We start from the raw sequence: 114,501 nt of genomic DNA, 5'->3' as shown, positions 1-114,501 counted from the left end.
TCGCCGCGGCGCGGCAGCACCGCGAAGCGCGACGGCAGGCCCTGGTCGAAGTGGATGCGGTAGCGGCCCTGGCGGCGGGCCTCCTGGTCCTGGATCAGCGGCAGGTCCATGAGGATCGCGTGGTTCTCGGTGATCGCCATGTCGTGCGGCAGCCGCGGGGCGGGCAGGTCGATCTCGGTGGTGTGCGCGACCGCGCCGTCGGCCCCGACGACGCCGTAGCGCAGGTACGGCGGGTTGGGGCCGTAGTCGAACCAGAACAGTTCGCCGGTGGCCTCGTCGATCTTCGGGTGCGCCATGAAGTCGCCGGTCAGCGTGCCCAGGAAGTTCTCCGCGCCGATCGTGCGCAGCGACAGCGGGTCGAGGCTCATCGGCGTCCCGCACAGGTACCACGTGGACAGCACCCGGCCGTTGAAGAAGACCACGTCGGTGTTGGACGAGTCCTTGATGCCGAGTCCGTGGCCGTTCCCGAACGGATTGCCCTTCGGGTCCTCCATGACGCCGCTCCACAGGCCGCGCCCGGCCGCCGTCTCGGCGTCGAACGCGGCGGTGCGCACCCACTTGTTCGTGTAGCGGGCCCGGCCGTTCTCCAGGTGCAGGGCGTGGATCATGCCGTCGCCGTCGAACCAGTGGTAGCGGCCGCCCGCCGGGAACCGCCGGTTGGGGCCGTTGCGCAGGTAGACGCCGTTGAGATCGCGCGGGATCTCGCCGATTACTTCCAGATCGTCGGCGACGATCTCGGTCCCGACCGGAGCGTGCACGCCCAGCAGGTACGGGTTCTCCGGGCTCTCGTCGACGGCGTGTCCCGCCGTGGAATTCCCCTGGATATTGCTCATCAACGCCTCCGCCGAGCGCAGGTTCCGGGCCGGCTCCTGGCCGGCCGACCGTGGTGCGTCGTGCCGTGGTGCTGTTGCGACGCTACTGCGAGATCGCGAATACTTCCAGAGTGAAAGTGAATGCCACGGGCTCCGGGCGGGGCCGTCGCGGCCGCCGGGACCGCGACCCGCGATACTGCGCACGATGACCCCGCCCTCGTCTTCGCCCCCGCAGCCCCCGCAGCCCTCGCCGCCGTCCGGACCGCGGGCCCCCGCCGAGCAGCAGCCGACCTCGCTCGGCCACGGCCTCCTGGTCATGGGCGACCTGTGGAACCTGCTCATCGCGCGCAGCCTGCTCACCGAAGGCCCGGCCCGGTTCCTCGACCTCAAGGCCCGCCTCGGCATCTCCGACCCGGTGCTCAGCCGCCGGCTGCGCGACCTGGCCGCGGACGGCCTGATCGCCGCCGAGGAATACCGCGCCGCGTCGCCGCGCCGCGAATACCGGCTCACCGGCGCCGGCGTCGACCTGTGGCCCGTGTACGTCGCGCTGCACGCATGGGACCGCCGCTGGGCCCCCGCCTCGCCGCTGCGCCTGCACGCCGCGCTGCGGCACGCGGCCTGCGGCCACGTCACCGACCCGGTCTTCGGCTGCGCCGCGTGCGGGGCGATCGGCCTGAGCGCCCGGGACACCGTCGCGCAGGTCGACACCCGGATCCCGTTCTCCGCGGCCAACCCACGCCGCCGCTACCACCGTTCCGCCGCCGCGACCGGCGCGCTCCCCGCCGCGGCCCCGGCCGACGGCTCCGCGGACCCCGCCGATCCAGCCGACCACGGCGCGCCGGGCGCTCCGGAGCCCATCGCCGGTGCCGCGGTGCTCGCCGACCGCACCTCGACGTCGCTGCTCGCCGCCGCCTTCCTGGGTCACCGCCGCTTCGGCGACTTCCAGGACCTGCTCCGCGACGCCGCGCCGCAGACCCTCACGGCCCGCCTCGCGCTGCTCACCGACCAGGCGATCCTGGCCAAGGCCCCGCTGCGCGAAGGCGGCCGCCGCCTCGGCTACCGCCTCACCCCGAAGGGCCACGACTTCTTCCCGACGTTCGCCTTCCTCATCGCCTGGTCCACCCGCTGGTTCGAGAACGACGGCCGCCCCGGCGTCACCATCACCCACCGCGCCTGCGGCCGTGTCCTCGAACCGCGCTGGACGTGCAACGCGTGCAACGGGGCCTTGGCCGCCGCGGAGTTCACCCCGCGCACGTAACGGCGCACGCAGCCCTGCCCACCGGCCGGGCGTTGCCTCGGGCCCGACCGTTCGTCGGTTCGTAAGGACGCAGCGCACCCGCGGCGACGTGTCGCGGCCGGGCGGTGGCAGGCGAGCGGACGACGGCACGCTGCTGTCCGGCATTCCCGGCACGCCATCCCCACCTGCGTGTCCTCACCGCCATCGGCCGGGCCGTCCGCCGCACCGCGGACGCCCGGCAGCCGGGGCTCGCGCCTCCCCGGCTGCCGGTGCTGGAACCCCTCTTCGACCATCCGCCGACGCCTCGTACGTGCTGTTCCAGATGCTTATGTGCGGCAAGGATGCGATGCCGGCGGCGCGCGGCGAGCCCGAGCTGCGCTGCTGGAGCGGGTGGACTTCACGCTGGTGTCCGGCCCGTCAATCTTGTTGCTCTTTGTGGCGGACTACCTGAACTGCGGTCGGCCGGACATGCGAAGGCGCCGCCTCGGCCTTTACGCCGCACCGGAGTTGGTTCCGGTTCGGGTGCGGAGGCCGGTGCGGCGCCGGTGTGCCGGTCGCGGGGGATCGGCCGGGGTGCCGCGGGGGATCAGCCTTGGTTGGCCAGGTCTTCCAGCGTGACCGTGCGGCCGCCGTGGAACGTCATCACGTGCTTGACACGGGTGTACTCCTCGATGGAGTAGACCGACATGTCCTTGCCGTAGCCGGACTGGTTGAAGCCGCCCTGCGGCATCTCGGAGACCAGCGGCAGGTGGGTGTTGACCCAGACGCAGCCCGCGGAGATCTCCCGGGTGAAGCGGTGGGCGCGGTTGAGGTCGTTGGTCCAGACCGAGGCGGCGAGGCCGTACGCCGTGCCGTTCGCCAGGGCGAGGGCCTCGTCGTCGGTGGCGAAGGACTGGATGGTGACGACCGGGCCGAACACCTCGTTCTGCACGATCTCGTCGTCCTGGCGCACGTCGGTCACGACCGTCGGCGGGAAGAAGTAGCCGGGACGCGGCAGCCGCTTGCCGCCGGTGCGGATCTTCGCGTGCCCGGGCAGGCGCGCGACGAAGCCTTCGACGGTGGCGAGCTGGTCGGCGGTGCTGAGCGCGCCGTAGAAGACGCCCTTCTCGTGCGGGCCGCCGGTCTTGATGTGGCCGACCGCCTGCAGGAACTGCTCGACGAACGCGTCGTACACGCTCTCGTGGACAAGCATCCGGGTCGCGCCGGTGCAGTCCTGGCCGCCGTGGTAGAACGCGGCGACCGCCAACGGCGCCGCGGTGTCCGCGAGGTCGGCGTCGGGGAAGACGATCGCCGGGGCCTTGCCGCCGAGTTCGAGGTGCAGCCGGTGCAGGCGGCGGCCCGCCGCCTCGGCGACCTGGCGTCCCGCGCGCACCGAGCCGGTGAGCGACACCATGCCGGGCGTCGCGTGGTCGACGACCGCTTCGCCGGTGGCGCGGTCGCCGAGGACCACGTTGAGGACGCCCGCGGGCAGGAACTCCGCGGCGATCTCGGCGAACAGGAGCGCGGTGGACGGCGTCGACTCGGCGGGCTTCAGCACGACGGTGTTGCCCGCGGCGAGCGCCGGACCCGCCTTCCACACGGCCATCGGCAGCGGGAAGTTCCACGGCGCGATCTGGCCGACGACGCCGATCGGCTCGCGGCGCACGTACGACGTGAAGCCGTCGAGGTACTCGCCGCCCGCGCGGCCTTCCAGCACCCGGCACGCGCCCGCGAAGAACCGCAGGTCGCGGACGGCGGTCGCGATGTCCCAGGCCTCCAGGGTGTCGCGCGGCTTGCCGGTCTCCCGGGACTCCAGGTCGGCGAACTCGGCGGCGCGCCGCTCCACGGCGTCCGCGAGCTTGGTGAGGGCGAGCTGGCGGGCGGCGGGCGTGGACCGGTTCCACTCCACGGCCGCCGCGGCGGCCGCCTGGTAGGCGGCATCGACGTCGGCGGCGGACGACAGCGCGGCGGTGCCGAAGACCTCCTCGGTGGCGGGGTCGATCAGGTCGCTGGTGCGGCCGTCGAGGGCCGGCACGTAGACGCCGTTGATGAAGTTCTCGAGCCGCGGCGCGGTCATACGGATCTCCCTTCGGAGCGGTGGCGTGGTGCGGGACCGGTCCTCCGACGCAGCGGCGCACGGATCCCGGCGGGGGCGGGCGGCGGGGTTGCCCGCGGATACTTCTACCCCAGGTCAGAGGCCAAGTGCTACAGCTTGGTCGAAATTCGTGGGCGGGGCTTTCGCGGGGTGCGAGGCGGGCTCGAATGCGGGAATCTTCCCGCCGCCGACCGAGCGGCTCCGGGGCGCCGGGTCAGCGGCGAGCCCTCGTCCGGCTTGGTAGGTTGCGGGGCCACAGCACGTCGAGGGGCCGGGGATGGGCGTTCGGAAGGCCGCACAGCACTACGCGACGGGGTTGTCCCGGCGCGAGGGCATCCTCGACGCCGCCGACAGGCTCTTCCGCGAACGCGGCACCGGCGCGCCATCCGTGCACGACATCGCACAAGCCGCCGGGATCTCCCGGCCGGGCCTGCTCCGGTACTTCGCGTCGAAGGAAGAACTGCTCGACGGGCTGCTCGACCGCTACGAGGCGAGGGCCGCGGCGGCAGCGGAGGACACGTGGCGGCGGAACGCGCAGTCACCCGGCGGAATCGCCGCGGGCCCGACCGGCGACCGAGCGGCGACGCCGACCGCCGGGCCCGCCGTCGACCCGGTCGGCGACCGCGTGGCCACGACTACCGCCGGGCCGGCCGCCGATGCGCCTCTCCTGCCGGCCGCTTCCGCTGCTCTGGTCGCCCAGGCCCTTCGGCAGGCCGCCGTCCCCGGCTACGTCGAGTGCCTCACCTCGCTCGCCGGCGAAGCGGTCGGAGCCGACCACCCGGCACACGCGCGGATCGCCCGCCGCTACCGCGACCTACGCGCCGACATACTCCGGCAGCTCGGCCCCGTCCTCGGCCCCGACCCCGCCGCCACCTGCCTCCTCGCCGGCTGGGAAGGCCTGCAACTCCTTTCGCTCTACAGCCCGTCCGACATCGACGTCGCCGCCTGCCTGGAGCGTCGGCTGCGGTTCCTCGCCGCCCCGCCGTCCCCGCCTCCCGCGGCCCGGCGCACCTCCCCGACGCCGGAGGAAGCCGCCCGCCGCACCCGCGCCTTCCGCGACCTGCGCGCCGACGACGTCCGCGACCTCCAGGAACGCCGCGGCTACGCCACCGGGCACGAGCGCCGCCGCCAGGTGATCGACACCGCGACGACCCTCTTCGGCACCCGCGGCTTCCACGGCATCAGCCTGCGCGACATCGCCAAGGCCGTCGGCATCTCGCACTCGACGTTGCTGCACCACTTCGAGAACAAGGACGAGTTGCTCCGCGCGGTCCTCACCCACCACGACTATCTGATGATCACGGTCGGCAGCGCCCCCGACACCGCCGACGAACACGCCCGCCTCGGCGCCGTCGTGGAGACCGCGCGCCGCGCCGCGGACGACACCCCCGGCCTCATGGAACTCTTCTCCACGGTCTCCGCCGAAGCCGTGGCCCCCGGCCACCCCGCCCACGCGTACTTCGAGAAGCACTTTGCGATGAGCCGCCGCTTCCTCGCCCGCTCCTTCGAACACCTGGCCGCCGACGGCGAGTTGTCCGCGGAACGCGACCCGGCCGAGGAGGGCCTCTGGCTCCTCGCGGTCTGCGAGGGCCTGCAACGCCTCCGCCTGTACGACGCCGGCATCGACGCCGCCGGCCTCCTCGCCGCCGACCTGGCCCGCACCCTCGGCGAGCCCCTCCCCACCGCCGACTGAGAAGGGCGGGGGAGTCGGCGTCTACGCGATCTCGTCCGCTCGCTGTTCGAGCGCATGCGCGGCGTCGTCCCAGTCCGGCCCGAAGGACAGCAGGTCCCCCGCCGCCTCCCGCAGCAGCACCGGATCGTCCGGGCGCTGGAGGCAGGCGAGCCGAAAGGCCGGATTGCGTGCCCACACCGGCATCGCCATCCAGTCCGCGGCAAGCTCGCCGCGGAGCCCGGCGAGGATCGCGTCCGCGTCGGCGAAGGTGACCGCTTCGACGAAAGCGCGCGCCGCGTCGGGGAGGGACGACCCGGCTTCGGTGGCCGCGACAAGTTCGCGCATGCGTGCGGCGAGATCCACGTCGGAGATCATCCCGCGAGGGTAAGCGACGCCCCATCGTTCCCTTTCACCTCACCCGTCACCTCCATGACGCCATGATCACGGCCCCTCCCCACCCCAGGCATAGACTCAGGGCGGAGGGTTGTCGTGTGAAACCCGTGGCCGTACTCGTCTCGCTGGTCGTTCTGGTCCTGGCCGGTGTGGGTGTCGGTGTGTTCTTCCTCGTCGATTCCGACTCCGATTCCGGACCGCCGCCCACGACGCTGCCCGGTCCTCCCGTCTCGCCCAACCCGCTCACCGGTGACGCTCGGCCCGCGGGCAAGATCCTCGCCGTCAAGATCGACAACGTCGGGACAAGGGTGCAGGCCGCGCAGCAGGGCCTCAATTCGGCGGACCTCGTCTACGCGATCCAGGTCGAGGGCGGCCTGTCCCGGCTCATGGCGGTCTACGACAGCAACCACGCGCCGCCGACGACCGGCCCGGTGCGCAGCGCCCGGCAGACCGACATCCCGATCCTGGCCGCGTACGGGCACGTGAACTTCGCCTACAGCGGCGCGATAACCGGGCTCACCAAGGACCTCGCCGACGCGGACCTCACCAGCGTCACCCCGCTGAACGCCGGCGCGCTGTTCTCCCACGGCGGCATGGACCCGACGTTCGTCAAGCCCGCCGACATCTTCGCGAAGTTCCCGGACGCGGTGGCCGCCCCCGACATCGGCCTCCGCTTCGCCGCCGCCCCCGCGCAGCCGAGCGGCGGGACGGCCGCGGAGTCGGCCACCGTGCGCATGCCGTCCGCGTCCTTCGGCTTCCAGTGGGACGGCGCGAAGTACCTCGTCTCGGTCGACGGCCGCCCCGCGGTCACCGACGGCGGACAGCGCGACACCACGACGAACGTGATCGTCCAGCATGTGGACGTCGTTCCCGGCAAGTACACCGACCACAACGCCGGCCAGGCCGACAACGAGGTCTTCTCCGTGACCACCGGCAACGGGACCGCCGACGTGTACCGCAACGGCCTTGTGTACCACGCCACGTGGAGCAAGCCGACGGACACCTCGCCGACCACGTTCGCGCACGACGGCGCGCAAATGACGCTGCAGCCGGGCCGTACGTGGATCGTCCTGGCACCGTGACGCGATATGTTCCGGCTGGGAACATCCCACGAAAAGGTCTTCGCGGTGGTTGGGTCGCTCCGGGCGTGCTGATTCACTGCCGCCCGACGAGCGAGGTGGACGGGGACTGTGGCGGACGGCATAGCCGAGGAAAGCGCCCGCAAGCGCCGGGTCGACTGGCGGTACTGGGGCGACGCCGCCAAGGAGCTGCTGCTGATCGCCGCGATCTTCGGGGTCTACAAGCTCGGCCGCGGCCTGGTGACGGGCCAGGAGTCGGTGGCGTTCCGCAACGCGCGGGAGCTGCTGCGCATCCAGACCGACCTGCGCATGCCCGACGCGGCCGCTTTCCAGCACTGGGTGGCGCAGTCGCATGCGGTGATCGAGTTCTGCAACAAGTACTACCTGTACGTGCACTGGCCGGCCACGGTGGGCTTCCTGCTGTGGCTGTGGATATGGCACCGCGAACGCTACGCCTGGATCCGCAACATCCTCTCCGTGATGACCCTGGTCGCCCTCGTGATCGCGATCGTCATCCCGATGGCGCCGCCGCGGCTGATGCCGTCGTACGGGTTCGTGGACACCGGCATGATCTTCGGCGACTCGCCGTACTCGGGGACCGGTGCCAAGATCTCCAACCAGTACGCGGCCATGCCTTCGCTGCACTTCGGCTGGGCCGTGGTCGTCGCCCTGGGGACGTGGGCGGTGTGGCGGCACGCCGATCGCAAGCGGCGCGTCGTCGCGCACCTCATATGGCTGCACCCGGCGCTGACGCTGTTCGTCATCGTCGTCACGGCCAACCACTACTGGCTCGACGCGGTCGTCGCGCTGGTGCTCCTCGCCTTCGCGCTGTTCATCGTGCCGGCCAAGGCACCGCACGCCCGGCTCGTGAAGATGATCCCGCCGGTCTTCATCCCCCGGCAGCGGCGCGCGTCGCTGAAGGGCGAGACGGCCGCCGCCGACACGGACGACGCCGGACGAACCGGCAAAGAGGACGCCGAGCCCGCGGGCACGGACGACGTCGAACCCGCGGCCCGCTAGCCGACGCGGTACCTTCCGCCGCTCAGCTCCGGAACTGCACCAGGGCATGCGTGCCCGCCGTGCGCCACGGTGCGCCGGCCGCATCCATCCGGCGCACCGTTCCGGGCTCCAGCCCGACGACCACCTCCGACTTCAGCGTGCGCAGGCTCGCCACCGGCCCCGGAAAGTACGCCGTCGCCTCCGCGAACGGCAGCGTCGCCGGCCAGTGGCGGTCCTGCACCAGCCGCCGGTAGTTGAGATCCCCCTTCAGCACCGTGAGCGCCGCCCCCGCGAACTCCGCCGCCAGATCCTCCGGCATCCCGGTATAGGCCGACGGCGCACACGCGAACGGGTGGGCCCGGACCACCAGCAGCCCCTCCGCGGCGCACTCCCACAGCCGCCTCCCCACCTGCGCCGCCGCCTCCGTCCCGGCCCCCCGGAGCCGCCGCAGGGCCGCCACCACGTCGTCGGTCGTCGCGTCCGACACGTAGTACGGCTGCGGCTTGACGTGCAGCACGACCTGCGCCGCGAGCCCGCCGCGCAGCAGGTGATCGACCAGCACCAGATCCGGCAGCAGCTCCCGCCCGGCGTTGTCCGCGACCACGATCACCAGCCCCCCGCGCCGACGCTCCAGATGCGCCCACAGCTGCGCCCGGTCGTCCGCGACGAGGCCGTGCCCCGCGGAGTCCCCCGAGGCCCCGGCGCCGCCCGCGGTCATCAGGAACCCGAGATCCGCCCGATTCCCCCACAACGAGGCCGCCAGCAACGCGTCCCGACGCTGCGCCTCGTCGACATCCGCGTCGCCCAGCCCGTCGAGCGCCGCCAGTTCCTCGTCGACGACACTCCCCTGAAGCTCCGCCTCCTTGGCCGGGCCGAACGGATCCACCCCTCGCCAAGCCCCCGTGCCGAAGTACCCCACCGCCTCCAACAGCCGCCGATAGAAGCAGCTCTCCGCCCACAGAAACGACGCCTCGCGCCACGGCCGCCCGAAACGTCCCTGCCCCCACCCCTCCCACTCCACGGCATCGGCCCCCATCGGCGCGACGACCCCACCCAACGTCTCCGCCACCAACGCGTCCAACGCCTCCGCCTGCCCCGCCCCCAACGGCAAGTCCTCCCGTAACTGCCGGACCAACCGAGGATGCCGCTCGTGGAAAACCCCCCACCCGAACGACCCGGGTTCACTCCACCCGATCTCGGGCGCGAGCCCTCCGTCATCGGACAGGTCCCGCCGCGCGTGTGCCATGCGGCGCATTGTCCCGACGCCGTGGAGGTCGGCCAAGGACCCGGGTGCCCGCGTGGCGCGTGCACCCGCGCGTCCCGCCTCACCCGCCACCGACGGTTGGGCCTTCCGGCGTTACCCTGGCGCTCCGATCGGGAGGAGCCGCCATGGCCACGCTGGACAGTGTCGCGGAGTTCGCCGGGGTGGCTCGGGCGCGGCTCGGGGGGTTCCGGCATACGACGGTCCCGGAGACGGCGGAGTTGCGTCGGGCCGCGGTGGTGCTGTGTGTGGCGGAGTTCGACGGGGCCGCGTCGGTGATCGTCATCAAGCGCGCCTACCGCGGGCGGAACGCCGGGCAGTGGGGGCTCCCCGGCGGGCGGTTCGAGGACGGGGAGACGCCGGTCGAAGCCGGTCTGCGCGAGCTGCGCGAGGAACTCGGTCTCGTGCTGCCGGAGGACGCGGTGCTCGGGCGGTTGGACGACTTTCCCGCGACGTCCGGCTTCGCCATCACGCCGATCGTCGCCGCGGTCGAGGGGCCGGTTACGCTCGCACCGAATAGTGAGGTGCACTCCGTGCATCCGGTACGCCTCGACCGCCTGGCCGCCCCGGACACCCCGGCCTGGGCCACGCAGCCGAACGGCGCCCCGCCGCTGCTCCAAATGCGGCTCGGCCCGGCCATGCTCCTCCACGCGCCGACCGGCGCCCTGCTCTGGCAGTTCCGCGAAGTCGTCCTGCTGGACCACCCCGACGCCCGCATCGCCGACTTCGCCCAACCGGACTGGACCCGCCGCTGACCCCGGCACCGCCCCCGTGGACAACGCGCGCGGAGGGCGGGCGTCTCACCGCCCCCTCTGCCATGCTGGGCCACCGTCGGATCGACGCGGCGACGAGTGGAGGGTGACGTGCAACAGCCCGACTGGCGTGTGGAGTTCCGGTACGGCGCGCTCATGGCGCAGCCCGAGGCGATGGGGCGGCTGGAGCAAGCCGCCGCGCGCGGGAAGAAGCGGTTGACCGCGCGCGAGTTCATGGAGCGGGGGCAGCAGGCGCGGGACGTGTGGGAGCTGCTCGGCGGCTCGTTCGACGGCCTGGAGAAGCAGGTGGGCAACCTGCTCGGCTCGGCGCTCGGGCGGGCGCTGGGCTTCGAGATCAACAAGGTGCACACGGCTCCCTATCCGGTACCCGTGGGGGCGGTGCTCGTCGGCGTGTCGTGTGCGATGGCGGAGACCGGCTATCGGCTCACGCAAGTCCTGCAAGGGACCGACGGCTGCGTGCTGGAGGCCGCGTTGCCGAGAAACTGGGCCACCAAGGAAGGCTCGGTCGTCTGCGCGGTCGCGGGGAACGCGCAGCAGGCCCAGGTCCAGAGCGCGGTGAAGGTGACCGGACAGCTGTACGACTGGGGGCGAGGGAAGCGCGTGCTGGCGGACCTGTCCGCCCGGACCGGGGCGTGGGTGGCCGCCGGATAGCCGGAGCTGCCCCGGCGGCCACGCGGGAACGCGGGAACGGCGGCTAGCGCCGCGCCTTCGACGTCCGGCGGGGCTGACCCGCCGTCGCGACGACGTCCCGCGCTCGCCGACGTTCCCACCACCGGTACGCCACCCGTACCCCCGGCGGAAACAGCCTGCGGATCGCCTCCCGGCGCTCCGGTGGTGCCTCGTCGAGGAGCCACGCGCACAAGGCCGCGCCGGACGCCAGGCCGAACGGCTGCCGCTGGGCCGCGTCGTAGTCGGCCCATTCGCCGGCGGTGATGTGCTCCTCCAACAGCGGCAGGACGAGGGCTTTTTGGGCGTCGAGATAGGCGGTCAGCGCCTCGTCCAGTGCTGTCATGTACTCCGCCGTGCGGCTCGCCGGTCCGCGCCCCGCGAGGCAGTCGTCGACCGTCACCGCGAGCAGGGTGACGCGGCGGCGCGCGCGTTCGACGGGGCCGGCGTCGACGGGGAGTTTGCGGCGGCGCAATACCGGCCAGAGCGTGGTGCGTTCGGCGGCGAGGTGGGTGCGGAGCCGTTCCTGGAAGTCGGTCCATGCGGGTGTCGTCACCGGAAAGCAGCTCCGCGACCAGACGAGCAGCCGCCGCGTGTCGCGGCGCAACGCGTCGTGGACGGCGTCCACGAGCAGGAGGTCGACTCGCCCGTCACGGGTGGGATGGCGGGGGAGCGAGGGCCGGGGGAGTGGGGGTCGGGGCGGGGTGGAGTGCATGGCGGAGCCTCCGGAGGTCATGCGTCGGGCCCGTCGTCGCGGGCCGGTTCACCCGCGGGGGATGGTCCTGCGACCAGGGCCGATTCGGGGGATGGCCCGGCAATCACGGCCGATCCGGCGGACGGCCCTGGGACCGGGACCGACTCGGCCGACGGCTTGCGGACCTGGTCGGCGAAGTACCAGCGGGACAAGCCCACCCGGAGCCGCCGGCCGAGGGTGGTCCGCCGGGCGACTCCGTTGTGGTCGACGGGCGGGCCGAGGGCGAGCGGCTCGTACTGCTCGTGTGCGGCGAGGCGGTGCCGTTCCTCCGCGTCGAGCGGGGCGTGCACCTCGACGAAGCCGCCGTCCGGGAGCTTCTTCACGATCCCGGTCTCGCGGCCGTGCACGAGCTTGTCGCGGTCCCGGAGTTGCAGGCCCTTCGCCCAGCGGACGGTGACCTGGTAGGCGATCACCGGGGCGACGAAGAACGCGATCCGCCCGGCCCAGGTGATGGTGTTGAGCGACAGGTGGAAGTGCGTGGCGATGATGTCGTTGGCGCCGCAGACCCACAGCACGCCGTAAGCCGCGATCCACGCGACGCCGAGCCCGGTCCGCACCGGCATGTTGCGCGGCCTGTCCAGCAGATGGTGCTCGCGGTCGTCGCCGGTGATCCACGCCTCGATCCACGGATACGCCGCGATCAACGTGAACATGATCCCGGGCACGATCACCGCGGGCAGCAGGATGTTGAGGCTCAACGTGTGGCCCCACGCGCTGATTTCCCAGTTCGGCATGATCCGCAGGGCGCCTTCGAGGAAGCCCAGATACCAGTCGGGTTGGGAACCCGCACTGACTTGCGCCGGATGGTACGGCCCGTACGACCAGATCGGATTGATCTGGACCAGCCCGCCGAGCAGCGCGGTGGCGCCGAAGACCAGGAAGAAGAATCCGCCTGCCTTCGCCAGGTACACCGGTACGAACGGCGCTCCCACCACGTTGTTTTCGGTGCGTCCGGGACCCGGGAACTGGGTGTGCTTGTGGTAGAAGACCAGGATCAAGTGGATCGTCACCAGCCCCACCATCAATGCGGGCACCAGCAGCACGTGCAGCGTGAAAAGTCGCGGAATCACCTGGTCGCCCGGGAACTCCCCGCCGAACAGGAAGAATTGCAGGTACGTGCCGACGACCGGGATCGCCAGCACCACCCCGTCCGCGATCCGCAGCCCGGTACCGGACAGCAGATCGTCCGGCAGTGAATACCCCGCAAACCCGTTCAGCAGCGCCAATACGAGCAGCAGGAAGCCGAACAGCCAGTTGATTTCACGCGGTTTGCGGAACGACCCGGTGAAGAAGTGCCGGAACATGTGCACGAACAGTGCGGCGATGAAGATGAGCGCCGCCCAGTGGTGGATCTGGCGGATCATCAGACCGCCGCGCACGTCGAAGCTGATGTCGAGCGTGGACTTGTAGGCCTGCGACATCTGCACGTGCTGCAGGGGCACATAGGAGCCGTCGTAGACGACCTGTTCGCTGCTCGGATGGAAGAAGAACGTGAGGAAGACCCCGGTCAGCAGCAGCGTGACGAAGCTGTACAGCGCGATCTCGCCGAGCATGAACGACCAGTGGTCCGGAAACACCTTCCGCAGATACGGCCTGCCCAGCCGGTAGATGCCGAGGCGCTCGTCGACGGCGTCGACGCGGCGCACGCCCTTGCCGTCCGACCCGGACGTACCTGCGGATATGCCACCGGACGCGCCTCCGGGCGGCTCGCCCCTGGCGGCGGCGGTGGCCGTGGAATTCGATGCGCTCATAGCGGGTCCTCTGCTCCGTGCGCGTGCCGGCGGTCGTGTTCCCAGGACGAACCGGCGCCGGGATCTGTGACGTACGACGGACGCGGCCGCCGGAGCCGCGACGCCCTGACACCACAGGGACACCGGCGCCCGACCGGCCGTGACAGCACGCGGATGTGACCTGCGCCACCCTCCTTCCCCGGCCTGCCGATGTCACAGCGGGCGCCCGTGGTTCGTCTGGGCTCACGAACGCGGCCACCCCACGAGAGGAACCACCCGCCATGACCACCATCGGCATCGTCATCGGCAGCACCCGCCCCGGCCGCATCGGCCCCGCCGTGGCCGCCTGGGTCCACGACCTGGCCGTGGAACACGCCGGACAGCAAGCGAAGTTCGAGGTCATCGACGTCCAGGACTACGCGCTGCCGCTCCTCGACGAACCGTTGCCCGCCATGCGCGCCGCCGGCGGGCACCCGCACACCAGGCGCTGGGCGGAACGCATCGAGGCCTGCGACGCGTACGTCTTCGTCACGCCCGAGTACAACGCGAGCCCGCCCGCGTCCCTGACCAACGCCATCGACTACCTGTACGCCGAGTGGAATTCCAAGCCGATCGCCTACGTCGGCTACGGCGTCTTCGGCGCGGTCATGGCCGTCCAGAAGCTCCGCGCGCAAGCGGGCGTGCTGCGGATGGCCGACATCGGCCCGCAGGTGACGCTCACCCTGAACGACGACTTCGTCGCCTTCACCGAGTTCCGCCCGCAGGAGACGCAGGCCGCGCGCCTGCACGGGCTGGTCGACGAACTGCTCGCCTGGTCGCAGGCCCTCGCCGTGCTGCGCACGTCGGCCGCCGCGTGACCGCTCGCCGACGAGTGAAACGCCCGCCGTAGCATGCCGCCGTGGACACCGGACGGAACGTCGGCGCCGGGCGGGGACGGGCGCGGTTGGGGCATACCGGCTCACTCGACTGCGTGCCGCTGTTCTGGGGGCTCGCCCGGACCACGGCACTCCTGGACGTCGACCTCGTCGCGGACACCCCGACCGCGCTCGCCCGGCGGCTCCTCGCCGGCGACCTCGACGTCGCGGCGGTCCCCGCCGTCACCTACCTGCGGCACAGCGACGACCTGCTCGCGCTGCCGGGCATCGCGTCCGGCAGCGACGGGCCGATGATGTCGTCGGTCCTCGTCGGCACCGCCGACCCCGGCGAACTGCACGGCGCCACGGTCGCGTTGACCCTCGCCGGGCCCACGCGGGCCGCTGACCCGAGCCGCCCCGCCGTGCCGCACGACGCGACGGCCCCCATGTCACACCCGCCCCCGGCATCTCGTCTCGGTCGGCAAGAGACTCGGAAGGGTGATCATCATGCGGGTGTTCGTAGCAGGTGGGACCGGAGTGCTCGGGCGGCGGCTCGTGCCGCTCCTCGTGGCGCGCGGGCACCAGGTCACGGCGACCACGACCAGTGCGGCCAAGCTGGGTTCCGTGCAGCGACTCGGTGCGGACGGGGTCGTGATGGACGGGCTGGACGCCGCGTCCGTCGGCGAGGCGGTCGCGCAGGCGCAGCCCGACGTGATCGTCCACCAGATGACCGCGATCGCCGGGAAGCCCGACATCAAGCACATGGACCGCTGGTTCGCCGTCACCAACCGGCTCCGCACCGAAGGCACCGACCACCTGGTGGCCGCCGCCGCGGCCACCGGTGTGCGGCACTTCGTCGCGCAGGGCTACGCGAGTTGGAACGGTCTCCGCGAAGGCGGCTGGATCAAGACCGAAGACGACCCGCTCGACCCGATGACCGGCACCTCCGCGGCCCCCGGCATGGCCGCGATCCGGCACGTCGAAGAGGCCGTCCTGGCCGTCGACGGCGCGGTCCTGCGCTACGGCTCCCTCTACGGCCCCGGCGCCACCGACGACCAGGTCGACCTGATCCGCAAGCGCCAGTTCCCGCTGGTGGGCAGCGGCGCGGGCCACTGCTCCTGGCTGCACCTCGACGACGCGGCAAGCGCCACCGTGCTCGCCGTCGAAAAGCAGGCCCGCGGCGTGTTCAACATCGTCGACGACGAACCCGCCCCCGCCGACGACTGGCTCCCCTACCTCGCGCAGTGTGCGGGGGCGAAGCGCCCGATGCGGGTCCCGGTGTGGCTCGCGCGGCTGCTCGCCGGACCGGTGGCGGTCGCGATGATGACCGAGGGCCGCGCCTTCTCCAACGCCAAGGCCAAGCGCGAACTCGGCTGGGAGCCGGACCACGCGTCCTGGCGCCAGGGTTTCGCGAACGAACTGAGCCGGTAGAAGCACCGACGGCGCGGCGCCCGCAGGCTTGAGCCCGAGGGCACCGCGCCGTCATGGCGAGCCGAAAGCCAACGACCTACTCACCCACGAACCGCAGATACCGTTCCGCCGACCTCCGGACCGCCCCCGCCCCGTCCTCCGTCACGACGCGTCCCCAGAACGCCCCGTAAATGCGGTCGAACGCGAACGGCTCCACCAGGTCGAGCGCCCGCCGGATCGTGCTCGGCCGCTCGGGGATGTAGTTGGGGATGCTGTACATGAAGCTCACCCAGCGGCGGTCCATCACCACCATGAAGATGTCCCCGCTGAACAGCGCCCCGCGGCCTTCCGGGTCCGACGCCCAGTGCAGCACCGTGCCCCCGGCGAAGTGCGTTCCGGCGTTGATCAGCGTCATGCCGGGGGCGATCGGGTGGGTGTCGCCGGACCAGTACTCGATCAGCGGGTCCGGGCGCCCGACCCAGTCGCGGTCCGCGGCGTGGACGTAGACCGGCGCGTCGAAGACCCGGCCCCATTCGGTCATCACGCCGTAGAAGTGCGGGTGGCTGACGGCGATCGCGCTGATGCCGCCGAGTTCCTCGATGCGGGCGGCGAGGTCGTCGTCGAGGTAGCCCACGCAGTCCCACAGCACGTTGCCGGACGGGGCGCGGATCAGCAGCGCGCGCTGCCCGACCGCGACCGACGGTTCCGCGCCGACGCCGACGACGCCGGGCCCTTCCTCGCGGAGCCGGCCGTGCCGGCCGCCCGCGCGAAGGTCCTCCAGGGTGAGCCATTGCTGGCCTTCCCAGCCGACGTACTGGCGTTCGTCGAGGCACACCGGGCAGTCGTCGCGCGGTCCGGCGTACTGGACACCGCAGGTCGCGCAGATGGGCAGCCGCAGACCCGCGGTGGAAACGGTGCGCCGCGGCGCGGCATCGGAAGACGACATGGGACTCTCCTCCCCAACGAATCCGGGGTCAGCGGGCGAGGTCGGCGGTTTCGCCGAGGCGGGTGAGCTTGTGCGGGTTGGCGACCACGTAGATGCGGGCGATCCGGCCGTCCTTCACCTGGACGCTCACCGCCGCCACCTGTCCGTCGATCTCCACGCGGCCCGCGGGCGCGCCGTTGAGCCACACCGCCGCGGTGTCCACGACGCGGTCGGTGCGGGCGAGCAGTGCGGCGACCACGTCGGCGCCGTGCACGGGGGCGGCCGCGGCGGGGACGACGCCGCCGCCGTCGGCGGTGAGCACGACGTCCGGGGCCATGACGTCCAGCAGGTCGAGAAGGCGGCCGGTGCGCAGCGCGGCGAGGAACCGCTCCACGACGGCGGCCTGCTCCGGCGGGCTCACGGCGACGCGCGGCTGCCGGGCGCTCACGTGGTCGCGGGCGCGGCGGGCGATCTGCCGGACCGCGGCGGCGGACTTGCCGACGGCCTCGCCGATTTCGCCGTACGGCATGTCGAACACCTCGCGGAGGACGAAGACGGCCCGTTCGGTGGGGCCGAGGGTCTCCAGCACGGTCAGCATCGCCATCGAGACGCTTTCCGCCAGCTCGACGTCCTCGGCGACGTCCGGGGTGGTCAGCAGCGGCTCGGGCAGCCACTCGCCGACGTAGTCCTCGCGGCGCCGGGCGAGGGTCCGCCGCCGGTTGAGGGCCTGCCGGGTGACGATCCGGACGAGGTAGCCGCGCGGGTCGATCACTTCCGTCCGGTCGACCTCCGCCCAGCGCAGCCAGGATTCCTGGAGCACGTCGTCCGCGTCGGCGGCCGAGCCGAGCATTTCGTACGCGACCGTGAACAGCAGGCCGCGGTGGGTGACGAACGGGTCTTCTCGGGTCTCGGGCATGCCGTGATGTCCTCCTTGCCAGGTGCTTTCGGACATCAAGACACCACACGGCCCGCGAATGTGACATCCGCCGGGCGCGCGGTCGGCGTCGCGTTTTCGCGACCGCGGGAACAACCGGGGACGGGCCGCGGGAACAACCGAAGAAATCACCGCGGGAAAGCCCGCGGGCGAGAACCGAGGAGGACGGCCGGTCGGGTCAGTCCCGCGGCGCCAGCGGCCCGAGCGTGGTCAGTTCGACCATGTTCCCGGCCGGGTCGGCGACGAACGCGGCCCAGTTCTCCCCGTTGTGGAAGGGTTCGAACGGGAACGCCACCCCGGCCGCGCGCAGTTCCGCGATCAGCGGGTCGAAGTCGCCGTCCGCGACGTGCAGGGCGATGTGCGGGAGCCCGCCGCCGTGGGTCGGCATGTCGTCGGTCTCGACGAAGTGCAGCTGCAGGTCGCCGACGCGCAGCCACATGCCGGGCACGCCGAGTTCGGGGCGGGGGAGTTCCTCGCAGCCGAGCAGGTCCAGGTAGAAGCCGCGGGCGGCGTCGAGGTCGGTGACGGCGATGCCGATGTGGCTGTAGCCGCGGACGCGCGGTCGGGCGGGCGAGGTCTCGGTCATGGGCGTGCCTCTCCGTGGCGGGCCGGGACGACCGGGAACGGTCCGCGGCATTGTGGCACGCACCGGGCATTGTCGAACAGGGGCTTCGGTTAGTCGAACCAGTGCAGGGTCCGCCTCGACCGGGCCGGCTCAACCGAGCCGCGTCGGCCGAACCGCGTCAACGGAAGCCGCCTCGCTCGAAGCCGTCTCGGCCGAAGTCCGGCGGCGTCCACGCCAGTGCCCGCTCGCGTTCCAGGGCCAGCGCCTCGTCGAGTGCCAGTCCCGCGCCGTCGTCGTACAGCGCGAGCGACGCGGCCACCACGGCGGCGTGCGTCTCGGCCGCGGCCGCCGCGACGCGGCGCACGTGCGCGTCCAACTCCTCGGGCGGGACGACCGCCGTGACCAGGCCGACGCGCAGCGCCTCCGCGGCGTCGAGGCGGCGGCCGGTCGCGGTCATCTCCTTCGCGAGCCGGATCCCGACCGTGCGCGGCAGCAGCGCGGACATGCCCCAGCGCGGCAGGACGCCGAGCCGGGCGTGCGTGTCGGCGAACCACGCGCGGTCGGACGCGACGATCCACGCGCAGCTCAGCGCGAGTTCCAGCCCGCCGGTGACGCACGCGCCGTCGACCGCGCAGACCACCGGCTTGCGTACGGCCCGCAGCGCCGCGCCGGGATTGGTCGGCGGCAGGGCGCCGCCGAGGGCGGCGATCTCCTTGATGTCCGCGCCCGCGCAGAACACCGGGCCGACGGCGCGCAGCACCACGGCGGCGACCGTGTCGTCCGCGTCCGCCTCCGCGCAGAGCCGCTCCAGGTCCTGCCGCATGGCCAGGGTCAGCGCGTTCTTGGCGGCGGGACGGTCGATCACCAGGTGCAGGACGGCGCCGTCCCGCTCGGCGCGCAGGCTCATCGGCCGCCGTCCAAGCGCCGGTTGTCCCACGAGACCGGTGCGCGGACGGGGGTGATGCGCAGCAGCGCGCGGCGGGAGTCGTAGCGGACCCGGGCCGATTCGGGCATCTCCGCGCGCGGGGTGCGGAACCCCGCGTACTTCGCGTCGAAGAGGGCATCGACGTCCGCCCAGTCCGGCGCGGGGTCGACGACCGCGCGGCCGGAGATCTGCACGGCGCGCAAGTCCGTCCACTGCTCACCGGATTCGACGAGGAACGCGACCTTGTCGTCCTTGCGGACCCGGGTGAACTTGTGGGTCGCGGCGGGTCCGGCCACCAGGATCTCCCGGTCCCGCACCGCGAACCACACGGGGAGCGTCACGGGGAAGCCGTCCGCGCGCATCGTGGTGAGGATCCCGGTGTGTGCGGCGGCCAGCACCTCCCACGCCTCGTCGTCGGACAGCGCCACGCCCATGCCGGTCTCCCGCGGTCGATCTGATGACCCGTCAGCATAGCAATCGCTTTACTCCGTCCATAGTGCTCACTATGGTCGGTCGCGATGCGGTCCGCGTTCCAACGACGGAGGCGATCGACATGGGTGACGTGCTGTCCGGAACACGAGTGCTCGACCTTGCGCACGGAATCGCCGGCCCGATGGCCGCAATGCTCATGGCCGACCACGGCGCCGACGTCATCCGCATCGACGCGCCGGACGGCGGCCCGCTGCCCGACCTGCCCGGCCGCCGGGTATGGAACCGCGGCAAACGCGGCACCGTCCTCGACCTCACGTCCGCGGACGGCCGTGCCGCCCTCGACGCCCTGATCCGCGACGCCGACGTGCTGATCGAGTCCTTCAGCCCCGCCACCCGCGCCCGCCTCGGCCTCGCCCACCCCCGCCTCGCCGCACTCAACCCGCGCCTCGTGCACTGCTCCATCACCGCCTACGGCGACGGCACCCGGGACGCCGAACGCCCCGGCTACGACGCCCTCGTCGCCGCCCGCATGGGCCTGCACTGGGAGAAGCGCGGCTGGCCCGGCGGCGGCATCAACCGCCAAGCGGGCCTGCCCGACCCGTTCGCCGGCATCGACGTCCCCAAGGGCGCCGTCGAAGGACCCGAACGCGACGGCCCGCTCTTCGCCGGCGTCCCGCTGCCCAGCATCGGCGCGTTCCACCTGGCCTCGGTCGGCATCAACGCCGCCCTGCACGCCCGCCTGCGCACCGGCCGCGGTCAACACGTGTCGACCTCGCTGGCCCAAGGCGTCCTCGCCGCGGTCATCGGCGGCTGGCAGCGCATGGAGCACACCGACCGGCCGTACCTGCAGACCTGGATCCCCGACCGGCGCGCCCCCATGGGCATCTTCCGGTGCGCGGACGGACGCTGGGTGCACAACTGGGTGCCCAACCCGTCGTGGATCCTCACCATGGGCGGCCTCGACTCGCTCGACGACGCCCCCGACGCGATCGTCGTCGGCCGCGGCCACCGCCGCGACCCCGACCGGCTCGGCACCGAGCCGGAGAACCTGGTGATCCTGCACCACTACTTCCCGCTCATGGCCGAGGCGTTCGCGAAGTTCCCGGCCGCCGAGTGGGAACGCGCGGGCGCCCGCAAAGGCACCCCGATCCAGATCGTCCGGCCGCCGCGCGACGCGCTCTCCGACCCGTGGTGGATCGCCGACGGATGCGTGGCCGCCTTCGACGACCCCGACGAAGGAGTCATCCGCGCCGTCGGACAGACGTACAGCGTCGAACGCGCGAGCAGTGCGCTGCGGGCCGGCGCCCCGCGCATCGGAACCCCCGGTGCCGACATCGCCTTCCGCGGGGCACGGCCGACGGCCGAACCCGGGCAGCGGAGCGACGGCGACGCGCCGGAGGCGCCGCTCGCCGGGGTGCGCGTCCTCGACCTGGGCCTGGCGATCGCCGGCCCGTACGGCTGCCAGGTCCTCGCCGACATGGGCGCCGACGTCGTCAAGATCAACGCCCTGCACGACGGCTACTGGCAGTGCAACCACATCGCCATGGTCGCCAACCGCAACAAGAAGTCCCTCGCGATCAACCTCAAGGACCCGCGCGGCATGGCCGTCCTGCACCGCCTGGTCGCCGCCGCCGACGTCGTCCAGCACAACATGCGCTACGACGCGGCCCTCCGCCTCGGCGTCGACGAAGACAGCCTGCGCGCCGTCAACCCCGACCTCGTCTACTGCCACACCCGCGGCTTCGAAAGCACCGGACCGCGCGTCGGCCTGGCCGGCAACGACCAGACCGGCGCCTGCCTGGCCGGCGTCGAATGGGAAGACGGCGGCATGGACGACGGCGGCCGCCCCATCTGGTCCCGCGCCAACTTCGGCGACACCGGCAACGGCTTCCTGTCCGCGATCGGCATCATCCAGGCCCTCACCCGCCGCGACCGCACCGGGCAGGGCGCCCGCGTCGACACGTCCATCGTGTACGCCCAACTCCTCGCCGCCGCCGCGGCCGGCGCCCACGTCCGCGCCGACGGCAGCGAACCCGACCGGCCCCGAATGGACGCCGAGCACCACGGAATGGGGCCGTTCTACCGGCTCTACCGCTGCGCCGACGACCGGTGGCTGTGCCTCGCCGCGGTGACACCCGCGCAGCGCGCCGCGCTGACCGCGGCGCTCGCGGAACCGCCGTCCGGAGTCACGCCGTCGGCCGCCACCGACGAACTCGCGGCCCGCCTGGAAGGCGTGTTCGGGCAAGCCGACGCGGAGACCTGGGCCGCGCACCTCGACCACGCGGGCGTGCCGGCGGAGATCAGCTCGGAGACGTTCTCCCTCGGCGTCTTCGACGACCCCGAGATGATCGAACGCCGCTGGGTCGCCTCCTTCGACCACCCCTACGTCGGCCGCCTCGACACCGCGGGACTCGGCGTCGACCTGTCCGACACCCCCGGCGTCCTGTGGGGGCCGACCCCGGTCGTCGGGGAGCACTCGCGCGAAGTCCTGACCTCCTACGGATTCGGCGACGACGAAATCGACGAGCTGATCGCGGCCGGCGTCGTCCGCGCCTGGCAGCCGGGGGAGCCGGTCCTGCCCGGCACATGAACCGCCTTTCCTTGCCGGGGAGATCCCCTCTTCGAATCTTTCCCTTCGGACCTTTCTCTTCGGACCGTTCTCTTCGGAGGTGACGAACGTGGCGCTGGTCCAGCCCCCGCATGCCACGCCCGACGACGCGTTCTTCTGGAACGCCGTCGCCGCAGGCCGCCTGGCCCTGCGCCGCTGCGCGGCGTGCGGCCGCGTCCAGCAGCCGCCGACACCGCTGTGCCCGGCCTGCGGCGCCGACGACCACGAGACCTTCGCACCGGAACCGCACGGACGCCTGCTCAGCTGGGTCGTGCCCCGCCACCCGGCGGCCGCGCTGCCCGAACAGACCATCATCGCCCTGGTGGAACTCACCTGCGGGGCACGGCTGGTCACCAACCTCCGGGATGCCGGCCCGGAGACGCTGCGGATGGACCTGCCGGTCGAGATGTTCGTCGACACCCTCGACGGCGTCGCGCTCCCGCAGGCCCGCCCCGCCGCGGGAGTGCTCGCATGAGCCGCCCCCCGTACGCCGACCGCGCCGCGATCGCCGGCATCGGCCACACCGAGTACTCCAAGAACTCCGGCCGCAGCGAACTCCGCCTCGCCTGCGAAGCCTCCCGCGCCGCGATCGCCGACGCCGGACTCACCCCCGCCGACATCGACGGCACGGTGACCTTCACCCTCGACACCAACGCCGAGAACGCGCTGATGAACACCCTCGGCATCCGCGAAGTCGCGTGGATGTCCCGGACACCGAACGGCGGCGCGGGCGCCGCGGCGACCGTCCAGCACGCCGCCGCCGCCGTCCACGCCGGACTGTGCCGCAACGTCCTCGTCTACCGGGCCTTCAACGAGCGCTCCGGCAACCGGTTCGGCGTCCAGGACGGCCCGCTGCGCGCACCCAACGAGAACTGGCACGCCCCCTACGGCCTGCGTACCCCCGCCGGGCTCTACGCCCTCTGGTACCACCGCTGGATGCTCGAACGCGGCATGACCAACGCCGACCTCGGCCACTACACCGTGGCCGCCCGCGCCTACGCCGCCACCAACCCGCACGCCTGGTTCCACGGCCGCCCGATCACCCACGACGACCACCAGAACTCCCGGTGGATCGTCGAACCCGTGCTGCGCCTCCTCGACTGCTGCCAGGAATCCGACGGCGGCGTCGCCCTCGTCGTCACGAGCACCGAACGCGCCCGCGACCTGCGCGACGGCCCCGTCGCCCGCATCGCCGCCGCCGCCCAGGCCGACGTCTTCGGCGGCGTCACGACGACGAACTATTACCACGACGACCTGGCCTCGTTCCCCGAAGCCGAGGCCGTCGGCCGGAAACTGTGGGCCGCCTCCGGCCTGGGCCCATCCGACATGCAAGCCGCCATGCTGTACGAGAACTTCAGCCCGGTCGTGTTCATGCTCCTGGAAGCCCTCGGCTTCTGCGGGCGCGGCGAATCCGCCGGATTCGTCCGCGACGGCCACCTCGGGCCGGGCGGCAAGCTGCCCGTCAACACGCACGGCGGCCTGCTCGGCGAGGGCTACATCCACGGCATGAACAGCATCGTCGAAGCGGTCCGCCAGATCCGCGGCACCGCCGCCAACCCCGTCCCGAACGTCGAACACGTCCTGGTCGCGGCCGGCCCCAGCGGGCTGATCCTGGGAGCCGAACGGTGACGCCGACGTGGCCTTCCCCGAGGAGAACCCGATGACCACGGCGCCCGAACGCCTGATCTCCGCCGACTCGCACGTCCGCCTCACCCAGCCGCAGATCAAAGCGCACATGCCCGCCGCCATTCACGACGAATACGACCAGGCCCTCGGCACCCTCGCCGCGAACATGCGCCGCTCGATGGGCGCCGGACAGGCCAACACCCAGTCGCTGGAGAACCGCTCGTACCCGTCGGCGAACCGCCCCGGCTACGCCGACCCGCACGCCCGGCTCGCCGACATGGACACCGACGGCGTCGACGTCGAGGTGCTCTACTGCGAGGTGTCCGGCTTCCGCTACCTGTACCTGATGCAGGACGGCTGGCGCGCCGCGTCCCGCGCCTTCAACGACGCCCTGGCCGAGTTCGCGGCGGCGGACCCGCGGCGCCTGGTGCTGTCGTACCAGATCCCCATCCACGACATCGACCACGCCGTGGCCGAAGTGCGCCGGGTGGCCGCGGCGGGCGCCAAGTCCCTCCAACTCCCGGTCAACCCCTCCGAACTGGGCCTCCCCGACTACTACGACGACCGCTACGTGCCGCTCTGGACCGCGATCAGCGACCTCGGCCTGCCGGTCTGCCTGCACATCGGCCTCAACACCGTCCTCGACGACCTCGCCCGCCGCGACCCCACCCGCGGCAAGGGCATCATGGTGCCGGTCACCGCCCTGATGACCGCCGAAGCGTTCGGCATGTTCGTGTGCACGGGGGTTTTGGAGCGCTTCCCCGACCTCAAACTCGTCTTCGTCGAACCCGGCCTCGGCTGGGTGCCCTGGTGGCTCAACACCGTCGACGACCAAGTCACCCGACAGGACTACGACTTCGGCCTCAAGGAACTGCCCAGCCACTACTTCCGGCGGCAGATCCACGTCACCTTCATCGAAGAGCCGCACGCCCTCGGCAAGCTGCGGCACGACATCGGCGTCGAGAACATCCTGTGGTCCACCGACTACCCGCACCCGGTGTCGAGCTGGCCGCGCTCCCGGGAACTCGTCGACGAGCAGTTCGCCGGCATCCCCGCCGACGAACGCACGCTCATCCTGTCCGGCAACGCCCTGCGAGTATGGAACTTGTGACGACCCGCCCCACCTCCGGCCCCCCGGACGACACCACCCGCGGCAAAGTGATCCAGGCGACCCTGGAGTGCATCCTCGACACGGGCTTCTACCGCGCCAGCTCCAACGAAATCGCCCGCCGCGCCGGCGTCTCCTGGGGCGTCATCCAACACCACTTCGGCACCCGCGAGGCCCTCATGGTGGCGGCCCACCGCGCCGGTGCGGCCCGCCTCGAACACCTCGTCGAGGAAGCCGACGTCAGCGGCCCCACCCCGGCCGAACGCCTCACCCGCTACTGGGACCTCCTCAACTCCTACTACGGCCGCCCGGAGTACCTGGCGTCCCTCCAGATCTCGCTCAACCTGACCCGTGACCCCGCGGTCTCCGCCGAGGCCTCGGAAACCATCGTCACCATCAACGAGCGCACCCAGAAACGCTTCATCGACCTGGAGCACGAAGTCCTCGGCGGCGCCCCCACCACCCCGGGCTTCCTTTTCCACACCCTCCGCGGCCTGGCCCTCAGCCACGTGGTCCTGGAAGGCATCACCCCGACGGAACTCAAAGCCCAACGCCACCCGGAGAACCGCCCCGCGCATGCCCGGCAACTGATCGCGGCGCTGGCGAAGCAACTGGAGTGAGGGCTGGGGGCCGGGTCCCCCGGGGCGAGTCCCGATCCACCCGGACACGGCTCGGGCGCCGGCCGGAACCCGACCGACACCCGAGACGGCCGTTGTTCGACCCCGTCGGCTACGCAGCCGCCGCGAACACCGGCAGGTAGCCCTGCGCCTGTCCGGTGGCGGTCGGGTGGTAGGACTCGTCCACGGGCAGTGTCGTGCTGTGCAGCCATGCGGAACCCGAGCAGACCTCGTGGCCGGTGAACGGCGGACGCACGTCGCCGAACGTGAAGCCGGCGTCCGCGGCACGCTTGGCGATCACCGTGTCCAGCTCGTCCGCGGCCCCGTTGAGCGCCCGGCGCTTCGTGTCGCCGATGCCGAACCAGCACGACCCGCCGATCTTGTACAGGCGCGAGTAGCCCATCACGACGACGTGCGCGCCGGGCGCCCGCGACTTGATGGCCGCGTACACCTGGTCGAGCAGCCCCGGCAGCTGGTTGTCCGCGAATGCCCGCGCCTTGGCGACCGCGTTCAGGCACGAGTTCTCCGACTGCAGGACACACGTCGTCATCACGTCGGCGAACCCGGCGTCGTTGCCGCCGATCGAAATGCTGACCAGCGTCGTGGTCGAAGTCACCGCACTGATCTGCCCGTTCAGCACATCACCGGTCTTCGCCCCGGAACACGCCACGAACGCAAACGACGACGGCGCATGCGCCGCCGCCCACAAGGCCGGGTAGGCCTTCGTGCTGCGTTTGCAGTTCCCGCTGGCCCCGTCGTAACTCCCGGCACCCACGCCGGCCGAGTACGAGTCCCCCAAGGCGACATAGCGCCCCGTCTGCGCCTGTGCAGACGGGGCGAGCAACCCGAGCCCGAGTACCGCGAGAAGGAAAGCAAGAACGGCGGACATTCCCGCCGGCAGTGCACGTAACGAACATGCTTGGCGCATGGACACCTCCGCTGTCGGGAAAGCGCGTCCCATATGTAACAGCGAACGAAGATCGTTGGAAGTTGTCACGCAATCTTCCCTTCGGCGCTGACCCGAACGGGTCAACCGTCAAGGGGAGAAGCTCTTGTCCAGGCTGCGGCCGCCGTCCCGCCGGAGCCCGCGCCCGGCCGCGGAGGGGGCGAGCGGGGGAGCGCAGGCTTCCGCTCCGCGGGCGAACCCGGGGGTCTTCATCCGGTCGTGCGGGCTGGGCTGCAGGGTGGCGGCGAGGAAAGACCGGGTGCGGCGGCTGATCTGCTCGGCGATGGCGGCGCCGCCGTTGGCCTGTTCCGTGTGTCCGCCGCCCATGACCCACAGACGCACGTCCCGCCCCGCCCGCCGGGCCTTGTCGACGAACGCCTCGATGTGGGCCAGCGGAGACCGGATGTCGTCCCGTCCGCCGATCAGCAGCGCGGGGACCCGCAGCTTGTGCGCGTTGGCCAGCGGCCAGGTCTTGGACAGATCGCGTCCCATGAAGAAGGTCTGCGCGATCGAGCGTTTCACCGACGGCCAGATGCCTTTGTCCCGCACCAGCCCGTGCGGGTCGACCGCGGGAACCTTCGCGACCACCGAGCGCCATCGGTGCGGCTGGTGGATCCCGGCCGACAAAGCCAGCGTGCCGCCCCAGGAGTTGCCCATGATTCCGCACCGGCCGCGATCGATCACCCCGCGGCGGGTGAGGTGGTCCTGCACCGAGGCGATGTCCGCGAGCTGGCCCATGATCGCGTCGCGCTGGCCGATCGCGATCGCGCCGAGCCCTTGGCCGGTGGACCCGGTGTAGTTGACGCGGACGACCGCGAAGCCGTCGGCGTTCAGCGCATGCTCGTCGGCATTGAAGACGTCCGTGTCGTGGGCGAACGGGCCGCCGTGGATCATGAACACCGAGGGCCATCCCGCCTGCGGCCGCGGGCCCTTCGGGACGCTCACGGAATAGGGCACCCGCACGACGTCGGTGCCGTGGCCGCGGGTCGTCTTCGTCGTGCCGTAGCTGCGGTCCACCGCCCCGTCCACCGGCGCGGGGCCCTGCCACGGCGCACCCGGGCCGACCTCGCCGGTGCGGGTGTCCACGGCGACGAAGCCCCGACGGTGCCGCGGACCGCTCACCGCGAGCAGCACGCGATGGTCGTCCAGAACGGTGAGGTTGGTCGTCGGCACGGGCGTCCCGGCCACCAGGCGGTTCTCCACACCGAGGCCGTCCGGCAGCCGGACCCGGCGGGTACTGCGGTCCTCGAGGTCGTGCAGGTACACGGCGGTCCTGCCCTCCCGGTGCGCCGTCACCAGCAGTTTGCCCGGCGGGATCGGGTTCCCCTCGGCATCGTTGCCGGCGGGCAGCCAGGAACCCGTCAGGTCCGCGTGCCTCAGGTCCGGGCCGGTCACCCGGACCGACTCGCCGGTCACCACGTCCACGACCGACAGACCGATCCACTCCTGCGGGGAGCGGTCCTCGTACAGCAGCCGCCGGTCGCCGGGCACCGGCGAGAACTCCGCACGCCGGAAGTGCGCCCAACGGACCGCCGGAACCTGCAGGACGACATGGCCCGTGACGACATCGCGCACATGCAGGTGCTTGTTGAAGACGTTGTCCTCGGCGACGTACGCCACCGCCGCGTAACGCCCGTCCGCGGACAGCGCGTTCACCATGGACATCCCGCCGAGGTAGGTGCCGATGGGGGAGGCCTGCAGCGTGGCGTCGATCCGGTAGAGATGCGTGTCGTCGCCGACCGCGACACCCGCGATGGTCACGCGGCCCGTGGTCTGGAAACCACCCACGCCGATGCCCTCCGGCATATACCGGACGGGTACGGCCGCGCTCGGCGGCTCGTCCAGCCGCTGTCTGACCCAGCGGCCCGTCTCGGTGCCGCCCTGGGCCTTGAACCACCACACGGCCGCACCGTCCGGTTCGACCTCGTAATGCATCACCTGGGCCCCGTCGGGCGTCAACTGCCGTGCCTGATCCGGATTTCCGGGATCGACCGCGAACAGCGCCGTGCCGTCGGCAACCGTCCTGCGGACCACCGCAATTCCGGCGTCCCCGCCGCCCGGGGTTTTGATCTCCAGATCTGCCATACCGTCAGATTGGCAGAGCGTCGCGGCGGCATCCGCGCATTCTGCTCCGCAGTCCTCACCCCGCGCCGGAATCGTCCTTGCGCGCCACCCCCGCGTACATCCACACGCGGTCCGACCCGCCCCGCGGCGTCCGCGCCGGCCGCCAGTACGGCGTCGGCACGACACCCGGCGACACCGGCGTCAGCCCGCCGAACAGCGCCCGGATCGCGGGGCGCGAGCGCAGGGTCATCGGCGTCGGGAGGTGCGCGTAGGCAGCGGCGGCGCCGCGGGCCGAGTCCGGGTTGATGCCGTCGGTGGCGTGGGAGAGGACGAGGAGGCTGCCCGGGGCGAGTGCGGCCATCAGCGTGCCGATCGCCCCTCGGGGGTCGTCGCCGTCGGCGAGGTAATGCACGACGGCGGTGAGGATCAACGCGACCGGCCGATCCAGGTCGAGGACGTCGCGCAGGCCCGGATCCCGCAGCAGTTCCTCCGGGTTCCGCAGGTCCGCGGCCACCACGCCCGTGGCCGCCCCAGGGCGGGCCAGCAGCGCGCGGGCATGGGCGAGCACCATCGGGTCGTTGTCGGCGTACACGACCCGGGTGTCCGCGCGGGAGTAGTCGTACGGGTCGCCCGCCGTCGGCAGCCCCGTCCCGACGTCCAGGAACTGGTGCACGCCGGACGCCGCCGCGAACGCCACCGCCCGCCGCAGGAAGGCCCGGTTGGCGCGGGCCATCGCGCGGAGTTCCGGAGCCGCCGCCAAAGCGTTCTCGGCGGCTTCGCGGTCGGCGGCGAAGTTGTCCTTGCCGCCGAGGTAGTAGTCGTACATCCGCGCCGGATGCGCGGTGTCGGTGCGCAGTTGGGCGCGCGGCGCGACCGCCCGCGGCGCGCACGCCAGGTGCGGGGCGCCCGGGGCGCGGTTGGCGCGGGGGGCTTCCGGGGCCTGGCACACGACGCGTGCGCGGGCGCCGCGCTCGTCCGACGGCATCGGCGTCACAGGCTCTCCGCTCGGGTCACGCCGGACCCCGGCCGGGGAGGGCACACGCCCGCCCCGGCCGGAATCCCGCTCGTTCCGCAGCCCCGCCGCCGCGGCGGGGAAGACCACCGCGGCGGGGCAAGGCCGAAAAGGGATTCAGCGGCGCAGGAACTCCGCCACCACACCGTTGAAACGCTCGGCTTCCTCGACGAACGGCACATGGCCGCTCTCCGCGAACCGCTCGACCTCCGCGTCCGGCAGGGCCTCGGCCAGCCACCCGCCCAGGTCGCCCGGGAACACCTTGCTCTGCTCGCCGTACACCAGCAGCGTCGGCACGGTGACGCGCGGCAGGACGGGGCGGAAATCGGCGTACGCCATGTCGAACCACACGTCCAATGCCGCCTCGGTCGGCGTCTGGGTGGTCTCCGCATACGCCGCGTCCACCGCATCCGACGGCGGGGTCTTCGCGAAGCACGCCTCGATGAACGGCTTGATCGCCAGCGGCCGAGCATGCCGCACGGTCTGCGTGAACTCCGCCAGGTCCAGGCGCGAGTAGCCGCCGAGCAGCGGGAACCGCCAGTCCGGCCCGTCCAGGAACCGGGGCGACTGGTCGACGAAGACGGCACCGCGTACGTTGTGGCATCCGAACTGTTCGACGTACGACAGGATCACCGCGGTTCCCATCGACCAACCGACCAGCGTGGCGTCGGTCAGCCCGAGCCGGTCGAGGAGTTCGCGGACATCCCGGGCGTACTGCGCGAGCGTGTGCCCGTCCGGTGTCTTGCCCGACCGGCCGTGCCCGCGGAAGTCCGGGGCTATCACCCGGTTTCCGGCCGCCAGCGCGGGGATGTTGCCCGCCCAGAACGAGCTGTTCATCGTCCACCCGTGCAGCAGGACGACCGGCCGGCCCGTGCCGTGGTCCTCGTAGTACAGCGGCAGCGAGTCCGACAACTCGACGTAGGGCATGCGCGGTTCCTCCTGGCTGGGTCGTTTCGCGCCGGCTCGGCGCACGCACGGTGTAGCCGTCCGGAAAGTCTGCGTGAACCGGCGGCCCGGCACCCCGTTCGCGCGGGGGGTTGCATCAGGGTTGTGAGACCGCCGCCGCCCGCCTGTAGCGTGGGCGGCATGTCGGATCGACAGCGCGCGGGGGCGCGGGACCGGGCATCACGCGGCGGCACGTCTTCGGACGTCCGTACGCCGATCCGGGCATCCTGGGCCCGCGCGAGACGATCCGGCCTCGCCCCGGACGCCTACCTGCCGCCCGTGCCGCTCGTCGACGACGACCTCGAACACCGCCGCCAGGCCAGCCCGCTCGCGCACGTCTGGCCGCTGCTGCGCCGTTCGCTCGCCAACGCGACCAGCGGACCCAGCCAACTGCTCTTCCTGAGCGACGCCGAAGGCCACCTGCTGTGGGTGGAAGGCGAACACGCCACGCTGCGCGTCGCCGAACGCGCCCACCTGCTGCCCGGCGCCCTGTGGAGCGAAGACGCCGCGGGCACCAGCGGCGTGGGGACGACCCTCGCCACCGGACGCCCGTTCCAGGTCTTCGGCAGCGAGCACTTCCTTTCCGCCGCCACCGCGTTCACCTGCACCGGGACGCCCATCCACGACCCCGGGGACGGCCGCCTCCTCGGCGTCCTCGACTTCACCTGCGCGGCCCGCGACTGGCAGCCGCTCGCCGTCGCCCTGCTGGACACCGCCCGGCGGCTCGCGGTCTCCGAACTCGGCGCGTCCCGGCTCCGCGAGGAAGCCCGCGTCCGCACCCGCTACGTCGACCGCCTCGCCAAACGCCTCGGCACCCGCAGCGCGATCGTCGCCCCGGACGGCCGCGTCGTGCACGCCGACCCGCCCGGCTGGCTCCCCTCCCGGCTGCCAGGGAAACCCGCGGAAGGCCCGGTCCTGCTACCGGGCGGACAGGCGATCCTCGTCGAACGCCTGTCCGCGGGGGGCCTGTTCCTGGTCACCGCGGGGAGCGACCTGGACGGATTCGCGGTCGACCCGGTCCTGCGCTTCCGCGGCCTCGGCCGGGCCCGGGCCATCGTCGAGGTGGCCGGTACCACGCACGAACTCGGCCGCCGACACAGCGAGATCGTCGCGCTGCTGCTCGCCGAACGCGGCGGCATGAACGCCAAGGCCCTGGCCGCCGAGGTCTACGGCCCGCAAGGCCGGCCGATCACCGTCCGCGCGGAACTGGCCCGGCTCCGCGCGGTCCTCGGCCACCGGCTGGCGTCGGAACCGTACCGGCTGACCGAGGACTGCGAGGCCGACTTCCTCGACCTGGACCGGGACCTGTCCACCTGCCCCGCGGACGTGCTGCTCGACCGCTACCCGGGCCCGCTGCTGCCGGGCTCGACGGCACCGGGGGTGGTGGCCCTGCGCGCGAGGTTGGCGGAACGCCTGCGGCGCCGGGTGGAGGGGAGCGGCGACGCGGACACGGTGATCCGGTGGGAGGGGTCGCCGCACGCACGCGGCCACGGGACCTGACCCGACGGGTTCAGTTCGCGGCCGGCGTGTCCGTCGGCGGCAGCCGCGCCACTTCGGAGAGGGGGTGGGGGGCGGCTTGGGGTCGGTTGTGGGCCGGGCGGGGCCGGGGTGCGGGCGGGGGCGAGCGGGTGGGGTCGCGTGGCGGCTTCGAGGGGTTCAGTAGCGGGCGATCACGTCGTCGGCGAAGCGGCGTACGGCGTCGAGGCGGTGCCGCGCGGCGGTCGGGTCGTCCGCGGGGTAGGCCCACCACGGCGAGGCCTGGCATTCGGTGACGCCGGCTTCCTCAAGACGCCGGTAGCCGTCGAGGTCGGCGATGTCGACCGGCATGACCTTGATCTCGAACGGCAGGTGGTCGCGCCCGTACTCGGCCCGCAGTTCGCGGAGCCGGGCCGTGGCGGCGACGATCTGGTCGGACGTGGTGTTGACCGAGATCCAGCCGTCGCCGAGGCGGGCGGCCCGGCGCAGCGCGGGCTCGCTGTGGCCGCCGACGTACACCGGCAGCGGGTTCCGCGGCGCGGGGCTGATCATGAGGCGGCCGAAGTCGTAGTGCTTGCCGTGGTACTCGACCCACTGCGGGCCCCCGCCCCCGCAGACCGCCTTGACGATCTCGATCGCCTCGTCGGTGCGTGCGCCGCGCGTCCGCATCTCGGTGCCGGTGTACGCGAACTCCTCGGGCATCCACGACAGCCCGACGCCGAGCCCGAACCGCTCCCCGGACATGACCGCCATCGACGAGACCTGCTTGGCCGTCAGCAGCGGGTCGCGGAGGGGGAGCTTGAGGACGTTCGTGTAGAAGCGGATCGTGCGGGTGACCGCGGCCATCGCGGGGATCGCGGTGAACGGGTCGACGTAGACGGTGTCCGGGGCCCAGAACCGTTCGCCGTCGTCGGTGTACGGGTACTTTGCGGACACCGACTCGGGGTAGAACACCGAATCGGGCATCGCGACGGACGCGTAACCGTGCTCCTCGGCCGCTTGCGCCAGCCCGAGGAGCTGGTCGGCTTCGACGAGGGCGGCGGCGAGAGTCCACTTCATGGGCTTGTCCTTGCGGGTCGGGCTCGGCGGTCTGATTCTGCGGTAAGGCTTTGGGGCTTTGCGGTGTCGTGTGGGTGGGGCGATCCGGGCCGGCTTGCTCAGGCGTCGCGGAGCGCGAACATCACCGAGACCAGGACCGCGGGTTCGTCGTCGAGCGGGCGCCACCGGTGGTCGGTGCCGCGCTGCACCATGACGTCGCCGGTACGGAGGGTGCTCACCACCGGATCGGTGCTCTTCTCCGCGGCGAGGTCGAGCGCGAGGCTGCCGGACACCACGATGCCGACGTCGATCGTGGCCGTGGTGTGCCGGCCGGCTTCGCCCGGATCGTGCCCGGCGGCGAACTCCACGCGCCGCATGGCGACTCCGTCGCCGACCGGGGCCAACTGCCAGTGCCCGTCGGCGGTGCGGAAGTCGGTGCCGCCCTGGGCCACGTCGATGAGGGGGCCGCCGGTCTGCCACAGGTCGTACATGGCGATCTCACGGGGCGGGAATGCGGGGCGGGGCGGACCGAAGGAGGCGGCGTAGGAGCGTCCTTCGGGGTCGGTGGCGGTGATGAGGAGCCGGGGGGTGCCGGGGTTGTCGGCGTCTTGTGGTGCCGGTGCCGGTGCCGGTGCCGGTGCCGGTGTGGGTGTCGCCGTTGCGGTGGTGGGTGCGCCCGCCGGTGCCGCATCCGGTTCGGGAGACAGCAGCACCGACAGGAACGTGCAGGGGCTTTCGCTCAGGACCCGCCACCGGTGCCGGGTCCCGCGCTGGATGACGGCGTCGCCGGGCCGCAGTGCGTATTCGCCCGCGTCGAGCCCGAGCAGGATCTCCCCGTCGACGACGATCATGAGGTCGAGGGTCTCGCTCCGGTGCATGCCGGGCATCGCCGGATCGTCCCCGGGCACACGCAGCCACGCGTCGTCCTCGGGAGTCCCGGCCGGGATCCCCGGGAACCGGATCAGCCGGCACGCCGCCGCACCGGCCTGGGGGAACGCCCCGCGCATCCCGGCCGGCGGGTCGCCGCCGTCCTGCGCGGCGTCGCGCGGGGGCGCTTCGAACCACAGCAGCTCGGACAACCCGTGCCCGGACCGCGAGGCGACGGTGACCGCGGGGATGCCGTCCTCGGCGACTCCGTGCTCGGTCCCGGTGACCACCCGACGCACCCGGAACGCCTCACCGACCCCTGCCGCGCCGCGCCCGGCTCCGCTGTCGTCGACCACACGCGCTCCCTCAACTGATCTGACGGTACGTCAGGATTAGCAGGGGTGGGTGCAGGCGGCAAGGGGCGCGGGCGCTCAGCCGTCGTCGAGGGCGGAGAGGTCGCAGGTGGGGACGTGGATCCAGCCCTCGACTCGCGCGTGTTCCCGCTCGTCGGCCGTCTTCGGGGGCGTCGTGCGGCCCAGGACGACGGCCCGGGCCACGACGGCGGCGATCAGGGCGTCCAAGGCGTCGTGGGATTGCGGGCAGGGCTCATCGCCCTGGATGCCCTCGTCGACGCGTCGAGTCGGAGCTTGGCGAGGATCTCTCGGTGGATCGTGCGGCGGGTCCTTGCCGTACGGGCTCCGCGTCCGGCGCGACCGGCTATTCGAACGGACAAGCGATCCCGATTGTTCGCATCTTCCCATGGTCCATTCGGTCGGTCTGGTGCGCTTCTCGGTGGGAACACCGGCGGGCCCGGGGGAGTTTTTCCTCTGAGGTCGTGAGGGTGCGGTCTTGGTGGTGCGGTGGTCTTTCCGAGGAGGGTTCGTATGGCGGAGTCGGCAGGGGCGGGCGGTCGGCAGACCGCGGCGCTGGTCGGGGCGGCCGCGGTGGCCGGGGTGGCGGCGGCCGTGGGGTGGGTGGCGCGGGATCTGCCGGCCGAGTTCGGCGGGCGGGCGGAAGGGAAGCGGCTGGGGCGGATGCTGCGGTCGCCGCAGTTCCACGACGGCGCGTTCCGGAACCCGGTGCCGGCGAGCCTGGTCGAGGCTTCGGACGCGCCGGGCATGGTCGTGCAGATGCTGCGCGACCAGGAGACCCGCCGCCCGGCCGCGCCGGTGCCGCTGGTGGCGGAGCCGGTGGTGCCGGCGTCGCCCGACGGGGTGAGTGCGGTCTGGTACGGCCACGCGACCACGCTCGTCGAGATCGAAGGGCGCCGGGTGCTGTTCGACCCGGTGTGGAGCGAGCGGGTCTCGCCGTCGCAGTTGGTCGGTCCGCGGCGGCTGCATCCGGTGCCGGTGCCGCTGTCCGGTCTGCCGCAGGTCGACGCCGTGGCCATCTCGCATGACCATTACGACCATCTCGATCGCGCGACCGTTCTCGCTCTCACCGCCGGGCAGACCGCGCCGTTCCTGGTTCCGCTCGGCATCGGTGCGCACTTGGAGCGCTGGGGTGTTCCGGACGACCGGATCATCGAACTCGACTGGGAAGAGCGCGCCACGGTCGGCGACCTCACGTTCACCGCGACCGCTGCGCGCCATTTCTCCGGCCGTACGCTGCACCGTCGCAACGACACCCTGTGGGGGTCGTGGGTCGTCGCCGGGCCCAGCCGCAAGGTGTTCTACGCCGGTGACTCCGGTTACTTCGACGGTTACGCGCGGATCGGTGCCGAGCACGGGCCCTTCGACCTCACGCTGATGCCCATCGGTGCTTACAGCCCGAGCTGGCCCGACATCCATATGAATCCGGAAGAGGCCGTTGCCGCGCATCTTGATCTCGGGGGAGGGCTCCTGCTTCCGGTGCACTGGGCGACGTTCAACCTGGCGTTCCACCGCTGGTCGGAACCGGTCGAGCGGCTGTTGACCGCGGCGAAGACGAACGAGGTGCGGCTGGCTCTGCCGCGGCCGGGGGACCGGGTGGACACGACCGGGGTGAAGACGGACGACCGGTGGTGGGAGTTGGGCGGGTGAGATCGGGCGCCGCCGGTCAGTCCTTGCCGGTCAGCTTCTTCACCTGGGCGCGGATCAGGGCGAGGTCCGGTGTCGAACCGGCTTCTCCGGCCTGGTCGTTCACGCGCGTGATCACGACGACCAGGCGGTCGCCGACCTGGACGACGGCCACGGAGGCCTTCTTCTCCGAGCGCGAGGAGCCCCAGCGCAGCCCGTAGCCGACGCGGCCGTCGCCGACCGTCGGGGTCATGAACGACACCGTCCCGAGGTACTCCCACGAGCCGTCGGCGGCCCGGGACTTGGTGTCGTGGCATGCCGCGATCGCGGAGGTGAGGGTGGCGACGAGCTGCTGCGCCTGCCCCGGTGCGTACTCCTCGACCAGTGAGGTCACCTGGTACGGCTTGCCGGTCAGGTCGACCGAGGCCGCCTTGGCGGGCGGCAGCGCGGCCTGACCGGGGTCGAGCATGTCGAGCAGCACCTGGCACTGCGGATCCTGAGCCGCCGCCTTGGGGCCCGGTGCCCGTGCCGGGTCCGGGTATGTGGTGGTCGGCCCTACGGCCAGCCCGGAGTCGGAGGGCAGGTCCTTCGCCGTGAGCAGGAACGACGTCGGATCCCCCTTCGCTCCCTTGCCGCCGCCGAACGGCTGTTGCCCCGACCCGCCGCCGGCTCCCTCTTTGCCGCCGGTGATGGAGTCCTCGCACCCCACCAGCAGCACGCTCAGCAATGCCATCCCGCCGACCACCGCGGTGGTGCGCGTGCGTCGTGCGATCCCCGTGGCCATACCGTTCCTTCGCTCGAACGTGACTCGTACGTGTCGAAAGGATGCAGGCCGCCGTGCCCGGGTTCCCCGCGTGGGGGAACTGCCGTTAATCCGAGGGGGATCCGTCGATCCGCACCCGTGGCCTTGACCGGGGTTGCGTGCTCGGGTACGGGCGGCTGCGCGAGGGAGGCCGGGTCGGTTCGTCCTGCGGGAGGAGGGTCTGGCTGCCAGGGGCGGGCACTCGGGTGGCGGTGTGCGGCGGTGGGTGCGGGGGCGTCGGGGCGGGCGTCGCCTCACGGGTGGGGCGTCGGTGCTGTGTGGTGGGGGTCAGGCCTTGGTCGTGTTGTCGGCGCCGGGGTTGCCGTCGGTGCGGGCTTCGAGCCAGTCGGGCCAGGGGACCGGGGGGTTGGGGAGGGGGGTGATGTCGCGTTCGGCGAGGAGGGCCTGGAAGCCTTCGCGGTCGGCGGGGAAGGCGCGGGGGTCGCCGGCCATGATCTCGTAGAGGGTGGCGCCTTCCGGGCCGGCGATCAGGGGGCCGAAGACGGCGCCTTGTTCGAGGGTGATGTGGGTGCCGGCGGGGCAGGGCCGGTCGCCGATGAGGACTTCGCCGGCGATGACGAAGACGTAGTGCTCGGACATGTGGCCGTGGCGTTCGACGATGACGCCGGCGTCGTAGCGCGCGTAGATGACCATGCGCTCCGGGGTCCACTCGAGGAACTTCTCCCAGACCGAGGTGCGGCGGCCGCTGTGCGACTGGGCCTTGACCTCGTGCCACGGGGTCTCGGAGATGTGGGTGATGCGGAGTTCGGGGTCGCGGTCGGGGCGGGCCGGGGTGTCGGTCATGGAGCGTCCTCGCGGGCGATGGGGGCTTGTCGTAATCGCTTTGCGGAAAGTAGCTTTTTGAAAAGCTACTTTCAAGACCCCCACCCCAGAGCCCCCAAGCTCCCCACGAGCCCCACCGGAGGATGCCGCCATGACCACCACCCCCGCGGACGCCGTGGCGAGCCCGACGCCGGCGCTCGACGACATGCCGCTGATCATCTCCGTCGACGACCACGTGCTGGAGCCGCGCGACCTGTGGCAGAAGGAGCTGCCCGCCGAGCTGCGCGAGCGCGGGCCGCGGGTGGTGCGCGAGAAGGTCAAGCTGGCGTTCTCCGGCGGCAACTACGGGTTCGAGCGGGGGGCCGAAGACGGCCAGTGGTGCGACGTGTGGGTGTACGAAGACCTCGCGTTCCCGACCGGCCGGCTGCACGCGCCCGCCGGCTTCCCCGAGGACGAGGTGCGCAACGTCCCGGCGATCTACGAGGACTTCCGCCCCGGCGTCTACGACCAGGCGGCACGGCTCGCCGACATGGACGTCAACCACGTCCAGGCCGCGGTGAACTTCCCCAACACCTTCCCGCGCTTCTGCGGCCAGGGCTTCGCGGAGCGCCAGGACAAGGACCTGGCCTACCTCAGCCTGCGCATCTACAACGACTGGATGATCGACGAGTGGAGCGCCGGCGACGGGCGCGGCCGACTGATCCCGCTCACGCTGGTGCCGCTGTGGGACCCGCGGCTCGCGGCCGAGGAGGTGCGGCGCTGCGCGGCGAAGGGCTCGTACGCCATCGCGTTCTCGGAGAACCCGTACCGGCTCGGCTTCGCGTCCATGCACTCGGGCGAGTGGGACGTGCTGTGGGAGGCCTGCCAGGAGACCGGCACGGCCGTCACCATGCACATCGGCTCGTCCTCGCAGATGCCGAGCACGTCGCCGGACGCGCCGCTCGCCGTCAGCATGGCGCTCAGCTCGCAGAACGCCCAGGGCTCGCTGATGGACTGGATCTTCTCCGGCACGCTCCAGCGCTTCCCCACGCTCACCATCGCGTACGCGGAAAGCCAGGTCGGCTGGATGCCGTACCTGCTGGAGCGCGCCGACCTGGTGTGGCGGGACGGCGTCGGCGGCGTCGACCTGCCGAACCCGCCCAGCTCGTATGTCGACGGCCGGGTGTACGGCTGCGTCTTCGACGACCAGCACGGGCTGCTGTCCCGCGACTCGGTCGGCCTGGAGAGCATCCTCTTCGAGACCGACTACCCGCACTCGGACGGCACCTGGCCCAACTCGCGGGCCGTCGCGCACCGCCTGTGCTCGGCCGCCGGGATGAACGCGGACGAGGTGTATGCGATGCTGCGCGGCAACGCGATCCGCGCCTTCGGCCTCGAACGCTTCGGCATCGCGAAGTAGCTCAAGCCCCCATTCGTGAGGTTCCCGTGTCGATGAGCGGTTTCGGTGAGTGGCCCGGCGTCCCCGACGAGGAAGCCGGGCTGCTCACCCGCATTGTGCGGCTCAACCTGCTGGTGACCCGGGTGCTGGAGCAGCTCGTCGAACCGCACGGGCTGTCCGTTCCGGACTACCTGGTCCTGGCCACCATCCGGCGCTCCGCGTACGGCCGGACATCCCCCGCGACGATCGCGGAGGTGCTCGGCCGCACCACCGGCGGCATGACCCTCACCCTCGACCGGCTGGCGGCGGCCGGCTGGGTCCGGCGCGTGCCGGAACCCAGCGACCGCCGCCGCGTCGGCATCGAACTCACCGACGAGGGACGCGAACTCGCCGAACGCGTCAACAACGCCCTGCACGACTGGGAGGCCCGGCTCCCGGTCGAGCCCGGCGCCCGCGACGACGTCCTCGGCTCGGTGGAGCAGATGATCGCCCTCGTCGAGCGTTCGGAGCTGATCCGCGAGGCGTGGAACCGCTAGGGCGGGTCCGGTGGCCGAGAGCCACCGGACCCGACCGGTTCCTCAGCGGGTCGAGCCCGCCACGACCGCCTCGGCGATCTGCCGCGGCACCGGCGCGTACGAGTCGAACTTCATGGTGAAGCTCGCCCGCCCCGACGTCCTGCTCCGCAAATCCCCGACGTAGCCGAACATCTCCGCCAGCGGCACGACCGCGCTCACCAGCTTCGTGCCCGGCCGGTCCTCGATCGCCCGCACGTGGCCCCGGCGCGCGCTGATGTCGCCGTTGACCTCGCCGAGGTACGTCTCCGGCGTCGTCACCTCGACCAGCATCAGCGGCTCGAGGAGGACCGGCGACGCCAGCCGCGCGGCCTCCCGGAACGCCGACTGCCCGGCGATCCGGAACGCCATCTCCGACGAGTCCACGGCATGGAAGTCGCCGTCCAGCAGCGTCACCCGCACCCCCGTCAGCGGATAGCCCGCCAGCACGCCCAGCTCCATCGCGGCCTGGCAGCCCTCGTCCACCGACGGCACGAAGTCGCGCGGCACCCGGCCGCCGACGACCCTGTTGACGAACTCGTAGTGCTCGTCCGCCAACGGCTCCACGGCGATCAGCACCTTGGCGTACTGCCCCTTGCCTCCGTTCTGCTTCTTGTACACGAACTCGACCTTGCCGACGGCGGCTTGCAGCGTCTCGCGGTACGCGACCCGCGGGCGTCCCACGTTCGCCGCCACGCCGAACTCCCGGCGCATCCGGTCGACCAGCACCTCCAAGTGCAGTTCGCCCATGCCCGACAGGATGGTCTGGCCCGACTCCGGTTCCGTCTGAACGTGGAACGACGGGTCCTCCTCGGCGAGTCGCTGGATCGCCGTCCCGAGCTTCTCCTGGTCCGCCTGCGACGCCGGCTCCACCGCGACCTCGAGGACCGGGGTCGGGAAGTCCATCGCCTCCAGCACCAGCGGATGCGCCGGATCGCACAGCGTTTCGCCGGTCGTGGTCGACCGCAGCCCCATGACCGCGACGATGTCGCCCGCGCCCGCCGAGGCCACGTCCTCACGCTTGTCGGCGTGCATGCGGTAGACCTTGCCGATGCGTTCGCGCGCGGACCGGAGCGGATTGCGGACTTGGTCGCCCGCGGCGATCCGGCCCGCGTACACCCGCAGGAAGGTCAGCTTGCCGAGGTGCCGGTCGGTCGCCACCTTGAACGCCAGGGCCGCGAACGGCTCGGCGTCGTCGGGGCGGCGCAGCACCACGGTGTCCTCGTCGTCGACCGCGTGGCCTTCCACGGTACCGCGGTCGAGCGGCGACGGCAGGTAGCGTGCCACCGCATCGAGCAGCGGCTGAACCCCCTTGTTCTTGAAGGCCGTTCCGCACAGGACCGGCGTGACGGTCGGGACGTCGGCGCGGCCCGATGCGAGCGTGGCGCGGCGTACCGCGTCGTGGATCTGCGCCTCGGTCGGCTCCACGTCGCCCAGGTACAGCTCCAGGAACGCCTCGTCGTGGTCGGCGAGGGTCTCCAGCAGCCGGGCGCGGGCGGCTTCGGCGGCGGGGACGAGCGCGGCCGGGACGGCGGCCGTGTCGTACCGTTCGCCGAGCTTGGCCTCGGCCGGCCAGGTCAGCGCGCGGAAGCCGACCACGTCGACCACGCCCGCGAACCCGGCCTCCGCGCCGATCGGCAGGTGGAGGACCAGCGGAACGGCGCCGAGGCGCGTCCCGATCATGTCGACGCAGCGGGCGAAGTCCGCGCCCGCGCGGTCGAGTTTGTTGACGAAGCAGATCCGCGGCACGCCGTAGCGGTCGGCCTGCCGCCACACCGTCTCGGACTGCGGCTCGACACCGGCGACCCCGTCGAACACCGTGACGGCGCCGTCGAGCACGCGGAGGCAGCGTTCCACTTCGACGGTGAAGTCCACATGCCCGGGCGTATCGATGAGGGTGAGCGGGTAGTCGACGCCGTCCAGCGTCCAGTGGCAGGTGACCGCCGCGGACGAGATGGTGATGCCGCGCTCGCGCTCCTGGTCGGTCGAGTCCGTGGTCGTGGTGCCGTCGTGGACCTCGCCGACCTTGTACGACGCACCCGTGTAGAAGAGGATCCGCTCGGTGGTGGTCGTCTTGCCGGCGTCGATGTGCGCCATGATCCCGATGTTCCGGGTCCGGGCGAGACTGCGCGTGGTGATGGCCATGACGGTGAAGCCCTCTCTGATGGGCGGTGCGGGGGTGATGGACAAGCGCGGCTGACCACGCCCACGGCACACGACGGGAACCGGACCCGGACGCACCGGCAGGCAAGCACGCGAGCACGCCGGAAGGACGCGCCCAAGGGCAGGCAACCGGGTTACCGGGCAGCGGAGTTCGGCCGCGCGGAAGCGCGGCGTACCGGTCGACGGCCGTCGTGGGTGGGGAAGCGTCGCCGCGGTCACGCGGATATGCGGACATGCCGGCACCGTGGCGCCGCAGGGCGTCACGGTGGGAGTCGCAGGCGTACGGCAGCGGTCACCGGGCCGGCCGGCAAGGCCGGCTTACCGGGAGCGGATCAGCCGCGCGGCGACGCGAGGCAATCGGGCCAACGGCCCTTCCACGGCTCGCGCTTCGCCGAAGGATGCGCACCCCGCGGACGGTCGCCGAAAGCCCGGCACCGCCCGTCGATTCGCGTGAAGGTCGCATCCATGCCCGCCACGTTAGGGGACGGCGGGTACCAAGGTCATCCGGATTTCCCTCACCCCGCGGAATCCGCGCGGAAATCGCCCGGCCGGAGCAGCGGCGGCCCGCCCCGCCGCCGCCCCGCCGCCCCGCCGCCCGGCCGGGCGCCCGCTCATTCGTTGCGCGCGGTCTCCGGCCCGGTGATCCGCTTCAGCTACACCCCGGTGAGGCCGCAATGTCGGATCGGGAAGAGTGGATCGGCAGGCGTGGGATCGGGCAGGCCCCCCGTGCCTCAGTCCTCCGACGGCTGCCGCGCCCGGCTCGGCTGCACCCGCGGCGGCTCGCCCGGCATCTTCGGATGGTCCGGCGGATACGGCATCTCGCCCAAGCCGTGGTCCCGCTCCTGCTTGTCGCTCAGCTCCAGCGCGGCCTCCAGGCCGAACGCGTGCTCCGGCATGTCCGCGTGCAGGTCGCCCAGCTCGCCGTACCGCACGGGCATGGTCAGGATGTCGAAGTCGTCCGGGTACACGTCGTCCAGCTCGTCCCAGCGCAGCGGCGCCGACACCGTCGCCCGCGGATTCGCCCGTACGGAGTACGCGCTGGCGATCGTCCGGTCCCGCGCCATCTGGTTGTAGTCCACGAAGATCCGGCTGCCGCGCTCCTCCTTCCACCACTTCGTGGTGACCTGCTCCGGCATCCGCGACTCCAGCTCCCGCCCGAGCGCGATCACCGCCCGCCGCACCTCCACGAACGGCCAATCCGGCCGGATCGGCACGAACAAGTGCAGCCCGCGCCCGCCCGAGGTCTTCGGCCATGCCGTCAGCCCGTGGTCCGCCAGCACCTCGCGCATCGCGTGCGCGGCCCGGACCGCGTCGGAGAAGTCCGTGCCCGGCTGGGGGTCGAGGTCGATGCGCAGCTCGTCCGGATGGTCGGTGTCCTGGCGCCGCACCGGCCACGGGTGGAAGGTCAGGCAGCCCAGGTTCCCCGCCCACAGGACCGCCGCCACACTGTTCGGGCACATCTCGTCGGCGTGCCGGCCGCTCGGGAAGTTGATGCGGGCGGTCGGAATCCAGTCCGGCAGGTACTTCGGCACGCGCTTCTGGTAGAACGACTCGCCGTCGATCCCGTCCGGATAGCGCTGGAGCGTCGTCGGGCGGTCCCGCAGCGCGCGCACGAGGCCGTCGCCCACGGTCAGGAAGTAACGGACCACGTCGCCCTTGGTGAACCCGCGCTCCGGGAAATACACCTTGTCCGGGTTGCTCAGCCGCACGGACTTGCCGTCGACCTCGATCTGCTCGGCCTTCTTCGCAGCAGCCATGCCCCAGAGTAAGCAGGTTTGGTACGGATAGTCCCGGACGGCGCGCCCCCGCATCCCGCCGAGGGCACACCGGGCGCGGCGCTCTGGCATGGGCGGCCTTGGCGCCGCAAACTGGTGCATATGCACCTTCCCGTGATGCCTCCCGTCAAGCCGATGCTCGCCAAAGCCGCCGCGAAGATCCCGCCGGGCATGCACTACGAGGCGAAATGGGACGGCTTCCGCGCCATCGTGTTCAAGGACGGCGACGAGGTGCTCATCGGCAGCCGCAACACCAAGCCGCTCGACCGCTACTTCCCGGACGTCGTCGACGCCGCCCGCCGCCTGCTGCCGCCGCGCTGCGTGCTGGACGGCGAGATCGTCGTGGCGATCGGCGACCGCCTCGACTTCGACCGGCTCCAGGACCGCATCCACCCGGCCGCGTCCCGCGTCAAGCACCTCGCGGAGACCACCCCCGCCGCGTTCGTCGCCTTCGACCTGCTCGCGCTCGGCGACGTGTCCTACCTCGACAAGCCGCTGACCGAACGCCGCGCCGCCCTGGAAACCGCCCTCGCCGACACCCCGCCGCCGATCCATCTCGCCCCCGCGACCGACGACGTCGCGGTCGCCCAGGTCTGGTTCGACCGGTTCGAAGGCGCCGGACTCGACGGCGTCGTGGCCAAGGACCCGGCCGGCACCTACCGTCCCGACGAACGCGTCATGGCCAAGATCAAGCACGAGCGCACCGCCGACTGCGTCGTCGCCGGATACCGCGAGCACAAGTCCGGCCCGGTCGTCGGATCGCTGCTCCTCGGCCTGTACGACGACCGCGGACGGCTTCAGCACGTCGGCGTCACCTCGGCCTTCACCATGGCCCGCCGCGCCGAACTCGTGCAGGAGCTCGCGCCGTACCGCACGAACGACGTCGCCGAGCACCCGTGGGCGCGCTGGGCCGAGGCCGACGCCCACGAAGCCGACCGGCTCCCCGGCGCGGTCAGCCGGTGGACGGGCGACAAACAGCTCGACTGGGTGCCGCTCCGCCCCGACCTCGTCGTCGAGGTCGCCTACGACCACACCCAGGGCGACCGCTTCCGGCACACCACGCGGTTCCGCCGCTGGCGGCCCGACAAGGCGCCGCAGGACTGCACGTACGCGCAGCTCGACGAGCCGGTGTCCTACAACCTCGCCGACGTCCTCGCCGCGGGCTGACGCGACGTCCCCCGGGAACCGGGTCCGGCCCCGCCCGCGTCGTTCATTCGTCGCACAGCAATCAGGGCCGGCCCGCCCGGGGGACGTCGCGGCACCGCCGCGCGCGGTGCCGGGCACGCGGGGCGGGACGGCCTGCGTGAACTGGGGGGTTCCATGACGCGATGGGTTTCGTGCTGCCCGCGTCCGGCCGATCCGGAACGCGGGACGGCGGATCCGCCGCACGGACCGTCCCGCGTCTCCGTGCACCTTCGGGGCAACCCGGCGTGGCCGCGGGTAGGCGCGTGATGGCCGAAAAGGCTGGGGAGGACGGGGAATCGGTCGGGCGCACGGGGGTGCGGTTGACGAAGACGAAGGCGGATGCAGAGAGGGAGAGGGGGACACCGGGCCGGGTCGTGGACGCGGGCGGGGGCGGCGGCCCGGGGGAGTGGGCGTCGCGGGTCGGCGCGGGACGTGGGCCCGTCGAGGGCCGACGGTCCGAGCCGGAGGATGTCGGGATACCCGGCGGTTCTTCGCTGCCGGCCCCACCGGACCCATCGGCATGGGCCCCACCGGGCCCACAGGCCCCACCGACCCCGCCGCCCGGCGCGCGGCCGAGCTCGTCTGCGGCCCCGGCAACTCGCGCCACGGCCAACGCCTCTCCGCCGCTCCCGGTCCCCGGCATGCTGCGCCCGGCCCACCCCTCCCTCACCGAACTGGAACTCGGCTTCCGGAAGGCGGCCCGCGCCGGTTCCGCGCGCTGGCCCGCCGAGGCCGCCCGAGCCGCGGTGGCGGCCGGACCGGCGCGGCAGCGCGCGGTGTTCGCGTCCGCCGGGCGGGCCTGCGGGCGTGCGCGCATCGCCGCGTGGCCGAGCTGGACGTGCGACGACGCGGCCCGCTTACTGCTGCTCGACGTCTTCGTCGGCGTCGTCCCGCCCTGCGACGCGGCGACGCTGCTCCGTCGGCTGTACGACCGCGGTGACGCCCACGAACGCCGCGCCGTCCTGCGGGCGTTGCCGTACCTGCCGACCGCCGCGGCCTCCGTCGCCCTCACCCGCTCCCTCGCCGAGGACGCATTGCGCACCAACGACCACCGGCTGGTCGCGGCGGCCCTGGGCCCGTGCGGCTACGCGCTGGAACCCGCGGCGTGGCGGCAGGGCGTGCTCAAATGCGTCGTCCTCGGTCTGCCCCTGACGGCGGTCACCGGCCTCGACGATCGAGCCGACCGGGAACTCGCTTCCATGCTCGACGACTTCGCACGCGAGAGGGAGGCCGCCGGGCGTTCGGTGCCGCCGGAGATCGCCCCACTCGCGGCTTTGGCCCGCGAGTCGTGACGGGCAGCCGACCCGCGACGGCTGCGCGCGACGGGGCGTCGCGGGGCAAGGCGGGGCGGGGCGTGGCGATGGCTCTGCCGCGCAGCCGCCTTCGGCCACGCGGCGCGCCCGGCGCGCCCGGCCGCCCGTGGCCGTCCGCTTATCCCGCGGCCGCCCGAGCAGTCGCCAGCAACTCCGGCACCGTCCCCGCGAACTCCGGAAGCAGCGTGAGCGCCACGATCCACGCCTCGACGTGCGTCCCCAGCGTCGGCGTCGTCAGGGCGCTCACCGCCGACCGGGCCTCGTTGAGGTGTCGACCCGACGCGCCGTCGAAGACGCTCAGCGCCCGGACCGCGGGCGTCGCCGCGTCGAAGATCGTCCGGGCGGTGATCAGGCCCGCCGCGTAGGCGATCTGCACGAGGCGGACGCTCTCCTGCGAGCCGAAGTCGCGAAGCGCCGTCAAGGCCTCCGTGCGGGCCTCGCGGCGGCGGTTGCGGCTGCGGCCCAGCACGCCGGCCGGAGCCCACGAGGACCCGGTCGTCGGCGTCGCGATCTCCGGCGGGCAGCCCGGCTCGTCGTTCAGCACGAACAGGCCGGGGAGCGGGCTGTCCGCGTGGGTGCGCATGATCAGATCCCAGTCGGGCGGCTCGTGCGGCGCGAGCATGACCAGGCGCGCCATGCCGCCGGACTCGCGGGCCCGCGCGTCGCGCTGCCGCTTCGGGACGGCGTCCAGGCGGCGGAGGAGTTCGCGCGTGCCGGTGAGCCGCCCCACCGCCAGGTCGAGCCGGTGCAGCCCGTGCGGGTGCTCCAGCGCGTCGGCGACCGACTCCAGCTCAGCCGCTCGCGGACGCTCGACGAGCGGGACCGTCCGGAGCGCGGCGGCGACCGCGTCGCGTCCGGCCAACCGCCAGAGGTTCACGCAGCCGCGTAGCAGTACCAGCCCGGCGGCCGGAAAAGTCCGTTCGACATGCAAGGCGGCGAGGGCGTCGGCGATCGCCCCCGCATCCGGGGCTTCGATCTGCAGGTATACGGCGCGCTGCGTGGGGCTGCCGCCCTCGCCGGTGCCCGGCACCCGGGTCCCCGGCGGCAAGGCGTGCAGCGCGGAGACGAGGAACTCCCGGCAGGCGTAGGGATGGTGCAGAAGCTGCCGGGCGACCGGCGGCGACGGCTCCTCGGCGAGCCGCCCCAGGATGTCCGGCGTCGCCACCGGATTCGCGGCGAGCGCGACGCGGGCTTCGTCGTGGCCGTGCGCGAGGATGTACGCGACGAGCGCCCCGGTGGGCAGCCCGCCGCTCGCGATCAGGTCGTGGCAGGCGTTCGCGTCGAGCCGCTCGAGGACCGCCCCCATGACCGGCCACGGCGCCTGGCCGAGCAGCAGCGCGCCCGGGTGCACGGCGGATCACCTCTCCCGCGTCGGTTCGTGCGGCGCAGGGTAGCCGGGAACCGGCGAGGCGGGCACGCGGGTTTTCTCGGGTCTCGGGTGCTCGGGTGCTCGGGTGCTCGGGTGCCTGCGTGCTCGGCTGCGGCGGCTCAGGCGTCCGTTGCCGTCTCCGGGTCGGCGATCAGCGGTGCGAACGCGTCGGCCAGGTAGGCCTGCAGGCGTTCCGGCGGAGCATCGGCGAGGATCCGGACGTCGGCGATCGATGTGATCATCCCCATGCCGATGTTGAGCGACAGCAGCAGTGCCGCGCGGATCTCGGCATCCGGGCCCTCGAGCTTCTCCGCCAACGTGCTGATGTTCGCGCGGAGTTGCTCGCGCAGCAGCTCGGCGACGCCTTCCCGTCCCGCGCACTGCACCATCAGCACCAGCGGGGACTCGCCCGCGAAACCGGTGGGCCGGCTGCGGAACCACGACACCGACCGGTCGGCGAGTTCGTGGACCGGGCCGTTGATGATCGAGGCCGGATTCCGCTCGTGGGTCACCGCCTCGACGAACAGCTTTTCCTTCGAGCCGAAGTAGCGGTAGATCAGCGCCGGGTTCACGCCCGCGTCGGCGGCGATGTCGCGGACCGAGGTGGCTTCGTAGCCGTCCCGCGCGAACCTGGCGACCGCGGCGTCCAGCAGCGCGGCGGCGGTGGCCTCCGCGGAACGGGCGCGGGGGACGTCCGCATGGTCGGCGGTGGCGGAGGCTCGGGTGGCCACGGCTGATGCACCCCTCGTCACGTCGGGATTGTCCCGGTTTTACTCGGGTGGAGTCCGGGAGTGGAGCGGAAATGAGCCGATTCTCGGTCGCCATCTAACCACCCGCGCGGCCGCTCGCCATCCGGTCCCGCCGCGGGGTGGCGCACGCCGTCGTGGATAATATCTGCCGCTTACATGTAAACCAGGTTTACATGGTGCGCGAGCGAGGGGAACCACCTGCCTTGACCACCGTCCCCGGGACGCAGAACGACGTCCCCACCCCGCCGGACAACGCCACCGACCTCCGCAAGGCCGCCGCCTCCGGCGAGGCCCCGGAACAGGGTTCGAGAACCGGCGTCGTCCTGATGATCCTGGTGCTCGGCGCGCTCACCTACTCGCTGCTGCAGTCGATGCTGGCGCCCGCACTGCCGGTCATCACCAAGGAAGTCGGCACCACCACGGACACCGCGTCGTGGCTGCTCACCGCCTACCTGCTGGTCGCCTCGGTGACCACCCCCGTGGTCAGCCGCCTCGGCGACATCCACGGGAAGAAGAAGCTGTTCGTCGTCGCCATCGCCAGCCTCGGCCTCGGCTCGCTCATCTGCGGCCTCGCCGACTCGATCAGCCTGCTCATCGTCGGCCGCGCCATCCAGGGCATCGGCGCGGCGGTCTTCCCGCTGTCGTTCGGCATCGTCCGGGACGAGTTCCCGCCGCAGCGGCGCGCGGCCGCGATCGGACTCACCTCCGCGGTCATGGGCATCGGCGGCGGCATCGGCTCGGTGCTGGCCGGTCCGATCGTCGACCACCTCTCCTACCACTGGCTGTTCTGGATCCCGATGGTCGTGTGCGTGTTCACGGTCGTCGCGGCCTGGATGTTCATCCCCGAGTCGCCCAACCGCGTCGCGTCGGCGCGCATCAACTGGCTCGGCGCGGCGCTGCTCGGCGGCGGGCTCGCCTGCCTGCTGCTGGCCGTGAGCAAGGGCCGTACGTGGGGCTGGGGCTCGGGCACCACCCTCGGGCTGTTCGCCGGCGCCGTCGTGCTGCTCGCCTTGTGGGTGTTCGCCGAACTCAAGTCGTCCAGCCCGCTCGTCGACATGAAGGTCATGCGGCTGCGCGGCGTGTGGACCACGAACGTGGCCGGCCTGCTCATCGGCTACTCGATGATGGCGATGATGTTCCTGATCCCGCAGCTGTTCCAGCTCCCCAAGACCAGCGGCTTCGGATTCGGCACCAGCGTGACGCTGTCCGGCATGTACATGCTGCCGCTCGCCATCGCCATGCTCATCGCCGGACCGACGGCGGGCGCGCTCGAAGCCCGCTTCGGCTCCAAGCCGTCGCTCATCGGCGGCGCGGCGCTGATCACCGGCGGGTCGGTGCTGCTGATCATCGTGCACGGGGCGATCTGGGAGATCGGCATCGGGCTGTTCATCCTCGGCCTCGGCGTGGGCGCGGCGATGGCCGCGATGGCGAACGTCATCGTCGGCGCGGTGTCGCCGGACCAGACCGGCATCGCGAGCGGCATCAACACGATCGCCCGCACGGTCGGCATGTCGTTCGGCTCGGCCATCTCCGTGGTGGCCATCACGTCGCACACCGCGTCGTCGGGCCTGCCAGAGGAGAACGGGTTCGTCCTGGCGTTCTGGATCGCCGCCATCGCGGGCCTCGGCGCGGTGCTGGTCGGTCTGCTGGTGCCGGCCGCCCGAAGGGCGAGCCGCCAGGTGCAGTGACACGCTCCTGACGTGGGACGGGTTCCGTGCCACGATCGGGTGATGACTGCTTCGGGGGACATCGACACGATCGTGGCCACGGCACTCGGGGAGCTGAGAGTACGCGGCAGTTCGGCCCGGCTCACCGCCGAACTGTCCGCGTACCACTGCCTCGACGGGCGAGGCTTCGGCGGCTGGACGGCGGCACTCGCCGGCCTGGCCGCCTCGTGCTTCGCGGCCGACAAGCACCTGCGGAGCCTTCAGACGGTCTTCAGCCGGGCGGCGGTACCGGGCGAGCTGACGTTCGAGGTCACCGCGCTGGTGGAGCGGCGGACGGCGTCGGCGTACCGCGTGACGGCGTGTCAGACAGACGGGCCGGTACTGGCCGCGCTGGCATGGTTCACCGCCCCGTCACTCCTTGCTCCCACGGGCCTCCCGTCCCCGGACTTCGCGACGCAGCCGACCCCGGAGTCCTGCCCGCGCGTCGACTGGATCGCCAAGATCGGCGAGTTCCTCGGCGGGTTCGAGATCCGCGCAGTCGACTATGCGCTGAGCCAGACGGAGTTCGAGGGACCGTTCCGGGACGGCGGGGACGGGGTGGCGTTGTGGGTGGGGGCGTCGGCGGGGTGGGATGGGTCCGCAGAGACGCGTGCGCCGGCTGTCGCTTCGGGCTTGGCCGAGCGCCTCACCGACCTGATGATGGTCGACGCGTTCCTGATGGACGCGGCCCTCCGCGGCCGCCCCGGCGACGCCATGCTCACCCTCGACCTGACCACCGAATGGCACGCCACCCCCGGCCCCGCGACGAGCATGACCCTGCTCCAGGCCACCGGCCACACCCACGGCCTCATAGCGTCCACCCAAGGCACCCTGACCACCCCGTCGGGCCACATACGAGCCACGGCGACAAGCCAGTGCCGGGTGTATCCGGGGGCGGGGCGGTAGGCGGGGCGGCGGCAGGTCGCACCCGGCCGCCAATCCCACCGATGGCTCGGCTGGGTCCGGCGGCTGCAGGACGCGGCGCGGGCTAGTGCCTTTCGAGGCTGCCGCTGCTGGACGCGACCTCGCGGGTCATACGTAGGTTGGGCAGCCTTCCTTGCCACAGCTCTCGCTCGCCCGTGATCGTGAATCCGTGGCGTTGGTAGAAGCGGACCGCGCTGTCGTTGTAGTCGGTGACCCATAGGCATACGGGTGCGGCGCCGGCCCAGGTGAGGAACTCGGTCATCATGCGGGCACCGAGTCCCTTGCCCTGGACGTGTTTCAGCAAATACATCGGTCCGAGCGTGACCACCTCGCTCCGGCGTCCGCAGAGAACGCCGACGATCTCGGTTTCGGAACGGACGACGCGGCAGAACAGCAGGTCCGGTTGCCGATTCTCGGCCTCGATGAACTCCCGCCACCGGGTGATGCCTTCCGCTGTCGCCGCCGAGCCGCGATGCTCACGGATCCAGGACTCGTCGATCCCCAACTCCGGGTTGGGGTACGTCTGCAGCCACGCTCTCAGCAGCAACGGCCCCAACCCCGCGGAGTCGTCCGGACGAGCGGATTCGATCACGTAGGTCATGGCAACGATCCTCGTCGGTCATTCACCGTCTCGACCGGAGCGCGCACCACCGCGTCCACACGTGGCACTGATGACCTCCCACGAGACGGGCCCGCCAGGCCACTTCACCTCGAACGCGTGCGGTGCTGTGGAGCGGCAACCCACCTGGACGCGGATCCGGCGCTGGGATACAACCGTTGACGGCCTGCTGATCGCGGAGCCTCGGTTGCCGCCGGGGAAGCGCGTGGACGCGGTGCCGGCCGCCGCGGATCGGTGTCGAACGGAGACGACGGAGCGCGGACGTGCCAGGGCGCCGAAGCCGACCCGCAGGCAAGCGACGAACGGGGAACTCGTAGTGCAGCCACAGGATGTCCAGGTCACATATCCTCCGGTGCGGCGTCGACAGCGGTTCTGGGAGAACCTGCCGGCGCTGCTGGGGGTTCTCGCCGCGTTGATCGGGGCCGGCTTCTTCGGCGGTTGCCAGGTCCAGCAACAGGTGGGCGCCAAGGACCCGGTGACGGTGACCACCACACAGTTCGTCACCGTCACGGCCCCCGCGGCGCCGGCTGCTTCCGGGAACGGGAATCAGGCTTCCCCGAGTGCGGATGCTCCGAGTACGGCGAGTACGAGCGGCGCGGGTTCCGTGCAGTGGACCGGGAAGGTGCGCCTGGGGGACGTGGATCTCGACACTGTTCCTCCGAGCCAGGTCGCGTACATGGACAGCGACGTGGGTTACAACGGAATGTCACGCACCCTTGGTATCGGACCGCGCGCCGCCGAGACGGGCAGTCTCGCCGTTGCCTCGGCTGGTTCGCGGCCCACGCAGCAGGAATGCGCGACGCTGTTGACAACCCAAGGGACGACGAGAAACCTGCAGGTGACCCCCGGCGAGTCCGAGGTCTTCTGCGTGCGAACGGACCGGGGCCGCACGGCCTTTGTCGACGGATTCGACGGACAGTTCGTCACCGTCACGGTCTGGGCGAAGTGACCCGCACTTTGCCGGAGTTTCGGGTCCAGGAGTGCGGGGGCGCGGCGGCCCGGGCCCCGGGAAGGGGCCTGGGCCGCCGCGTGGCTCTCCGCTGCTACCACTGGTACCAGAGGTGGTCATCCCAGGGGTAGTTCGTCCAGGGACCGCCGGTTCCGGTGCAGGGGTACATCGTGATCGACTGGAGGGAACCCCAATCCGAACCGTTGTAAGCCCATCCGGAGACATCAAGGCACATATTCAAGTCCTTCACGCTTTGCAGCGCGAACCGGTCGTCGTTGGCGTAGGGGTAGTACTTGATGAACTCCTGGTTGTCGTATCGAGTCTTGTTGCACCCATACATTCCGACGATATCGCCCGAATGCGGCGCGCCGAGATCGGGGATGTCGAGGCATTGGCCCGGCGTCGCATTGTTGGCGATGACGAAGGTGGGGCGGCCGAAGTAGTCGACGAGGCTGGTGTTCTGGAAAGTCCAGTACCTGTTGCTGCCGCCGCTGTCGCAGTCTTCGGTAATCGCCTTGGCTCCGGGGTTGGAACCGTCGCCGGGCAGGCCCACGCAATACGGGGTAATCGCGTTGCGCAGGCGCAGCGGCCCGGTGTCTGCCTGCGCTTGAGGCACGCTGAGCCCCAGGAGGAGAAGCAGGGCCCCCACGGCGATGCCGAGTTGCCGAATCACTCCGGTGCTTTTCTGTGAACTCACGGTTCCCTCGCTTGCTCGAATACGTCGGCATGCGGAGGTACGGTCAGCCCCCCGCCTGACCGGATCAAGCTAATGCACGGGATGGGGGTGCGGAAGCAAGGGAAGCGCGCGAGAGCGAAATTCGGCCGCCGATGCCGACTCCCTATAACGCCCCAAATCTCCACCCCGGCCACGGCAGAGCCCGATTGCTCGCCGCGGGGGCCGTCGGCGGCGTCTTACACCCGCGCGTGGGTGGTGATGTCCGCACGGAAGTCCGCCACCATCGCCGGGGTCACCGTCGGGCGGCACTGGGCGACTGCGTGGAGGAAGTCCTCGGTGCCGGCGCCCGGGGTGGTGGCCTCCGCGGTGTCGAGGTCGCGTTCGAAGGAGACCTGGGCGGCGATGCGGGCGGCGTGGTCGATGTCCGCGGGGGTGAACAGCTCGCTGGCGCGGACCAGGGCCTCGAGGTCGACGTCCGGGCGGCGGGCGTGGGCGTAGCGGGCCCACATCGCGCGGCGGGCGGCCTGGTCGGGGGTGCCGATCGGGATCACGTAGTCGAAGCGGCCCGGGCGCAGGAACGCCGGGTCGAGGGAGCGTACCGAGTTCGTCGCGCACACCAGCAGGCGCTCCTCGCGCTCGCGGAACGCGGGGATCAGCTTCAGCAGCTCGTTCGTCACCGAGTGCGTGCCGCCCGGCGGCGTCGTGGACTCGAACTGGCGGACCGGCGCGATCTCCTCGACCTCGTCGATGAACACCACCACCCGGTCCAGCTCGGCAATCCGCGCGAACGCCTCGCGCAGCGCCGCCGCCAGGTTCCCGCTGTCCGCGAGCCGCGACGGCAGCAGCTCGACGAACGGCCAGCCCAGCCGCGACGCGATCGCGCGGGCGAACGTCGTCTTCCCGGTCCCCGGCGGCCCGAACAGCGCGATCGCGCGCGGCGGTTCGACGCCGTGCCGCTCGGCGCGCGCCGGATCCGCGAGCGGCAGGACGACGCGGCGTTCGATCAGCGTCTTCTCCTCGTCCATCCCGGCCAGCCGCCCCCACAGATCGCCCGCGGGCATGCGGCCGCCGAGCCGGTCCAGGACGTCCGCCGCCCGGTCGTCCACCGGTTCGACCTTCTCGAAGTACGCCACCGCGGGCCGCCGGTCGTACCCGGCCGTCTGCAGCCCCTCCTGCAGCAAGTCCTCCTCGGGCAGCACATACGCGATCCGCCGCACCCGCAGCTCCACCAGCCGCCGCTCCAACGCCAGCAGCAGCGCGCTCGCCAGCCCCCGTCCGCGCAGCGCCGGTGCCAACGCGATCCGCATCACCCACGCGCGGCCCTCCGCGACCGTCGCCAGCGCCGCGCCGACGACCTCGCCGTCCCGCCGCGCCACCACCGCGGGCTGCCGGGCGGTCAGCGCGGTGATGCACTCCGCGACGGTGAACACCGAGTCCGGGCCGACACCCGAGGTCGTGTCGATGAGGTGGACGACGGCGGCGAGGTCGTCGTCGCGGTACTCCTGAACGATCCAGCCCATAACACTCTCCCGGCTCGGCGGAAACCCCGCGGGACTGGTCCCGCGCGGTCGTCGAGAGCCGAACGCTAGGGGGCACCGACCCGCCGATGACTCCTCCGGAATGGACAAACGGATGATCCGGCATGCTCCGTGTCGGACAATGCGGTCCCGGGATATTCCGGCGTCGCCGACGGCGGCCCGAACGCAGCCGTGATGCATGGATGGCCACTGATGACCACCGATGACCACCGGATGACGGCCTGGCGACGCTCTGACGGCGCTCTGACGGCGGTCTGACGACAGCCGATGATCGGCGGACGCCCCCGCGCGCCGCGCCCATTCGAGGGACCAACCCCGCGCGGCATCCGCCCGGTTGCGGCAAGGTACCGGCATGGCCTTCGTACCGGACCAGTCCGCCGCACCGCACGGAGCGCCGCCGCCGCGGCCGATGGTGGTGTGCGGCGACGACGCGCTCGCGTACCGCCTCACCGCCGAACTCGCGCGCCTCTACGACCAGCCGGTCATCGTCCTGGTGCCCTCCGCGGGCTCCGCCAACGGGCTGCGCATCACCGAACTCGCCGCCGTACCCGGCCTGTCCGTCACCGTCCGGGAAGCCGCCGCGCCCAGCGAGGACGCGCTGATCCAAGCCGGCGTCGCGGGCGCCCAGGCCATCGCCCTGGCCTACACCGACGACCAGACCAACATCCACGCCGCCCTCCGCGCCCGTCGCATCAACCCGCACATCCGGCTCGTCATCCGGCTGTTCAACCGCAAACTCGGCCGCTACCTGGAAGACCTCCTGGGCCGCGCCACCCCCGGCGGCACCGACCTCACCACCAGCGTGCTCTCCGACGCCGACACCGCCGCCCCCGCGCTCGTCGCCGCCGCCCTCGCGGGACAGCGCTCCCGCATCGTCGAAGCCGACGGCCTCCTGTTACGCGCCGCCGACCGCACCGCGGGCGAACCCCTCCGCAGCATCGCCGACGGCGACCTGTGCACCCTCGCCGTCCTGTCCGACCCCGGCGCCGCCGCGGGCCCGCTCCTGCTGCCCGACGACGACGCCGTCGACGCCGCCCACGCCACCCGCAACCGCGTCGTCCTCGAAACCGTCACCCGCGACACCCAGCCCGTCGCCCCGCTGCGGGCCCGCGCCCGCGCCCTGCCGCCGAGGCTTCCGCTCCGCGAACTCTTCTCCCGGCGGCTCATGCTCGCCGTCGCCGGCCTCGTCGGCCTCGAAGCCGTGTTCGCCCTGCTCACCTGGCAGGTCACCAAGAACCCGCCGCTGCGCGCCGCCTACCTGTCCATGCTCGACCTGATGGCCATGGGCGACCCGGCAGTCGGCGAACGCAAGGGCCGCCAAATCCTGCAACTCCTCTCCGGACTCACCGGACTTGCCCTGCTGCCCATCCTGTTCGCCGTCGTCCTGCAAGCCCTCGGCTCGTTCCGCAGCGCCACCGCGCTGCGCCGCCCGCCGCGCGGCATGTCCGGCCACATCGTGCTCATGGGCCTCGGCAAGGTCGGCAGCCGGGTCCTCGACCGACTGCACGCGCTCGGCGTCCAGGTGGTGTGCGTCGAACAGAACCCGAAGGCCCGCGGCGTCGCCCTCGCCCGCTCCCTGCACGTGCCGTGCATCGTCGGCGACGCGACCCAGGACGGCGTCCTCGAAGACGCCCTCATCGAACGCGCCGACGCCATCATGGCGTTGACCAGCAGCGACAGCACCAACCTGGAGACGGCGCTGTACGCCCGCGAATGCAAGCCGGACATCCGCGTCGTCATGCGCCTGTTCGAGGACGACTTCGCCGCCGTGGTCAACCAGGCCATGCGCGCGTCCTATCCGCAGGCCACCACCCGCAGCCGCAGCGTCTCCACGCTCGCGGCCCCGGCCTTCGCGGCGGCGATGATGGGACGGCAGATCCTGGGCGCCCTGCCCGTCGAACGCAGCGTCCTGGTCTTCGTGGCGCTGGAGGTAGGCGACCACCCCGACCTGCTCGGCCGGACCGTCGACGAGGTCTTCCGCCCCGGCGCCCGCCGTGTCCTGGCCCTCGACCTCGCCCAACCCCACGAACGCCGCCCGCTGATCGCCGGCCCGACGGCCGCGGGGGAGCGACACGAGCCGGAGCTGGCCTGGGGATTGCACCAGGGGTACGTCCTGCAGGCCGACGACCGGGTGGTGCTGGCCACGACACGGGAGGGACTGGCGGCGTTGGTGCGGGGGAGGCCGGGGGCGGCTTCGGCTTCGGGGTCGGCTTCGGGGGCAGGTTCGGCTTCGGGGTCAGGTTCGGGTTCGGATTCGGGCGTGGTCGGCCAGTCCGCGAGCCCGGGACTGCCGCCGGAGACAGGGGCTCGGGCGCTCGACGGCTCGGGTTAGGCTGGCGTATGGCCGGAGTCACGGGAGAACCGACAAGCGCGCGGGTGGACGCCTGGATCTGGTCCGTACGCCTGACCAAGACCCGGTCGATCGCCGCCACCGCCTGCCGCGCGGGCCACGTCCGCGTCAACGGCGAACGCGTCAAGGCCGCCCACGCGCTCAAAGTCGGCGACGAAGTCCGCTTCCGCCACGACGGCCACGAACGCATCGTCGTCGTCCGCAAACTGATCCTCAAACGCGTCGGCGCCCCGGTGGCCGTCGAGTGCTACACCGACAACAGCCCGCCGCCCCCGCCCCGGGACCTCACCGCCGCCGCGGGCATCCGCGACCGCGGAACCGGCCGCCCGACGAAGCGCGACCGACGGGATCTGGATCGGCTGCGGGGAGCGTAGGTCGGCTGCGCGGTCGGGCGGCCCAAGGTTTTGCGCCCGGCGGAGTCGGCTCGGAATGACCGTGTGTGGGCTTTTGAGCGTGCTGCTGCGCCGGCTTACCGGCCTCCGGCCGGAACGCTCGTCGCCGAGGCGCCGGCGCTCTCTTCCGCCCCTTTGCGTCCCCTTATATCCCCTTACGCGTTGAAGGCCTCGGCGACCTCGCGGGCCCAGTGGTCCTCGTGCTCCGCCGAGTCGCCGCTCACGCCGATGCCGCCGACCGGGCGGCCGTCCCGCAGCAGCGGGTGACCACCGCGGCCGAGGTACCAGCCGCCTTCGTGGACGAACGAGGCGGCAAAACCCGGGCGATCGGTCATGAGTTCCTCCATCGCCGCGGTCGGGCGCCCGAAGGCTGCCGACGTCCGCGCCTTCTCACTGGCCAGGCTCGCGCTGAACCGCAGCGCACCGTCCATCCGCTCGAACGCCACCAGCGTCCCCGCCGAGTCGACCACCGCCACACTCACGGCCCGCCCCAACTCCCCGGCCTTCGCCACCACAGCCGCGACCATCGCCCGAGCAGCCTCCGAGCTGACGTCGTACGCCTCCACCACGTCCTTGCCGGCCATCCGAACCCCTCCGCAACTCGACCACCGGCCCGAACCGACCAGGTGCGCCGCGATCATGCCCCGAGCCGACCGGAAGTTCCAGGGCCGCGAGCTGAGGAGGGATCAGGTTGGGGCTGGAACCGAGCGACGCCGGGCAACCGCCCGCGTGCCGACGGTGGGCAGAGCGCCGTGGTCTGGTCTCCGCGGCCGACCACGCGAAGCGGGCACGGCGACCGGGCAAGACAAGACAGCGAGCGCCACACGGAGCGAATCCGGTCGGCGCGGTAGCAGCTGAGGCGGGCAGGGTCGTCGGCGACGTCAGCTCTCGACCGGGTTCACTCCGCCGACTCGCCAACGCAGCCCGCCCGGCCGTCGCCGCCAGGTGCCGTTGCCGTCAGATCCGTCCCCGGACGGCCGTCAGCGCGCGTGCGGCGAGACGAGGCTGGACCGGGCGCCCATCCGGGACGAGCCGGGCTGCGGAGGACCAGGGATACCCGCCGGCGCGCCCTTGCCCCGGGCTGCACGAGAGGCCGCACTCCCCACGGCGGTCGTGCTCGGGCCCGCGTCGGTCAGGCGCGGGGTGGGCAGTGGGTGTCCGGCGGCGCGGTCGTGCTCGGGCCCGCGTCGCGGGCGTCCATTTGCCGTGGCGGCGCAAGGCCGGTTGCGTGAGCGGGCGCCGTCACAGCGAGCGCCTCCATCCACACGTGTTCGCACCTCAAACGCCCCCGTTCGAGTGGTTCGTGTGCTCCATTCGAGTGGCGGTGATTGCGGTGGGGGCCGTGCAGCGCGTGGACTTCGGGCGAAAGGTGCCGTGGTGGGCGGGAGTTGCCGCTGGGGTGCGGGTTTTCGGCTGTTGGGAGGCGCGAGTTCATCGTGCGTACGTCATCGATCCGTCGCGTCACCGGAGCACTTGCCGGGCTGGCGTTGGCTGCCGCGGCGTTGGTTGCCGGGCAGCCGGCGCATGCGGAGTCCGGGGTGGGGGCGGGGGAGCCGGGGCGGGCGCGGGGTGACGCGTTGTGCCCGGACGGGTACGTGTGCCTGATTCCCGGCGGGGTCGCCGGCGCCGAGCCCTACCTCATCCCGGAGTGTGCAAGCGAGTACTTCTCGCCGCCGTTCGTCGCCTCCGGGATCCGGAACAACACCGACGTCATCGTGTGGATCACCACCCCGGACGGCGCATCGCTGTGGATCGGCCCGCACGACAGCGCGACGTTGTGGCCGGTCACGGCGATCGACTCGGTCGTCGCGCAGTGCTTCGTACCCGATCGCAGGTGAGGACGGAGAGGCGTCAGCGGACGCGGCGGCGGGGTTCGCGGCGCGGGTAGGCCTTCGCGGTCTCGGCGAGGCGCTTGGCGTGTTCGGCCTGGCGCTGCCAATGGCCGTACAGGTCGCCGCGGGCCGCGAGTTCGTCGAAGCGGCGGATCGTGGCCGGGGCCACGACGGCGGGTTCCGCGTCGCGCCACGGCGTGCCCGGCAGCGGCATGAAGGTGTGCGCGTGGATGCGCGCACCCATGCCGGTGAGTTCGTCCGCGAGCGTCAGCGACGCGTCGGCATCGTCCTGGTCCTCGCCCGGCATGCCGAAAATGAAGTCGACGTTCGGCCGGAAGCCCTCCTGGACGGCGATCCGTACCGCGTCCCGCACCGGCTGGACACCGTGCCCGCGCTTGGCCGCCGCGAGGACCTTGTCCGAGCCGGACTGCGCGCCGATGATGATGTTGTCGTTCGACACGTACCGCTTCAGCAGCCGCAGCGCCTCGACGGTTACATGCTCCGGCCGGATCTCCGACGGGAACGACCCGAAGAACAACCGGCCGTGCGGCAGCATCTCCTCACGGCATGCGGACAGCAGCTCCTCGACCGCGTCCAGGTCCGGCGTTTCGTCCTGGGTGCCGTACGACAGACACGTCGGCGTGATGAACCGGACGTCCTTGAGCCCGCGTGCGGACATCTCCCGGACGTGCCACCGCACACTCTCCACACTGCGGTGCCGGAACCGCGCACTGAACGCGAACGGCGTCTGGCAGAACCGGCAGCTGTAGATGCACCCGCGGGTGATCTCGATCGGGCCGAAGCGGTGCAGGCCCACCGCGAACGACGGGGTGTCGTCGAGGCCGCGGCGGACGGAGGTTCCGGTGCGCAGGGCCTTGCCGTCGGTGTCGCGCAGGGCCAACCCCGGGACGCCGGAGAGGGGTTCGCCGGTGCCGAGGGCGGCGATCAGGGACACGAACGTGCTCTCGCCTTCGCCGATCGCCGCGACGTCCCACCCGGCGTCGAGGATCTGCTGCGGTTCGGCGGTCGCATGCACGCCGCCCGCGACGTGGACGACGCGCGGATCGTCGATCGCGGCCCGGATCTCCCCCAGCTCCCCGGCCATCGCCTCGGCGTCCGGTGAGTAGAACGACCACGGCACCAGGACCCGGCGGGCGCCCGCGTCGAGGACGTCGACGATCAACTCGGCCGTCTCCTCCGCGGTGCGGCCGAGGAATACGCCGTGCGCGACCGCGGGCGGGTTCGCTTCGAACGCGCCGAGCAGCGCGTGCATGCCGTACGTGACCGCCTTGCGGTACCGGACGACGACGGCGATGTCGAGAGGCCCCGCGGCGACGGGACGGGGGTCGTGCGTGGACATGCGGGCAACGGTAGCGGGGGGCTGCGAGGAGGCGTGAATCGCGGTGGTCAGCGGGCGGCGAGCGGGCGGGGGAGTGCGGGGGCGGACCCGGGGTAGCGCCGGAACTCCGTCGACCGGCCGGTGCCGGTGGTGCGCGCCGGGCCTTCGCGGGGCGGATTCACCGGCACGATCCACCGGGAGGGACGCTGCTGCTCGTCAGCTCACGTTGTGGCCGGTCACGGCGATCGACTCGGTCGTCGCGCAGTGCTTCGTACCCGACCGCATGTGAGGGCGGCCAGACGGGTCGGCCTGGCATGCCGAAATGACGTACCGCTTCGCATCCGCGCAGCGGACGTGCCCCGTCATTTGCCGCGCGCTTTTTCCGCTTCGATCGTCGAGTGCAGGTCCGCGCCCGGAGTGGGGACGGTCCGTGTGGCGGCGTCGTGTGAGGCTCTGGCGCCAGGGGCGGGCGGACGCGTGTAGCGGTGGTGTTGGACATTGCCGAGCCCCGAAGTAGCTGCCATCGCAGGCGGCATAGGCTGTTCTGTACGGGTGATCCGTGGCACGGCCAGTCGTCGGAGACCGGCTTGGTACTCCCGCGTGTTGACGGGGGTCTTGGTGCGACCCCGGGGAATGCCTGGGGTCATATCGATGAACTCGACGAGGTTGCGTACTGTGTCCGACACCTCGGCCGGCTCTTGGCCCCACACATGTACCCGGGCCGGGTTCACAAGCCGGGTGAGTTCCTCGGCACAAGACCAGATGTGCTCCTCCCGCTGCCCTTCGGGAAGCTTAAGCAGCGCGGTGATTCGTTGCTCGACACGCATCGGGGCGGCCGTGGCCTTGAGCTCCAACTCGTAATTGCGGTAGTGAGTGAAGTCCTCTTCAAGAGATGGGGCGGCGTCTGGGCGGATGAGGGCGGCACGGTGTTTGATCTCGTCCAACTGACCTGGCGTGTAGTCGAACTCGGCGCAGTGCTGGGCCAGCGAGCGGGTAAGCGGTCCCCAGCCCGCCAGGTCGAGGTCGATGACGTAGGTGTGCCGACTTTCCGGAGCGGCGCCGCCGGGGCGCAGGATGTTCTCCGGATGAAGGTCGTTGTGCACCAGACCGAAAGGCGTCGGCTGCCAAGGTCGTACGTAGCGGGCGAACGAGAGGGAGTTCCGGTCGAAACGCATTTTCTCGTACCAGACCCGGTACGGCGACGCCGGCCCCAGCAGACGGCTGCGCATCGTGTGGTGGGCGATCTGGCGGTGCATGTAGGCCGAGCTGTTGCGGTCAGGGCCGGCGGATGGCGGTAGTGGGAGCAGCGGGCCGCGTTCGATGTTCCCGAAGTCGCCCATGACGATGTCCGGCATATCGCGGATCAGCCATTCCGGGCGGTGCTGCGCCCGTAGCGGCTGGGCTTCGGCGTCAGGTACCCCGGCGACGATCATCCAGGATCCGCCGTCATGGAGCAGCGGTGGGACATGGCGCGTCTGCGGACCCACGGTCGCCAGGATGTCCGCGGGGCGCCAGACCCGCGGTTTGATCCGCCGTTCGGCCGGGCTGCGGAAGGGGTCCCAAGGCTTGTGCTCCTCGCGGAGGTAGACCGGGCCTTCGAGCGTCTCGAAGCGAAAGACGGCGCTCTGTGCTCCCGCGCTCATCCGATGCCCGATACGGTCGCGCTCCACATACAGGTGCCGGGCCTCTTCTGCGGTGAACATTGTGGTCCGCACGGGTGAACAGTACGACGGGCAACGCGGCAATCTGGTCGCAGCCCCTTGCGCTCTGCGTGATCTGGCTGCCGGGTCTCCGCCCCCGATGGTCGAATGCCTCCCCGGCTGCTGCGGCAAATGCGCAACCAAGGCCCACAAGGGACGGGGGCGCAGCCGACCGTCGGACACCAACGCCGAACCGTGCAATGAAGCAGGCGTGTTCCCGAGGGGTTCGCCGGTGCCGAGGCTGCGACCACGGGCACGAACGTGCTCGCGTCCTCGCCGATCGCTGCCACATCCCACCCGGCGCGCTCCCGGACGCACGGATTCGCGTGGCTCGGGCTCCCCGGGTGGCGGCCCGACTGCGGCACGGGCATTCGGCTCGGCCGCCAGGGCGTGCCGACCTTGGTCCGGAGCGCGCCGCATGCGGAACTCGGTCGACCGGCCGGTGCGGGTGCTGCGGGTGGTGAGGGCCGGGCTTCCGCGGGGCGGATTCACCGGCAGGATCCATCGAGAGGGGGCGCTGCTGCCCGTCAGCTCTCCGACGGGTTCGGGTGCGTGCCCAAGTAGCGCTCGACCGAGGCGACTTTGCTGGTCAGACCGTTCGTGACGCCGTCGCGGATGTCGGCTTTGAGGGTGATGCTGACGCGGCCGGTGCGGGCCTTGACGGCGTCGACGGCGTCCTTGACGACCGCCATGACCTCGTCCCACTCGCCTTCGATCGAGGTGAACATCGCGTTCGTCTCGTTCGGCAGGCCGCTGGCCCGGACCACGCGGACCGCCTCGGCGACGGCTTCGCCGACGTCCTCGCCGATCCCGAGCGGGGTGACGGAAAAGGCGACGATCATGGGCTTGACCTCCCGGGATGCGAGCCGCGGCGAGTGGGGGTACGCCGCCGCGGCTGCCAGGGTAGCCGGGGACGCCGGGGCTGTTGGGGACGCCGGGCCTGCCGGAGATGTCCGGGCCGAGGTCCGGTGGAGGACCGGCGGCGGATTGGGGTGGAGCCCCGGGCCAAGCCGCCTGCCGGGACGGCCATGACCCGCCCCGATGCGTGCCAAAGTCCCTTCTCCTGGGTCATGCTCCCGCCGACCCGCGTCAGACCGCTTCGCCCGGACCGCGCCGCCGCCCGGCCCGCCTCGATCCGCTTCGGAAGCGCGCCTCCCGCGCCAAGCAAGCTCCGTCCGGTCGGCCCCGACTCGTCCCAACCCGCCTCAGAGCCCCTTTCTCCAGGGCCAACTCACCCGCCCGGTCGGCCCCGCCCGGCGAGCCCCGCCCTGCCCCGCCCCCTCAAAGCCCCTTCGCCCGCCCCTTCTCCCGCATCTCCGCCCGGGCTGCCGCCGCGCCGGTGTCCGCCTCGAGGCCGGCGCGGGTCAGCCGGGTGGCCGCCTCTGTCATGCCGTCGGCACGGTACTGCAGTCCGGGGAACGCGACCTTGACCATCTCCTGCTGGGCCGCCGCTGCGGCCATGGTCACCTCAAGCACCCTCGGATCCACGGGGATCAAGCCCCTGACCGGTTCGCCCTCGGCCATATGGTCTTCCCTCCTGCTCGGTCGGCACCGTCGGCGCGACGATAAGCCCCGCGACCACGGGGCCGCGGACGGTGGCCAGTTCGCGCGTCCGCGGCCGTCGTCGGCGGACTAGGGAGTTTCGAACACGACGCCCCCCGCGGGGACTTCGTCGACGTCCCAGCCTTCCGCCAGTGGTAGGCCCAGTCGTTCGTGTGCCGTGCGCTGCGCGGACAGGGCTTCCGCGAGGGCGACGTCGCCGCCGCCCATCAGGGTGGCGGCGAGGCGCGGCGGGGCCAGGATGCGGCGCCAGGTGTAGCCGGTGGCCGGGTCTACCGACTCCGGGGCGAGGGAGACCAGGCGTGCGGCGGTGCGGACCCGGGCCGTGGGGGTGCCGTCGTACACGACGCCCTCGCTGTCGAGCAGGTAGCCGAGGTAGGCCGTCGCGCCCAGGGTGGCCCCGGCCTCCTCGACGGCTTCGCGGGTCAGCGTTGCCAGGGGGTCGGCGTCGTCGGGTTCGACGGTGCCGCCGGGCATGTTCAGCGTGCCGCGCCTGCCGACGAGGACCAGCACGCGGCCGTCCGGGGCGAACAGCCAGCCCCAGGACTGGCGGACGGGCAGCCCGTCGGGCACCGGCGTGTCCGCATGCCAGGTCCACGGCGCGCCGGCGCGGACCCACTCGCGGACCCGGTGCTGCCGGCGCAACGGCACGTGGGCGTGGTCGACGGACGGGATCGGGGTGAGTGCGGACGGGGCAGCGGGGGAGTGCGCGACGGAGTCGGTGGGCGGCTGGAAATGCAGCGCGTACGGCACGCCCGCCGCGATCGCGTCGAGCGCGGCGCGTTCGTACGCGACGAGCCCGTCGACCGCGTCGAGGTCGTCCAGCTCGGCCCACATCAGCGCGTCGTGCTTGTGCGGCTCGGTGTTCTCCGGCTTGCCGGACCAGCCGAGGACGCGGAAGAACCAGCCGGTGCGCGGATCGCCGGCGGGGCCGCGGTGCTGCATGACGAGTTCGCAGCGCAGCCGCTCGCGCGGGAGGTCGATGCCGGTTTCCTCGCGTGCCTCGCGTATCGCCGCGGCCACGACGTCCTCGCCGGCGTCGACGTGGCCTGCGGGCAGCGCCCACAGCCCGGGCGCGTAGGCCGTGTCGGCGGATCGGCGCAGCAGCAGGACCCGACCGCCGTCGACGAAGAGGATGTGCACGTCGACAGCGCTGCGGTGGTAGGTCGGCTCGGTCATGACTCCCCCGTTTCGTTGCGTGATGCGGTGGTGACAGTCTGCCGAATGCCGGGTCGGGCCACCATTGCGTTGCCCGCGGTCTGTGGACAACCGCCGCGTGCAGGCGGTTGTCCACAGCCGAACGGGCGAACCCGTGCCGACAGCCGACAGCCGACAGCCGACAGCCGACAGCCGACAGCCGACAGCGCAGGGAGCGCAGCGGGCGCTCGGGTTCTGCGGTCAGCTCGGCGTCGCGCTGCCCTGGGGCCTGGCGATGCTGAACTCCGTCACCGGTGGCGCGCAGAAGATCGTCAGGTCGCACGCCACCTGCACGGCCTCGCTGGGGGAGTGGCCGAGGTGGAGTGCGGCCCGGGCGTACTCCCAGCCGGAGCCGATGGCGGTGGAGTCGGCGTAGGTGACGTCGAAGTCCGAGTCGATCTCGAACAGCTTGCCGTCGAAGGCGAACAGGAACGACGAGTGGGCTTCGAAGCCGCTCATCTTGCGTTTCGCCCATTCGACGTACTCGGCGTAGAACTCCAAGACGTCGCGCTCGTCGGACGAAGCGGGTGTGTGGGTGTCGAGGAACAGCCGCATGAGGTTGACGTCGCGCAAATGCCCCGAGCCGCCGAACACCAGCGCCTCGCCGATCTTGTACAGCTTGGTGCCTTCGGTCTTGGCCTGCCCCCAGGTCACCTGGGAATCGGCCGCGATGAGGATCCGGTCGTCGACGATCTTGCCTGCGATGACGGTCACGTACGCCCCCGTCTGCCGGTGTCGTAGGCCGGTCCCGCGGGCCGCGGGCGGCCTGCATCCGGCGTGATTATCGGACCGGTCGTGGGTGGTCGCCAGCCCCGGACGGCGTAAAACGGCGACACTCGACGGGGCGTACCGGGGCATTTGCGGCGATCATGGAACGAATCTGCGGCGTAGGAGGGCGGGCATGGCACGGTACGCGTCGCCCGACTCCACGCGGGCGGCCGTCGCCGGCCGCGGTCTCCGGAAGGTCTTCCGGCCGGTGCTGCGCGTCGCCGAGCGGCTGAAGTCCCGGCTGCTCGCCCCGCGGATGGACTTCCTCGCGACCGACGGAACCCCCGGGGCCCGCCGGCGCCTGCTCGCCCGGCAGGTCGCCCTGCCGGTGACGATCATGGTCGTGGTCGCCGTTCTCGACCTGAGTGTGCCGGACACGGTGTTCTACCCGTTCCTGCTGCTCGCGCCGACGCTCGCCTGCGCGACCGCGCCGCCGCTGGCGGTGCTGGCGATCGGGTGTGCGTCGTTGCCGCTGCGGTACCTGCTGGCGCACCACGACGGCTACCTCGCGTCCGAGTTCGACCAGCTGTTCCAAGTGAGCACATGGATGTATGTGCTGGCGACCGCGCTCAGCATGTACCTGTCCGCGGTGCGTATCCGGCGCGAGCGCGAGCTGGTCGCGGTCACCAAGGTCGCCACCGCGGCGCAGCGCGCGATCCTGATGCCGCCGCCGGCCGAGTACGGGGGTCTGCGCTTCGCGGTGCGGTACTTCGCGGTCGCGGACGAGGCGGAGCTGGGCGGGGACCTCTATCTGGCGCTGGACACGCCCTACGGGCCGCGGATCCTGATCGGCGACGTGCTCGGCAAGGGCCTCGGCGCGGTGCGGACCGCGGCGATCACGATCGGCGCGTTCCGCGAGGCGGCCTACGACGAAGTCGATCTCGTGGACATCGCCCGGCGTATCGAGGCCTCGTTGCAGCGGAACGCCCCGGCGGAGCGGTTCGTCACCGCGCTGCTGGTGGAGGTCCGCTCCGACCACGTGATCTTCGTGCACCGCGGCCACGAGCAGCCGGTGCTGGTGACGGCGGACGGGCGGGCCCGGGTTCTGGACCCGCCCGAGCCGGGCGTGCCGCTGGGGCTGGGCGATCTGGACACGGTGGCGCCGCGGTCGTGGGGCGAGCCGTTCCGCGAAGGCGACTTGCTGCTGCTGGTGACCGACGGGGTGCCGGACGCCCGGAACGAGTCCGGCATGGCGTACCCGGTGGCGGAGCGGATCGACGCGCTGGTCGGCGGCCGGGCGCCGGCGGAACCGGCGGTGGCCGTGGAACGGCTGGGGGAGGACCTGCTGCGGTTCGCGGGGAGACGGCCGATGACCGACGACGCGCTGATGGTGGGGCTGGCGCGGAAGCCGTCGGAGGCGGGCTGAAAGCCGCCTCCGGACCCGTCACACCCGCGCCGTCCCCACCGCCTCGGCGGACTCGGCCCCGCACGGCCGGCCGCACCCGCTCAGCCCCGCGCGCTCAACCCCGCACCGCCTCCACGGTCTGCCGCGCCTTCGCCACGATCTCGTCGAGATGCCCGCCGTGCGACCCGTGCCAGTACACCCGGTCGCACGACCCGCACCGCGCGAAGCTGTCGACGGACGCCAGCGTGCCCGGCTCGACCTCGTCGGCCACCGACTCCTTCGGGACCGGCCGCAGCGGCCCGTTGCACGCCGTGCAGAGCGTCCACGGGGCGAGCGGCGGGGCGAAGCGGCGCAGCAGGTCGTCGAGTTGCGCGTCGGGGCGGGTGCCGCGCACATAGGCGCCGAACCACAGGTTGCGGCGGCGCAGCAGCCCGCGGTCCTGGGTGAGCAGGACGCGCCGCTCGGCGTTGGCCTGTTCGACGAGCACCGGGTCGTCGCAGTCGTTGTGGTAGGCCGTGTCGATGCCGAGCAGCCGCATCCGCCGGGCGAGCGTGCCGAGGTGGACGTCGAGCAGGAACCGCAGCTCCGGCTCGGGCACCGCCTGCGGGCGGGTGACCGCGTGCACCTCGACGCGTTCGCCGCCGCGCGGCCGGTACGCCGCGTCGGCCTCGGCGCCGTCCACCACGAGCCGCCCGACCTCGGGCAGCGGCACCCCGGCGGACTCCACGAGGTGGCCGAGCGTGGAATCGTCCGCGGCGGTCGCGGTCACGCCGCCTTCGCGGAGCCTCGGCGGCAGGAACAGGCCGAGGTCGTCCGCCATGACGAGGGTCAGCTCGGCGGACCCGGCAGGCTTTGCGGACCCGGCAGCGGCTGCGGAATCCGCGGACCCGGCGGGGTCGGACCGGGGCGTGGAACGGTCGTGGATGTCGGCTCCTGGCATGCCGCCAGCATGTCACCGCCGGGCGCCCCGGTCCCGGGGTTTTCCGGCGCGCCGACGGCCGCCCGTTCGGCCGCGGCGGCCCGCTCGAACTCGGCCACCGGATCCACCCCGCACTGCCGCAGCAGCCGCAGCACGTCGGCCAGGACCTCGCGGGTGCGCAGGAGTTCACTCGCCAGGTTCATCGCGCCGACGTCCTCGACCCAGTCCGCGAGGGCGAACGCGCGTTCCGCGCCGACCAGCTCGCGGTGCTTGCGCAGCGGCCGCGGGATCCCCACCCAGCAGTCGAACGGCGACGACGCGGGCAGCGCCCCCGCGGCGGGGCGGGCGGACTCGGAGCGCGGGCGTGGGACTTCGTTCACGGACGTGGCCCTCACCTCGGGGTCGGGGCGGATGCCCAATCCGATCGTGGCGAAGTCAGCGTAGGCCACCGCGCACCCGGAGTCGATCGTCGACGGGCACGCCGGGAGCGCGAGCCACCCGACCGGACTCGCGCGCCCGAGCAGCCTAGGAATTGCGTGCGGATCCCCGGGACGGCGACACCGGCGGACTCTGCCCCGACCGCGCAACCGGCTCGGCCGGCTCGGCCGACGCTGCGGGCCCCGGCACCCCGCCCCCCTCGACGGGAACCGCTTCGACGGCCACCGACGACCCCGAACTCGGCACCGCGAACGCCACCACCGCGCCGATCACACACGCGACGGCCAGCAGCCCGAAGCAGATCCGGTAGGCCGTCAGGCTCGGCACGCCGCCGCCCGCCCCCGACGCCACCGTCACCGCGCTGAGCACCGCGCCCAGCACCGCCACGCCCACCGCGCCGCCGATGGTCCGCAGAACGGCGTTCATGCCGTTCGCGACACCCGTCATGTCCGACGGCACGTTGGCGTTGACCGTCGCCGGCATCGCCGCGAACGCCAGGCCCAGGCCGAACCCGAAGACCGTGAACACCGCGGAGAACGCCCAGATGTGAGCGGTCAGCGGCAGCAGCGCGAGGAAGCTCACGGCGCTCAGCAGCGGCCCGCACACCAGCGCCGGCTTGGGCCCGTACCGGTTGATCATGCGACCCGCGACGGGCGCCGCGGCCAGGTTCCCGAGCGCACCGGGCAGCATGTACAGGGAGGCGGCCAGCACGGTCGTCCCGAAGCCGTAGCCGCGCGATTCCGGGGCCTGCAGGAACGGGGCGAAGAGCAGCCCGGAGCCGTACATCGCCATGCCGGTGAGCATGCCGGACAGGCCCGCGAGCAGGACCGGACGCCGCGTCATGACCCGCAGGTCGACCAGCGGGTCGGCGCAGCGCAGCGACCACCACGCCCACACCCCGAACAGCACCGCGGCCGCCACGAACCCCGCGACCACCATCGGCGAACCCCAGCCGGCGCGGCTGCCCCGGCTGATGGCGACCAGCAGCGCGGACAGCCATCCGGACAGCGCCAGCGCGCCCAGGATGTCGACGTGCCCTTCGCTGCGCCGCCGCACGGTGTCCGGGACGAGCAGCCAGACCAGCGCCACCGAGACCGCGGCGACCAGTGCCGAGAGCCAGAACAACAGGTGGTAGTCCCAGCGGTCGGCGATGAGCCCGGCGAGCACCGAGCCGAACGTGGAGCCGACACTGATCGTCGCGCCGATGATCGCGATGCTGCCCGCGGTGCGGTGCCGGGGGAACTCGTCGCGGACCACGCTCAGCGCCAGCGGCACCACACCGCCGCCGAGGCCCTGCAGCACGCGCCCGGCGACGAGCATCGGGAACGACGTGGTCACCGCCGCCAGCACGGAACCCGCCGCCACCGCGCCGAGCGAGATGAGCAGGAACCGCTTCTTGCCGCGCATATCGCCGAGGCGCCCGATCAGCGGGGTCGCCACGGCGGCCGCGAGCAGGTTCCCGGTCAGCGTCCACGAGATCGCCGAACTGGAGACGTGCAGCCGGTCCTGGAGCCGCGGCAGGATCGGCGTGACCACCGTCTGCATGACGGCGATCGCCGTGGCCGCGAACGCCAGCGCGGTGAGCACCAGCGTGGGGTTGCGGCGCGGAGCTTTGCCGGCGGCGTCGACAGGTGCGCCGGCGGAGGGCGTGTCAGTACTCACCAGGTCACGTGCTTCTGGGACACTCGGGCCGCTCGGACGCGTTCAGGACGACGCGACGAAGAGCGGCAGATCCTGCACCCAGTCGCAGTGCAGCGACCGCGTCTCGATCCGCCAGCCCTCGTCGGTGCGCACGTACACGTCGAGGTAGCGGACCGCCATCACGCGGTCGCGGCGCACCCCCGACTCGTCCTCGTAGATGTGGTGCGCCGTGCAGTACGTCTCGCCCTCGGCCCGGTCGCCGTCGAACGCGACGAGCTGATTGGCCACCAGATGCTGGGTGGCGATGTACCGTTCGAGGCCCTTCATGGCCGCGGCGATCTGCTCGCGGCCGGTGCGGACCGCGGGCTCGGCGCCCGGGTCGCGCTGCACGACGAGGCGGCCTTCGGGGTGGAACTGGGCGGCCACGAGTTCGGGCTTGCGACGGTCGGCGCCGTGCGCGTACGTCTCGACCAGCTCGCGCAGCGCCAGCTTGTCCGCCGCATGATCCGCCATGGTTCCGTCCCCTCGCCTGCCCCCGGTATCACCAGCCGTCACCGCATGCTGACACGGATAGAGGACTCACACAAGTTTTCCTTGACGGTTCGTCAGGTTTCGTGCCGAGGGTTCTGACCTGGGAAAACGTCGGGAAATCTACGCGTTACCGGGAGGCAATACGCAGGGTGTCGTTCGCCACGCCCAACCATCCGGGGTGCCGCCGCCGACACCGCGGCGGCCACCGCGCGCGCCGCGTCGGTCACCGCGCCAGGAACACCACGTCCGGCACCCCGCGCGGGACCCGCACCGGAACCTCCCGCACCGCGACGTCGCCGAACACCTCGGCCAGCCGCGCCTCGAACGCCGGGCTCGCGGCCGCGCTCCACACCGCGAGCACGCCGCCGGGCGCGAGCTTCGCCCGCAGCGCGCGCAGCCCGGCGGCGCCGTAGAGCGACGTATTGGACTCGGTCACCGTCCAGTCCGGGCCGTTGTCGATGTCCAGGCACAGCGCGTCGTAGGCGCCCGCATCGCCGTCCTCGAACGCCCACTCCACGAGATCGCGGTGCACCAGCGCCACCCGCGGATCGTCGAGCGCGTGCCCGGAGAACGGCGCCAACGGGCCCCGCTGCCACGCGATCACCGGCGCCTCGCGCTCCACCACCGCTACCGCGCCGACTTCCGGCCGCGCCAGGGCGGCGCCGAGCGAGAATCCCACCCCGAGTCCGCCGACCAGAACGCGAAGTCCGGTGCGCGGCGCCGGATTTGTCAGGGTGTCCACGGCGGCGTCCACCAACAGCCTTTCCGAGGCGCCGTCGCGGGTGTCCATCAGAAACGTGCCATTGCTCACGATCTCGAAATGCCCGCCGCTGCGCCGGAGTACCAGCTCGCCGTTCGCCGTGGTCACGCGGTCCACGACGGCAACTGTCGCCGGATCGACATTTCGCTTAGCCACCATGTCGTTGCCCTTTCCCGAGGCCTTTTCCGGATCATGCCCGGACCGTTACCCGACCGGCGCTTTTCGAGCACGTGTCGGCTCTTGCACCCTGATGACGTCGCGATTAGTGTCCCGGCCATTGATTTATGGTCCATCAACTGATGGCATCGCCGGACCGTTCCGCCGCACCCACCCACCGACCGAATCCCCGCCACCGCGGGCGCCGGCCGGGCCGGATCCCGGGCCGGCGCTTTCGCACGTGAGCACATGCGGGCACCAACCGGGTCGGCCCTCACCGCGGCCGCGCGGCACGGCACAGGGGCACCACGGCACGGCGCGAGCACCACAGCACATGCACCACAACGCACCACAGCACTTGCACGAGCTGCACGACTTGCACGACTTGCACGGTCTGCACCACCTGCACCACTGCACGAAGAAGCCGACCAGGACATTCTGCGTCCGGTCAGCGGACACGAGTGTCGGGAGAGCTGATGGCGTCACTTTCCGTAAGGCGTGGGGTTCGGCGATGGGCGGTCGGCATGGTCGTGCCGCTGCTGTTCGTCGCCGCATGCGGTCGTTCCGGGGACGACCGGAATGCCGAAGGCGGGATCGGAGGAGGCAGCGGCGGCCCGGCGGTGCCGGGGCCCACCAAGAGCACCACCGTCCCCGCGGGGGACTTCGGCGACCTGAAGGGCCTGTGCGGCCCCAAGCCCGCCGACCAGAAGCCGGCCTCCGGCGCACCCGTGCGCGGCGTCACCGACAGCGAGATCTCGGTGACCACGATGGGCGACCCGGGCAACCAGATGCAGCCCGGCCTCGGCCAGGAGTTCTTCGACATGTCCGACGCGTTCACCAAGTGGTGCAACGACGCGGGCGGCATCAACGGCCGCAAGATCAAGGTGAACAAGCGCGACGGCATGCTCATGGAGGCCGCCACCAAGATCACCGAAGCCTGCCAGAGCGACTTCATGCTCGTCGGCGGCGGCAACCCGATCGACGACGTCACGGTCGAACCGCGCCTGGGCTGCAACCTCGGCGCGATTCCCGGCTACGTCGTCACCACCGCGGCCATCCAGGCCCCGCTCCAGGTGCAGCCCGGCGGCATCCCCGCCGACGAGGGACCGGTCGGCCCCTACAAGGCGCTGTTCGACAAGTACCCGGACGCCAAGGGCAAGGTCGGCATCATCGGCCAGAACCTCGGCGCGCTGTCCGCGGTCGCGTCGCGCTACGCCGACGCGGTCGGCAAGGCCGGCGGCACGGTCGTGACGACCCAGCTCGCCTCCCCGATCGGCCAGGAATGGCGCACCGTCGTCGAGGCCCTCAAGGCCGCCGACGTGCAAATCCTGGTCAGCGCCGGCACGTTCGCGGTCAACGCGACGCCGTTCCTGCAGGAGATGAACAACGCCGGGTGGGCGCCCAAGGCGATCCTGTCCGACCAGTCGGCCTACAACAACTTCAACCTGCAGAGCGCCAAGGACGCCAACGTCCCGGACTTCTACGTCTACACGACGTACTGGCCGCAGGAGAACGCCGCGCAGAAGCCCGTCGCCCAGCAGGCCGTCGACCTGTTCCACCTGAAGAACAAGAACGGCCGCATGGTCTACTTCAACTACGCCGGCCTCAACGCGTGGCTGCTGTGGGCCGCCTCGGTCAAGGACTGCGGCGCCGACGTCACCGTCGAATGCGTCCTGGACAAGGCGAAGCGCCCGGGCTGGACCGGCGGCGGGCTGTTCGCGCCGAACGACGTGGGACCGCTCGACCAGATGCACGCCAACGGCTGTTTCACGATGACGAAGCTGGACAAGGACAAGGGCTTCCCGGTGGACATGGACGTCACCAAGCCCAACACCGACACCATCTTCAACTGCTCCCCGGACAACGTCGTCAAGCTCGACCAGGCCTACACCTGATCCGAGCGGTCCGGCCACGCCGGACCCGGCCTGGGAGGGCGCGTGCAAGAGTTCATCACCTTCACGATCATCGGGCTGGCCACCGGCGGGATCTACGCGATCACCGCCGGGGGCCTGACCCTCACGTACACCACCACGGGCATCTTCAACTTCGCCCACGGCGCCACCGGCATGTTCGCGGCGTTCCTGTACTGGCAGATGCACTACGGCTGGCACTGGCCGATCTGGCTCGCCCTCGTGGCCTGCCTGCTGGTCTTCGCGCCGCTGTTCGGCGTGCTGCTGCACCTGGTGATCATGCGGCGCCTGGAAGGGACATCGGCGGCCACCAAACTGATGGTGACCGTGGCGATCCTGCTGTCTCTGGTGGCGTCGGTCCTGTGGATCTGGGACCCCAATGTCAACCGCACCGCGCAGCCGTTCTTCCGCGGCAAGGTGCTCGAGGTCGGCGGCGTCAACGTCCCGTACAGCGACATCACCACGCTCGCCGTGGCGCTCGCCGTCGCGGTCGGCCTGTGGGTCCTGCTCACGCGCACCCGCATCGGCGTCGCCATGCGCGCCACCGTCGACGACCGGTCGCTCGCCCAACTCAACGGCGCACGACCGGAGATCGCCGGCATGCTGGCGTGGGCCATCGGCACGAGCCTGGCGGCCCTGGCCGGCATCCTCGTCGCACCGAAGCTGTCGCTGAGCCCGCTGCCGCTGACGCTGCTGATCGTCAACGCGTACGCGGCCGCCGTGATCGGCCGGCTGAAGAGCCTGCCGATGACGTTCCTCGGAGCCATGCTCATCGGCGTCGCGGGCGCCTACGCCACCAACTACATCCCGAAGTGGAAGGAGGGCTATCCCTACCTGTCGGGCTTCACCCCGACGGTGCCGGTCGCCGTCCTGTTCGTGGCGCTGCTGCTCATGCCGCAGACCCAGCTGCGCGGGCACAGCTCCTCGCGCACCCGCGAGTTCTCCCGCAAGCCGACCTGGCCCGGCGGGCTCATGTTCGCGGCCGCCGTGGTGTTCGGCGCGTTCGTCGCGTCGCGGACGCTGAGCCCGACCGACCTCTTCAGCAGCACCAAGATGTGGGGGCTCGGCATCATCGCCCTGTCGATGATCCCGCTCATCGGCTACTCCGGCCAACTGTCCCTGTGCCAGCTCAGCTTCGCGGGCATCGGCGCCATCACCGTGGCGCACCTCGGTGACGGCGGCGAGCCGATCGCCTTGCTCTGGGCGGCCATGATCTGCGCGGTCATCGGGGCGATCATCGCGCTGCCGGCGCTGCGGCTGTCGGGTATCTACCTGGCGCTGGGGACCGCGGCCTTCGCGGTCGCGCTCGACCGGTGGATCTTCCAACTGCCGAAGTGGAACTGGGGCGGCCACACCTACCAGGTGTTCAAGAGCGGCACGCTGCCGATCAAGCGGTTCGACCTCCCGTGGGTCGACATCAACAGCGACCGCGCGTACTTCGTGTTCGGCGCGGTGTGCTTCGCCCTGGTCAGCCTCGTGGTCGTGGCCATCCGCCGCGGCGAGTTCGGCAAGCGCCTGCTCGCGCTCAAGGACAGCCCCGCGGCATGCGCCACGCTGGGCATGAACCACAAGCTGACGACCCTGTCGGTGTTCGCCACCTCGGCGGCCATCGCCGGGATCGGCGGCGGCATCTACGGCGGCGCGGTCCGCTCGGTCAGCTCGACCAACTTCGAGTTCTTCACCGGCCTGTCCATCCTCATGTCGATGGTCATCGCCGGCCTGACCTCGCCGGGCGCCGCGCTCTTCGGCGGAATTCTCCTGGGCACCCCGCTGATGACCAACCTGTTCCCGGACTACGCGCAGCTGACCACGATCCTCATCGGACTCAACGGCATCGCGCTCGGCCGCAACCCGAACGGGTTCATCGCCGCGCAGATCCGGCCCAAGTGGGACCCGGCACTCAAGCACCCGGCGGTCATGGGGACCGGTATCGCCGGCGTGGTCGTGGTGTTCCTCCTGCGGGAAGCGGACATCATAGGCAACTGGTCGATGGTCATCGGCATGTTCATCGCCGTCGCGCTCATCTCGTCGGTCTCGCGCGGCATCGACAGCCGCAAGGCCGGGAAGACCCTCACGGGAGCGAACGACCTGCCGGAAGGCATGACCGCGGTGCCGGAAAAGCTGGGCGTGTCCCAGCCGTTCACCCCGGCCGACATCGAGGCCCTGGACCGCACGCTGGGCCTCCCGCCCGTCACCGCACTCGCAGGAGGCCGCCATGGGGCTTGAGGTCACCGACGTGACCGTGAAGTTCGGCGGGCACACCGCGCTCGACAACGTGTCGCTGCGCGCGCTCAACGGGCAGATCACCGGGCTCATCGGGCCCAACGGCGCGGGCAAGACCACGATGTTCAACGTCATCACCGGCCTCCAGGCCCCGCACCGCGGCAAGGTGATGCTGGACGGCCGCGACATCAGCAAGCTCCCGCCCTACCGGCGGGCCCGCCGCGGCATGGCCCGCACGTTCCAGCGCCTCGAACTGTTCGGGTCGCTGACCGTGCGGGAGAACATCCACGTGGCCGCGGCGCAGTACCGGCGCCGCCACCCGTCCGCGGAACGCGCGGGGGCGGCGACCGGCCAGCTCGTCGAACGCCTCAACCTCGGCCACATCGCCGAGGTGCGGGCCGACCAACTGCCCACCGGGCAGGGCCGCATGGTCGAACTCGCCCGCGCGCTCGCGTGCCGGCCGCGCATCCTCCTGCTCGACGAGCCGGCCTCCGGGCAGGACGAGGCGGAAACCGTCGAGTTCTCCCGGGTGCTGCGCGAAGTCGCCACGGAAGGCGTCGCGGTCCTGCTCGTCGAGCACGACATGGACCTGGTCATGTCGGTCTGCGACGAACTGCACGTCCTGGACTTCGGGAAGAAGCTCGCGCAGGGCACCTGCCAGGAAATCCAGGCCGACCCGGCGGTACGTGCCGCGTACCTCGGCGAAGCCGACGAGGAACTGGTGGAGTCCGCATGACGCTGACACTCGAACTCCCGGTCCCGCTCGCGCCCGAGCCGCCGCCCGTCCTCGAACTGCGCGGCATCAAGGCCGCATACGAGCAGGTCGAGGTGCTGCACGGCGTCGACCTCGCGGTCCCGGCCGGGAAGGTCGTCGCGGTCCTCGGACCGAACGGCGCCGGCAAGACCACGATGCTCAAGGTCGCGTCCGGCATGCACCCGCCGACCGGCGGCGACATCTGGCTGGCCGGCCGCCGGGTCACCGGCGCGTCACCCGTCGACCTGGCCCGGCTCGGCCTGTGCAGCGTTCCCGAAGGCCGCGGGGTGTTCCCGAACCTCACGGTCGCCGAGAACCTGTGGATGGCGTCCTACCGCGGCGTGTCCAAGGCGCGGATCGAAGAGCGGGTCTTCCCGATCTTCCCGCGCCTCAAGGAGCGCCGCCGCCAGGCCGCCGGCACGATGTCCGGCGGCGAGCAGCAAATGCTCGCCATGGCCCGGGCGATCGCCACCGACCCGGCGGTGCTGCTCGTCGACGAACTGTCCATGGGGCTCGCCCCGCTCGTCGTCGAGCAGCTCTTCGAGATCGTCGCGCAGATCGCCGACAGCGGCGTGACCGTGCTGCTCGTCGAGCAGTTCGCGCAGACCGCGCTCGGCGTCGCCGACCTCGCGGCGGTCATGACCGGCGGCCGTATCACCGCGGTGGGCACGCCGCACGAGATCGCCGCCGGACTGCACAGCGCCTACCTGGGCGGCGGGGGAGAACCCGACGAGCCCGAGGAAAGCGACGCGACCGCGTTCACCGCCATCCTCCCGGCGGTACCGCCGGCCGATTCCCCCGCCGAGGACCCGCTCGTGAAGTCCATACCGCCCCCGCCCGTCCCCGCGTTCGCCACGGAGTCCGACTCCGTCGCGGACCCGGCCCCGACCGACGAGCCCGCCGCCGCGCCCGCGGACGGCGGAACGCCCGACACCGACGGCGACACACGAGGTGAACCCATGAGCACGAACACCGCCGGTGTTCCGCCGACCGTTCCGGCGGGCACCCCCCTCCCCGTACAGCCCCCCGCGCCGCCCATGCCTCCGCAGGGGGACCGCACCGAGGCGCTCGCCATGGACGTCGGCGGCCTGCGCATCAAGCCGCCGAACACCACCGCGGACACCCAACTCATGTGGCTGGGCGTGGTGTTGATGGTGGCGGGCATCGGCACCGGCGTGGGCGCGTACATCATGTCCCACACCACCACCCTGTACCTGACGCAGTTCGACGCGATCGTGGCGGCGTCGCTGGGCATCACCATCTCCATCGCGGGCATGGCGCTGTTCATCCGCTACTCGCTGTCCACGTTCCTGCGGTTCTGGCTGGCCCGGCTCATCGCCGTCCAGCAGGCGGCCATCCAGCAGAACACGCCGCCCTCCTCCTGAGAGCCCGCCGCGCGGCTCCTCCTGAGGACCGATGCACGGCCGACCCGCCCAGTGCCAGGCTGGGCGGGTCGAGCCGTTATGCCGTTTCCGCCGCGCACTCCGGAGGGTCCCCGCCGTGACCGAGAACCCCGCCGCCGACACCGCCGAAGGCTCCTCCCCGTCCGCGCCCGGGCGCGGGACGATGCCGTGGCTGCTCGTCGGCGTGCTGATCGCGTTGTTCGCCGTGCTGGCGTACGCGGTGGTGATGGTCATCCGCATGCTGGCGTGAACACGTCAGTATTCGTGCCGTCGCATGCGGTAGCGGATCACCAACAGGTCGACCACCGCGACGACCGCGGTGAGGACCAGCACGATCGCGGCGAAGATCCACAGCCCGCGTTCGGTCGGGAACGTCGCGGCCGCGAACGCGCACCAGGCCACGCCCGCGATCGACAGCGCCAACGCCCACCACGACATGACCCTGCGCAGCGGCAGGTCCGTGACGGCGTCGTTCGGCTCCATCCCGTGATGGCGTACGCGCCGGTGCGCGATGATCCCCATACCCGTCGGTTACCCGGCTCGGCGGAGATGACGCGGAACCGGGGGGAGCCGCCACCGCGCGGCGTGCCGGTCGGGTGGGGAGCCCGACCGGCACGCGACGTGCGCCCGCGGGGTCAGGCCGGCGGCAGGTTCACCAGCTCCGCCAGCGCCGCCCGGTGGCGGTCGGCCGTGCCGAGGAGCAGCGCGCTGCTCATGGCGCGTTTGACGTACAGATGCGCCGGGTGTTCCCACGTGAACCCGATGCCGCCGTGCAGCTGGACGCAGTCCTCGGCCGCGTGCACCGCCACGTCCGCGCAGTAGGACTGCGCGAGCGCCGCGGCGACGGGGGTGTCGGGGGAGCCGTCGGCCAGCGCCGCCGCCGCGTAGCGGGCGGTGGCGCGGGACGCCGCGATGTCCGACCACAGGTCGGCGGCGCGGTGCCGCAGGGCCTGGTAGGAGCCGATCGGGCGGCCGAACTGGTGGCGCGTGCGCAGATAGCCGATGGCTTCCTCCAACGCGCGTTCCGCGACGCCGAGTTGCTCGGAGGCGAGCAGCGCGGCACCGGCCGTGAGCGCCGCCCGCAGGGCCGCGGGGGCGGTGCCGGCGTCGGCGATCACGACGGCCGGGACGCCGTCGAGGGTGAGCGTGCCGACCGGGCGCGTCGCGTCCAGGGTGGTCGTGCGGGTGCGGGTCAGGCCCGGAGCGGTGCCGTCGACGAGAGCCAACTGCGGGGCGCCGTCCACGACCGCCGGGACGACCAGCAGGTCTGCCCGGTCCGCGGCGAGGACCGAGGTGACCGCGCCGGTCAGCAGGAGCCCGCCGTCGCCGGGCGCGCCGGTGACCGACAGCGGGAAGTCGGCCGTCGGCCACATCGTCGCCGGAACGGCCAACGTGCCCACGGCGGTTCCGGCCGCGAGACGGCCTAGCGCGGCGTCCCGGGCGTCCGACGCGCCGCACGCCGTCAGTGCCGTGGTGGCCAGAATCGCACTGGCCAGGAACGGAATCGGCGCGACCGAACGCCCCAGCTCCTCCAGCGCCACCGCGGCTTCACGCGCCGTCGCGCCGGCGCCGCCGAACGCTTCGGGCACCAGCAGCCCGGCGAGGCCGAGGTCTTCCGCGACGGCCTTCCACAGCGCCTCGTCGTACGGTTCGCCGGTGTCGACCCGGGCCAGGACGTCCTGCCACGCGCACCGGTCGGCCAGCAGGCCGCGCAGCGTGGCGCGCAGGTCTTCTTCGATGTCCGCGTAGAGCAGCGACGGGATTTCGGGTGCCGGGGACGTCACCGGGGGATCTCCTTCCACGGCAGCTTGGTGTCGGTGCGCGGCTCGCGCGGGAGTTCCAGGACGCGGTCGGCGATGACGCCGCGCAGGATCTCGGACGTGCCGCCTTCGATCGAATTGCCCTTGGCACGGAGGTAGTAGTAGCCGGGTCCGCGGCCGCCGTCCGAGCCGCCGAGGTCGACCCGGCGCATCGTCCAGTCGTCGTACGCCAGGCCGTCCTCACCGGCGAGTTCCAGCCACAGCCGGGTGGTGTCCTGGTTGATCTTCGCGAACGCGATCTTCGCCGCCGACCCCTCCGGGCCCGGCCGCCCCGCGGCGAGCTGCTGGCGGATCCGCTCGTTCGCCAGCCGCGCCACCTCCGCCTCGACCCACGCGCCGACCACGCGGTCGTGCAGGCCCGGCGTCCGCACCTCGGGCCTGTCCCGCCACAGCGCGGCGACCGGCTTGACCGGGCCGCCCTCGCGCGGCGCCGCGGCGCCGCCGATCGCGACGCGCTCGTTCATCAGCGTGGTGTTGGAGACCGCCCAGCCCTTGCCGACCTCGTCCGCGCGCATGCTGTCCGGAATCCGCACGTCGGTCAGGAAGACCTCGTTGAACTCGGCCTGCCCGGTCGCCTGACGCAGCGGCCGCACCTCCACCCCGGGCAGCGTCATGTCCAGGAAGAAGTACGTCAGCCCCTGGTGTTTGGGCAGATCCGGGTCCGTCCGGGCGAGGAGCATCGCCCAACGCGCCTTGTGCGCGAACGACGTCCACACCTTCTGCCCGTTGACCACCCAGTCGTCGCCTTCCCGCACCGCGCGCGTCGCCAGACCGGCCAGGTCGGATCCGGCACCCGGCTCGGAGAACAACTGGCACCACACCTCCTCGCCCGTCCACAGCGGCCGCAGCAGGCGGGCCCGGTGCTCGTCCGTCCCGTGCACCGCGACCGTCGGCGCGCCCATGCCCAGACCGATCGGGTTGCGGAACGGGTTCGCCGGCACGGCACCCGCCGCGGCCAGTTCGCGCTCCACCACTTCCTGCAGCGCCCGCGACGCGCCCAGCCCGCCGCAGCCCTCCGGGAAATGCACCCAGGCGAGACCCGCGTCGAAACGATGGCCCAGGAACGCGACCGGGTCGGTCGTGGCGGGATCGTGCGCGGCGGCCAATTCGCGCACGCGATCGCGGATCTGCTCCGCGGTGACGTCGGCCAAGGCGGCGTGCCTCCTCATCCGGTCTTCGACCGGTGCTGTCCGGTGACCGATATCCGGTCACACCCGGTACTGACTCGCTGTCAACAGCACTACGCAGGCTGATGCTAGGTACACGGATCAACGAGGGGAAGGGTTCCCGGATGCAACCCGGCCCCCGACCCCGCGCGTCCGTACTACGCGGTACGCTCCCTGCCCTGGCACGGCCCAGCTACCGCAGGACAAACCCCCACGCACCGGCACAACGAATCCGCGCGGCCCGGACCCGGCACCGCGCCGTGAGGACACCAGTGACGACTCCCAGCACGAGCGCCACCGGCGGACCGGCCTTCCTCGACACGCTCGCCGCCGAACTCGCCGTCGACGGCGAACCGGTCACCGAAGCGCTCGACGCGTGGTCGGTCCGAACCCCGTTGCGGGTCTTCATCCACTACGGGGAACACGGGCTCGACCTCAGCTACGCCGAAGCCCGCCGCGCCACCGACACCATCGCCGGCAACCTCGAAGCCGCCGGCATCCGCCGCGGCGACCGCATCGCCGTCCACTGCCGCAGCCCCTACGCCGCCGCACTGTGGATGTTCGGCATCTGGAAAGCCGGCGCGGTCTTCTGCCCCGTCGACCCCGACCTCGCCGGCGAACTCCTCGTCGCCCAGCTCACCACCCTCAACCCGCAACTCGTCGTCACCGAACGCGCCGGACTGCCCGCCCTCGAACTCGTCCGCAGGCACCTGCCCTACGCGCCGCGCGTCACCGTCCACGACTCCGTCGGCGTCACCCCGCCGCACGGCTTCCCGGAAATCCCCTACGCGCGCTTCCTCGCCCGCGCCCTCCCCCCGCAACTCGGCGCCATGGCCGACGACGTCGCCGCCATCGTGCACACCCCCGGCAACACCGGCCGCCCCAAAGCCGCCGTGCTGTGCCACCGGTGGATCGCCCAGTACACCTTCCTGCTGCGCCGCCTCACCACCGCCGACGACGTCGTCTACAGCGACCTGCCGATGCACAGCCCCCTCGGCGCCTTCGCGGGCGTCGCCCGCGCGGCCTGGAGCGGCTCCACCGTCACCCTGTGGGACCGCTTCCACCCCGGCGAGTTCTGGCACCGCATCGCCGCCACCGGCGCCAGCACCGCGGTCCTCACCGACGCGGCCGTCCCGTGGCTCACCAGCACCCCCGAACGCGCCGACGACGCCGTCAACCCGCTCTCCAAGGTGTGGCTCCACCCGCTGCCCGCCACCCACGCCGACTTCGCCCGCCGCTTCGGCATCGACTTCGTCGTCGCCGCCTACGGCCAAGTCGAATCCGGCATGCCGCTCGCCGTCGTCGTCCGAGAACGCCCCGAAGGCGCCGGCACCCCCAGTGCCCTCCACCGCGGCCTCACCCACGAACAAGTCGCCCGGCTCTGCTCGCACTACCGGATCCCCGTGGTGCCCGGACAGGCGATGCCGCGCAAGGGCGTCCTCGGTGCGCCGCTGCCGTTCCTCGAGGTCGCCGTCCTCGACGAATACGACCGGCGCCTGCCGCCCGGCACCGTCGGCCAGCTCGCGGTCCGCCCGCACCTGTCCGGCCTCGTCGTCCAGGAGTACGCCGGCGACCCGCTCAGCACCGCCGAAGCCCTCCGCAACCTGTGGCTGCACACCGGCGACGCGGTGATCCAGGCCGACGACGGACTCATCCACTTCGTCGACCGGGTCCAGGACCGCATCCGCATGCGCGGCGAGAACATCTCCGCGTACCACATCGAAGACCTCGTCAACCAGCACCCGGACATCGCCGTGTGCGCGGTCTTCGGCGTACCGATGGACGGCCGCCCCGACGACGACGTCGTCCTCTACGTCGAACCCGACCCCGGCAAACTCGTCGACCCGGCGGCCCTGCGGGCCTGGTGCGCGCAATCGCTGCCGCCCTACATGCGGCCCGCCCACATCCGCGTCGTCGTCCACATGCCGCGCACCCCGAACCACCGCGTCGAGAAACACCGCCTGCGCCGCCACTTCCTCGGCGTCGCGGACCCGTCGGGACCGATCGTGGAACAGCACCGGATCCCGACCCCGATCCCGCGGGTGGCACTGCCGTCGGGGCGGACGGGGTTCGGCGGCGGGATGCCGCCGGCACTGCCGCCGGGGGGCGGGCGGTAAGGAACGCCGACCGGCGGATCACCCGTCCGGGAACGGTGTCCGACGTTTCCGCCCGGGCCGTCACCGGCCCGGGCGAACGTCCGTCACCGGTGCGGGCGGTATGGCCGATCATGGCGGTCGGATCGGACGCGGATCGGGGTAGGCCTCGGGTGAGCGGGTACACGGAGTCGCACGCACGACCCGCCGAGATCGACCCGAGGAGCGACCGCCATGAGCAGCACCACCGGCAGCGGCGCGCGGCACCGCCGGGCAGGAGCACCCAAGCAGTCCGGCTTCGGGTTCGGCGTGCTGGTGCTCCTCGGCCTGATCCTGCTCGCCGCCGGCGTCGTCGGCCTGCTCTACACGGCCTTCGCGACGCTCACCACGATGGTGCTGTTCGCGTGGCTTCTCCTCGTCGGCGGCATCGTCGGCCTCATCCAGGCCATCCAATCGCGGCGGGAACCCGGCGCCTTCTGGCTCACGCTCGCGGTGGCCGCGGTGAACATCGCCGCGGGCATCGTCCTGCTGCGGCGGCCCGACGTGGCGGCGTCCGCGCTCACCCTGTTCGTCGCGCTGCTGCTGCTCACCGCGGGACTGTTCCGCGTGGTCGGCGGCATCGCGTCGATGTCGGCGCGCATGACGTGGACCGTCGTGGTCGGCGTGATCGACATCGTGCTGGGCCTGCTGGTGCTGGCCGAGTGGCCGAGCAACAGCCGCTATGTGATCGGCACGTTCATCTCGCTGGCCCTGCTGTTCGACGGGCTCAGCATGGTGAGCCTGGGGATCACCGGGCGGCGGATCGTGGACATGGTGCGGACCGAGGACGCCCGGATGGCGCACGGGACGGCGATCACGGGCGTCGGGGCCGGTGCTGCCGCGGCGGGCGCCGGGGCGGGCGTTCAGGAAGGTGCTCCGGCGGGTGCTTCGGCGGGTGCTCAGGGGAGTGCTCAGGGGGGCGCGCCGGCCGAGCGGCCGCCGGATGCCGAGATCGAAGAGGAATCCGAGGAACTCGCGGGCGGCGCGGCCTGGCGCGACGGCCCCGGCGAAACCGACGGCGGCGACCCGTCGACCGCCGAATGGACCGCGGACAAGGGCCCCGACACCCTCCGCAAGTCCTTCGGCGCGGGCCCGGACGACGAGACCGGCGGACGGCACCGGCGGTAGGACGCCGGTGCCGTCCGCCGGCGCCGTCACGCGGTCAGGTGCCGCGGACGACCGGTTCCTGAAGCTCCGTCACCCACCCGGCGACGTCGTCCGGAACATCCAGGTACACCTCGCGCGGCAGGCCGGTCGACCGGTAGCCGTGCTCCTCCAGCCACACGCCGAGCGCCTGCACGCTCGGCATGACGTCGTCCATCGACCCTTGGTGCACCAGGGTCGCCGCCTCGATCGCGGGCAGCACGACGACTTCGAAGGCCCGTTTGGCCGTGACGTCCGCCGCGACCGGCATCGCCGCGTGCACGGTGACCGCGCCGCGGTCGCCGGTCGGCTCGTAGTACGCGATCCCCGGCCCCACCGGCGTGACCCCGGCGGCGGACAGCCGCTCACCCAGCTCCGCGAACAGCGGACCGACCACCGGCCCGATGAACGCCGGCTCGTGGCCCTCCGCCACCGCCCGCAGCTCGGCCACCCGCACCGCCGGAACAGGCTTCACCACGACGTCCGCAGCAGACATGCAACCCTCGCTTTCGATCGCCCGGAGCCTCGCCTCGACCTGCGCCAACCGCGCGGCCTCCGCCGCCACCGACGCGGCCTGCTCGGCCCGCCGCAACCGCAGCATGCCGCGCAGTTCCTCGGCGCTCACCCGCTCGTCGAGGATCGCCCCGACCTGCTGCAGGGTGAAGCCGAGGTCCTTGAGGGCGACAAGCCGGTTGAGGCGCGCAAGCTGCGCCGCCGCGTAGGAGCGGTAGCCGCTGACCGGGTCGACGGACGCCGGCGGCAGCAACCCGATCGCGTCGTAATGCCGCAGCATGCGCACCGACACCTGGCCGCGCCGGGCGAAGTCTCCGATTCCGAACATGACGCCTTCAGGACAGGGCCTGACACGGTGTGAGAGTCAAGCCGACGACAGGGCTCACGGCGACGCAACGAACCCCTGCGACAGATCGAGCCGGAACTGCGCACCGGCCACCCCCGGCTCCCACCCGCGCTGCAACGCCCGCCGGACGGCCCGCGCGACGTCGGAGGGCAGCACCGGCGAACGGCGGCGACCGACCCAATTGCCCGGATGCGGCCCTGCGGTGCGGACGACGAGCACGGCGCCGGGGTCGTCGTCGAGAGCGACGGCGTAGGTGCAGGGACTCCAACCGAGTGCCTGGCAGTAGCTCGGTCGCCCTCGCAGCCGCCAACGGTAGGCGACGGAGTCGACGACAATCCGGCGCGAGCCGGTCTTGGCGATGGCCACTTACAGCTCCTCGTCCGGGGCCGGGGTCATGTCGTACTCGTCGACGTCGAGGGATGCGCCGGTGGCGGTGAGGAAGGCGAGCGCGCCGCGGTCGAGACACCAGCCGAGCAGGTTGGCGACGGGGGGCGTGTCCCCGGCGGGGCGAAGGCAGCGCACGACTTCCAGCACCGCCGAGCCCATGCCGTCCTCGGCTTCCGCGTCCAGTCGGCGCGCGAGGTCCGCGATGCGCGCGGTGTGGGGGACGAGGCGGGCCAGGACGCAGGCGGCCTGTTCGTCGACACGGCGGCCGGGCTCGCGGCAGGCGACCTGCCAGGCGTGGACCACCGGCCTGGCGGGCGAGGCCCGCTTGCTGCCGCGAACCACGACCTCGTCGGGCTCGATCCCGAGGAAGGCGGTCATGTCGGCGGCCGGGGTGCGGTGGCTTTTGAGCGCGAAGTAGACGTACTGCTCAACCTGCATGCGGGTGACCGTATCCGGCAACGGGTGAGGTTGGTTCGAACGTGTGTGCCAGGTGAGGGGTCTGTGGGGTGTGTTCGCTGTGGGCGATCAGGGGTCGCGGGAAGGGCGGGAATGTTTGCGGGCTCTTTTTTCTTGAGTCGAGTCAGCGCAAGTGCAACGAACGAACCGACTCCGACCCTGGGAGCCCGCAATGAGCGACACCACCTCCGGCATCCTGACCCTTCCGGTGCTGCCCCTCGACGACATCGTGGTGCTCCCGGGTATGGCCGTGCCGCTGGAGCTGAACGAGCCCGAGACCCGCGCCGCGGTCGACGCCGCCCGGGCGCTGCCCGGGATCCGGGCCGGCAAGGGCCAGGCGCGCGTGCTGCTCGTGCCACGCGACGACGGGCACTACCCGGCCGTCGGCACCCTCGGCGTCATCGAGCAGATCGGCCGCCTGCCCAGCGGCGAATCCGCCGTCGTGGTCCGCGGCACCGACCGCGTCCGCATCGGCACCGGCACGACCGGACCCGGCGCGGCGCTCTGGGTGGAAGCCACGCCCGTCGACGAGGCCGAGCCGACCGAGCAGGACCAGGAGCTGGCCCGCGAGTACCGCGCGCTGGTCACCACCATCCTCGGCAAGCGCGGCGCCTGGCAGGTCGTCGACTTCGTCCAGCAGATCGAAGACCCGAGCGAGCTGTCCGACAACGCCGGCTACGCCCCGTACCTGAGCCAGCAGCAGAAGATCGACCTGTTGCAGACCACCGACCTCACCGAGCGGCTGGAAAAGGTCGTCGGCTGGACCCGCGACCACCTCGCCGAGCTGGACGTCGCGGAGACCATCCGCAAGGACGTCCAGGAAGGCATGGAAAAGACCCAGCGCGAGTTCCTGCTCAAGCAGCAGCTCGCCGCGATCCGCAAGGAGCTGGGCGAACTCAACGGCACGCCGGGCAGTGAGGAAGAGGACTACCGGGCCCGGGTCGAGGCCGCGGACCTGCCGGAGAAGGTGCTGCAGGCCGCGCTGAAGGAGGTCGACAAGCTCGAACACGCGTCCGAGGCGTCGCCGGAGAGCGGCTGGATCCGGACCTGGCTGGACACCGTCCTGGAAATGCCGTGGAACGAGCGGACCGAGGACGCGTACGACATCGCCGGCGCCCGCGGCGTCCTGGACGCCGACCACGCCGGACTCGACGACGTGAAGGAACGCATCGTCGAGTACCTGGCGGTGCGCAAGCGCCGCGAGGAGCGCGGTCTCGGCGTCGTCGGCGGGCGGCGCAGCGGCGCGGTCCTGGCGCTCGTCGGGCCTCCCGGCGTCGGCAAGACCTCGCTCGGCGAGTCCGTCGCGCGGGCGATGGGGCGCGAGTTCGTCCGCGTCGCGCTCGGCGGCGTCCGCGACGAGGCGGAGATCCGCGGGCACCGGCGCACCTACGTCGGCTCGCTGCCGGGCCGCATCGTGCGGGCGATCAAGGAGGCGGGGAGCATGAACCCCGTCGTCCTGCTCGACGAGATCGACAAGGTGGGCTCCGACTACCGCGGCGACCCGACGGCGGCGCTGCTCGAGGTGCTGGACCCGGCGCAGAACCACACGTTCCGCGACCACTACCTCGAAGTCGAACTCGACCTGTCCGACGTGGTGTTCCTTGCCACCGCCAACGTGCTGGAGGCCATCCCCGAGCCGCTGCTCGACCGGATGGAGCTGGTGCGGCTGGACGGCTACACCGAGGACGAGAAGGTCACCATCGCCCGCGACCACCTGATCCCGCGTCAGCTCGACAAGGCGGGACTGGAAGCGGCCGAGGTGGCGTTCACGGACGAGGCGCTGCACCGGCTCGCGGGCGAGTACACCCGCGAAGCGGGCGTCCGCACGCTGGAGCGCGCGATCGCCCGGGTGCTCCGCAAGATCGCCGCGAAGCAGGCCCTGGACGACGTCGAACTGCCGCTGACGGTCGGCGCGGCCGAACTGGTCGGCTACCTCGGCCGGCCGCGCCACACCCCCGAGGCGCAGTTGGCCAAGGACGAGCAGCGCACCGCGCTGCCCGGCGTGGCCACCGGCCTCGCGGTCACCGGCGCGGGCGGCGACGTGCTCTACATCGAGGCGTCGCTGGCCGACCCGGAGACCGGCGCGAGCGGGGTGACGCTGACCGGGCAGCTGGGCGACGTCATGAAGGAGTCCGCGCAGATCGCGCTCTCCTACCTGCGGTCCCGCGGGGTGGAGCTGGAACTCCCCGTCGGCGACCTGAAGGACCGCGGCGTGCACATCCACGTGCCGGCCGGCGCGGTCCCGAAGGACGGGCCGAGCGCGGGCGTCACGATGACGACGGCGCTGGTGTCGCTGCTGACCGGCCGCCCCGTGCGGTCCGACGTGGCGATGACCGGCGAGGTGTCGCTCACCGGGCGCGTCCTGCCGATCGGCGGCGTGAAGCAGAAGCTGCTCGCCGCGCACCAGGCGGGGATCACCACCGTGCTGATCCCCAAGCGGAACGAGCCGGACCTGGACGACGTGCCGGAGACGGTCCGCGAGCAGCTGACCGTGCACGCGGTCTCCGACGTCCGCGAGGTCCTCGCGCTGGCGCTGGAGCCGGCCCGGACGCGGGAGCACGCGGCCGCGGCCTGACGGCCCGGACTCCCGCAGGCCCGGCGGCGGCGTCCGCCGGGCCACCCGACCCCGCCGGGGCGAGCAGCCGACCTGCTCGCCCCGGCGGTGCCTTGTCCGGGACGGGGTCAGGCTGGGTGGCCGACTCGGTCGCCGCGGTGGGCCACCCGACCACGCTCGGCCGACGGAAACGTCACGTCTGTCGGTCCGCGCTCTCCCCGCGGTGTCCGAGCAAGCCCCAGCGCTCCGCCAGCCGCGCGTCCAACGCCGCCAAATACTCGCGCCCGTACGCGCCGTTCTCCAACCCGGTGACCAACACCCCGGGCAGATCCGCCGCGTACTCCGGCGTCACCGAAGCCGCGGCCAGGGCGATCGTCGCGACGGTGTCCACGTCCCCCGTGAACGCCACGCATGCGCGCAGCAGCGCCGCCGTGCCGCGGTTCGCGGCGAGGGCCGTCACCGCCGCTCGGGCGCTCGACATCCCCGGCGAGCCGACCTTGCCGCGGTACGCGCGATCCCACGCCCCGTACTCGGCGGGCGCCGGCACCTGCGCGGCCAGCCACCGCGGCAGGTCGGCGGCCGGGCCGAGGCCGTGCCGGCAGTAGTGCACCGCGAACGCCGCCCCCACCGCCGCGGCCACCCCGCCCGGCGTGTCGTGGGTGATCCGCGCCTGCAGCTCTGCCAAACGGCGGACGTCGGCCGCGTCCGGCAGCAGACCCAGCACGCCCGCGCGCATCGCCGCGCCGCTCTTGTCGCTCGCCGGGCGCAGCGCCGCGCGCAGTTGTGCGCCCGTCTTCACCCGGTCGAGCACCGAACGGAAGCCCCCCGCGTAACCCGCCCGCGGGTCGCGCCGGTACGCCGCCACGAACCGGTCGGCCAGGGCCGCCGTCGCGGCCTCGGGTGTTCGGTGCAACGGGTCGTCGTCGAGCAGCCATTCGACGACCGCAAGGCTCATCTGCGTGTCGTCGGTGTAGTGCCCCGGAGCGAGGTCGTGGTGCCGCGGATGCCGGACATAGCCCGACAGCGTGTTCCCGCGGCGGACCAACTCCGGTGCGGCGTACTCGAACCCCGCGCCGTACGCGTCCCCGATCGCCAGTTCGACCAACATGCGGCAAGACCCCCAAATCCCCCGAACGAATCTGTCGCGGTGTCCCTCGCAGGAGTGATGCTCCACGCGGCAACGCCGAGTCTGAGACGTTTCGTGGTCCCGGCGGATACCGTCGACAGTGATCACACGGCTGATCGCGCGTGTGGGGCACACCGTATTACCCGGAGGGACCGCCCGGCGGCGGCCGTGCCGTCAGCCGCCGCGGACCGGCCGATTTCGCCGGACGTCGGAAGGCGGGAGACGTGCAGCGACCGACAGGTAGGGGCAGCGCCATGCACAGCAACGACCGCCGGGGGAGCGGGGCATGAGACCCCGCGACGACGCCGCGCCGGGCCCGGGTAGTGCGGGCGCGGCGGCGAGCCGCCCGGCCGGCCCCGCCACCGCGGACCTGCCGGATTTGCCGGACCTGCCGGTCGTGCCCGGCCTGACCGAGAGCGCGCTGACCGGAACCGGCTTGTCCGACGCGGCCCTGACCGAGACCGGCCGCCCGCTGCCGGGCCTCGCCGAGTCCGACCTCGAATGCGCCCGCTGCGACGTCGCCCGCACCGAACTCACCCGTGCGGACCTGACCCTGACCGCACCGGTGGCGGACGAGGCCGACGCGTCGGACGCGGCGGGCGCGGCCGGGGGAGCGCCTGAGGAGGCGGCGGTCCAGTCGGCACGGCGCTCGGGAACGCCGGTCGGCGCGTCGGACCTCGGCGACCAGGCCGAGTTCGCCTCCGGTTCCGCCGCCGCGCCGCGGTCCGCCCCTGGCTCCGGGGCTTCCCCCGCCGGCCCCGCACTCGCGCCCTCCGTATCGGCTCCCGCAGACACTGCCTTGTCTCCCGCGCCCTCAGCGGCGCCCCCCGCACCCTTCGCCCCGGCCCCCGCGGTCTCTGCGTCCGCGCCCTCCGCCTCGGCTCCGGCGGCCTCCGCCTCCGCCCCGCCCTCCGCTGCCGCCCCCGCGCCCGCCGCCCCGGCTCCCGCGCCTTCCGCTGCGGCGACCGCGTCGTCGGCCCCGACCGCCGCAGCCACATCACCCACCCCCGCCGCCCAGCCCCCCACTTCCGCCGACGGCCCCGCCCACCACGAGTTCGCCCGGCAGTGGGCGCAGCGGCTCGATCCCGACGCGTCGGCCGACGAGCGCGGGGAACTCCTCGGGCGGCTGCAGGACCTGACGCAGCGTCTGGTGCACGCGCTGAGTGCCGACCCGGGCGACCCGCACGAAGCCCGCGCGGTGGGCGAAGCCCTCGTCGCCACGCCCGCGCCCGGCGGCGGCATGCTCGAGCACACGTTCTCACTCATCGGCTCGTGGCTGCCGCGGATCGGCACGCAGGACCCCGACCGCGAGGCGCACGCCCGCCGGGTCGCCGAAGTGCACGGCGCGCTCGCGGCCGGGTACGCCGACGCCCTCCGCACCCGCACGCTCGCCGAGGAGCAGGCCGCGCACGCCGCCGTGCTGGGTGCCCGCGACGACGCCCGCGCCCTCGCCGAGCAGGCGCTGTACGCCAGCGAGGCCCGGTTCCGGGCGGTGTTCGAGCAGTCCGGGCTGGGCATCGCCATCGCCGACGTGCACGGCACGGTCCTGGACGTGAACCCGGCGCTCGCGCAGATGTTCGGGCTGCGCCGAGAAGACCTCACCGGGTATCTCGGTGCGGTCATGCTCACCGAGGACCCCCCGCACGTCGCCCAGTGGTACGCCGAGCTGCTGCGCGGCGACCGCGACCACTTCGCCGCCGAGAAGCGCTACCTGCGCGCCGACGGCGAACCGGTCTGGACGCACCTCACCATCTCGCTGATCCGCGATGCCGCCGGACGCCCCGAGTACCAGGTCGCGATGGTCGAGGACGTCACCGACCGGCACCGCCTGTACACCCGCCTCCGGCACCAGGCCCAGCACGACCCGCTGACCGGCATGCCGAACCGGGCCCTGTTCTTCGACCGGCTCGACGCGGTGTTCGCCGAGCCGGGCGCGCACGACCGGGTCGGCCTCTGCTACCTCGACCTGGACGGGTTCAAGGTCGTCAACGACAGCCTCGGCCACGACGTGGGCGACCAACTCCTCATCGAGGTCGCGCGCCGGCTCGACACCTACGTGTCGCGCGCCGGGCACCTCATCGCGCGCATGGGCGGCGACGAGTTCGTGGTGCTGGTCCGGAACTCCGCCGGCACCGGGCAGGTCGTCGCATTGGCCGAGGGGATCCTGGCCACGCTGCGCGAGCCGTTCCGGATCCGCGGCCACGATCTGACGGTCGGCGCGTCGATCGGCATCGTCGAGCGCCCCGTCGCCGGGACCGGTCCCGCGGACACCATGCGGGCCGCGGACATCACCCTGTACTGGGCGAAGTCGGAAGGCCGCGGCCGCTGGACGGTGTTCGACAGCGAACGCAACGACCGCGAGGTCGCCCGCTACACGCTGTCCGCGGAGATGCCCGCCGCCCTGCACCACGGCGAGTTCTACGTGGACTACCAGCCGCTGGTGGCCCTCGCGGACAACACCATGTGCGGTGTCGAGGCGCTGGTCCGCTGGCGGCATCCGCGGCAGGGCCTGATCGGGCCCGACCGGTTCATCGGGCTGGCCGAGGAGACCGGGCTGATCGTCCCCCTGGGGATGTACGTGTTGGAACGCGCCTGCCGCGCCGCCCGCCGCTGGCACGGCGCCGGACGGCCGAGCCGCCTCGGCCTCGCCGAGCCCGAGCGGGGCCCGTTCATCAGCGTCAACCTCGCCGAACGCCAGTGCCACGAGCCGGGGTTGGTCCGCCAGGTGGAACGCGTGCTGGCGGAGACCGGGCTGGAGCCGGAGCGGCTGCAGTTCGAGCTGACCGAGTCGCAGATCATGGCCACCGACGGCGGCCCCCTCGAACGCCTGCGCGAACTGGCGTCGATGGGTGTCCGCATCGCCATCGACGACTTCGGCACCGGCTACTCCAACCTGGCCTATCTGCGCCGGCTGCCGGTGTGCGAGCTGAAGATCGCCGGGTCGTTCGTCGAGGGTCTGCGCGCGCCCGGCGCCGCGGACCCGGTGGACGCGCGGATCGTCGCGTCGCTGGTCGACCTCGCGCACGCGCTCGGGCTGACGGTGACCGCCGAGGGCATCGAGACCGCGGCGCAGGCGGAGCGCCTGCGCACGATCGGCTGCGATGCCGGCCAGGGCTGGTATTTCTCCCGGCCCGGTCCGCCGGAGCGCATCGCGACGCTGCTGGACGCCGCCGGGCGCTGACCGCCCCGGCGGCCGCCGCGGTCGCGGCCGTGCCCCGCCCGTCGATCTGACGACCTGTCAGATTCGCTGTCCGGCGCCTCGCCATGATCCGCTCTCCGGTCCACCGTGTTCGGTGGCCGGTATTCATCTCGAATTCCGGACGAAAACAACCGGATATTTAGTGCGCTGATGGCCGGAGATGACCGGTTTGTTGATATGTGATCCCGGTAACTTTGTTGATTCCTCGGGAACTTTCGGCGCCAAGCCATACTTCACTCCTGGCCTTCAAATCCAAGGTATAAGGATGTAAGAGCCTGGGAACTCTCGGAAATCGCCCGGTGATCTACGCGCAAAGCCGAGCGCCGTGTCCAGTCTGTGATTTGGTTGAGACCAATCATCAGCCTCTTTCGGGAACACCCGACGGCTAGTGTTCCGGCCCAGGCAGCGCCGGGTGTCCACCATTCGGCGCCTGGGTAGAGGGATTTCATCCATGGCACGTACGAAGCGCGCGATAGCGGCGGCTACGGTCGGCATACTCGCCGCCACCACGCTGGCGGCCTGCGGCAGCGACGACAAGGACAAGAACACCGCCGGCGGCGGCGGTTCCACCGTCATCCTGGGCACCACCGACAAGCCGGGGTCGCTCGACCCGGCAGCCGCGTACGACCTCCCGTCGTGGACGATCATCCGCAACACCTTCCAGAAGCTCTACCGCTATCCGGAAGGCAGCACGACCGCGGTGCCCGACGCCGCCGAGAAGTGCGAGTTCCCCGACCCGAAGACGTACACCTGCACCCTCAAGCCGGGGCAGACGTTCTCCGACGGGACTCCGCTGACGGCCAAGGACGTCAAGTTCTCGTTCGACCGCATGGTCAAGATCAACGACCCGAACGGCCCCGCGGGCCTGCTGGCCGCGATGGACACCGTGGAGGCGCCCGACGACCTCAAGGTGGTCTTCCACCTCAAGGCCGCCGACGTGACCTTCGCGTCCATCGTCGCGAGCGAGGTCGGCGCCATCGTCCCGGCCGCGAAGTACCCCGCGGACAAGCTCGCGGACAGCGGCTTCGTGCTCGGCTCCGGCCCGTACAAGCTCACCAAGTTCACCGCCGACCAGCAGGCGGGCTTCGAGCTGAACGACAAGTACAAGGGCGACATCAAGTCGGCGAACGGCAAGTTCGTCATCCAGTACTTCCCGCAGTCGTCCGCCCTGAAGCAGGCGATCGAGAACGGCACCGTCGACGTCGCCGTCACCGGCCTCTCGCCGACCGACATCCAGGACCTGCGCGGCAAGTCCGCCCAGGGCATCAAGGTCATCGACGGCATCGGCTCGACCATCCGCTTCATGGCCTTCAACGTGAAGAACGCGCCGGCCGACAACAAAGCCGTCCGCCAGGCCATCGCGCAGACCGTCGACCGCGAGGCGATGATCAAGCAGGCCTACAACGGCACCGTCGACCCGCTCTACACGCTGGTCGCCAACGGATTCGCCGGGCACGCCGACGCGTTCAAGGAGAAGTACGGCGCGCCGAGCAAGGAGAAGGCCAAAGCCATCCTCGACGCGGCCGGTGTGAAGACCCCCGTCGACCTGACGCTCTGGTACAACCCGGGCCACTACGGTGCCACCACCGCCGACGAGTACACCGAGATCAAGCGCCAGCTCGACGAGTCCGGCCTGTTCAAGGTCAAGCTCGAAACCACCGAGTGGGAGGCCTACAAGAAGGCCTACGCGGCCGGCGAGTACGCGATCTTCGGCGCCGGCTGGCAGCCGGACTTCCCGGACTCGGACAACTACGTCGCGCCGTTCCTGCTCCCCGACGGCACCTTCCACGTCAACTACAACAACCAGGCGGCCACCGACCTGATCGCCAAGGAGCACAACAGCGCCGACCCGACGGTCCGCAACCAGGCGTTCACCGAGCTCCAGAAGATCGCCGCGGAGGACGTGCCGTTCCTCCCGCTGTGGCAGGGCAAGCAGGTCGCGGTGACGCGTCCGGGCATCGAGGGCGTCGACAAGACCCTCGACGTCTCCGTCCTGATCAGCTTCTGGGTCATCGGCAAGAAGTAGCCCCGGCAATCGCGTAGGACACCAACAGCACTGGGCACGGGCGGAACCGCCGCCCGTGCCCGGTGCCGTGTCCACGAAGGAATCTGACTATGAGCCAGAAATCAGGGAGCCTGGGCCGGTACTTCGCCATCCGGCTCGCCTTGGCCGTCCCGATGGTGCTGATCCTGCTCACGCTGGTGTTCTTCATGATGCGCGTCGCCCCGGGCGACCCGGTCACCGCCTCCGCGGGCGGCGCGAAGATGACCGCCGAGCAGATCGAAGCCAAGCGCCACGCCGCCGGGTTCGACCGGCCGCTGCTGTCGCAGTACGGCGACTACCTCGGGGACGTCATCCGCGGCGACTTCGGCACCACGATCTCCGACCACCGCCCGGTCATGGACATCATCGTGGAGAACGGCGGCGCGACTCTGACCCTCACGCTCGCCGCGATGGTGGTCGCGCTGGGGGTCGGCATCCCGCTGGGCAGACTCGCCGGCCGGTGGAGAGACACCCCGTTCGACGTCGCGACCCGACTATTCGGCATCGTGATGTACGCGGCCCCGGCGTTCGTCCTCGGCGCGCTCGCCCAGCTCGTCGTCGTCAAAAAGCTGCACTGGCTGGACGATTCGAGCCTCCAGGCATCCCCTCTGGTTCAGCTCAACACCCCGACCAAGACCCACATCCTCATCGTCGACGCGATGCTCGCCGGGGACTGGGACGCGGTCAACGACATCTTCCTGCACCTGATCCTGCCCGCGGGCACGCTCGGACTGATCATCGCCGGCGTCTTCATCCGCGTGGTCCGGGTCAACCTCATCCAGACCCTCCGCGGCGACTACGTGGAAGCCGCCCGGGCCCGCGGCATCGCCGAGAAATCGGTGGTCAACCGGCACGCGTTCCGCAACGCGCTGGTCGCGGTCACCACCGTGATCGGCATGCAGTTCGCGATCCTGCTGGGCGGCTCGGTGCTCACCGAGAAGACGTTCAGCTGGCCCGGACTCGGCAACCAGTTGATCAACTACCTGAACGCGCGCGACTACATCGCGGTGCAAGGCATCGTCACCTTCATCGCCGTGGTCGTGGTCGGCATCAGCATCCTGATCGACTTCGTCAACGCGCTGATCGACCCGAGGGTGCGGTACTGATGGCGACCACAGAGATCAACCCGACGCCGAACCCGGCCCCCGAGCCGGCCGCGACCGCCGCCGAGGCGGCCGCCAAGACCAAGGGACACCGCTTCGGCGGCCTCCACAAGATCCGCGCGCAGATCCGGGAAACCGAAGGCGTCGCCAAGTACATGCTCTGGACCGGCCTGGTCCTGAGCGGGATCTTCGTGATCGCCGCGGTGTTCGCGCCGTGGATCGCGCCCTACGACTTCGACACCTACAAGTCCGGCAGCGGCGAGCGCTTCCCCAAACAGGGCGCCCCGAGCGGCACGAACTGGTTCGGCACCACCGTGCAGAGCCTCGACGTGCTCTCCCGCGTCGTGTGGGGTGCCCGCACCGCACTCGAAGTCATCCTGCTGTCCGTCGTGTTCTCGCTGATCGTCGGCGTCCTGCTCGGCCTCGTGTCCGGCTTCGTCGGCGGATGGCTCGACCGCGTCCTCGTGCTGATCATGGACACGCTGTTCGCGTTCCCGTACCTGCTCCTCGCGATCGTCGCCGCGTTCATGTTCCAGGGCCTGCCCGGCGGCGGCGTCCTGACCACGGCACTGGCCATCACGGTCGTCTACATCCCGCAGTACTTCCGCGTCGTCCGCGCCTCGACCCTTTCCGCCCGAGAAGCGGTCTACGTCGAAGCCGCCCGCGCGATGGGCGCCAAGCCCACCACCATCATGCGGCGCTACGTGTTCTCCAACGTGGTCCAGTCGGTGCCGGTCATCACCACCGTCAACGCCGCCGACGCCCTCGGCACCCTCGCCGGCCTCGGCTTCCTCGGCTTCGGCATCCAGCCGACCGAAGCCGCCGAATGGGGCTACGACGTCAGCCGGTCCCTCGACGACATCAACGCGGGCATGTGGTGGACCGCGACCTTCCCGTGCGTCGCGATCGTCCTGGCCATCCTCGGCTTCACGCTGCTGGGAGAGGGCCTCAACGAGGCGCTCAACCCGTCGATGCGCCGCCGCAAGATCGCGAAGGCGGTCATCCCGCCGATCACCAACCCTCGCAAGACCGTCACCCTGACGGCCACCGCGACGGGCACGGCCACCACGGCCGGCGCGGCCACCAAGGCGACCGTCCCGGCCCAGGCCGACCCGCCCCCGGCGGAAACCGCCTCCGGCGACACCGCCTCTGAAACAGCCGCCCCCGACACCACCGCCCCCGACACCACCCCCACCGAGCCGCAGGAGGAGGGCAAGTGACCGACACCGACACCACCCCGGCCCGCGAGGCCGCAACTCCCGTCCTGTCGGCCCGCGACCTGCGCGTCTGGTACGGCTCCAAGCGCGGCCCGGTCGCCGCCGTCGACGGCGTCACGTTCGACGTCCGCCCCGGCGAAACCCTCGGCCTCGTCGGCGAATCCGGCTGCGGTAAATCCACCCTCGGCCGCGGCGTCCTCGGCCTCCTGCCGCCCGGCGCCGCCGTCGACGGCGAAGTCCGTTTCGCCGGACGCAACCTCGTCGGCATGCCCGCCAAGGACCTCCAAGCCCTCCGCGGCCCGGAACTCGGCCTGATCTTCCAAGAGCCGATGACCCGGCTCAACCCGCTGATGAAGGTCTCCGACCACTTCGAAGAGGCCCTGCGCACCCACAACCGCGGGCTGGGCAAAGCCCAGATCCGCACCCGCGCCCTCGACGCACTGCGCGGCATGGGCATCCCGGCGAGCCGCTACGACTCGTACCCGCACGAGTTCTCCGGCGGCATGCGGCAGCGCATCATGATCGCCCTCGCGCTCGTGCTGCGCCCCGCGTTCGTGGTCGCCGACGAACCGACCACCGCCCTGGACGTCCTCGTCGAAGCGCAGATCATCCAGATCCTCGCCGACCTGCGCCGCAACTTCGACACCGCGCTCGTCCTCATCACCCACAACCTCGGCATCGTCGCCGAGGCCTGCGACCGCGTCGCCGTGATGTACGCCGGACACATCGTCGAACAAGGCGACGCCCGCGAGGTCTTCGCCAACCCGCAGCACCCCTACACGCAGGAACTGCTGCGGTCGACGATCTCCCTCGGCACCACCGGCCTCCACTTCATCCCCGGCGCGCCCCCGGACCTCGCCGACCCGCCCGCCGGATGCCGGTTCCACCCCCGCTGCCCCAAGGCGATGCGGGTGTGCGCCGACGAGCAGCCGCCCGAAGTCCTGCTGCCGACCGGCAGCCGCACCACCTGCTGGCTGCCGGTGCCCGACATGACCACCGCGGAAGGCCGCCTTCCGCTCGAGGCGGAGGAGATCGGCGTTGCCGACGAAGCCTGACACCGCCGCGTCCTCCGCCCCCGCGGCCGACGCCTCCGAAACGCTGATCGAGGTCGCCGACCTCCAGGTCCACTTCCCGCTCCGCGGCGGACTGTTCAACCGCCACGCCGGCGCCGTCAAAGCCGTCGACGGGGTGTCCTTCCGCCTCCGCAAGGGCGAAGTCCTGGGCCTGGTCGGTGAATCCGGATCCGGCAAGACCACCCTCGGCCGCACCCTGCTCGGCCTCAACAAGGCCACCGGCGGCAGCATCCGCTACCGCGGCAAGGAGATCGCCGGCCTCCGGGAAGGCGAACTGCGGCCGCTGCGCCGCAACCTCCAGATGGTCTTCCAGGACCCGCACGCGTCGCTCAATCCGGCGATGGACATCGCCACCGCGGTCGGCCACCCGCTCCAGGTCCACGGCCTGGTCCCGGACGCCGCGGAACGCCGCGTCAAGGTCGCGGAAACCCTGGAACGGGTCGGCCTCAGCCCCGCCGAACTGTTCCTCGACAAGTTCCCCTCGGACCTGTCCGGCGGCCAGAAGCAGCGCGCCGTGATGGCCCGCGCCATCATCGCCGGCCCGGAACTCCTGGTCGCGGACGAACCGATCTCGATGCTCGACATGAGCGTCCGCGCCAAGATCCTCCAGCTGTTCCTGGACCTGAAGCGCGACCTGGACCTGACGTACGTCTACGTGACGCACGACCTGGCCAGCGCGAAGTTCTTCTGCGACCGCATCGCGATCATGTACCTCGGGCGCGTGGTCGAGATCGGCCCGACCGCGGAGATCTTCGCGAACCCGCGGCACCCGTACACGAAGGCCCTGCTCGGTGCGATCCCCGACCCCGAGAAGGTCGGCGTCCCGCGCAACCTGCCCCGCGGCGAGATCCCGGACGCCGCCCAGCCGCCGCTCGGCTGCGCGTTCCACCCGCGCTGCCCGGTCGCGGTGGCCGGCTGCGGCTGGGAAGCCCGCGACCTGGCCGCGCTCCTGGACCGGCACTGGCTGGCCGCGGGGGAGGACGCACGGCTGACCGAGTCGGCGCTGTTCGCCCGGCCCGCCGAGCTGGCGACGGCAGGCCTGCGCACGGTGTCGCTCACCCCCGGCAAGGGCCACACCGCCGCCGACATCGTCGAACTCCTCGGCCGCGTCCGGGAGAAGACCCGCGACGATGCGTTCTGGCGCGGTGTCACCGCCGTCGAAGCACGCGGCGAACGCGCCTGCGTCGACTTCGCCGAGGGCTCGGACCCGCGGCTCCGGCTGGTCGGCGGGACGGCCGACACGGTCTCGGTGGCCTGCCACTTGGTGGCGTAGGAGCCGGGCAGCCGCAGGGGTTGCGGGTTGGCGGCCGCCGGGCCTGTGCCCGCCGGACACGATCGTCCGGCGGGCACAGGCCGTTCGACGGATCCCCACTGGCCGGTTTGCGCGGGGATCGCCGGGTACGGTGCCGCAGCCGCACGGAGCTTGAGTTGATCGTCCTACCATCCGATCCCGCCCCGTCGACCGCCATTGGGCGGGCCACCTGACCATCGCCTCGCCGCGGCCCGCCCGCGCCTCCGGCTCCGGACCGCAACTCGACCGGGCGATCAACCTGGGACCGATCGGCTGACGCCGTCTCTCTGTCGGTCGCGCCCCGTAGCGTTCGAGGTGTCGGGGGGATTCCCCGATTCCCGGACCCGCGAGGGGGATCCATGTACCGCCAGGGCGACATCCTGCTGCTTCCGGTCGACGACACCGCGGTGCCCGCCGGGGTGACCGGCCTGCCCGCCAAGCCGCGCGACGGCCGCGGCCGGATCGTCCTCGCGCTCGGCGAAGTCACCGGTCACGCCCACGCGGTGGTGGGCGCCGGCACCCTGTTCCTCGACCCGGAGCCGACCACCATCGGCCACCTCAAGCTCGACGCCCCGACCCGCCTCGTGCACGAGGAGCACGCGGCCATCTCGCTGCCCAAGGGCTGGTACAAGGTCGTCCGCCAGCGCGAGTACGTCCCCGGCGCGGTCCGCATCGTCGCCGACTGACCCGCTGCCGCCACCCCCACCCTTCCCCAGGAGCATGCCGTGACCGCCGCCCCGACCGTCTTCCCCACGCTCACGCTCGCGCACCGGGCCGCCCTCGCCGAGACCGCGGACGCGTGGGCCGACGTCGCCGCGGCGGCCCGCCCCGCCGATCGGGACGCCGCCGAACGCGGCATCCGCGCCGCCTACCGCGCCGCCGGACTCCACGAGCCCGACAAGATCCTCTGGTACGCGTCCCCGCTCGCCGCCGCGGTGGCCGCCACCGTCGTCGCGGGCGCCTTCAAGCCGCAGGAACTCACCGCCCTGCGCCTCCCGGTGCGCGCCCCCGCCGGTTCCCGCGCCGGAGCGAGCGTCCGCGACAAGATCCGCGCCGCGACCTGGGAGCGCGCCCGCACGGACACCGTCACCATCCTCGGCCAAGCCACCTGGGCGCAGGCCTGGGGCGAGATCGCCGAACGCCTGTGGGACCCCACGACCAGCCTGTCGGCCCGCATCCGCGACGGCATCGAAGAAGCCGTCCTCTCCGCCACGGGCACCTCCACCGACCGGGGTCCGGCCGCCCGCCGCGGCACCGTCACCCCGACCGCACCGGTGGCCCGCGAAGCCCGCGCGGCAACGCTCGACGCCCTCGGCGGCCAGCACGACGCCGCCTGGCTCGCCGCCTTCGACGGCCTCCGCCGCTGCTTCCCGCAACTCGACGAATCGCCGTCCGCGCCCGCGCTGGACGCGGTCGCCGAGGTGGCCCGCGCGGCCGGCTGGTGGTGGCCGTACGAGAACGTCGTCCTGGTCGCGGAACGCCCCACCGAACTCCACCGCGACGAGTCCGCCCGCCTGCACAACGGCGAGGGTGCCGCCCTCGCCTTCCCCGACGGCTTCGCGCTGCACGCGTGGCGGGGCATGCCGGTCCCCGCCGACTTCGTCACCGCCCTCGGTCCGGCCGGCAGCGCCCTGAGCGCCCAGCGCATCCGCAACGAGGACAACGCCGAACTCCGCCGCGTCATGCTGGAGATCTACGGCTACGACCGCTACCTCACCGAAGTCGGCGCGCGCCCCCTCCACCGTGACGAAACCGGCGTCCTCTGGCGCATCGACCTCCCCGGCGACGAACCGGTGGTCATGGTGGAGGTCCTCAACTCCACCCCGGAGCCCGACGGTTCGGTGCGCACCTACTGGCTTCGCGTCCCGCCCACCACCCGCACCGCGCGGGCCGGTGTCGCCTGGACGTTCGGCCTCACCGAGCAGGAATACCACCCGGCGCGGGAGACCTGAGCCGCTCCGGATCAGTGCGGGTACGCCTGGCGTGCCCGCACTTCCTGCTGCCCGGCACGGAATTCGGCGATCACGCGCGGCACGGTAGCAAGGCGACCGGTCCGGCGATCAAGCGATTTGCGGCCCCGCGGCGGGTGTCCGCGCCTGCGGACCGAGGGCCGGCCCGGTGCCGAACGCCGCCGGGATGCGTTCCAGGATGCCGCCCGCGAAGACGTCGTAGAGCGGGAGCGCGTCCATGTGGACGTAGCCGATGTGGCAGTCGCACAGCGGCCGCGGGCACGGGCGGCGGCCGAGGGCGGCGCGGAACGAGCCGTCGTACAGGTTGCCGAGGACGTCCGGGACGAAGTGGCAGCGCCGGACGGTGCCGTCGCCGTCGACGCTGACCACCGAGTCCCCGGTGCGGCAGGCCGCGCCGAGGGATGCGTGGGGGCGCCGGCTGAACGCGAAGTGCGGGTCGATGTCCGTCCACGCGGCGGCTTCGGCGTCGCTGTAGGTGCGCCCTTCCGCGGCGTTCACCCACAGGTAGACGTCCGCGGGCAGGTCGTCGCGCAACCGCCTTGCCGCGTCCAGGTGTTCGGGTAGGCCGACGACTCCGGCGGCGAACCGGACGCCGCGGTCGCGGAGTTCCCGGCAGCGGGCCAGGAAACGCTCGTAGGGCACCTGGTCCGGGTGGAACGTCCCCCACAGGGCCAGCCGCCGCAAGTCCGCGGCCTCGGTCCACGACGGCCGGGCGCTCAGGTTGGTCTGGATGGCGATGCGCTCGACGTTCGGCAGGTGGCTCAGCTCGGCGAGCACCCGCCGGTACCACGACCGGACCAGGCCTTCACCCCACGGCGTGAACAGCACCGACACCCGCTCCGGAGCGCCTTCGACCCAGCCCGCGAAACGCTCCAACGCGGCCCGGTCCGACCGGAGTTGCTCCCGGGAGTCGCGGCGCTTGGCGAAGGGGCAGTAGCCGCAGTCGTAGTCGCACGACGCCAGCGGCCCGCGGTAGAGGATCGTCAGCGGCCGTGCCGTTTCCCGCGGCAGGGCGAGCGGTACGGTCATCGCGCCCGGTATCCGTCCATGAGCGCCGCTGTCGACAGGGAGAAGAGCGCCGGGCCGATCGCGTCGGACCAGCCGAGGCCTTCGTCGGTGAGCGCGATCCGGTCGCCTTCGAGCGCCAACCAGCCGCGGTCCGCGAGGGGTTCCAGTTCGGCGGCGAAGTCCGCGGCCGGGTCGGAGCCGAAGAGGCCGCGGTACTCGGCGGTGTCCAGGCCGTCGGCTTGGAGCAGCGACGTCAGCAGGTGGCGGCGGCGCCGCTCGGCGGCGTCGAGGCGGTAGCCGACGCGTGCCCGGGTGAAAGCGGCCCGGTCGAGGGCCACGTACTCGTCGATGATGCCGCGGACTTCGCTGATGCCCACCGCGTAGTCGAACGAGTAGTGCAGGTCGCCGGTGTAGGAGCGGGCCCCGCAGCCCAGTCCGACCATGCCGTCGCGCTGGCAGCGGTAGCCGGTGTCGGCGTCGGCCGGCGCTCCGGCGCGCCGGAACATGCGCATGGAGACCTGCTCGTACCCCGCGGCGCGCAGGTGGTCGCGGCCGGTGCGGTACAGCGCGAGGCGGTCGGCGTCCCAATCGGCCCGGGTGACGGCGCGGCGGCCCAGGCCGGTGAGCGGGCGGACGTACAGCGGGTACAGGTAGATCTCTTCCGGGCGCCAGGCCAGGGCCGCGTCGATCGACGCACGCCAACTGGTGTGCGTTTGGCCGTCGATCCCGTAGATCAGGTCGATGTTGAGGGTCGGGACGGCCGCGTCGCGGATCGCGGCGAGCGCCGTCTCGACCTCGGCGCGTTTCTGCGGCCGGCCCGCGGCCCGGGCCTCGGTGTCGTCGAAGGACTGGACGCCGATGCTGACCCGCGTCGTCCCGTGCGCGGCCAGCACCGCGAGCCGGTCGGGTGTCGCGGTCGCCGGGGAGGTCTCCACGGACAGCGGCATCCGGCCGAAGTCGGCGCCCATGACGTCGGCGGCGATCCGGAACATCCGGGTCAGCTCGGGGGCGTCCAGGTAGGTCGGCGTTCCGCCGCCGATCGCGCCGACCGCGAACCGGGCGTCCGGGATGGCCTCGCGGACCGCGGACGCCTGGCGTTCCAGGGCGTCCAGGTACCGCGTCACCAGCTCGGCGGGCGCCCCGGTCCGGGTGAACAGGTTGCAGAACCCGCAGCGCATCTCGCAGAACGGTATGTGCAGGTAGAGGAACAGGGCCGACAGGTCTTGTCCCGCCCACACGTCGCGCAGCGCGGGCGCCGGGTCGAGCGGCCGGTAGGCGGTCTTGTGCGGATACGAGTACACGTAGCCGGCGTACGGCGACCCAAGCGCCAGGGACGGGGCTTCGGCGGCGGTCGGGCCCATGAACGGCTACCTCCGGGACGTGCGGCGAGCTGTGCGGCGAACCCCGCGAGCCTAGGCGGCGGGCCCGACACCCCGCCGCGGCAGGGTCCGGCGGCGGATGCGTCCCGCGGTCACCACTCGCCCGGGTTGAGGGTGAAATGTGCGTAGGGCACGTTCCATACGACCTCGTGGCCGATGCGGTGGCCGGTGTAGCCGTCTTCGCCGTAGGCGGTGCCGTGGTCGGACGTGACGACGGTGAAGCACGGGCGGCGGCTGCTCATGGCGCGGAACAGCCGCCCGATGTGCCGGTCGACGTACTCCAGGGCCGCGGCGTGGGTCTCGCGGGTGTCGCCGTCGGCGGCGTTGGCGCCTTGCAGGTGGAACCAGTTGGGCTGGTGCAGGGCGGAGACGTTGACCAGCAGGAACAGCTTCTGGTCGGTGTCCAGCGCGCCGACCACGCGTTCCGCCCGCGCGACCTGTGCTTCGAAGGAGATCGGCGAGGTGACGCCGAGTTCCGGATCCCAGTGGCTCTCCGCGAACATCCCGGGCAGCACCGACCCGAGCGCGCCCTGCTTGTTGAAGAACCCGACGCCGCCGATGCAGGCCGTGTGGTAGCCGGCCTTGGCCAGCGCCGTCGGCAGGTCGGCCTCGTCGAACACCCAGGTCCGCGGCGCCGTCGACTCGCTGCCGCCGAACCGGGCGGCGAACAGCCGCGGGTGCGGGCCCTGGCCGACCGGCGTGGGCAGGAAGCCGGCCAGGAACGCGGTGTGCGCGGCGAAGGTGAAGCTGCCCGGGGTGTGCCGCCGCTCCCAGCGGCCCTCGGGCAGCACCCGGGCGAGGTTCGGCAGGCGTCCCGCGGCGGCCAGCTCCGCGGCGACGTCGTACCGGAGCGTGTCCAAGGTCACCAGCAGCAGGTCGTGCCGGCCGACGACGGCATTCATGTCCGGAGTCGCGGGGTCGTCTCCGCGGTCGCCGAATTCGGGCGGGAGCGGTGTCGTCATGTCGGGCACGGAACTCGATCCTCATCTCGTGCCGCCGGACCCGTGGATCCGTACGGCCGCCAACCTCCCACCAGGGCGTGGACCTGTTCCCCCCACGTGTCCCGGCCCCGGTGCAGCACGCCCGGCAGCAGGTCCCCGAACGCGTTGACCTCTCCCACCGCGTGGCGGCGCCGATCCACCGCGAAGAGCAGGTCGACACCGACGTGCAGCGTACGGGGAAAACACCCGGCCGCGCGGACACACGTCGCCATTGCCCGCGCCCACGCGTCCTCCCCGACGGCGGCCCGCACCGCGGGCACGTCGCCGCGCGCGTTGCCCAGGTGCAGGTTCGTCATCGGCGACCGGCTCGACCGGGCCACCACATGCGTCGCGCGGCCCGCGACGACGAGCACGCGCAGGTCGGTGGCGTGCCCGTCGAGGGTCAGTTTCGGCAGCCACGCCTCGACGTGCAGGCCGCCCGGACCGGCATCCGCGCCGAGCGCGTCGACGAGCGCCGCGACCTCGGTTTCGTCCCGGTACTTGCGGATCCGCAGCGAGTTGAACAGCGCGACACCGTCCGCGCCGCGCGTCAGTTCCACGGACGTGGTGGCCTGCACCCGCGTCCCGTGCGTCTCCAACGCGACCACCCCGGACGCGGACGAACCGTGCGGCGGCTTGACGAACACCCGCGGGGCCCGCGCGTCGGCCATGCGCTGCCGCAGTTCGGCGTACGACCGCACCGGGGCCGCGGGCCCGGACAGCGCCCGCGGCACGGGAACGTCGTGCGATTCCAGCAGCGGGTGCGCCCGGCGTTTGTCGAACATCACCGCGATGTCCGCGGGATCGTTCGCCAACCAGGCCCCGGGCGAGGCCGCCGCCACGGCCTCGATCCGGCCCAGCGCGGCGACGAACGCCGCATGCCGGGTACTGCCGCCCTCGACCCGGTGCGGGTCGGCGTGCGTGCCGCCGAGCAGCGCGTGCACGGCGGGGTCCTCGCCCGGCGAGTCGATCCGCACCGGCCCGGGCGGGAAGGCGAGCGGCGCACCGGAGAGGACGTCGCGCCACGCGACCAGCCGCGGCGCGGGCAGGCCCGCGGCCGCGGCGGCGGCCGCGAAGCCGGTGATCCGGCGGTGGCCGGGATTGCCGACCACGGTGACGAGAAGACGTTCCGGCACGCTGCTACTCCCGCACCTCGATGAACCGGGCCTCGAACTTGGGATCCACTTCCGCCTTCGCCAACTTCCCTACCGGCAGAGCCGCTTCGACTCGCTTGATCATGGTCGTGGACAGGAAGTGGTGGGTCAGGTCCAGGGATTCGAGGTGGCCGAGCGGCTGCCCGGACAGCAGCGCTTCCGCCCCCGCGTCGCTCAGGGTGCCCATGGACAGGTCGATCGTCCGCAGTTGCGCGGTCAGCGGCTCCACGGCGAGTGCGGCCGCGAGCGCGTCGGTCCGGTCGCAGTTGCGCAGGCCCAGGTGGGTGAGCGCGGGGAGGCCGTGGCTGCGCAGCAGCTCCGTGACCTCGGTGACCGCGTCGACCGCGTGCTCGTGGTCGCCGAACCACAGTTCGACCCGGGTCAGCGCGGGGAAATCGCCGGCGGCGATGCCGCGCACCATCTCGTCGAGGAGCCCGCAGCCCTCCACCGTGAGGGTGCGCAGGCCGGTGTGCCGCAGGTACGGCGCGAACCACGCCCACGAGCCGCGGACGCCCAGCTCTTCGAGCCGCGGGTAGGCGGTCGGCAGCGCGGTCAGGTCGTCGTGCTCGATCATCGACAGCTCGCACTCTTCGTACGCGATGTCGCCGACGAACAGCGCGGCCAGGTTCGGCAGCCGGTCGGCGGCGGCCGCGATCGCGGCCACCGCCTCGCGGGAGTCGTCGCCGTACTCGGCATTCCAGTCGCCGACGAGCAGCGCCCGGACCGCGCCGCCGTCGACCTCGTCGAGGAACCGAGCGAACCGCTCGGACCACGTCTCGTCGTCGTGCAGCACCCGCACGCGCCACGCGTACAGCTCCGCGGTGCCCGGCCACGGCTCGCCGGCGCCGGGCACGTCCTCGACCGGCAGCCCGCCGAAGGCCTGAAAGTGGTTCGCGGTCACGATGCCGTCCGCCTACTCGGTGACTTCGGCGTAGCGGCCGCTGCCCCAGTCGCGGAGCGCCTCGGGGCTGTCGATGTCGACGGTGACGCCGAGCGGGCGCAGCGTCTTGCGGAGGCGCTCGGACGTCGGGTCCGAGATGAAGTGGTGGTTGATGCGCAGCCGCTTCAGGTGGGTGAGGGGCTGTCCGGCGAGGAGCGCTTCGGCGCCTTCGTCGCCGAGCGTGCCCATCGACAGGTCGAGGGATTCGAGGCGGGCGGTGAGCGGGGCGCCGGCGACGGCGGCGGCCACCGCGTCCTGGATCTCGCTGTTCATGAGGCCGAGGTGGCGCAGGGCCGGGAGGCGTACGCCGGACAGCAGCTCGGCGAGGTCGTCGGCGGTGGCGTCGCCGCCGTACGCGGCTATGCCCATCCAGACGTCCAGGCTTTCCAACGCCGGGAATTCGCACAGGCCGAGGGCGGTGATCACACCGGCTCCCAGGCCGCCGCTCTCGAAGGTCAGCTTGCGCAGCCCTTCGTGGCGCAGCGGCTCCAGGGCGGCTTCGCCCTCGTTGTCGCCGCCCCGCACCACGAGTTCCTCGAGCTGCGGGAACGCGCGCAGGACCGGAGTGAGGCGGCCGATCGTCATCCAGGAGATCTCCGACTCCTCTTGGACGACGTCGCCGAGGAAGAGGTGCCGCAGGTTGGGGAACTTGGCGGCGTTCTCCACGAGCATGGCGAGGGCGGGGCTCTCCTCGGAGAGCTCCTCGTCCCAGCACCCGCACAGCAGGGCGGTGACCCGCGTGGTGTCGACGGAGTCGAGGAAGTACTGGAAGAGCTCTTCGAAGGTGACGTCTTCTTCCCACGGGTCGACGCGGATCCGCCAGGCGATCGCGTCGGCGGCGTATTCGGCGGGTCCGACGCCGTAGACCTCGGGCTCGCCGTAATTGGGGGACGGCTGGGTGCCCGGCTCGATCGACGTCGCTTCCGAGGTGCTCGGACGGAGGTCGGCGACCGGAAGGCCGCCGAAGTAGGGGGCGAATTCGTAGAGGCCCATGCGCTGCTCCTTGCTCCCGGGTGTGTGTGGTCAGACAGGCGGCAGGACGCCGCGTGGGGACGTGCGGTGCTGCTCCGGCGCGTGGCAGGCGGTTCCGCGGGTCATTCGGAGACCTCGACGTAGCGCCAGAACTCGTCTTCGTCCTCGTCTTCGTCGGGCTCCTGCTCGCCGTAGGCGACGAGCGTGACGCCGGTCCCCGAGAAGGCGGCCTCGACGCGCTTCCGCATGGCCTCGGACATGAAGTGGTGGCTCAGGTCCAGCGTGCGGAGGTGCCCGAGGGGCTGGCCGGTGAGCAGGGCTTCGGCGCCTTCGTTGCCCAAGGTGCCCATGGACAGGTCGAGTTCGGAGAGCCGGGAGACGATCGGGGCGGCCGCGACGGCGGCGGCGATCTCGTCCTGGATCTCGCTGTTCATCAGGCCGAGGCGGGTGAGCGCGGGCAGGCCGGTGCCGCGGAGGATGCCGTCCATGTCGCGGACGGTCGCGGTGCCGCCGTAGTCCTCGACGCCGAGCCAGAGGTCGAGGGTCTCCAGCGCCGGGAACGTGCTCGCGCTCAACGCGCGCACCACATTGCCGGGGAGCCCGCCGGTGCGGAACTCCAGATGCCGCAGGCTCACGTGCCGCACCGGGTGCAGGACCGCGTCCTGGCCGCCCTTGACGATCAGCGTCTCCAACCGCGGGAACGCGTCGAACAGCGGGGTGAGATCGCACTGCAGGATCCAGGAGATCTCGTTCTCCTCCGACGTGATGTCGCCGAAGAAGAGGTGCCGCAGCCCGGGGAGCCGCTCGGCGGCACCGGCGAGCAGGCGGACGGCCTCCTTCGAGTCCTCGCCGGGCTCCCACATGCCGACCAGCAGCGCGGACACCTGCGCGGTGTCGACGGTGTCGAGGAACCGCGCGACGTGCTCCGCGAACTTCTCGGTGCGCGGATAACTGTCGATCCGCAACCGCCACGCCGCGTCGGCCGCCGCCGGCAACGGCTTCGCCTGCCGCGCCGCGGCATTGTCGGCCCGTGTCCCCTTGGGATTCGGCAACGCGGGAAGCTCGACCACGGGCAGGCCAACGAACCGCTCTTCGCGGGCGTATCTCGACATGGCACATGCCTACCAGAGCGCGGTGACTGCCGGGCGGGGAGTGGGCCGCGCACGCCCGCTCCGCCCCCGGCTCGCGCCCCCGCGCTCCCGCCTGAGGGAAAACCCTGCTGCGCCCGCCCCACCCGACGCGCTAAGTTGTTCTCAGGGCAAGAAATTCTCAGAATGAGAACAACCAAGGCGAGGGCGGAACCATGCCGGCGGTCGGATCACCCCACGGGCCCAACGAGCAAGCCTGGCTTGCCGCCTACGACCCGCGGGCGTTCGCGCCCGTCGCCGTCACGGTCGACGTCGTCGCCCTCACCATCCGGCACCGCGACGACACCGGCGCCAAGGCACTCCACGTGCTGACGATCCGCCGCGGCGGCATGCCCTACGCCGGGCACCTCGCCCTCCCCGGCGGCTTCGTGCGCGCCGCCGAGGACGAAGACCTCGACGACGCCGCGGTCCGCGAACTCGCCGAGGAGACCGGCCTCGCCGCGCACGGGGGCGGCGAGGCCGGGCAGTCCCGCGGATCCGGATCCGGCGCGGCCAACGGCCGTGCGACCGCCGCCCGTCCGCCGATCCCGCGCCTCCACCTGGAGCAGCTCGGCACGTACGGCGCACCCGGTCGGGACCCTCGCATGCGCGTCGTCTCCGTCGCGTACCTGGCGTTCGCCCCCGACCTGCCCGACGCCACCGCGGGCGGCGACGCCGCCGCCGCGTCCTGGACCCCCGTCGACACCCTCGACCCCGGCGAACTCGCCTTCGACCACGCGCGGATCCTCTCCGACGGTCTGGAGCGCGCCCGCGCCAAGCTCGAATACACGCCCCTCGCAACCGCCTTCACCGGCCCCGAGTTCACCGTCACGGAACTCCGCGAGGTCTACGAAGCGGTGTGGGGCGAACCCCTGCACCCCGGCAACTTCCACCGCAAGGTGCTGTCCGTGCCCGGCTTCGTCGAGGACACCGACACCACCACCGCCCGCGGCGGCGCCCGCGGCGGCAGGCGCGCCCGGCTCTACCGGGCCGGCGGCGCCCGCCTGCTGCACCCGGCGCTGCTGCGCCCGTCCCGGGAGGGAAACCAGTGACCGGCATGCCCCCACGTACGGCGCCCGCGCTGCCGAAGACCCTGGAAGAAGCACTCGAACTGGTCGGCGGGGCCACCGAACCCGACGACCTCTTCGGGCCCTACGACGGCACCCCGGAGGCCTGCCTGCGCTCCGGCGGCCGCCGCTACCGCGCCCTCGCGCGCATGCTGCACCCGGACACCGTCCCCGACGACCGCAAAGCCGCCGCCCAAGCGGTCTTCACGCGGCTCGCCGAACTGTGGCTGCGCTACCAGCAGACCATCACCGGAGTGACGGGCCGCCAAGTCGTCGTCACCACCCGGAAACGTGCCTACTCCGTCGGCGGCGAGCGGGCCCGCGGCGACGTCGCGAACCTGCTCAAGGTCACCTACGCCGACGCCGACGGCGGCGAGGTCCGCGCCCTGCTGAAGATCCCGCGCTCGGTCGCCGACAACGACCTCATGGAGCGCGAGGCCGCGGCCCTCGAGCGGATCGGCCGGGACGGCGACCCGGAGTACCGGGCGTACGTGCCCGGGCTCGTCGAGTCCTTCCGGCACCGCGACGCCGGCTCCGGCAGCGAACGCCGCGCCAACGTCGTCGCCCGGGTGCGCGGCTTCCGCTCGCTGACCGAAGTCCGCGAGGCGTACCCGGACGGGCTGGACGCCCGCGACGTCGCGTGGATGTGGCGCCGTCTGCTGGTCGCCCTCGGCTACGCGCACCGCGCCGGCGTCGTGCACGGCGCCGTCGTGCCCGACCACGTGCTCATCGAGCCGCGCGAGCACGGCCTGGTCCTCGTCGACTGGTGCTACGCGACCGTCCTCGAACCGGTCGCGCCGGGCCCGGGCGGTCGCGTGCTCACCGGTCCGCCGATCGGCCCGTCGTTCAAGCTGTCGACCGGCCGGAAGTCCGGCGGAGGCGTGCCGCCGCCCGGCGGGTCCGACGGCGGGACGACTCCGCGGCCCGCCGGCTTCCACCCGGCCGCGGAGCACGTCCCGGCGATGCTCGACCGGTTCGCCGACCTATACCCGCCGGAAGTGCCCGGGAAGCAGCCGCCGGACACGTCGACCGACATCTTCATGGCCACCCGCTGCATGACGTACCTGCTCGAACCCGGCGCACCGAAGCCGCTGTTCCGCTTCGCCCGCGGCTGCACCCTGCCCGCCCCGGCGCGCCGTCCGCACGACGCGTGGAAGCTCCTCGGCGAACTCGACGAGCTGCTCGGCCGCCTGTACGGCCCGCGCAAGTTCCGGCCGTTCAGCATGCCGGGCCGGCGCTGAGCACCCCCTGACCGAAAGACATCCCCCTCGGAGGGAAACCATGGGAAGCGGCAACTGGTCCACCAACGTCTACGACGCCGCGCAGAGCCTCAACGCGCGCATGGGCCGCAGTGCCTTCGACTACAGCGACAGCACCCGCGGCAGCATCCCGCGCGACAAGTGGGCGGCGCACGCCGACCTCGACCCGCGCGGCGTCGGCGTCCGGGAGAGCCGGGACAGCGACGAACACCCCACGTCCCTCGCCATATCCGTGCTGTTCGACGTCACCGGCTCCATGGGCTCGGTGCCGGTCACCCTGCAGACCAAGCTGCCGGAGCTTTTCGGCCTGCTGCTGCGCAAGGGCTACGTCGACCACCCGCAGATCCTGTTCGGCGCGATCGGCGACGCGACGTGCGACCGCGTGCCGCTGCAGGTCGGCCAGTTCGAGTCCGACAACCGCATGGACGACCAGCTCGGCAACATCCTGCTGGAAGGGGGAGGCGGCGGGCAGAAGACCGAATCGTACGAACTGGCCCTGTACTTCATGGCCCGGCACACCGAACTCGACTGCCTCGACAAGCGCGGCAAGCGCGGCTACCTGTTCATCATCGGCGACGAGATGCCGTACAACCGGGTGAAGCGCCGCGAGGTCGACGCGGTGATCGGCGACACGATCGGCGAGGACATCCCGATCGAGGCGATCGTGGCCGAATTGCAGCGCAAGTTCGAGGTGTACTACATCCTCCCGGCCGGCACGTCGTACGTCGGCGACACCGAAGTCCTCGGCATCTGGCGCAAGCTGCTGCGGCAGAACGTCATCGAACTCGACGACCTCGACGCGGTCTGCGAAACCATCGCGCTGACCATCGGCCTTGCCGAGGACGCCATCGACCTCGACGAAGGACTCGGCCACCTGCGCGACGTCGGCGCCGCCGACAACCAGGTCGGCTCGGTCTCGCGCGCTCTCGCGTCCTACGCGGAAGGCCGCGGCGGCCCCGTCGCCACCACCGGAAGCCTGCCGGGACTCGACGGGGACGCCCCGGCCGCCGGGACGACCCGGCTCTGAGCCGGGACACCCCGCACCAGAGCCCCTCACCGCGATGCCAGGGACGGCCCCACTGAACGGCTCCGCACCACGCCATTCCGCACCACGCCACACCGCCGTCGTCGACCTCGGCTTCGGGGACGCCGGCAAAGGCACGGTCGTGGCGCACCTGTGCCAAGCCGCCGCCGACCGCGGAAACGCGGCCGGCGGCGGCTTCGGCGCCGTCGTCCGCTTCAACGGCGGCGCGCAGGCCGCGCACAACGTCGTCACCGACGACGGGCGCCACCACACCTTCGCCCAGTTCGGCTCCGGCTCCTTCACCCCCGGAGTCGAGACCCATCTGTCGCGCTTCATGCTCGTCGACCCGCTCGCGCTCACCGCGGAGGCCGACCACCTGGAGGCGCTCGGCGTCCCCGACCCGTTCGGCCGCCTCACCGTCGACCGCGAAGCGCTGCTCACCACCCCGTACCACGTCGCCGCCAACCGGCTCCGTGAACAAGCCCGCGGCGCCGGGCGGCACGGCTCGTGCGGCATGGGCATCGGCGAGACGGCCGCATACGCCCTCGCACACCCCGACACCTCGCCGCGTGCGGGCGACTGCGACGCACCCGAACGGCTGCGCGCCCGACTCCGTGCCCTCCACGACCGGCTCACCGACGAACTCGGGCCGCTCCCCGACGTCCCGCCCGTCGAGGCGTGCGCCACCGTGTATCAGTCGTTCGGCGCCGCGGTGCGGCTGGTGGACCGCGCGTACGGCGCCCGCCTGCTCCGCACGACCCGCGTCGTCTTCGAAGGCGCCCAAGGCGTCCTGCTGGACGAATGGCACGGCTTCCACCCCTACACCACGTGGTCCACGACGACCTTCGCCAACGCGGAGGCCCTGCTCGCCGAGGCGGGTCTGGCCGGCGACGCGCTGCGCCTGGGCGTCGTCCGGGCCTACACCACCCGCCACGGCCCGGGCCCCCTCCCCACCGAGGACACCGCCGCGACCGCCGCGCTCCCCGACGCGCACAACGGCACCGGGCGCTGGCAGGGCGCCTTCCGGGTCGGCCACTTCGACGCGGTCGCACACCGCTACGCCGTCGACGTGTGCGGCGGCGTCGACGCCGTCGCGCTCACCCATCTCGACGCACCGCTGCGCCATCCGGGTCTGCGGATCTGCCGTGGTTACGCGATCGACGGCCGCCAGGTGTCCCGGCTGCCCGTCGGCGCGCCCGGCGACCTGGACCGCCAAGCGGAACTGACGGCCCGTCTGCTGCGCGCGTCGGCGTGGGTGGAGCCGGTTCCGCAGGTCCCTTCGGTGCCGCCCGTTTCGCCGGTGGCGCCGGGGGAGCGGGGGACCCTGTCGGAGTCGAACACCCGGGGCGCGGCCGCCGCCTGGTCGGCCGCGGTCGCCGAGGCCCTCGGCGCACCGGTTGTACTGCATTCGTATGGTCCGCGCACGGGCGACAAGCAGGCGATCACGACCGCGGTGCCGCGTCCGGCCGATCGGGCCGCCGACACGCCCGCCCGATGACGAATCGGCCGGTGACAGGCCCGATAGACTGGTGTTACTGTCCAGTAACAAGATGAGGCGCGCGTTCGAGCGCCGGGAGGAAAGCGGATCATTCGCCCGTTTGCCGGGGCGGTGGTCAGGTTCCCTTCCGGGGGCGCGTAGTCTCGACCCAGAAAGTTGACGGACCGTCACATGATGGGCGTGCCGAAGCGTTTGTCCGCGTGCGTGCGCACCGCCGCGCGTGGGCAGGACGTCTCGGGGCGGACATCACAGGACCGAAGGGGCCGGAGCCGTTCCTGCTGCCGGGGACGCCGTACAGGAGTACTGCTGCGCAGATGCAATGATGCGGGAGTGATCGAACACCCGGCTCTGAGCAAGCTGCCGGGTGGGGCCATAGCGGCGTCTTCGGACGGGCATGACACCCTCGGACCGGCACCTGGGTGACCGGACGACCACAGGAGAACTGTTGTGAAAATCGTTGTCTGCGTGAAGTACGTGCCCGACGCCACCGGTGACCGCGGGTTCAACGAGGACGGCACGTCCGACCGCGAGTCGGTCGACTCGCTGCTCTCCGAACTCGACGAGTACGCGATCGAGCAGGCGCTGCAGATCGTCGAGTCGGGTGTCGAGGCGGAGATCACCTACCTGACGGTCGGCCCCGACGACGCCAAGGACGCGCTGCGCAAGGCGCTCGCGATGGGCGGCGACAAGGCGATCCACGTCAACGACGACGACATCCAGGGCACCGACGCGCTCGGCACGTCGCTGATCCTCGCGAAGGCGATCGAGAAGTCCGGCTACGACCTGGTCGTCTGCGGCATGGCCTCGACCGACGGCAACATGGGCGTCGTCCCGGCGATGCTCGCCGAGCGCCTCGGCGTCCCGCAGGTGACCTTCCTCGACGAGGTCAAGGTCGAGGGCGGCGTGGTCAAGGGCCGCCGCGAAGGCGACGTCGCGTCCGAGACGATCGAGGCGAGCCTGCCCGCCGTCGTGTCCGTGACCGACCGCACCGGCGAGGCCCGCTTCCCGTCGTTCAAGGGCATCATGGCGGCGAAGAAGAAGCCGCTGGAGAACCTG

Annotated in this window: 100 protein-coding genes and 1 pseudogene (2 of these 101 running past the window's edge); 48 read left to right on the top strand and 53 right to left on the bottom strand. The window is 72.1% G+C overall.

The features are described from left to right. Positions 1 to 833, bottom strand: partial view of a carotenoid oxygenase family protein gene (locus ABEA93_RS08745; protein ID WP_345674777.1) — the 5' portion only. Its footprint begins 631 nt before the window's first position; only the first 833 of its 1,464 coding nucleotides appear in the window; its start codon is at positions 831 to 833; its stop codon lies off the left edge, out of view. A 184-nt stretch (positions 834 to 1,017) separates the two neighbouring features. Here ABEA93_RS08745 and ABEA93_RS08740 point away from each other — a divergent pair, with 184 nt between their 5' ends. Continuing rightward, positions 1,018 to 2,070: a winged helix-turn-helix transcriptional regulator gene (locus ABEA93_RS08740; protein WP_345674776.1), complete on the top strand. Its 1,053-nt coding sequence runs from the start codon at positions 1,018 to 1,020 to the stop codon at positions 2,068 to 2,070. 565 nt (positions 2,071 to 2,635) lie between these two features. Here ABEA93_RS08740 and ABEA93_RS08735 read toward each other — a convergent pair. Beyond that, the gene (locus ABEA93_RS08735; protein WP_345674775.1) at positions 2,636 to 4,105 is read right to left on the bottom strand and encodes an aminobutyraldehyde dehydrogenase; all 1,470 of its coding nucleotides are present in this window, start codon (positions 4,103 to 4,105) and stop codon (positions 2,636 to 2,638) included. A 295-nt stretch (positions 4,106 to 4,400) separates the two neighbouring features. Here ABEA93_RS08735 and ABEA93_RS08730 point away from each other — a divergent pair, with 295 nt between their 5' ends. After that, positions 4,401 to 5,816: a TetR/AcrR family transcriptional regulator gene (locus ABEA93_RS08730; protein WP_345674774.1), complete on the top strand. Its 1,416-nt coding sequence runs from the start codon at positions 4,401 to 4,403 to the stop codon at positions 5,814 to 5,816. A gap of 21 nt (positions 5,817 to 5,837) precedes the next feature. On the opposite strand, the gene ABEA93_RS08725 is transcribed toward ABEA93_RS08730, so the two are convergent. Beyond that, on the bottom strand, positions 5,838 to 6,170 hold the full coding sequence (locus ABEA93_RS08725) for a hypothetical protein (RefSeq protein ID WP_345674773.1): 333 nt from the start codon (positions 6,168 to 6,170) through the stop codon (positions 5,838 to 5,840). Positions 6,171 to 6,295: 125 nt separating this feature from the next. Between ABEA93_RS08725 and ABEA93_RS08720 the strand changes: the two genes are divergently transcribed. After that, positions 6,296 to 7,270: a DUF3048 domain-containing protein gene (locus tag ABEA93_RS08720; protein WP_345674772.1), complete on the top strand. Its 975-nt coding sequence runs from the start codon at positions 6,296 to 6,298 to the stop codon at positions 7,268 to 7,270. A gap of 108 nt (positions 7,271 to 7,378) precedes the next feature. Continuing rightward, positions 7,379 to 8,287 carry a phosphatase PAP2 family protein gene (locus tag ABEA93_RS08715; protein WP_345674771.1) on the top strand — a complete coding sequence of 303 codons (909 nt, stop codon included), beginning with the start codon at positions 7,379 to 7,381 and terminating at the stop codon, positions 8,285 to 8,287. 22 nt (positions 8,288 to 8,309) lie between these two features. Here the strand turns inward: ABEA93_RS08715 and ABEA93_RS08710 are convergent, their stop codons facing one another. Beyond that, positions 8,310 to 9,512, bottom strand: coding sequence for a damage-control phosphatase ARMT1 family protein (locus tag ABEA93_RS08710; protein WP_345674770.1), 1,203 nt, complete (start codon positions 9,510 to 9,512; stop codon positions 8,310 to 8,312). 143 nt (positions 9,513 to 9,655) lie between these two features. Between ABEA93_RS08710 and ABEA93_RS08705 the strand changes: the two genes are divergently transcribed. Further along, positions 9,656 to 10,282, top strand: a complete 627-nt coding sequence (locus tag ABEA93_RS08705; protein WP_345674769.1) for an NUDIX hydrolase — start codon at positions 9,656 to 9,658, stop codon at positions 10,280 to 10,282. Between the two features lie 108 nt (positions 10,283 to 10,390). Then, positions 10,391 to 10,951, top strand: coding sequence for a hypothetical protein (locus ABEA93_RS08700; RefSeq protein WP_345674768.1), 561 nt, complete (start codon positions 10,391 to 10,393; stop codon positions 10,949 to 10,951). 43 nt (positions 10,952 to 10,994) lie between these two features. Here the strand turns inward: ABEA93_RS08700 and ABEA93_RS08695 are convergent, their stop codons facing one another. After that, positions 10,995 to 11,594 (bottom strand): hypothetical protein, encoded by a 600-nt coding sequence (locus ABEA93_RS08695; protein ID WP_345674767.1) that lies wholly within the window; start codon positions 11,592 to 11,594, stop codon positions 10,995 to 10,997. Positions 11,595 to 11,698: 104 nt separating this feature from the next. Further along, entirely contained in the window at positions 11,699 to 13,471 is a 1,773-nt protein-coding gene (qcrB, locus tag ABEA93_RS08690; RefSeq protein ID WP_345674766.1) for a cytochrome bc1 complex cytochrome b subunit, read from the bottom strand. Positions 13,472 to 13,731: 260 nt separating this feature from the next. Here qcrB and ABEA93_RS08685 point away from each other — a divergent pair, with 260 nt between their 5' ends. The 3 genes and pseudogenes from ABEA93_RS08685 (at position 13,732) to ABEA93_RS08675 (ending at position 15,735) form a co-directional block, all read left to right on the top strand. Then, positions 13,732 to 14,307 carry an NADPH-dependent FMN reductase gene (locus ABEA93_RS08685; protein ID WP_345674765.1) on the top strand — a complete coding sequence of 192 codons (576 nt, stop codon included), beginning with the start codon at positions 13,732 to 13,734 and terminating at the stop codon, positions 14,305 to 14,307. A 41-nt stretch (positions 14,308 to 14,348) separates the two neighbouring features. Next, positions 14,349 to 14,624: pseudogene (locus ABEA93_RS42105) on the top strand (MqnA/MqnD/SBP family protein); the annotation flags it as partial. Positions 14,625 to 14,811: 187 nt separating this feature from the next. Continuing rightward, positions 14,812 to 15,735 (top strand): NAD-dependent epimerase/dehydratase family protein, encoded by a 924-nt coding sequence (locus ABEA93_RS08675; RefSeq protein ID WP_345674762.1) that lies wholly within the window; start codon positions 14,812 to 14,814, stop codon positions 15,733 to 15,735. Between the two features lie 76 nt (positions 15,736 to 15,811). Here the strand turns inward: ABEA93_RS08675 and ABEA93_RS08670 are convergent, their stop codons facing one another. From ABEA93_RS08670 to ABEA93_RS08650, 5 genes are all read right to left on the bottom strand, one after another. Then, on the bottom strand, positions 15,812 to 16,660 hold the full coding sequence (locus ABEA93_RS08670; RefSeq protein ID WP_345674761.1) for an MBL fold metallo-hydrolase: 849 nt from the start codon (positions 16,658 to 16,660) through the stop codon (positions 15,812 to 15,814). Between the two features lie 28 nt (positions 16,661 to 16,688). Beyond that, positions 16,689 to 17,555, bottom strand: a complete 867-nt coding sequence (sigJ, locus tag ABEA93_RS08665; protein ID WP_345674760.1) for an RNA polymerase sigma factor SigJ — start codon at positions 17,553 to 17,555, stop codon at positions 16,689 to 16,691. A gap of 196 nt (positions 17,556 to 17,751) precedes the next feature. After that, entirely contained in the window at positions 17,752 to 18,159 is a 408-nt protein-coding gene (locus ABEA93_RS08660) for a VOC family protein (RefSeq protein WP_345674759.1), read from the bottom strand. A 157-nt stretch (positions 18,160 to 18,316) separates the two neighbouring features. Continuing rightward, positions 18,317 to 19,045 (bottom strand): enoyl-CoA hydratase-related protein, encoded by a 729-nt coding sequence (locus tag ABEA93_RS08655; protein ID WP_345674758.1) that lies wholly within the window; start codon positions 19,043 to 19,045, stop codon positions 18,317 to 18,319. Beyond that, positions 19,042 to 19,497, bottom strand: a complete 456-nt coding sequence (locus ABEA93_RS08650; RefSeq protein ID WP_345674757.1) for a pyridoxamine 5'-phosphate oxidase family protein — start codon at positions 19,495 to 19,497, stop codon at positions 19,042 to 19,044. Before ABEA93_RS08650 ends, ABEA93_RS08655 begins: the two co-directional genes overlap by 4 nt. Before the next feature lie 119 nt (positions 19,498 to 19,616). On the opposite strand from ABEA93_RS08650, the gene ABEA93_RS08645 reads away from it, so the two are divergent. The 5 genes from ABEA93_RS08645 to ABEA93_RS08625 all read left to right on the top strand — a co-directional run bounded on the left by ABEA93_RS08645 (position 19,617) and on the right by ABEA93_RS08625 (position 25,457). After that, entirely contained in the window at positions 19,617 to 22,085 is a 2,469-nt protein-coding gene (locus ABEA93_RS08645; RefSeq protein ID WP_345674756.1) for a CaiB/BaiF CoA transferase family protein, read from the top strand. An 88-nt stretch (positions 22,086 to 22,173) separates the two neighbouring features. After that, on the top strand, positions 22,174 to 22,578 hold the full coding sequence (locus ABEA93_RS08640) for a Zn-ribbon domain-containing OB-fold protein (protein ID WP_345674755.1): 405 nt from the start codon (positions 22,174 to 22,176) through the stop codon (positions 22,576 to 22,578). After that, positions 22,575 to 23,732, top strand: a complete 1,158-nt coding sequence (locus ABEA93_RS08635; protein WP_345674754.1) for a thiolase C-terminal domain-containing protein — start codon at positions 22,575 to 22,577, stop codon at positions 23,730 to 23,732. Before ABEA93_RS08640 ends, ABEA93_RS08635 begins: the two co-directional genes overlap by 4 nt. A gap of 31 nt (positions 23,733 to 23,763) precedes the next feature. After that, the gene (locus ABEA93_RS08630) at positions 23,764 to 24,840 is read left to right on the top strand and encodes an amidohydrolase family protein (protein ID WP_345674753.1); all 1,077 of its coding nucleotides are present in this window, start codon (positions 23,764 to 23,766) and stop codon (positions 24,838 to 24,840) included. Next, entirely contained in the window at positions 24,837 to 25,457 is a 621-nt protein-coding gene (locus tag ABEA93_RS08625; protein ID WP_345674752.1) for a TetR/AcrR family transcriptional regulator, read from the top strand. The genes ABEA93_RS08630 and ABEA93_RS08625 overlap by 4 nt, the downstream gene beginning before the upstream one ends. 109 nt (positions 25,458 to 25,566) lie before the next feature. Here the strand turns inward: ABEA93_RS08625 and ABEA93_RS08620 are convergent, their stop codons facing one another. From ABEA93_RS08620 to ABEA93_RS08605, 4 genes are all read right to left on the bottom strand, one after another. After that, positions 25,567 to 26,343 (bottom strand): SGNH/GDSL hydrolase family protein, encoded by a 777-nt coding sequence (locus ABEA93_RS08620; protein ID WP_345674751.1) that lies wholly within the window; start codon positions 26,341 to 26,343, stop codon positions 25,567 to 25,569. A gap of 147 nt (positions 26,344 to 26,490) precedes the next feature. After that, complete coding sequence (locus ABEA93_RS08615) at positions 26,491 to 28,485, bottom strand: alpha/beta hydrolase family protein (protein ID WP_345674750.1); 1,995 nt, start codon at positions 28,483 to 28,485, stop codon at positions 26,491 to 26,493. Positions 28,486 to 28,540: 55 nt separating this feature from the next. Continuing rightward, positions 28,541 to 29,449, bottom strand: a complete 909-nt coding sequence (locus ABEA93_RS08610) for an SAM-dependent methyltransferase (RefSeq protein ID WP_345674941.1) — start codon at positions 29,447 to 29,449, stop codon at positions 28,541 to 28,543. Between the two features lie 144 nt (positions 29,450 to 29,593). Continuing rightward, entirely contained in the window at positions 29,594 to 30,403 is an 810-nt protein-coding gene (locus ABEA93_RS08605) for an alpha/beta fold hydrolase (RefSeq protein WP_345674749.1), read from the bottom strand. Between the two features lie 159 nt (positions 30,404 to 30,562). On the opposite strand from ABEA93_RS08605, the gene ABEA93_RS08600 reads away from it, so the two are divergent. After that, the gene (locus tag ABEA93_RS08600; RefSeq protein WP_345674748.1) at positions 30,563 to 31,921 is read left to right on the top strand and encodes a GAF domain-containing protein; all 1,359 of its coding nucleotides are present in this window, start codon (positions 30,563 to 30,565) and stop codon (positions 31,919 to 31,921) included. A 156-nt stretch (positions 31,922 to 32,077) separates the two neighbouring features. Here ABEA93_RS08600 and ABEA93_RS08595 read toward each other — a convergent pair whose 3' ends face one another. From ABEA93_RS08595 to ABEA93_RS08585, 3 genes are all read right to left on the bottom strand, one after another. Then, positions 32,078 to 32,956, bottom strand: coding sequence for a TIGR03619 family F420-dependent LLM class oxidoreductase (locus tag ABEA93_RS08595; protein WP_345674747.1), 879 nt, complete (start codon positions 32,954 to 32,956; stop codon positions 32,078 to 32,080). A 98-nt stretch (positions 32,957 to 33,054) separates the two neighbouring features. Beyond that, positions 33,055 to 34,158: a cupin domain-containing protein gene (locus ABEA93_RS08590; RefSeq protein ID WP_345674746.1), complete on the bottom strand. Its 1,104-nt coding sequence runs from the start codon at positions 34,156 to 34,158 to the stop codon at positions 33,055 to 33,057. Between the two features lie 75 nt (positions 34,159 to 34,233). Continuing rightward, positions 34,234 to 34,383: a hypothetical protein gene (locus ABEA93_RS08585; protein WP_345674745.1), complete on the bottom strand. Its 150-nt coding sequence runs from the start codon at positions 34,381 to 34,383 to the stop codon at positions 34,234 to 34,236. A gap of 303 nt (positions 34,384 to 34,686) precedes the next feature. Here ABEA93_RS08585 and ABEA93_RS08580 point away from each other — a divergent pair, with 303 nt between their 5' ends. Then, positions 34,687 to 35,823 carry an MBL fold metallo-hydrolase gene (locus tag ABEA93_RS08580; RefSeq protein WP_345674744.1) on the top strand — a complete coding sequence of 379 codons (1,137 nt, stop codon included), beginning with the start codon at positions 34,687 to 34,689 and terminating at the stop codon, positions 35,821 to 35,823. Between the two features lie 16 nt (positions 35,824 to 35,839). On the opposite strand, the gene ABEA93_RS08575 is transcribed toward ABEA93_RS08580, so the two are convergent. Both ABEA93_RS08575 and ABEA93_RS08570 read right to left on the bottom strand, forming a co-directional pair. Continuing rightward, a complete protein-coding gene (locus tag ABEA93_RS08575; RefSeq protein ID WP_345674743.1) occupies positions 35,840 to 36,583 on the bottom strand; it encodes a hypothetical protein in 744 nt (247 codons plus the stop codon). Between the two features lie 306 nt (positions 36,584 to 36,889). After that, entirely contained in the window at positions 36,890 to 37,405 is a 516-nt protein-coding gene (locus ABEA93_RS08570) for a hypothetical protein (RefSeq protein WP_345674742.1), read from the bottom strand. 130 nt (positions 37,406 to 37,535) lie between these two features. On the opposite strand from ABEA93_RS08570, the gene ABEA93_RS08565 reads away from it, so the two are divergent. Then, positions 37,536 to 38,783: an amidohydrolase family protein gene (locus tag ABEA93_RS08565; RefSeq protein ID WP_345674741.1), complete on the top strand. Its 1,248-nt coding sequence runs from the start codon at positions 37,536 to 37,538 to the stop codon at positions 38,781 to 38,783. 32 nt (positions 38,784 to 38,815) lie between these two features. Then, on the top strand, positions 38,816 to 39,298 hold the full coding sequence (locus ABEA93_RS08560; protein ID WP_345674740.1) for a MarR family winged helix-turn-helix transcriptional regulator: 483 nt from the start codon (positions 38,816 to 38,818) through the stop codon (positions 39,296 to 39,298). Positions 39,299 to 39,340: 42 nt separating this feature from the next. On the opposite strand, the gene fusA is transcribed toward ABEA93_RS08560, so the two are convergent. After that, a complete protein-coding gene (gene fusA, locus ABEA93_RS08555) occupies positions 39,341 to 41,458 on the bottom strand; it encodes an elongation factor G (RefSeq protein ID WP_345674739.1) in 2,118 nt (705 codons plus the stop codon). A 749-nt stretch (positions 41,459 to 42,207) separates the two neighbouring features. After that, entirely contained in the window at positions 42,208 to 43,233 is a 1,026-nt protein-coding gene (ligD, locus tag ABEA93_RS08550; protein WP_345674738.1) for a non-homologous end-joining DNA ligase, read from the bottom strand. Between the two features lie 120 nt (positions 43,234 to 43,353). Between ligD and ABEA93_RS08545 the strand changes: the two genes are divergently transcribed. Both ABEA93_RS08545 and ABEA93_RS08540 read left to right on the top strand, forming a co-directional pair. Beyond that, positions 43,354 to 44,418 carry an ATP-dependent DNA ligase gene (locus ABEA93_RS08545; RefSeq protein WP_345674737.1) on the top strand — a complete coding sequence of 355 codons (1,065 nt, stop codon included), beginning with the start codon at positions 43,354 to 43,356 and terminating at the stop codon, positions 44,416 to 44,418. Between the two features lie 659 nt (positions 44,419 to 45,077). Next, positions 45,078 to 45,728, top strand: a complete 651-nt coding sequence (locus ABEA93_RS08540; RefSeq protein WP_345674736.1) for an EboA domain-containing protein — start codon at positions 45,078 to 45,080, stop codon at positions 45,726 to 45,728. Positions 45,729 to 45,867: 139 nt separating this feature from the next. On the opposite strand, the gene ABEA93_RS08535 is transcribed toward ABEA93_RS08540, so the two are convergent. Together ABEA93_RS08535 and ABEA93_RS08530 are read right to left on the bottom strand one after the other, a co-directional pair. Further along, entirely contained in the window at positions 45,868 to 47,100 is a 1,233-nt protein-coding gene (locus tag ABEA93_RS08535) for a hypothetical protein (RefSeq protein ID WP_345674735.1), read from the bottom strand. 137 nt (positions 47,101 to 47,237) lie between these two features. Continuing rightward, complete coding sequence (locus ABEA93_RS08530; protein ID WP_345674734.1) at positions 47,238 to 47,849, bottom strand: TetR/AcrR family transcriptional regulator; 612 nt, start codon at positions 47,847 to 47,849, stop codon at positions 47,238 to 47,240. A gap of 221 nt (positions 47,850 to 48,070) precedes the next feature. Between ABEA93_RS08530 and ABEA93_RS08525 the strand changes: the two genes are divergently transcribed. Together ABEA93_RS08525 and ABEA93_RS08520 are read left to right on the top strand one after the other, a co-directional pair. After that, on the top strand, positions 48,071 to 49,555 hold the full coding sequence (locus ABEA93_RS08525) for an MFS transporter (protein WP_345674733.1): 1,485 nt from the start codon (positions 48,071 to 48,073) through the stop codon (positions 49,553 to 49,555). Positions 49,556 to 49,597: 42 nt separating this feature from the next. Further along, positions 49,598 to 50,479, top strand: coding sequence for an acyl-CoA thioesterase domain-containing protein (locus ABEA93_RS08520; RefSeq protein ID WP_345674732.1), 882 nt, complete (start codon positions 49,598 to 49,600; stop codon positions 50,477 to 50,479). Positions 50,480 to 50,561: 82 nt separating this feature from the next. Here the strand turns inward: ABEA93_RS08520 and ABEA93_RS08515 are convergent, their stop codons facing one another. Beyond that, positions 50,562 to 51,098, bottom strand: coding sequence for a GNAT family N-acetyltransferase (locus ABEA93_RS08515; protein ID WP_345674731.1), 537 nt, complete (start codon positions 51,096 to 51,098; stop codon positions 50,562 to 50,564). Between the two features lie 61 nt (positions 51,099 to 51,159). Between ABEA93_RS08515 and ABEA93_RS08510 the strand changes: the two genes are divergently transcribed. After that, a complete protein-coding gene (locus tag ABEA93_RS08510; RefSeq protein WP_345674730.1) occupies positions 51,160 to 52,065 on the top strand; it encodes a hypothetical protein in 906 nt (301 codons plus the stop codon). A gap of 94 nt (positions 52,066 to 52,159) precedes the next feature. Here ABEA93_RS08510 and ABEA93_RS08505 read toward each other — a convergent pair whose 3' ends face one another. Further along, positions 52,160 to 52,762, bottom strand: coding sequence for an RICIN domain-containing protein (locus tag ABEA93_RS08505; RefSeq protein ID WP_345674729.1), 603 nt, complete (start codon positions 52,760 to 52,762; stop codon positions 52,160 to 52,162). A gap of 215 nt (positions 52,763 to 52,977) precedes the next feature. Next, positions 52,978 to 54,261 (bottom strand): ATP-binding protein, encoded by a 1,284-nt coding sequence (locus tag ABEA93_RS08500; protein ID WP_345674728.1) that lies wholly within the window; start codon positions 54,259 to 54,261, stop codon positions 52,978 to 52,980. A 370-nt stretch (positions 54,262 to 54,631) separates the two neighbouring features. Here ABEA93_RS08500 and ABEA93_RS08495 point away from each other — a divergent pair, with 370 nt between their 5' ends. Then, on the top strand, positions 54,632 to 56,611 hold the full coding sequence (locus ABEA93_RS08495) for an NAD-binding protein (RefSeq protein WP_345674727.1): 1,980 nt from the start codon (positions 54,632 to 54,634) through the stop codon (positions 56,609 to 56,611). A gap of 8 nt (positions 56,612 to 56,619) precedes the next feature. Continuing rightward, entirely contained in the window at positions 56,620 to 57,003 is a 384-nt protein-coding gene (locus tag ABEA93_RS08490; protein WP_345674726.1) for an RNA-binding S4 domain-containing protein, read from the top strand. A 173-nt stretch (positions 57,004 to 57,176) separates the two neighbouring features. Here the strand turns inward: ABEA93_RS08490 and ABEA93_RS08485 are convergent, their stop codons facing one another. Then, the gene (locus tag ABEA93_RS08485; RefSeq protein ID WP_345674724.1) at positions 57,177 to 57,605 is read right to left on the bottom strand and encodes a GlcG/HbpS family heme-binding protein; all 429 of its coding nucleotides are present in this window, start codon (positions 57,603 to 57,605) and stop codon (positions 57,177 to 57,179) included. 852 nt (positions 57,606 to 58,457) lie between these two features. Between ABEA93_RS08485 and ABEA93_RS08480 the strand changes: the two genes are divergently transcribed. Next, positions 58,458 to 58,859: a hypothetical protein gene (locus tag ABEA93_RS08480; RefSeq protein WP_345674723.1), complete on the top strand. Its 402-nt coding sequence runs from the start codon at positions 58,458 to 58,460 to the stop codon at positions 58,857 to 58,859. 13 nt (positions 58,860 to 58,872) lie between these two features. Here the strand turns inward: ABEA93_RS08480 and ABEA93_RS08475 are convergent, their stop codons facing one another. The 6 genes from ABEA93_RS08475 to ABEA93_RS08450 form a co-directional block, all read right to left on the bottom strand. Next, entirely contained in the window at positions 58,873 to 60,213 is a 1,341-nt protein-coding gene (locus tag ABEA93_RS08475; protein WP_345674722.1) for a TIGR04013 family B12-binding domain/radical SAM domain-containing protein, read from the bottom strand. A 341-nt stretch (positions 60,214 to 60,554) separates the two neighbouring features. Next, a complete protein-coding gene (locus tag ABEA93_RS08470; RefSeq protein WP_345674721.1) occupies positions 60,555 to 61,907 on the bottom strand; it encodes a phosphotransferase in 1,353 nt (450 codons plus the stop codon). Between the two features lie 512 nt (positions 61,908 to 62,419). Continuing rightward, positions 62,420 to 62,734 (bottom strand): MTH1187 family thiamine-binding protein, encoded by a 315-nt coding sequence (locus ABEA93_RS08465; RefSeq protein ID WP_345674720.1) that lies wholly within the window; start codon positions 62,732 to 62,734, stop codon positions 62,420 to 62,422. A 439-nt stretch (positions 62,735 to 63,173) separates the two neighbouring features. Beyond that, positions 63,174 to 63,359 (bottom strand): hypothetical protein, encoded by a 186-nt coding sequence (locus tag ABEA93_RS08460; protein WP_345674719.1) that lies wholly within the window; start codon positions 63,357 to 63,359, stop codon positions 63,174 to 63,176. 165 nt (positions 63,360 to 63,524) lie between these two features. Beyond that, positions 63,525 to 64,631: an NUDIX domain-containing protein gene (locus tag ABEA93_RS08455; protein ID WP_345674718.1), complete on the bottom strand. Its 1,107-nt coding sequence runs from the start codon at positions 64,629 to 64,631 to the stop codon at positions 63,525 to 63,527. Between the two features lie 219 nt (positions 64,632 to 64,850). Continuing rightward, complete coding sequence (locus ABEA93_RS08450; RefSeq protein ID WP_345674717.1) at positions 64,851 to 65,363, bottom strand: hypothetical protein; 513 nt, start codon at positions 65,361 to 65,363, stop codon at positions 64,851 to 64,853. Between the two features lie 187 nt (positions 65,364 to 65,550). Between ABEA93_RS08450 and ABEA93_RS08445 the strand changes: the two genes are divergently transcribed. Further along, positions 65,551 to 66,783, top strand: coding sequence for a PP2C family protein-serine/threonine phosphatase (locus tag ABEA93_RS08445; protein WP_345674716.1), 1,233 nt, complete (start codon positions 65,551 to 65,553; stop codon positions 66,781 to 66,783). Positions 66,784 to 66,877: 94 nt separating this feature from the next. On the opposite strand, the gene ABEA93_RS08440 is transcribed toward ABEA93_RS08445, so the two are convergent. From ABEA93_RS08440 to ABEA93_RS08420, 5 genes are all read right to left on the bottom strand, one after another. After that, complete coding sequence (locus tag ABEA93_RS08440; protein ID WP_345674715.1) at positions 66,878 to 67,582, bottom strand: Mut7-C RNAse domain-containing protein; 705 nt, start codon at positions 67,580 to 67,582, stop codon at positions 66,878 to 66,880. Positions 67,583 to 67,590: 8 nt separating this feature from the next. Further along, a complete protein-coding gene (locus tag ABEA93_RS08435) occupies positions 67,591 to 68,130 on the bottom strand; it encodes a hypothetical protein (RefSeq protein ID WP_345674714.1) in 540 nt (179 codons plus the stop codon). A 76-nt stretch (positions 68,131 to 68,206) separates the two neighbouring features. Continuing rightward, on the bottom strand, positions 68,207 to 69,781 hold the full coding sequence (locus ABEA93_RS08430; RefSeq protein WP_345674712.1) for an MFS transporter: 1,575 nt from the start codon (positions 69,779 to 69,781) through the stop codon (positions 68,207 to 68,209). 42 nt (positions 69,782 to 69,823) lie between these two features. Continuing rightward, the gene (locus ABEA93_RS08425; RefSeq protein ID WP_345674711.1) at positions 69,824 to 70,273 is read right to left on the bottom strand and encodes a nuclear transport factor 2 family protein; all 450 of its coding nucleotides are present in this window, start codon (positions 70,271 to 70,273) and stop codon (positions 69,824 to 69,826) included. Positions 70,274 to 70,514: 241 nt separating this feature from the next. After that, on the bottom strand, positions 70,515 to 71,168 hold the full coding sequence (locus ABEA93_RS08420) for a spermidine synthase family protein (protein WP_345674710.1): 654 nt from the start codon (positions 71,166 to 71,168) through the stop codon (positions 70,515 to 70,517). A gap of 515 nt (positions 71,169 to 71,683) precedes the next feature. On the opposite strand from ABEA93_RS08420, the gene ABEA93_RS08415 reads away from it, so the two are divergent. The 5 genes from ABEA93_RS08415 to ABEA93_RS08395 all read left to right on the top strand — a co-directional run bounded on the left by ABEA93_RS08415 (position 71,684) and on the right by ABEA93_RS08395 (position 77,747). Next, positions 71,684 to 73,102: an ABC transporter substrate-binding protein gene (locus ABEA93_RS08415; RefSeq protein WP_345674709.1), complete on the top strand. Its 1,419-nt coding sequence runs from the start codon at positions 71,684 to 71,686 to the stop codon at positions 73,100 to 73,102. A 42-nt stretch (positions 73,103 to 73,144) separates the two neighbouring features. Beyond that, positions 73,145 to 75,343, top strand: a complete 2,199-nt coding sequence (locus ABEA93_RS08410) for a branched-chain amino acid ABC transporter permease (protein WP_345674708.1) — start codon at positions 73,145 to 73,147, stop codon at positions 75,341 to 75,343. Further along, a complete protein-coding gene (locus ABEA93_RS08405; RefSeq protein WP_345674707.1) occupies positions 75,333 to 76,076 on the top strand; it encodes an ABC transporter ATP-binding protein in 744 nt (247 codons plus the stop codon). The genes ABEA93_RS08410 and ABEA93_RS08405 overlap by 11 nt, the downstream gene beginning before the upstream one ends. Continuing rightward, positions 76,073 to 77,479, top strand: a complete 1,407-nt coding sequence (locus ABEA93_RS08400; RefSeq protein ID WP_345674706.1) for an ATP-binding cassette domain-containing protein — start codon at positions 76,073 to 76,075, stop codon at positions 77,477 to 77,479. Before ABEA93_RS08405 ends, ABEA93_RS08400 begins: the two co-directional genes overlap by 4 nt. A gap of 115 nt (positions 77,480 to 77,594) precedes the next feature. Next, entirely contained in the window at positions 77,595 to 77,747 is a 153-nt protein-coding gene (locus ABEA93_RS08395; RefSeq protein WP_345674705.1) for a hypothetical protein, read from the top strand. 5 nt (positions 77,748 to 77,752) lie between these two features. On the opposite strand, the gene ABEA93_RS08390 is transcribed toward ABEA93_RS08395, so the two are convergent. From ABEA93_RS08390 to ABEA93_RS08380, 3 genes are all read right to left on the bottom strand, one after another. Beyond that, complete coding sequence (locus tag ABEA93_RS08390) at positions 77,753 to 78,019, bottom strand: hypothetical protein (protein WP_345674704.1); 267 nt, start codon at positions 78,017 to 78,019, stop codon at positions 77,753 to 77,755. A gap of 113 nt (positions 78,020 to 78,132) precedes the next feature. Beyond that, positions 78,133 to 79,281 carry an acyl-CoA dehydrogenase family protein gene (locus ABEA93_RS08385; RefSeq protein ID WP_345674703.1) on the bottom strand — a complete coding sequence of 383 codons (1,149 nt, stop codon included), beginning with the start codon at positions 79,279 to 79,281 and terminating at the stop codon, positions 78,133 to 78,135. After that, the gene (locus ABEA93_RS08380) at positions 79,278 to 80,486 is read right to left on the bottom strand and encodes an acyl-CoA dehydrogenase family protein (protein ID WP_345674702.1); all 1,209 of its coding nucleotides are present in this window, start codon (positions 80,484 to 80,486) and stop codon (positions 79,278 to 79,280) included. The genes ABEA93_RS08385 and ABEA93_RS08380 overlap by 4 nt, the downstream gene beginning before the upstream one ends. Positions 80,487 to 80,755: 269 nt before the next feature. Between ABEA93_RS08380 and ABEA93_RS08375 the strand changes: the two genes are divergently transcribed. Then, entirely contained in the window at positions 80,756 to 82,600 is a 1,845-nt protein-coding gene (locus ABEA93_RS08375; protein WP_345674701.1) for an AMP-binding protein, read from the top strand. A 210-nt stretch (positions 82,601 to 82,810) separates the two neighbouring features. Further along, positions 82,811 to 83,743: an HdeD family acid-resistance protein gene (locus ABEA93_RS08370; protein ID WP_345674700.1), complete on the top strand. Its 933-nt coding sequence runs from the start codon at positions 82,811 to 82,813 to the stop codon at positions 83,741 to 83,743. A gap of 34 nt (positions 83,744 to 83,777) precedes the next feature. Here the strand turns inward: ABEA93_RS08370 and ABEA93_RS08365 are convergent, their stop codons facing one another. Genes ABEA93_RS08365 through ABEA93_RS08355 form a run of 3 tightly spaced genes read right to left on the bottom strand, consistent with a single transcriptional unit; the run spans position 83,778 to position 85,442 of the window. Beyond that, entirely contained in the window at positions 83,778 to 84,599 is an 822-nt protein-coding gene (locus ABEA93_RS08365) for a MerR family transcriptional regulator (protein WP_345674699.1), read from the bottom strand. A gap of 54 nt (positions 84,600 to 84,653) precedes the next feature. Next, positions 84,654 to 84,983, bottom strand: a complete 330-nt coding sequence (locus ABEA93_RS08360) for a hypothetical protein (protein ID WP_345674698.1) — start codon at positions 84,981 to 84,983, stop codon at positions 84,654 to 84,656. Then, entirely contained in the window at positions 84,984 to 85,442 is a 459-nt protein-coding gene (locus tag ABEA93_RS08355; protein WP_345674697.1) for a DUF4279 domain-containing protein, read from the bottom strand. 190 nt (positions 85,443 to 85,632) lie between these two features. On the opposite strand from ABEA93_RS08355, the gene lon reads away from it, so the two are divergent. Further along, entirely contained in the window at positions 85,633 to 88,035 is a 2,403-nt protein-coding gene (lon, locus tag ABEA93_RS08350; RefSeq protein ID WP_345674696.1) for an endopeptidase La, read from the top strand. Positions 88,036 to 88,207: 172 nt separating this feature from the next. On the opposite strand, the gene ABEA93_RS08345 is transcribed toward lon, so the two are convergent. Next, on the bottom strand, positions 88,208 to 89,122 hold the full coding sequence (locus ABEA93_RS08345) for an ADP-ribosylglycohydrolase family protein (protein ID WP_345674695.1): 915 nt from the start codon (positions 89,120 to 89,122) through the stop codon (positions 88,208 to 88,210). 304 nt (positions 89,123 to 89,426) lie between these two features. Between ABEA93_RS08345 and ABEA93_RS08340 the strand changes: the two genes are divergently transcribed. From ABEA93_RS08340 to ABEA93_RS08305, 8 genes are all read left to right on the top strand, one after another. After that, positions 89,427 to 92,321: a putative bifunctional diguanylate cyclase/phosphodiesterase gene (locus ABEA93_RS08340; protein WP_345674694.1), complete on the top strand. Its 2,895-nt coding sequence runs from the start codon at positions 89,427 to 89,429 to the stop codon at positions 92,319 to 92,321. A 469-nt stretch (positions 92,322 to 92,790) separates the two neighbouring features. Next, the gene (locus tag ABEA93_RS08335; RefSeq protein ID WP_345674693.1) at positions 92,791 to 94,365 is read left to right on the top strand and encodes an ABC transporter substrate-binding protein; all 1,575 of its coding nucleotides are present in this window, start codon (positions 92,791 to 92,793) and stop codon (positions 94,363 to 94,365) included. 89 nt (positions 94,366 to 94,454) lie between these two features. Beyond that, a complete protein-coding gene (locus tag ABEA93_RS08330; protein ID WP_345674692.1) occupies positions 94,455 to 95,489 on the top strand; it encodes an ABC transporter permease in 1,035 nt (344 codons plus the stop codon). Continuing rightward, complete coding sequence (locus tag ABEA93_RS08325; RefSeq protein WP_345674691.1) at positions 95,489 to 96,706, top strand: ABC transporter permease; 1,218 nt, start codon at positions 95,489 to 95,491, stop codon at positions 96,704 to 96,706. Before ABEA93_RS08330 ends, ABEA93_RS08325 begins: the two co-directional genes overlap by 1 nt. Next, positions 96,703 to 97,758, top strand: a complete 1,056-nt coding sequence (locus ABEA93_RS08320) for an ABC transporter ATP-binding protein (RefSeq protein WP_345674690.1) — start codon at positions 96,703 to 96,705, stop codon at positions 97,756 to 97,758. The genes ABEA93_RS08325 and ABEA93_RS08320 overlap by 4 nt, the downstream gene beginning before the upstream one ends. Then, positions 97,742 to 99,049: an ABC transporter ATP-binding protein gene (locus ABEA93_RS08315; protein ID WP_345674689.1), complete on the top strand. Its 1,308-nt coding sequence runs from the start codon at positions 97,742 to 97,744 to the stop codon at positions 99,047 to 99,049. Before ABEA93_RS08320 ends, ABEA93_RS08315 begins: the two co-directional genes overlap by 17 nt. Before the next feature lie 377 nt (positions 99,050 to 99,426). Beyond that, positions 99,427 to 99,753 (top strand): hypothetical protein, encoded by a 327-nt coding sequence (locus ABEA93_RS08310; RefSeq protein ID WP_345674688.1) that lies wholly within the window; start codon positions 99,427 to 99,429, stop codon positions 99,751 to 99,753. A 39-nt stretch (positions 99,754 to 99,792) separates the two neighbouring features. After that, positions 99,793 to 101,019 carry a DUF6745 domain-containing protein gene (locus ABEA93_RS08305; protein ID WP_345674687.1) on the top strand — a complete coding sequence of 409 codons (1,227 nt, stop codon included), beginning with the start codon at positions 99,793 to 99,795 and terminating at the stop codon, positions 101,017 to 101,019. 108 nt (positions 101,020 to 101,127) lie between these two features. On the opposite strand, the gene ABEA93_RS08300 is transcribed toward ABEA93_RS08305, so the two are convergent. From ABEA93_RS08300 to ABEA93_RS08270, 7 genes are all read right to left on the bottom strand, one after another. After that, positions 101,128 to 102,066 (bottom strand): STM4011 family radical SAM protein, encoded by a 939-nt coding sequence (locus ABEA93_RS08300; protein ID WP_345674686.1) that lies wholly within the window; start codon positions 102,064 to 102,066, stop codon positions 101,128 to 101,130. Then, entirely contained in the window at positions 102,063 to 103,406 is a 1,344-nt protein-coding gene (locus ABEA93_RS08295; protein WP_345674685.1) for an STM4012 family radical SAM protein, read from the bottom strand. Before ABEA93_RS08295 ends, ABEA93_RS08300 begins: the two co-directional genes overlap by 4 nt. 110 nt (positions 103,407 to 103,516) lie before the next feature. Continuing rightward, a complete protein-coding gene (locus ABEA93_RS08290) occupies positions 103,517 to 104,326 on the bottom strand; it encodes an STM4013/SEN3800 family hydrolase (protein WP_345674940.1) in 810 nt (269 codons plus the stop codon). Positions 104,327 to 104,382: 56 nt separating this feature from the next. Then, positions 104,383 to 105,540: an STM4014 family protein gene (locus ABEA93_RS08285; protein ID WP_345674684.1), complete on the bottom strand. Its 1,158-nt coding sequence runs from the start codon at positions 105,538 to 105,540 to the stop codon at positions 104,383 to 104,385. 4 nt (positions 105,541 to 105,544) lie between these two features. Further along, positions 105,545 to 106,459 carry an STM4015 family protein gene (locus ABEA93_RS08280; protein ID WP_345674683.1) on the bottom strand — a complete coding sequence of 305 codons (915 nt, stop codon included), beginning with the start codon at positions 106,457 to 106,459 and terminating at the stop codon, positions 105,545 to 105,547. A gap of 12 nt (positions 106,460 to 106,471) precedes the next feature. Next, complete coding sequence (locus tag ABEA93_RS08275; protein ID WP_345674682.1) at positions 106,472 to 107,491, bottom strand: STM4015 family protein; 1,020 nt, start codon at positions 107,489 to 107,491, stop codon at positions 106,472 to 106,474. 101 nt (positions 107,492 to 107,592) lie between these two features. Further along, positions 107,593 to 108,582 carry an STM4015 family protein gene (locus tag ABEA93_RS08270; protein ID WP_345674681.1) on the bottom strand — a complete coding sequence of 330 codons (990 nt, stop codon included), beginning with the start codon at positions 108,580 to 108,582 and terminating at the stop codon, positions 107,593 to 107,595. Positions 108,583 to 108,773: 191 nt separating this feature from the next. On the opposite strand from ABEA93_RS08270, the gene ABEA93_RS08265 reads away from it, so the two are divergent. The 5 genes from ABEA93_RS08265 to ABEA93_RS08245 all read left to right on the top strand — a co-directional run. After that, the gene (locus ABEA93_RS08265; RefSeq protein ID WP_345674680.1) at positions 108,774 to 109,649 is read left to right on the top strand and encodes an NUDIX hydrolase; all 876 of its coding nucleotides are present in this window, start codon (positions 108,774 to 108,776) and stop codon (positions 109,647 to 109,649) included. A gap of 5 nt (positions 109,650 to 109,654) precedes the next feature. Continuing rightward, the gene (locus ABEA93_RS08260; protein ID WP_345674679.1) at positions 109,655 to 110,905 is read left to right on the top strand and encodes a molecular chaperone DnaJ; all 1,251 of its coding nucleotides are present in this window, start codon (positions 109,655 to 109,657) and stop codon (positions 110,903 to 110,905) included. A 40-nt stretch (positions 110,906 to 110,945) separates the two neighbouring features. After that, positions 110,946 to 111,950, top strand: a complete 1,005-nt coding sequence (locus tag ABEA93_RS08255) for a hypothetical protein (RefSeq protein WP_345674678.1) — start codon at positions 110,946 to 110,948, stop codon at positions 111,948 to 111,950. A gap of 34 nt (positions 111,951 to 111,984) precedes the next feature. Continuing rightward, on the top strand, positions 111,985 to 113,445 hold the full coding sequence (locus ABEA93_RS08250) for an adenylosuccinate synthetase (protein ID WP_345674677.1): 1,461 nt from the start codon (positions 111,985 to 111,987) through the stop codon (positions 113,443 to 113,445). A gap of 465 nt (positions 113,446 to 113,910) precedes the next feature. After that, positions 113,911 to 114,501: the 5' portion of an electron transfer flavoprotein subunit beta/FixA family protein gene (locus tag ABEA93_RS08245; RefSeq protein ID WP_345674676.1), read on the top strand. Its footprint extends 171 nt past the window's final position; only the first 591 of its 762 coding nucleotides appear in the window; it begins with the start codon at positions 113,911 to 113,913; its stop codon lies off the right edge, out of view.

The organism is Yinghuangia aomiensis (genome assembly GCF_039542225.1).
GTDB lineage: Bacteria > Actinomycetota > Actinomycetes > Streptomycetales > Streptomycetaceae > Yinghuangia > Yinghuangia aomiensis.
The sequence above is the reverse complement of the archived record's forward strand: the minus strand, read 5'-3'. Positions and strand labels throughout refer to the sequence as shown.

What these genes read in the sequence shown, in the direction of transcription:
- ABEA93_RS08740 (WP_345674776.1), top strand. Translation starts at nt 1,018, where the DNA reads ATGACCCCGCCCTCGTCTTCGCCCCCGCAGCCCCCGCAGCCCTCGCCG.
- ABEA93_RS08735 (WP_345674775.1), bottom strand. Translation starts at nt 4,105, where the DNA reads ATGACCGCGCCGCGGCTCGAGAACTTCATCAACGGCGTCTACGTGCCG.
- ABEA93_RS08730 (WP_345674774.1), top strand. Translation starts at nt 4,401, where the DNA reads ATGGGCGTTCGGAAGGCCGCACAGCACTACGCGACGGGGTTGTCCCGG.
- ABEA93_RS08725 (WP_345674773.1), bottom strand. Translation starts at nt 6,170, where the DNA reads ATGATCTCCGACGTGGATCTCGCCGCACGCATGCGCGAACTTGTCGCG.
- ABEA93_RS08710 (WP_345674770.1), bottom strand. Translation starts at nt 9,512, where the DNA reads ATGGCACACGCGCGGCGGGACCTGTCCGATGACGGAGGGCTCGCGCCC.
- ABEA93_RS08705 (WP_345674769.1), top strand. Translation starts at nt 9,656, where the DNA reads ATGGCCACGCTGGACAGTGTCGCGGAGTTCGCCGGGGTGGCTCGGGCG.
- qcrB (WP_345674766.1), bottom strand. Translation starts at nt 13,471, where the DNA reads ATGAGCGCATCGAATTCCACGGCCACCGCCGCCGCCAGGGGCGAGCCG.
- ABEA93_RS08685 (WP_345674765.1), top strand. Translation starts at nt 13,732, where the DNA reads ATGACCACCATCGGCATCGTCATCGGCAGCACCCGCCCCGGCCGCATC.
- ABEA93_RS08675 (WP_345674762.1), top strand. Translation starts at nt 14,812, where the DNA reads ATGCGGGTGTTCGTAGCAGGTGGGACCGGAGTGCTCGGGCGGCGGCTC.
- ABEA93_RS08670 (WP_345674761.1), bottom strand. Translation starts at nt 16,660, where the DNA reads ATGTCGTCTTCCGATGCCGCGCCGCGGCGCACCGTTTCCACCGCGGGT.
- sigJ (WP_345674760.1), bottom strand. Translation starts at nt 17,555, where the DNA reads ATGCCCGAGACCCGAGAAGACCCGTTCGTCACCCACCGCGGCCTGCTG.
- ABEA93_RS08660 (WP_345674759.1), bottom strand. Translation starts at nt 18,159, where the DNA reads ATGACCGAGACCTCGCCCGCCCGACCGCGCGTCCGCGGCTACAGCCAC.
- ABEA93_RS08655 (WP_345674758.1), bottom strand. Translation starts at nt 19,045, where the DNA reads ATGAGCCTGCGCGCCGAGCGGGACGGCGCCGTCCTGCACCTGGTGATC.
- ABEA93_RS08650 (WP_345674757.1), bottom strand. Translation starts at nt 19,497, where the DNA reads ATGGGCGTGGCGCTGTCCGACGACGAGGCGTGGGAGGTGCTGGCCGCC.
- ABEA93_RS08645 (WP_345674756.1), top strand. Translation starts at nt 19,617, where the DNA reads ATGGGTGACGTGCTGTCCGGAACACGAGTGCTCGACCTTGCGCACGGA.
- ABEA93_RS08635 (WP_345674754.1), top strand. Translation starts at nt 22,575, where the DNA reads ATGAGCCGCCCCCCGTACGCCGACCGCGCCGCGATCGCCGGCATCGGC.
- ABEA93_RS08630 (WP_345674753.1), top strand. Translation starts at nt 23,764, where the DNA reads ATGACCACGGCGCCCGAACGCCTGATCTCCGCCGACTCGCACGTCCGC.
- ABEA93_RS08620 (WP_345674751.1), bottom strand. Translation starts at nt 26,343, where the DNA reads ATGTCCGCCGTTCTTGCTTTCCTTCTCGCGGTACTCGGGCTCGGGTTG.
- ABEA93_RS08615 (WP_345674750.1), bottom strand. Translation starts at nt 28,485, where the DNA reads ATGGCAGATCTGGAGATCAAAACCCCGGGCGGCGGGGACGCCGGAATT.
- ABEA93_RS08610 (WP_345674941.1), bottom strand. Translation starts at nt 29,449, where the DNA reads ATGCCGTCGGACGAGCGCGGCGCCCGCGCACGCGTCGTGTGCCAGGCC.
- ABEA93_RS08605 (WP_345674749.1), bottom strand. Translation starts at nt 30,403, where the DNA reads ATGCCCTACGTCGAGTTGTCGGACTCGCTGCCGCTGTACTACGAGGAC.
- ABEA93_RS08600 (WP_345674748.1), top strand. Translation starts at nt 30,563, where the DNA reads ATGTCGGATCGACAGCGCGCGGGGGCGCGGGACCGGGCATCACGCGGC.
- ABEA93_RS08595 (WP_345674747.1), bottom strand. Translation starts at nt 32,956, where the DNA reads ATGAAGTGGACTCTCGCCGCCGCCCTCGTCGAAGCCGACCAGCTCCTC.
- ABEA93_RS08580 (WP_345674744.1), top strand. Translation starts at nt 34,687, where the DNA reads ATGGCGGAGTCGGCAGGGGCGGGCGGTCGGCAGACCGCGGCGCTGGTC.
- ABEA93_RS08575 (WP_345674743.1), bottom strand. Translation starts at nt 36,583, where the DNA reads ATGGCCACGGGGATCGCACGACGCACGCGCACCACCGCGGTGGTCGGC.
- ABEA93_RS08570 (WP_345674742.1), bottom strand. Translation starts at nt 37,405, where the DNA reads ATGACCGACACCCCGGCCCGCCCCGACCGCGACCCCGAACTCCGCATC.
- ABEA93_RS08565 (WP_345674741.1), top strand. Translation starts at nt 37,536, where the DNA reads ATGACCACCACCCCCGCGGACGCCGTGGCGAGCCCGACGCCGGCGCTC.
- ABEA93_RS08560 (WP_345674740.1), top strand. Translation starts at nt 38,816, where the DNA reads ATGAGCGGTTTCGGTGAGTGGCCCGGCGTCCCCGACGAGGAAGCCGGG.
- fusA (WP_345674739.1), bottom strand. Translation starts at nt 41,458, where the DNA reads ATGGCCATCACCACGCGCAGTCTCGCCCGGACCCGGAACATCGGGATC.
- ligD (WP_345674738.1), bottom strand. Translation starts at nt 43,233, where the DNA reads ATGGCTGCTGCGAAGAAGGCCGAGCAGATCGAGGTCGACGGCAAGTCC.
- ABEA93_RS08545 (WP_345674737.1), top strand. Translation starts at nt 43,354, where the DNA reads ATGCACCTTCCCGTGATGCCTCCCGTCAAGCCGATGCTCGCCAAAGCC.
- ABEA93_RS08540 (WP_345674736.1), top strand. Translation starts at nt 45,078, where the DNA reads ATGCTGCGCCCGGCCCACCCCTCCCTCACCGAACTGGAACTCGGCTTC.
- ABEA93_RS08520 (WP_345674732.1), top strand. Translation starts at nt 49,598, where the DNA reads ATGACTGCTTCGGGGGACATCGACACGATCGTGGCCACGGCACTCGGG.
- ABEA93_RS08515 (WP_345674731.1), bottom strand. Translation starts at nt 51,098, where the DNA reads ATGACCTACGTGATCGAATCCGCTCGTCCGGACGACTCCGCGGGGTTG.
- ABEA93_RS08500 (WP_345674728.1), bottom strand. Translation starts at nt 54,261, where the DNA reads ATGGGCTGGATCGTTCAGGAGTACCGCGACGACGACCTCGCCGCCGTC.
- ABEA93_RS08495 (WP_345674727.1), top strand. Translation starts at nt 54,632, where the DNA reads ATGGCCTTCGTACCGGACCAGTCCGCCGCACCGCACGGAGCGCCGCCG.
- ABEA93_RS08490 (WP_345674726.1), top strand. Translation starts at nt 56,620, where the DNA reads ATGGCCGGAGTCACGGGAGAACCGACAAGCGCGCGGGTGGACGCCTGG.
- ABEA93_RS08485 (WP_345674724.1), bottom strand. Translation starts at nt 57,605, where the DNA reads ATGGCCGGCAAGGACGTGGTGGAGGCGTACGACGTCAGCTCGGAGGCT.
- ABEA93_RS08475 (WP_345674722.1), bottom strand. Translation starts at nt 60,213, where the DNA reads ATGTCCACGCACGACCCCCGTCCCGTCGCCGCGGGGCCTCTCGACATC.
- ABEA93_RS08465 (WP_345674720.1), bottom strand. Translation starts at nt 62,734, where the DNA reads ATGATCGTCGCCTTTTCCGTCACCCCGCTCGGGATCGGCGAGGACGTC.
- ABEA93_RS08455 (WP_345674718.1), bottom strand. Translation starts at nt 64,631, where the DNA reads ATGACCGAGCCGACCTACCACCGCAGCGCTGTCGACGTGCACATCCTC.
- ABEA93_RS08445 (WP_345674716.1), top strand. Translation starts at nt 65,551, where the DNA reads ATGGCACGGTACGCGTCGCCCGACTCCACGCGGGCGGCCGTCGCCGGC.
- ABEA93_RS08440 (WP_345674715.1), bottom strand. Translation starts at nt 67,582, where the DNA reads ATGGCGGACGACCTCGGCCTGTTCCTGCCGCCGAGGCTCCGCGAAGGC.
- ABEA93_RS08425 (WP_345674711.1), bottom strand. Translation starts at nt 70,273, where the DNA reads ATGGCGGATCATGCGGCGGACAAGCTGGCGCTGCGCGAGCTGGTCGAG.
- ABEA93_RS08415 (WP_345674709.1), top strand. Translation starts at nt 71,684, where the DNA reads ATGGCGTCACTTTCCGTAAGGCGTGGGGTTCGGCGATGGGCGGTCGGC.
- ABEA93_RS08405 (WP_345674707.1), top strand. Translation starts at nt 75,333, where the DNA reads ATGGGGCTTGAGGTCACCGACGTGACCGTGAAGTTCGGCGGGCACACC.
- ABEA93_RS08400 (WP_345674706.1), top strand. Translation starts at nt 76,073, where the DNA reads ATGACGCTGACACTCGAACTCCCGGTCCCGCTCGCGCCCGAGCCGCCG.
- ABEA93_RS08390 (WP_345674704.1), bottom strand. Translation starts at nt 78,019, where the DNA reads ATGGGGATCATCGCGCACCGGCGCGTACGCCATCACGGGATGGAGCCG.
- ABEA93_RS08380 (WP_345674702.1), bottom strand. Translation starts at nt 80,486, where the DNA reads ATGAGGAGGCACGCCGCCTTGGCCGACGTCACCGCGGAGCAGATCCGC.
- ABEA93_RS08370 (WP_345674700.1), top strand. Translation starts at nt 82,811, where the DNA reads ATGAGCAGCACCACCGGCAGCGGCGCGCGGCACCGCCGGGCAGGAGCA.
- ABEA93_RS08365 (WP_345674699.1), bottom strand. Translation starts at nt 84,599, where the DNA reads ATGTTCGGAATCGGAGACTTCGCCCGGCGCGGCCAGGTGTCGGTGCGC.
- ABEA93_RS08355 (WP_345674697.1), bottom strand. Translation starts at nt 85,442, where the DNA reads ATGCAGGTTGAGCAGTACGTCTACTTCGCGCTCAAAAGCCACCGCACC.
- lon (WP_345674696.1), top strand. Translation starts at nt 85,633, where the DNA reads ATGAGCGACACCACCTCCGGCATCCTGACCCTTCCGGTGCTGCCCCTC.
- ABEA93_RS08345 (WP_345674695.1), bottom strand. Translation starts at nt 89,122, where the DNA reads ATGTTGGTCGAACTGGCGATCGGGGACGCGTACGGCGCGGGGTTCGAG.
- ABEA93_RS08340 (WP_345674694.1), top strand. Translation starts at nt 89,427, where the DNA reads ATGAGACCCCGCGACGACGCCGCGCCGGGCCCGGGTAGTGCGGGCGCG.
- ABEA93_RS08335 (WP_345674693.1), top strand. Translation starts at nt 92,791, where the DNA reads ATGGCACGTACGAAGCGCGCGATAGCGGCGGCTACGGTCGGCATACTC.
- ABEA93_RS08330 (WP_345674692.1), top strand. Translation starts at nt 94,455, where the DNA reads ATGAGCCAGAAATCAGGGAGCCTGGGCCGGTACTTCGCCATCCGGCTC.
- ABEA93_RS08325 (WP_345674691.1), top strand. Translation starts at nt 95,489, where the DNA reads ATGGCGACCACAGAGATCAACCCGACGCCGAACCCGGCCCCCGAGCCG.
- ABEA93_RS08310 (WP_345674688.1), top strand. Translation starts at nt 99,427, where the DNA reads ATGTACCGCCAGGGCGACATCCTGCTGCTTCCGGTCGACGACACCGCG.
- ABEA93_RS08300 (WP_345674686.1), bottom strand. Translation starts at nt 102,066, where the DNA reads ATGACCGTACCGCTCGCCCTGCCGCGGGAAACGGCACGGCCGCTGACG.
- ABEA93_RS08295 (WP_345674685.1), bottom strand. Translation starts at nt 103,406, where the DNA reads ATGGGCCCGACCGCCGCCGAAGCCCCGTCCCTGGCGCTTGGGTCGCCG.
- ABEA93_RS08290 (WP_345674940.1), bottom strand. Translation starts at nt 104,326, where the DNA reads ATGAATGCCGTCGTCGGCCGGCACGACCTGCTGCTGGTGACCTTGGAC.
- ABEA93_RS08275 (WP_345674682.1), bottom strand. Translation starts at nt 107,491, where the DNA reads ATGGGCCTCTACGAATTCGCCCCCTACTTCGGCGGCCTTCCGGTCGCC.
- ABEA93_RS08270 (WP_345674681.1), bottom strand. Translation starts at nt 108,582, where the DNA reads ATGTCGAGATACGCCCGCGAAGAGCGGTTCGTTGGCCTGCCCGTGGTC.
- ABEA93_RS08265 (WP_345674680.1), top strand. Translation starts at nt 108,774, where the DNA reads ATGCCGGCGGTCGGATCACCCCACGGGCCCAACGAGCAAGCCTGGCTT.
- ABEA93_RS08260 (WP_345674679.1), top strand. Translation starts at nt 109,655, where the DNA reads ATGCCCCCACGTACGGCGCCCGCGCTGCCGAAGACCCTGGAAGAAGCA.
- ABEA93_RS08255 (WP_345674678.1), top strand. Translation starts at nt 110,946, where the DNA reads ATGGGAAGCGGCAACTGGTCCACCAACGTCTACGACGCCGCGCAGAGC.
- ABEA93_RS08250 (WP_345674677.1), top strand. Translation starts at nt 111,985, where the DNA reads ATGCCAGGGACGGCCCCACTGAACGGCTCCGCACCACGCCATTCCGCA.